The organism is Oscillibacter sp. PC13 (assembly GCF_900115635.1).
Lineage (GTDB): Bacteria > Bacillota > Clostridia > Oscillospirales > Oscillospiraceae > Oscillibacter.
Window position 1 is genome coordinate 1 of sequence record NZ_FOXE01000010.1, and the last position, 106,085, is coordinate 106,085.

Sequence of the window (106,085 nt, forward strand, 5' to 3'; positions counted from 1 at the left end):
CAACTACGCATGGACCGGCTATCCGTCTGCATTCTTCTCGGAGCACATTCCGACGGTAGTGGTTGGAGCGGAGCAGGCGAAGCTGTTTGACACGGAGCCGATGAACATCAAGTACATGGATCACGCGGTCATCGCGAAGACGACGGAAGGGGCCATGGAGTTCGCGTATAAGATGACGGGGACGGACAAGGTCATTATCTTCGACGGCGCGATGGGCGGATTGAACTGCTCGGAGAGCATGGCAGAGCTGCTGATTGACAGAGCGCCGGCAGTGGGCGAGCGCGTGGAGAAGGAGCTGCTGCCGAAGTGGTTCCGTCAGCGCGGCGTGGATGTTTCCGTGCTGGAGAAGCTGAAGGGCTGATTTCCGGTGACTGTGCGGGGAGCGCCCCCTCCCCGCTTTCTCATATTATCCATTTTTGATAAAGAAAAAGGAGAACTGTGTATGAAACTGTTCGAAAAAGGCCCCGGTTTTAAATCCGGTCTGGCCGACTTGCCGAAGCATCTAAACGGCAGTACGATTGGATCCGGCTTGGTTTCCACCATTTTCGGCTGTACGGGTCCCTGCCTGGTTACCATCGCCGCTGCTAACGCCGCTGGCTTTACACTGGCGGATACCGTTACCTGGGTATTTGGCATCTATGTCTTTGGTGGTCTGCTGGGCGCGATCCTGGCGCTGTATTATAAGGTACCTATTTCCGGCGCCTATTCCATTCCAGGTGCAACCCTGATGGGTGCGGCATTGGCCGGATACACCTTCAATGAAGCTGCCGGAGCCTTTATTATTGCCGGCGTGATCGTTTTAATTATTGGCTTTACCGGGCTTATCGGAAAGATTATGGACTTCCTGCCGCTTGAAATTGTGATGGCCATGGTGGCGGGCGCTATGATGAAGTTCGGCAGCGGCATCATCACAAACACTGTGGCGGACTATGTGGTCTGCGGCGCAGCTGTAGTAGCATTCCTGGTACTGCCCCGCCTTACGAAAAAAATTCCCGGCGTTTTGGGCGCTTTGGTGGTCGGCGTTGTGGTCGCTGTTGTGATGGGCCGTTTCTCCGGCGACATGGGCGACATTACTTGGATTGGGCCCCGCATCGTGGCACCTAAATTCAATGGTTCTCTGATTCTCTCCTGCTCTATTCCTCTGGCTGCCTTGGTTATGGGCGCTGAGAATGCGCAGGCAATGGGTGTTTTGAAGGCTGAGGGATATGATGTCCCTGCCAACACGATGACCGTTGCCTCCGGTATTGGCGGCATCGTCTCTGGCCTGTTCGGCGCACATAACGCCAATGTTGCCGGCCCCATGACCGCTATCTGCGCCTCTTCCGATGCCGGTCCCAAGGAAGGCCGTTATGTGGCTTCCGTTGTCAACGGTATTACCTTTGCCCTGTTTGGCGTATTTGCGGTATATGCCATCAGCTTTGTCAGCTTTGTACCCAGCAGCCTGGTCAGCGTTCTGGCAGGCCTTGCCATGATCAATGTACTGATTGGTGCTTTGAAGGATGCATTTAAGAGCGGCAAGTTCCGCATCGGCGCATTCTTTGCATTCTGCACGGGCCTGTCCGGCGTCAGCATTCTGAGCATCGGCTGCGCATTCTGGGCCCTGGTAATTGGCGTTGTGGTTTCCCTGATTTGCGAGCCTCAGGATTTCAAGGCCAGCAAGCAGACAGCTGCCGCCAAGAACTAAATCGGGTTTCATACTGATTTTTCAATCGAATAAATATGCGGGGCATCGGCATCCCGGCTGGGCTGCCAATGCCCCGTATATCTGAGCTGAAAGGAGCTTTTCCATGAAAGAACTGATTCCTGCACGGATTGCGGCTCTGCAATCAAAGCTGAAGGAGTTGAACCTGGATGCCGCTATGATTTATGACCGGGAAAATCTGATTTATTTTGCTGGTATTGACGATTTGGAGGGCGGCGCCCTGGCTGTTCCCGCAGAGGGAGAGCCGGAACTGTTCTGCCTCTGGATGGAGGCTAAACATGTCCGGGAAGTCAGCGGCATCGAAAAGGTGACGCCTTATATGTTCCCGTCCAACAACCAGAGCACCATGATGGGTGCTTGGCTGAAAGAGAAGGGATGGAAGGCCCCAAAGCTGGGCTTCACCCGTTATTTTATCAGCTTGAAAGATTTTCAGTGCCTGCAGAGTGCGGCACCGGACATGCAGGTTTGCGACATTGCCATTCCCTGCTATGAAATTCGCAGCATCAAAGCTCCCGCCGAAATTGAGCGGATGCGGGTTGCGGGCCGTGCACTGGCGGCTGGCATGGAGGCGGCCATTGCGTGTGTGAAGCCGGGGATTATGGAAACAGAGGTCCTGGCCGAGGCGGAATACGCCATGGCCAAGGCGGGCTCCATGGGCTCTCCCTTCCGGATGCAGGTTCTGACCCACAAACGCCAGCTGGATATTCATCCCTATGCCAGCCGTACCCCACTGGAAGATAATGCTCCTGTTGTTATCCACCTGGGCGCGTCCTGTGACGGATACGTGGCCAAGATGTGCCGCACTGTGTTCCTGGGCAAGCCCAAGGAGGAAAGTGTAAGGATTTATGAGGTGCTGAAGGAAGCACAGAAGGTGGCTGTCGAAGCGCTGCACCCCGGGGTTACCTGCGGTGAGATCTATGACAAGACCACGGCCTATGTGGAGGCACAGGGCTTTGGAAAGAACTGGGTGATGGAGCACATCGGCTATGGTGTAGGTATTCGCCAGTCGGAGTTCTACCCCATCATTGCCAAGGGCAGCGCCACGGTGCTGCAGGCAAACATGGTGGTGGATTTGCTGCTGCCCACCATCTATATTCCGGGCGTTGGAGGCCCCCGCATTACGGATACGATCCTGATGAAGGAAGACGGCGTGGAGTTCCTCACGGATTTCCCCGCAGGCCCTGTCTGCAAATAAGAAAGAGGGAGCTGCCAAAGAATTTCTCATGGGAACATGAATAGATTCCTCCTGGCGGATTCGGCTTGCAAAAGCCGATGATGGAAAGGTCAGCGCCGGCTGCATGGCAATTGCCATGCAGCCGGCGCTTCTTCTTTTTTAAAAGTGAAAAATAGATCCCTTAGAAAATAAACGGATATGGATGCTGGGCAAAGAAATCCCGTGTTGCCTGTGCGTCCGACTGAATCTGCGTTTTCAGCGCATCCAGTGAATCAAAGCGCACCTCATCCCGCAGATGCCGGAAAAACTCCACCCGGACAGTCTGACCATATAGATCACCGTCAAAATCCAGCAGCCACGCTTCCACCGTGATATCCGTACCGTTATTAACCGTGGGACGGGTACCGACATTGGTGACAGCCGCGTAAGAGGTACCGTCCGACAGGGTGACCATGGTGGCATAGACACCGTGGCTGGGGACCAGTACGTGGGGGGGAGCCACCAGGTTTACCGTGGGAATTCCGATGGTGTGACCAATCCGGCGGCCATGACGCACCACCTGAGACAAGGTATGTGGATGCCCCAAAAACCGGTTGGCCCGCTCAATCTGCCCAAGCTCTACCAACTGGCGGATATAGGTGGAACTGACGGTAATGCCAGCCACTTCTACCTTGGGAATGATGTCACAGCCAAGTCCAAGCTCAGCGCACTTTTTCACCAACAATTCCGGAGAACCCTGGTTTTTATGGCCAAAGTGGTGATCATGGCCAGCTACCAGATGCACCGCATGATAGCGGCCAACCAGAATCTTTGTGACAAAATCCTCCCATGATGTGGTCATCATCTCCTGATCGAAGGGAACCATAATGACATCCTGAATGCCATACAGACGCCGCACCAGCTCCCGTCGGTCTTCCGGCGAGTTGATCAGAGGGCAGGGAACACCGGTGACCACTTCCTTTGGGGGGCGGTCAAAGGTGAAAACGGCGGGAGTGCACCCCCGTCTTTTTGCCTCTTCCACAGTCTTCTGAAGCAGGGCAGCATGGCCCAAATGGACTCCGTCAAAGAAGCCCAGCGCAATGACTTTCTGTTTCATGATCTATGCTCCAAAGAAATTTTTCAGGGCGGTCAAGGTACCACCCAATGCCTGAGAAAGGCAGAGGAAATCGCCATTTTGCCCATAGACCCGATAAATTCCATCCGGAAGACGGGAATCTGTGATGGGATTGCCGTTGCGGATCCGCGTTTCGCGTCCCATTGTAGAAACCGTATAGGCGGGATAGGCAGAGAAAAAGAGGTCTGTGGGCAGCAACAGTTCTTCGCCATTGGACTGAACCTCTTCCAAAGTCACCGCCTGCTTTAAAGTAAAACCGGCGGCCATGGTGCGGCGGAGACTGTACAGCGTGCCGCCGCAGCCAAGAGACTGTCCAATGTCGTGACAAAGTGTTCGAATGTAGGTGCCCTTTGAGCAGACGCAGCGGAGAAGAAAGTCCGTTTCACTGACTTGCTCCAGCAGCTCCAATTCATAAATCGTGATGGAACGGGGCTTTCGGGCAACTTCCTGCCCTTTTCGGGCTAAGTTATAGAGCTTTTGCCCGTTTATCTTAATGGCGGAGTACATGGGAGGAATTTGCTGAAGGTCGCCCAGAAAGCTGTGAAGAGTGTCTTCTACTTCCAGCCGGGTGGCTTTCACAAAATGGGCTTCCAGTGTTTCTCCGGTGATATCCTGTGTATTGGTCACAAGCCCCAGCCGCAGACCGGCCACATATTCCTTTTTCCCATTTTCTGCAAACTCCGCCGCGCGTGTTGCCTGCCCCACAAAAACAGGCAGGACGCCGGTTGCCATGGGATCCAGCGTGCCGCCGTGTCCCACCCGCTTTTCATGCAGAATGCCGCGGATTTTTGCGCAGACATCCATGCTGGTCCAGCCTGCGGGTTTATCAATGATCACAATGCCATTCGGCATTTCGGAACCCTCCTTTGCACCCAAGGCGGCGCATATACGCCATAAGCGATTCGGGGCAGATAGGGACAAGCATCAGGAAACAGCGGCCTGCATCAGCAGGACGCTGTTTCGTCAGACAACTCCCTGACAGTCCTTGCCACCGCATCCAGAATTTTCTGCTTGGCCTGGGGCCAAGGCGCCTCTACAGTACAGCCGGCAGCCGCAGCATGGCCTCCGCCCCCCAGAAGCTGACAGACCTTTGTGGCATTTACGCGGCTGCCTGTGCGGACGGACATCTTCCACACATCCGGCCGCAGCTCCCGCATAGTGATGGCGCAGTCCACCCCCTCAATTTGACCGCCAAGGGCGGAGAGATCCTCCGCATCGCTTTCCGTGGCATTTACCCGCTCCATCAGGGAAATGGGAACGGACAAAACGGCCACCCGGCCACAGTCGTGGAATTCCATGCTGTCCAGCATGGCCCCCTCCAGCTGCATCCGTTTGCGGCTTTTCGTGCGGAAAAATACTTTATTGACCGCGTGGTAATCAATGCCGGTGCGCATCAGGGCCGCTGCCACCGCGTGGGTATCCGCAGTGGTGTTGGCATAGGCAAAGCAGCCGGTATCTGTAGACACTGCTACATAGAGGGGGAGGGCAATTTCCGCCGTAATAGGTCCCAGGGCCGCCAGAATGTCGTAGAGCAGCTCACCGCAGGCAGCCGCTTCCGGACGGACAATATTGGCTGCGCCAAAGTGCTCAAAGGATGGATGGTGGTCAATGGCCAGGTCGATATGCCCTACGTAGCATTTTGCATTCTCCGGCAGGAGCGCCACTGTGGCAATATCGGTAGAGACAATCTTTTTCGGCAGAAAGTCCGCCGGCGCCTCATAGGGCTGAAAATAGGGGGCGCTGGTTTTAGTCAGCTCCGGATTTGGAAGAAGGTAGGCTGTCTTTCCAAGCGCGCGCAAACCGGCACACAGGGCAGCAGCACAGCCGACCGTGTCTCCATCGGGGCGGACATGGGTTAGAATTAGCACCTGGTCAAAAGCGCGCAGTGCCTTGGCTGCTTCAGAAACCGTCAGCATATTCACTCCTCCGCTTTCGGCGGAGCTTCGTCCTGCCGTTCCACCTGGCGCAGTACTTCCAGAATGTGCGCGCCATACTGGATAGAATCATCTCCGATAAACTGAAGCTCTGGGGTATAGCGCAGCTGCAGGGCCTGTCCCAACTCCCGGCGCAAAAAGCCGGAGGCAGACTTCAGCCCCTTTAAAACTTCCTTCTCCCGGGACTTATCCAGGACGGAAATATAGACCCGGGCATACCGCAGATCACCCGTAGTATCGACACGGGTGATGGAAACCATGCCCACCTGCGAGACCCGGGGATCCTTCAGGTGACGGATCTGCTCTGCCAGAACCCGTTGAATTTCTTCGTTGATTCGGCCAATTCGATTGCTGGGCATAAAAAGACCTCCTTTGGACGGAACGGCGGAGTGCCGATCCTGAGGAATCATAAAGAAGGGCGGCGACAAAGCGCCGCCCTTCCCAGGTAGTTTGTGTCATTCAAGGCGTTTTGGAACAGGAAATCTTTTGGTGTGAGCATGCGCGGTATTTACTGGGAAATTTCCTGCATGGTGAAGCCCTCGATAATGTCGCCTTCCTTAATATCATTGAACTTTTCAATGGTCATACCGCACTCATAATTTTCAGCTACTTCCTTGGCATCGTCCTTGAAGCGCTTCAGGGAGGCCAGCTGGCCCTCGTGAATCACAATGCCGTCACGGACCACCCGCACAGAGCAGGCCCGAACAATTTTGCCGTCCTGCACGTAACAGCCGGCTACCGTACCGATGGAAGAAACCTTGTAGGTCTGGCGGACTTCCGCATGACCCAGTACCACTTCCTTGAATTTGGGGGCCAGCATGCCCTTCATGGCAGACTCGATTTCATCAATGCAGTCATAGATGACGCGGTACATCCGCATATCTACATTCTGCCGCACTGCACCATCCCGGGCCGCGGCATCCGGACGGACATTGAAGCCCACAATGATAGCACCTGAAGAGGCGGCCAGCATGACATCGGATTCATTGATAGCACCTACGCCGCCATGAATCACCTTTACGTTGACCTCTTCATTGGAGAGCTTCTCCAGCGAAGCTTTCACGGCTTCCACACTGCCCTGAACATCGGCCTTGACAATCAGAGCCAGTTCCTTGCGCTCACCGGCTTGGATCTGATCGAAGAGGTTCTCCAAGGACACCTTCTGAACCGGTGCGGCAGCCTTGGCCCTTTCCTCGGTCTTCCGCTGCTCCACCAGCTCCCGCGCCATACGCTCATCTGCCACAGCAAAGAAGGGGCTGCCGGCAGATGGGGCTTCAGACAGGCCCGCCACTTCCACAGGGACAGAGGGGCCGGCCTCGGTGAGGCGGTTGCCCTTGTAGTCGGTCATCACCCGGATGCGGCCTACCGCAGTACCGGCGATGATGATGTCACCCTGCTTCAACGTGCCGTTCTGTACGAGAAGGGTGGCCACGGGGCCGCGGCCCTTATCCAGCCGGGCCTCAATCACAGTGCCCTGACCCGCCCGGTTGGGATTGGCCTTCAGTTCGGCCATCTCAGCGGTAAGCGTGACCATCTCCAAGAGATTTTCGATACCGATATTTTTCTTGGCAGAGACTTTGCAGCAGATGGTTTCGCCGCCCCAATCCTCAGGTACCAGACCGTATTCCGTCAACTGCTGAAGAACCTTGTCGGGATTGGCGTTTTCCTTATCAATTTTGTTGATTGCCACAATGATTGGAATATTGGCCGCCTTGGCGTGGTTGATGGATTCCACGGTCTGGGGCATAATGCCGTCATCTGCAGCCACCATCAAAATGGCGATATCAGTGATCATGGCACCACGGGCACGCATAGAGGTAAAAGCCTCATGGCCCGGCGTGTCGAGGAAGGTAATGGGCTTGCCGTTCACCTGTACCTGATAGGCGCCGATGTGCTGGGTAATGCCGCCGGCTTCACCAGCGGCCACATTGGTTTTCCGTACTGCATCCAGCAGGGAAGTCTTGCCGTGGTCTACGTGGCCCATCACAACGACGACGGGAGCGCGGGGTACCAGATCCTCGGCCTTATCCTCGTGGTCGTCGATCAAACGATCCTCAATGGTGACGGTAACCTCATGCTCCACTTTGCAGCCCATTTCTTCGGCAATGATGGCGGCGGTATCATAGTCGATAATCTGAGGCAAGGAGGCCATAATACCATTTTTCATCAGGCACTTGACTACTTCAGCTCCGGTCTTTTTCATCCGGCTAGCCAGCTCGCCGACACTGATTTCGTCGGGAATCATCACCTTCACAGGGGCCTTTTTGGCAATTTCCAGCTGAAGTTTGCGCATGCGCTCCTGCTCATCCTGACGGCGCTTGTTGGAAAAGGTCATATTGCCCCTGCGCTGGTTGTTTGTGCGGATCTTTTCCTTACCGCCGCGCTGCTGCATACGGGTAGCCCGCTCGGGGGCCAAATCCTCCAGACGCTGGTCATATTTGGCCAGGTTCACATCTCCGCCTTTGCGGGTATCTACAATCTTCTTCTGGGGAACCCGGGTCGTGGGCTGTGTTGTCGCTGGCTTTTGCTGCTGCACAGACGCAGACGGCTGCACAGACGGCTTGCCATGCTGTCCCTGCTGGCTGGGCTGCGGGATCGTCCTTGCTGGCTGCTGCGCTTTAGCGGCAGGAGCGGCAGGCTCCGCTTTTTTGGGAGACTCCTGATAGGCATCCGCAAAAATCGCCTGAATACCGGAAACTTGGTTGTGCTGCGTTAAATAGTCAAAAATCAAAGATAACTCCCGATCTGTCAAGGCCTGCATATGGTTTTTCGGCGCCTCGGCATATTTTGTGAGAATCTCTGTAATCGTTTTGGTGGACAGACCAAAATCCTTTGCCACCTCATGCACTCTGTATTTTTCAATACCCAATCAAAACACCTCGTTATGCTCCAACCCGAGGGCTGGGAATTTTTAATTCCCGTGCTTCACACAGAAATAAAAACCATGCGCCATTTCGCGGCGCGGCTATGGTCTCAGGTACAGCCCCAGCGGGGCCAGAACCGCAAACGTAGAGCGGAACGCCATTTTTTGCTTGGCAAATACCGCTCATCAATCAAGCGGCACGGCCCGTCAACCGTCCTTCTTGCGGAAGGAGCCCTTCCCCTTTTTCACAGGGCGGCTGTGGGCATATGGATTTGACTTTGGCTGGAGACGATTGTCTCTGGAAGGGTAGGGCCTGGAGGATGCTGAACTGCCGGGCCGGGTCTTCCGTCTGGGTGCCGCTGTGCGCCGCTCAGAAGAGGAGCCTGCAGGCCGATCGGAAGGGGAGTGCGCAGGCTGCTCCGGCGGTTTAGGCGGTTCCTTGGGGAAAGAAGCCGTTCGAGTTCTTTTCCGGCCGGCGCGAAGATTTTTTTCGTGAGCCAACTGCTCGGTTTTCCGCTCGGCAGCCCGCTGGGCTTTGAGATCCAGTTTGGCAGCAACCTCGTCGTATTGCACGGGATCCAATTCGGCCAAACGGTGAACTACCGCCGCGGCAAGGCCGATATCCGTCAGGGCTGCTACGGCGACGGAAGAACGCCCCAGGGAACGGCCAAACACATCTTTTGTATAGGGAATACGGATCCACAGGCACTGTCCGGCCTGGGCAAAGTGTTCCACCCTTCGGCGGGTGTTCTCCGCCGCATCGGACGCCAGCAGCAGTACACGTGCATCCCGGGACCGGGCTGCCGCCTCTACCGGCTCTTCGCCGACTGCCAGCCGCCCACCGCGCATCGCGAGGCCCAATAGGGAGAGAACATGGTTACTGTCCATCCGCACCTCGCAGTTCTGCCTCCATGGCATCATAGACCTCTGGTGGAATGGCGGTTTCAAAGGCGCGTTCCAGCGCACGGGACTTTCGGGCCTTCTGGAGGCACGCCACATCATGGCATACATAGGCTCCCCGGCCAGGCTTCTTCCCGCCGAAATCCAGGCTCACCTGGCCTTCCGGTGACTTCACAACGCGAAGCAGGGACTTTTTATCTTTCATTTCCCGGCAGCCAACGCATTGCCGCTGGGGGACCTTTTTTACTTTCGGCATCCGTCAGGCCGCCTTTCTGCTAATATTATTCCTCAGGAGGAAGTTCCTCGTCATCCAGAATCTCGATGACATCTTCATCCATGTCATCGGAAGGTTCTTGATAGCTCTCCGGCTTAATGTCAATTTTATAGCCAGTGAGACGGGCGGCCAAACGGGCATTCTGCCCCTCCTTGCCGATGGCCAGGGACAACTGATCGTCCGGCACGAGAACGCGGCAGGCCTTACCCTCGTCTGCCATCCATACATCCACTACATCAGCAGGAGCCAGAGCGGCAGCAATGAACACGGCAGGATCCTCGCTGTATTTGATAATGTCAATTTTTTCGCCCCGCAACTCCTCCACAATATTACCGACCCGTTGGCCCTTAGGGCCGACGCAGGCACCGATGGGATCCACGTTTTCGTCGTTGGACCACACGGCCATTTTTGTGCGGCTGCCGGCCTCCCGGGCGATGGATTTCACTTCCACAGTGCCGTCATAGATCTCGGGAACTTCCAATTCAAAAAGGCGCTTCACCAGACCTGGGTGGGTTCTGGAAATCAAAATCTGGGGACCACGGGTGGAACGGCGGACCTCCACGACATAAACCTTGACATGCGTTCCCTCGGTAAGGATTTCACCGGGAACTTGCTCACCGCTCATCAACAGGGCTTCCGTAGACTCCGTGCCGGTACCAATCCGAAGGGATACGTTTCCGTTCCGGGGATCGATGCGGGTTACCACGCCGGTAAGAATTTCGTGCTGCTTGGAATTGAATTCGTCATACACCATGCCGCGTTCCGCTTCCCGCAGACCCTGGATAATCACCTGTTTGCCATTGCCTGCGGCGATACGGCCGAACTCCATTTTGTCCACGGGAATGTTGACAACATCACCAATCTCATACTTTGCAGAGATCTTTTTAGCTTCCTCCACCGGAAGCTCGTTGGCGGGATCCACATAGTCCTCTTCATCAACGACGTTTTTCTGTACGTACATCTTCAGATCCTGATGTGCTTCATCCACATCCACAATCACGTTCTCCACGCCCTCGTGATCCCGCTTATAAGCGGTGGTCAGTGCCTGGATGATTTTATCCATCATAAACGTCTGGGGAATGTTGCGCTCTTTCTCCAGCATGGCCAGGGCGGCAAAAATTTCAGCGGGGTTCATGCCGACGGGTTCTTTTTGCTTCTTGCCTTTCATCAATGATTCTCCTTATTGTTCAAATACATCTTTCAAACGGAAACGGTCAGAATTCCACCCGCAGGCGGACCAGAGCTACGTCCTTTTTGAGAAAGGTCCTCTCATCATTGCCAATGGCAACCGTAACATCGCCGTTCTCTGCGTCGTATGCCTTCAGTGTGCCGGCATACTCCTTTCGCCCATCCAGATTCCGGTACAGCTTCACCAGCACTGGGCTGCCAAGATAGCGCTGAAAGTCAGAGGCACGCTTCAGTGCCCGTTCTGCGCCGGCGGATCCAACCTCCAATGTATAACTGCCCTCAATGGGATCCGCCTCGTCCAGCAAATCAGAGAGCTTTCTGGAAATGGCTTCGCAATCCAGAATGTCCACGCCGCCGTCCTTGTCCAGCAGGACCCGGAGATACCAGGTGCCGGCCTCCTTGACGTACTCCACATCCCAGAGTGTGCAGCCTTGCTCGGCAATGGCGGGAGCCGCCAGCTCTGCCGTCAGGTCGGTAATTTTTTTCATGGAATCAGCTCCCTTCCACTGACAATTTTTACAAAATTTGACCAACTGAAAAAGGTCAAGAAAAAGAGCGGACCTGAGGCCCACTCCGCATACCTTACTCTTCTAACATAAGCACTATACCACAGCAGGCGAAAAAGTGCAAGCCTTTTCTTTCTATTATATTAAAGATATATCAGAAAGTGTGGGCAAAAAAAGGCCGGATATGCAGAGCGTTGCATATCCGGCAGAATGTCAGGTTTTCTTCAGCAATGTGGTTTTCAAAACGCGGCGGGGATCCTGGAGCAACAGAGCGACCAGCCAGGCAATGAGGCCAAGGGCCACGACAGACAATCCGAGATAGAAGTCATTCAGCATGTCCCCGGCAGCTGGGGTAAAGTATTCCGCCTGAAGTTCCGCATATTCAAAAATCGCGTCTCCCAGCCACATGAGTGAGGCACCCCAGTAAATCAGACTAAGTGTGCCCAGACGCATAGAGTTGTCCGGGGCTCTTTTGTACCAGAGAACGGTACTGATGATGGCGGCAAAAACCGTGGTCAATAAGGTCATGAATCCGCCTCCTCACTTCACAGCGGCGGAGGGTTCGGCCGCCCGCTTTTCCATGGCATTGGAAACCAATACCATACCTGCCCAGGCCAGCGTCACAAGAAGCGCCATGGATACGCCGATGGTGGACATTTCGTGGAGCATGGCCACCGTGTCCTCGGGATTTGCGGCAGCGGTCAGGAAGGGAAACCAAGGGGTCACCTCGCCATGCCAGACATGCTCAAAAGCCAATAGAAGGGAACCGCCCCAGAGCATATTGGTCAGCCAGCCCAATTTTTGAGAAAAAGAAATTCGCTGACTGCTCTGCAGTACGCCGGGGGAAATGTCCATTTTGGACACAGATGCGCTCTCCCTCTTTTTGCAACTATGTTTGACGGCTGTCACAACGATAGCCTCCGCGGTAGGTACTAAAAAACATGCCATAGTAAAACCTCCTTAAAATATGGCCGGACAGCAAAAAAGCCACGAAAACAAGCGACACTCCTGCGGAGTATCCGCTTGCCTTCGTGGCAAGTATTTCAAAACCCGGCCAAATAACAAAAAGCCCTTCAGAGCATTGGTTTCTTCCTGAAACCGATATCATAAATATAGCACAGAAGAAAATGATTGTCAACAAAAATCACCGGCGGCACAGCCATCCCAACACACAGGAAAGAAGAAAGAGAATGAGGTTGGCCACCACAACGGAGGCACCTACCGGCATGGAGAGTGTGAAGGAGACCGTCAGTCCCACACAAAAGCAGACTACGGAGGTAATGCCCGCGCAGACGACTACTCCCCGGAAACTGTGGAATAGCCGCATGGCTGTCAGAGCGGGGAAAATCACAAGGGAAGAGATCAGCATGGCGCCCATCATCCGCATGCCCAAAACAATGGTCAGGGCTGTCAAAACAGCCAGCAGGGTATTGTACCAGTCCACCTTCAGGCCGGTGGCCCGGGAAAAGCTCTCATCAAAGGTGACGGCGAAGAGCTTGTGATAAAACAGAATAAACAAAGTCAGCACCGCAGCGCAGAGAAGAACGGACAGCACCACATCCGCCTTTGTCATGGCCAGAACGCTGCCGAACATATAGTTGTCCACGTCAGTGGTCATCCCGGTGGTACAGGAGATGACAATGATGCCCACGGCCAAAGAGGAGGCACTCATGGCAGCGATGGCGGCATCACTGTTCCAGTGTGGGTGATTTGCCATCCGCAACAGAAAAAAAGCCGCTAAAATTACCACGGGGATAGAAAAATACAGCGGGGTGAAGCCCAGCGCGACCGCAATGGCCAGCGCGCCGAAAGATACATGGGAGAGGCCGTCGCCAATCATGGAGTAGCGTTTCAAGACAAGGGAGACGCCCAGCAGGGCGCAGCAGAGGCTTACCAATATGCCGGCCACCAAGGCCCGCTGCATAAAAGGCCAAGAGAACATTTGCAGAATATTCATATGGATTCCTCCTGAAAACGGCGGCCTTGCGGAGATACCAAAAACTCTGCGGCAGTACCGAGAAAATAGTTGTCCCGTCCGATATGAAGCACAGTCCGGGTGCTTTGCAGGGCGGCTTTCAAATCGTGGGTCACCATGACCACAGCCATGCCTTCCTTCTGGTTGAGATAGGCCAGGGTTTTATAGAGATCCTGGGCTGCGGCGGGATCCAAACCGGTAATGGGCTCGTCCAGAATCAGCAGACGTTTGGCGGCACACAGTGCGCGGGCCAGCAGCACCCGCTGCTGCTGGCCACCGGAGAGATCCCGGTAGCTTTCATCCTTGAGCTCCAAAATCCCCAGCTTCCCCATATTCATGAGCGCAGCGGATTTCTGCGCAGCGGAATAAAAAAAGCGCACACCCTTCTGATTTAAGCAGCCAGAGAGCACTACCTCATATACTGTGGCTGGAAAGTCCCTCTGCGCCCGGGTCTGCTGGGGCAGGTATCCAATGGCGCCCTGCCGGAGTTCGGGCGCCCGTAAAATTTCACCGGAGAGCGGCGAAAGAAGGCCCAGAAGGCCCCGTAGGAGCGTGGACTTTCCAGAACCATTGTCACCCACAATACAGAGATAGTCTCCGGCGCGGATGGAAAAATTCAGGTGGGAAAGGACGCTCTGCCCCTCATAGCCAAGGGACACATCTCGGCAGGCCAGCAGTTCAGCGTTCTCCATGATCGCCGGCCTCCTTTCCAGCACAGATATCGCACAGGCCGGAAAACAACGTCCGGCGGGGGTTGATACGGAAGTGATGCTCCATCTCCAGATGCTCGTAGAGCCCCTGGAGATGGGAACAATCCAGGTGGCGGATCCGGCCGCATCGCTCGCACTGGAGCAGGAAACAGCCGCGGTGGTCGCTCTCCTCGTGGCCGCAGTACTGATAAAAGGCACCATCCTCCGTGTTAATTTTATGAACCCGGCCGGTGGAGGCCAATTTATCCAGCTGGCGGTAAATGGTGGCCAGCCCCACGGGAATTCCCTCCTGGCGTAGATCCTCAGCGAGTTCTCCTGCAGTCAAGGCCTCTTCCTGCCGTTTTTCCAGGCAGGCAAGTACAGCCTGCTGCTGTTTGGTGCTGTAGGGCACAGAATATCACCCCTAAATATGAAAATGATTATCGTTTTCATATTATAGACGGATATGAAAAAAAGTCAAGAGCAGTTGCAAAAATACAATGGATAGGATATAGTAAATCTGTTATATGCATACGTAAATATTGCGCGATTGAGACGCATCAAAATAACAGGAGCGAAGCAACATGAAAGTGTCACTGGTCATCATGGCGGCAGGCTTGGGCTCCCGCTACGGCGGCAGCAAGCAGGTGGACGGCATTGGGCCCAATCATGAAATTCTGATGGAGTATTCCATTTATGACGCCCTGCGGGCAGGATTCAATAAAATTGTGTTTATCATTAAGCCGGAGATGGAAGAGTTGATGCACCGCATCTGTGGGGATTATCTGGCGAAGAAAACTGCCAAGGACGGAAGCCCGGTGGAGGTAGCATACGTTTTTCAGGATTTTTCCTCTGTTCCGGATTTTTACCACATCCCGCCGGAACGGACAAAGCCATTTGGTACTGTCCACGCCCTGCTGTGTGCGGCAAATGCGGTTTCTGAACCCTGCTGCGTGATCAATGCAGACGATTACTATGGGATTGACGCCTATCAAACCATTTATAACGAACTGGTAAAGCTGCCTGCAGATGGCAAGGCAACCATGGTGGGATATCTTTTAAAAAATACCGCCAGCCTGCACGGTACAGTATCCCGCGGTGTTTGTACCGTAAAAGATGGAAAGCTGAATACCATTCGGGAGGCATTGAAGGTCCAGCTATACGCAGACGGTACGCTGCGGGATCTGGCGGAAGACCAGCCTTTGGCGCCGGACACTGTGGTGTCGATGAACTTTTGGGGCTTTGCGCCCAGCATTTTTCCCGCACTGAGGCTGTATTTCGAAAACTTCCTGCGCACTGAGGCTGGAGACAATCTCAAGGCGGAGTGCCTGCTGCCCGTGATGGTTGGGGAGCAGATGCGGGAGGGAAAGCTGGAAGTTTCCGTCCTCCGCTCCAATGACAAGTGGTTCGGCATGACCTACCACCAGGACCGGGAAGTCGTGGCCGCAGAGCTGCAGAGGCTTCACAGGGATGGGGCCTATCCGGAGGATTTGCGGAAATAAGAAAAGCAGGCACACGGCATGGGGCCGTGTGCCTGCTTTTGTATAAAGAGAAAAGAGCCTGTGGGGCATGCATGGCAGGCGTCGCCGTTACATAAAAAAGCATAGGCCCTGCGGCCGAAATCAACGGAAAATTTTTTGATAGAATTTGACACCATTTTTTCAACAATTTGTTTCGACTTTTTTGACGAAATCACGTCTTCTAGATATAGAAAAAGATTTCAAAGGGGCGAGTCACATGGCAGGGAAGAAGCAGAAAACGAAGATTTGGAAGAGAATCCTGGGGCTCCCGGCAATTTTGCTGACATTGTCGGTACTGATGGCGCCAGCAGCACCAGCGGGAGCTGTCCCGGCGGAGACAAAGCAGGCAACTCAGACAGAACCTGTTTTGGTAAAGGTGCTGGAGCCGGCAGAGCAGACAGCCGGGCAAACCACTGAACCGGAGACACAGGCGAAGGAGTGGGAACCTGTTCCAAAGGCAGCGGTGCCGGTGGAAGATACTTATTTTTCTGATGCAGTATTTTTGGGGGACTCCCGCACAGAGGGATTTTCCCTTTACAGTGGCTTGAAGGAGGGAGCCTATCTGTTCTCTGTAGGTGCTACCGTAGAGTCCGTATTCACAAAGCCTACCGAGAAGACAGCCCAAGGCACGATTCCTATGCTGGATGCACTGGCGGAGATGGACTGCAGTAAAGTCTATGTGATGCTGGGGGTAAATGAACTGGGATGGCCGCGGGCGGAAAAATTCAAGGAGCAATACGGCAAAATCATTGACCGTATTCGGGAGGACCACCCGAATGCCCAGGTGGCAATCCAATCCCTCCTGCCGGTGAGTGCTCGCCAGGAGGCCAAAAAGAGCTATGTCAATAATGAACGCATTGCTGTGTATAACCAGCTGCTGAAGGAGTTGGCACAGGAGAAGGACTGTCCCTATCTGAATGTGGCGGAGGCTGTCTCTGATGAAACTGGATGCCTGCAGGCGGACTGGACTTTTGACGGTATCCATCTGAATGTGGCCGGCTGCCAGGCATGGCTGGATTACCTGAAGACCCACCCGGCATGGCCGGAGACAACGTAACAGAGCAAAAGGACCGGGGTGGAAAAAACGCCCTGGTTTTTTTATGGCAAAATGATGCGGATGTACCCTGCTTTTTTTGAAAAGTTTGACATTGAGCATATGGAAATGCAGAATGGCATGCGCTGTAATAGAACAAAAGCACACGGCGGGATCTTTTGAATGTTTCAATAGGAAGGGAGAAGAGCACAATGAACGCAAATTATTTTACCGCCTCTCTCACATTATTTCATGAGGACGGGAGCCTGGACTTTGAAAGCCAGGAGAAGCTGTTTGATAACCTCATTGAAAACGGGCTGGACGGTATCCTGGTAGAGGGCAGCAGCGAATTTTTTGCCATGCCCATGGTGCAGCGCCGGGAGATGGCAAAGTTTGCCATTAAAAAAGTAGATCACCGCGTGAAACTGATCATTGGAACCAGCCACATGGTGGCCGATGAGATTATCAGCTTTTCCAACTACTGTCTGGACGCCGGTGCGGATGCGGTGATGATTCTGCCTCCGTACTACTTTAAATTTGGGGCCGAGGCGCTTCTGCAGTATTATGACCGCTTAGCCAGCGCGATTCATGGTCCCATTTATATTTATAACTTCCCAGACAACACCGGATATACCATTCCGCCTGCCACAGTGCTTCAGTTGGCCACAATGCATCCCAACATCGTGGGAATGAAGGATACTGTCCTGGCAATGGACCATACTCGGGAACTCATCAAAGTGGTTAAGTCGCAGATTCCCACATTTGAAATTTACTCTGGATTCGATGATAATTTCGCTCACAACCTTCTCTCCGGCGGCAACGGCTGCATTGGCGCGCTGCCCAATGTAGTGCCGGAGGTCTGTGCAGCTTGGACAAAGGCATTCCGGGAAAACGACTTGGTCGGAATTGCGAAAGGCCAGCAGTGTGTGGATCACCTGATGGACTTGTATGCCATGCGGAGTCCCTTTCTGCCAGTGATTAAAGAGGCTGCTAAGCTGCGTGGGATTGCAGCAACCAGCGCCAGCACCTTCCCCATGCCAAACGCCACCGTGGAGGATGACGCCAAAATTTTGAAGCTGCTCCACCGGCAGGGTATTTGCTGAGCAGTTGAAAAACTGCGGGGAAACACTCGCCACTTTGGGAAGGATGACGCAGAAGACACCCGGGGCCTGTTTTGCAGGCTCCGGGTGTCTTTTTATGATGCCCCTGTGCCATCGCTCCGCCCTTGCAAGCTGCAGGTGCGGCGCTAAGTGGAAAACCAGAGGTGTTGTCAAGGGCTTATCTGGCCTGAAAGACATGCGTTTTTTTCGGCTCGCAGTCCACCGCACTTGCGCCCGGGGGCGGTTTGGGGTAAGATAGAGACAATATGAAAGGGGGCGCTGCCATGCAGTACCAAGCGGAACGGGAGGCCGTCTGCCAAGTGGGAAAACTCTTATATGACCGGGGCTATGTGGCCGCAAACGACGGCAACATTTCCGTGCTGGCGGAGGAAAATCGTCTGCTGATTACGCCCTCCGGCATCAGCAAGGGGCGAATGACGCCGGAAATGTTGCTGGTGACGGATTTGGAGGGCCATGTTCTGGAGGGAAACCGCCACCCCACGTCTGAGGGAAAAATGCATCTGACGGTTTACCGGCATCGTCCGGAAGTTCGGGCAGTGGTGCACGCCCATCCGCCGGTTTCCACGGCGTTCTCTGTCTGCCGGCGCGGACTGGAGACACCGTATCTGGCGGAGCTGGTGGCGGGACTTGGGAAAGTGCCCTGTACATCTGCCTTTGCCATGCTCTCTACCGACGAGGTGCCGGAGAGCATTCAGCCGTATCTGGCGGAGTATAACGCAGTACTGCTGGCCAATCACGGATCCCTGGCCTGGGGTGAAACGCTTTGGGAGGCATTTGACCGCGTGGAAGCAGTAGAGCATACGGCCAAAATTTTGAGAAATGTGCAGCTTCTGGGCGGCGGTGTGCGGCTGACAGAAGAAGAGACAACCCGGCTCCGGAGCCTGCAGGGCATGTACCGGACACTGCGGGAGATGACGAAATGAGGGAACTGCTATGAAGGATATCCAGAAAGTCACCCATGTCCAGAATATCCGCTATGACAAGGAGGCGGAGGCCCTTTATATCATTGACCAGACGCGTCTGCCCAATGAGGAAAAGGAGATCCGGTTGGAGACGGCGGAGGAGATGTATACCGCTATCCAGACTTTGCAGGTGCGGGGCGCTCCGGCCATCGGCATCTGCGCAGCCTACTGCCTGTACGCGCTGGCACGAACCATTCCGGAGGAGGAACCGGAGGCGTTTTTGGAGAAGCTTCGGGCGTATGGCGCGTATCTGAACAGCTCACGCCCCACGGCGGTGAATCTCAGCTGGGCCATCCGGGCCATGCTTGCCACGGCAGAGGAGCACTGGAACGAGGAACGCGCCGCGCTGCTGGAGGCGCTGTATCAGAAAGCGGCGGCCATTCATGAAGATGATATTGCCAAGTGCGCGGCCATCTCTGAGTATGGCCTGACACTGGTGAAAGACGGGGACGGCATCCTGACCCACTGTAATGCGGGCCCCCTTGCCACCTCCCGGTACGGCACAGCCCTGGGGCCCATCCTGCTGGGAACGGAGCGGGGAATGAGATTCCGCGTATTTTCCGACGAAACCCGGCCCCTTCTTCAGGGCGCGCGGCTGACCAGTTATGAGCTGCACCGGGCGGGAGTGGACGTGACGCTGGTCTGCGATAACATGGCCTCCATCGTCATGAAAAACGGCTGGGTTCAGGCCTGCTTTGTGGGCTGCGACCGGGTGGCGGCCAACGGCGACGCCGCCAATAAAATCGGCACCTCCGGTGTGGCAATTCTGGCGAAGCACTACGGGATTCCCTTTTATGTACTGGGCCCCACCAGCACCATTGATTTGAACTGCCCGGACGGAGACCATATTCCCATTGAGGAGCGGAATCCGGAGGAGATTAAGACGCTGTGGTATGAAAAACCCATGGCGCTTTCGGACATCAAGTGCTATAATCCCGCATTTGACGTGACGGACCACAGCCTGATTTCCGGCATTGTGACGGAGAAGGGCATCTGCCGTGCCCCCTATACCGAAAGTCTGGCGGCATTATTCGACAACAAAACATAAAAATGGACAGAAAAATTACAGGGAGGAATTATTATGGCCATCAAAGAATCCCCATCCGCCTGCATTGCGGCGGATGAACAGCAAATTGCCAAGGCTGTTCTCATGCCCGGCGATCCCCTGCGGGCACAGTATGTGGCGGAGCACTATCTGGAAAACCCCGTCTGCTTTAACACAGTCCGGAACATGCTGGGCTACACCGGAACCTACAGGGGTAAAAAAATCTCCGTGATGGGCCATGGCATGGGCGTGCCCTCCGTGGGCATTTACAGCTATGAGCTCTATCAGTTCTTCGGCGTGGAATCCATCATCCGCATCGGCTCTGCCGGCGGCATCGGCGATGATGTGAAGGTGCGGGACGTGGTGATTGCCATGGGCGCCTCTACGAATTCTCACTTTGCCGACCAGTACCAATTCCCCGGGCAGCTATGCGCCACAGCCAATTACTGCCTGCTGAAAGACGCGGTGGAAGCGGCCGAAAAGCTGAGCGTCCGGGCGGATGTGGGCCAGGTGTTCACTGCTGACCAGTTCTACAACGACAATCCAAATGCCGGAGAGATGTACCGGAAGTTCGGTATCCTGGCCCTGGAGATGGAGACGGCGGGCCTGTATTGGACAGCTCAGCGCCTGGGGAAGAAGGCCCTCAGCATTCTCACCATCTCCGACCATATTTTTACTGGCGAGGCGCTGAATGCCCAGGAACGGCAGGACTCCTTCCACGAGATGATGGAGATTGCCCTGGAGACTGCCTGGAAATCGCTGGAGGGCTGAGAATGGCCCTTTTCGGAAGACGGGAGAAAGTCTTTGAGGTGAAGGGGGACAAGGCCGCCTGGAAGCAGGCAAAACAGCGCCTGCAGGAGGCTGGAATCAAAGTGATGGAGTCAGGCGGCTATGACGCGGAGGTGCCGGTGTGCGGTTGCGACGCCAGGCTGGATATCCGGGATTTTGGCCCCAGTGGGAAAATTGACCGCAGCAGCTATTACATCTCTGTCCGTCCCGAGGATGCAGACCGGGCACGGAAGCTGCTGAAGAATGAATGACGAAAACCGTCAGGCCCGCCGCAGAATCCTGCGGCGGGCCTGACGGTTTCACAAAACCTTATACCTGGGGAACGGGGTATACCACCCCGCCTACGGAGACGCTTTCCAGATCCGCAAGGGGAAGGATTTCATCCAGAACCCGCCCTTTTGTGCAGACCGTGACGCCGCCCTTCGGCTTGATACTGCCGCCGGACGTGGAGAGGTCGATCACCGTGCCGTCGGTCTTGGTGAGCAGAATTTCCACATTCTCGAAGTACCGCTCCATTTCACGGCGGTCCCCGTCACTCTGGCGGCCGCTGGGAGCGTCGCTCCACTGTACCGGACTGTCCACGGTATAGGCGACCTGCACAGCCACCGGTGACACGGTCACCTTGTCAACCGTGAAGGTCATGCCGCCCTGCTCAAAAGCTTCCCCGCCGCCCAGGGTGATGGAGGCGTCCTCGTAATCCACATCGAAGCGGAATTTCCAGTGGCCCTCTACAACGGGAATGGAACTGCCGGTCTCTTCGTCGAAATAGCACAAATCTTGGAACTCCGCTGTGGCGGTACAGGAGGTGATGGGCACGTCGGCGCTGAGGGACTGCACCATTTGGATTGCGGAATCGTCCGGATTCTCATCTATGAACCAGGAGCTGCCGTGGCAGCCGCCCCGGATGGAGAGATCTGCGCCGCCAAAGCCGCCCATCAGCAGGGACTTTGGACTTGTGCCCTCGGGCAGCAGGGGCTGGCCGTCATCCCGGCTGATGGTATAGACGATGCAGGCGTTGTATTGATCGCCGAGAATGGCATCCGCGGTAATGGTAACGCCGTTATCGGTGGCGCTGGCGCCGATGGGACGGCCAATCTGGTCAATGATTTCCGTCTGGGCCACATTGCCGCCAAAGACGCCCGCAAAGGACTCTGCCGCAGATTTCAGTATGCCGGTGGCGCCGGCGGTGCCCACGGCCAGCACCAATACCGCGGCCGCTGCGATTAGGAGCGTCCGGCGGACGGGCCGGTGACGGCGGGGGGAAGCCTGCCGGGCGGCGGTCAAGGCCTGCCCGGCGATACGGCTTTTTTGTTCCGGCGTGAAGTGCAGGGTATCCAACTCCTGCTGGTAGTCAAACGGTCTGTTCATAGATTGCGCCTCCCAAAAGTTCTTTCAGCTTGGCCCGGCCACGGGCCAGGCGGGTATGGACGGTAGCGGTGGGGATGCCCAGAATTCCGCCGATTTCAGCCGCGGGATACCCCTCGTAATAAAAGAGGTAAATCACCGCCCGGTAGTGGGGCGGAAGGGTATTTACCGCCGCCAGCACGGATCCGTCCGGGGTCTCCGGTGCCGGGACTTCCAACACAGTGTCCAGCCCGCAGGTGCGCTTCCGCCAGGGACTTTTTAAAAGGTCCTTGCAGGCATTGGCGGCCATTCGCAGGATATATGCCCGCTCATGTGACGGGCTGTCAAATTCCCGCAGCTCTGTCAGCAGCTTTACGAAAACGGTCTGGCAGACGTCCTGTGCATCATGGGTATTTTTCAGATAGGTGTAGCTCAAGCGGAGAATGGCGTCGGCATAAGTCTTTGCCAGATACTCTGCCCGTTCGGTTTGATTCATGGCTTCAACTCCTTTGGAGCGCTCTCAAAAAGAATACGATTGAAGAGGAGGAAAACTTTCATCGGTGTACAAAAAAGAGGAGAGCGGCAGCGCCGCTCTCCTTCCGTTTGTTTGGGTGCTTGCCGGAATCGCAGAATACATTATTCCAGCACGATCAAAGCTACCAGTTCCACAGGCTCGCCGGTGCGGTTTTCCACACTGTGACCAGTTCCACCGCCGGTAGAGCAGACGTCGCCGGGGTGGATGACGCGCTCTTCCCCGTTGTCGTTGAACACAGCCTCGCCCTTGACCACATAGAAAAACTCTGTCTCGTGCTCATGGCAGTGATAACCAATGGAGCAGCCGGGATCGATGGTCAGTGTGGCAAACAGACGGGCATGACCATACATCTCTTCCTTCGTGGCCAGATCCTTCATGTGAATGATGCCATTTCCGTTTTGAACGCGGGTCTCTCTGCAGGGGCAGCTGTCAGACATGATAACCATATTGTATTCCTCCTCAAACGATACCGGGGGCCGGATCCTCTTGTGCCTGCGGCGAACCGGTGATAAAATAAATACTGTCAGATAATTACTGCGGAATGTCTACCATTGTAGCAGAGGACTGGAAAAAAGTCCAGAACAGACGAGAAGGAGCGCATCATGAAAACATCTTTCCGATTGCTGGCAGCCGGTTTACTGCTGGCAGTATTGACCGGATGCGGCGGACAGACGGCGGAAAAAGAGCCGGAACCAAAAGTGACAACAAAAATAGAGAACCTGACGGTGGAATTTGCGCCGGGCGGAAATCTGGCCGACAAAACAACGCTGCTGGCGCCTCTGTCGGAAAAGCTGCAGACAGCCCTGAAAGCTGCCGGCGTGGAAGTGGAGGAAGTGAGCATTGTCCTCAGCACGGCCCCCGCTGCCACAGGGCAGGCGCTGGAAGAGGGCGGCGTGGACGCGGCATTTCTGCCAGCGGAGGCGCTGGCGGAATTCGGCGGGAGTGCGGTTCCTCTGCTGAGTGCCGCGTGGCAGGAACCCTCCTGCGACAGCGGCAATCCGGCGGACTGGAACGGCGAAGAGACTAGTTGGACGGAGAATTGGACCGCGGGACAGCGGGTGCTGCTGTTGGCGGGACCGTCGGAGTACGGCCGGAATCTGGCTGCCCGGGCAAAGAGCGGCACGGAACTGACCTGGGAAGAACTTTCTAAGGCCGGGTGGGGCCTTTCGGGAGGGAGAGCAGACGACATGGCGTCGCTTTGGCTGGCGGAGCGGTATGAGGGAAAGCTGCTGTCTGCACTGCCGGACACCGTGCTGTTTGAGAGCCAGGATGAACTGCTGGCGGCCTTGGCGGAAGAGAAAGTGGATGTGATTCCCATGATTGCCGACGACCGGATCGATGCGGTGGAACAGTGGATGCGCTCGGTATCAATCGGCGGGTGGGGCCGGAGTGGTTTGATTTGGGACGAAACAACGGTGATTGGCGTGACGGAGCGATATTACGGTACTACAGCGGCCGTCAGCACCGAAAGCGCGTGGAGCGGGGAAACATTGTCAGATGCCTTGTCGGCGGCCCTGAAGTCGCTGGCTGATGATACGGAGTTTTCAGCCCTGGCTGGGGCGGGGCCTTTTTCGGACATTGACGGGGAGGATTTGGATCCACAGCGCCGGTTGCTTGTGTTCTCCGGGAAGAACAGGTAACAAAACGGAAAACCGCGCCGGGTCAACGGAACCCGGCGCGGCAATTTTTTACAAGGGGGTATCAGCCGCCGCTCCCGGCTGCAAGACATGCAGAGAGGTTCCAGGTACGCCAGTCGGCGCAGCAGTCCCGGGCTGATTCCCGGCGCTGATCCACCAAGTGCCCCATAGAGAAACGCAGGCTGTCCCACTGTGTCACCACCATGCTCCGATCCAACCGGTCCAGCTGGGTCAGCGTGTCATAGGACAGGCTATAAAGCAGGTAATCCGTATCAATGGCCGCGCTCTCCCCTGTGAGATACCGGTCCACCTGATCCCTTGCTACCAGATAATCTATAGGCACACAATTGATGAGAAGCCATCCGGCCAGAGCGGCTGCAAAGGCTACGCGGCAGAAGGAAAAGTCCGCATTCCAGACCTTTCGGAGGGCGGCCAGGAAAAAAAGCGCCATCATGGCCATGCCCCAGTACGTCATGCACCGCTTGAAGCTCAGACCGTAAGCGGAGACATACAGGCTCATCCGCCACAGAGCGGAGGCCAGCAGCACCAGACTTTCCACCGCGAGAAGGGTGGAGAGGATGCGAAGAATGATCCAAGTACGGCCCGATCTGCGGGAGAGGGCCGATGCGGCCAGCATGACGGTGAGATTCAGCACCGTGACCCCCACCATTTGGAAAAAGCCGCTGCGGGCCCATTCGGCATAAGAGATCCCCTGCTGGGCGAGGAAGACTTCGCCGCCGAAAAGTCCGGCGGACTGCACCAGTAAAAACAGCAGATACAACCCATCCAGCGCTGCCAGAATGATGAGGAACACCAGCGCATCGGCGGAGAGAACCTTGGCTGCAGGCTTCTCCCGGGCGGGCGCGGGGCGGCGGAGACGGTACAGCAGGCCAAAGACAAAGGGCGTGACCAGCAGGGCACCCATCAGGTTCCACACGGAACGGGTGAAGTGGATGCGGATGAAATCCCGCAGGTTCCGCGTGGCAGCGGCAAACAGCGCGTCGGCAGAGGCCAGAACAGGGACCAAAAACAACAGCAGAAGCAGCGCGGCGGCGCCTCCCAGCACCGCTGCCGTGACGCGTTTGGAATCCCGGGTCTTCCCGGTGGGAGTCAGGGTGGAAAAGGCGGCGCCCAAGCTGCCAAACAGGCCGCTGAAAAACAGCTGCGTCCGCTCCCAAAGCATGGCGGGCCGCCACCAGGGGAACACAGCCGCACCGGAGAGACCGCAGGCGTGAATTGGAATCAGCACCAGCAGAGCCAGCAGATTCCAAAATCGAAAATAAAAATTGGAGCCCAGGGCAAATGCAGCCGCCAACAGCAGATTGCAGAGAAATAGGACCCGGCTTTCCCGGCTGCGGAAGAGCGCCTGCCCCAAGGCGGCCGCCAGCACCGCGTACCAGGCGAATACGATAGCCGTGAGGCCCATCCCCCAAGGCCAGGACCAGAAAATGATGTCCACACACAGGAAACACCAAAGCAGCACACCGGCCAGCACCAGCCGGTCCCGGCGGTCCGTTTCATAAATTTTAATAGAATTTTGGGCAGGCTTCGCCGGCCCTCCCGACGGCAGGGCGTTTTCAGGAACAGTCATATAAAATTCTCCTTTTTAAATTGTCCGCTTCATGCGGACAAAACAATGACAGAAAACAGAGTCAGGCCCTTTTGGAACGCAGAGCCATGGCCGCCAGGTTCAGCAAAAAAGTGACGGAGACCAGAAATACCGCTGCCTGCGCCACAGCATCCACAGTATCCAACAGAGCGGACCAATCGCCCAGCGCTACCCGGCAGCAGACTTCAAAGAGCTGAAGGCAGAGGGACGCGGCACAGGCGGAAAAGCTCCAAAGGGACAGGGGTTCCCCCCGGGATGTACCTTTCCCGAAAACCCGCAGCGCCGCTAGTATCCAGGCGGCAAGTCCCAGCAGAAGGCTTCCCGTGTTCAGCCAGGAAATCATGTGCTCACGGCTCCTTTCCGCCGGAGTCCTCCGGAACAAATTCCAGAATATCCCCAGGCTGGCAGTCCAAAGCGGCACAGATGGCCTCCAGTGTGGAGAAGCGTACCGCCTTGGCCTTGTTGTTTTTTAAAATCGACAGGTTCGCCAGGGTGATGTCCACCTTTTCCGACAGCTGGTTGAGACTCATTTTCCGCTTCGCCATCATCACATCCAGATTGACTACGATTGCCATACGCCGCCCCCTAAATGGTCAGGTCGTTTTCCGCCTTCAGCTCCGCTGCCTGGCGGAAAAGAGCGGACATGACCAGACACAGCAGGCCAAACATGGCAAAGATGGGGACAAACAGGGCATTGTACGAAAAGAGAGGGACGGGAGAGCGGTAAAAACAGAGACTGAAGACCACACGCACCAGTGCTGCGGCGGAAATGACAAAGGACGCCCAGGCCGCCCGGCGAAGGGAGACGGCGTTCTCCATGGAGAAAGGCTCCTCCCGAAGAATGGTGTCCAGCACCCGGCGCCCCTGCCAGAGAATAATGGCGGTGCAGCAGCCGCAAAAAATTAAAAAGGCGATTAAGACCAGTTCCGGCCAGGCAGATAACCAGGCGTGCTCCGGGTCATCTGGCCCCAAATAGGCGGTGAGATAGCGTGCCCGCACCAAACCGGGCACCATGGGCAGGGCGATCAAATTGCAGACAAAGGTGGCGGTCATCAGTGCCTTTAAAATTCCGGCAATTTTCTGTATGGGGGTCGTTTCCATGGGCATTCCTCCTTTGTGTCGTATCCTACCATGGAAATTATTGAATGTCAATGATTATTTATTGTTTTTCGATAAAATTGGAAGAGGGAAATCAAATAACTGCACAAATAAAAAGCAGGAACACGGGCGGCCCTTTCGGACCGCCCGTGTTCCTGTATGATATAGAGAAAGGAGAGGGAAAATATCGTATCTTTCACAAGCATCTTTGCTTGATGTGTTCATCTTAATGGCCGGACTGGAAAAAGTCAATGGGTGGGGCAAAACCTTCATAATTTGTTTACAACCCCTGTAATAACAGAGTTTTTGTTCATAAATCGTTCAAAAAATATCAGCAAAATCTTCATTGACTTCATGCTTGCATCATGTTATTATTTAGCATGCTAATTTTTAGTCAACTAAATAAAAAGAGAGGAGATAGGACATGATGGAGCACGAGAAGGCACTGGGACCTATGCTGGGGCGGGCATCTCATCTGGCCCGGGAACGGCTGGAGGCCAGGCTTTCCCAATATGATGTGACGCCGTCCCAGACGCACACTTTGATGTATCTTCACCGCCGCGGCGGTCAGGCGGCGCAATGTGAACTGACGGCGTTTTTAAAGGTAAAGCCCTCCACCGCCAACGGAATTTTGGACCGGATGGTGGAAAAAAACCTGGTGGTGCGCAGCGTCAGCGGTGCCGACGCCAGGCGGAGACTGATTACCCTCACAGAAAAGGGACAGGGGAAGCAGGCGCAGTTTCAACAGAGCTTCCGGGAATCAGAGGACATCATGATCCGTGGCTTTACGCCCGAGGAGACGGAGACCTTTCGTGAACTTCTGGGCCGCGTGATTCAAAATCTTGAGGAGGATCGAACGATATGCTGAAAAAACTATGGCCTCACGCGAGGCCATACCGGGGATGGATTGCCGCAGGCGTGGGATGCAGCGCGGCGGAGGCCATCTTTGAGCTGCTGATTCCTCTGGTCATGGCGGATATTGTAAACATCGGAATTGAAAACGCTGACCAGTCATTTATTTTGCAAAAGGGTGCACTGATGGCGGGCATGGCTGTTATCTCCCTGTGCTTTGGCCTGGGGGCGGCGGCCTGCTCGTCAGTGGCCGGACAGGGCTTTGGCGCGGGCCTTCGCCGGGCGGAGTACGAGCACATTCAGGATTTTGCCTTTTCCAATATTGAGAAGTTTTCCACGGCCTCCCTGGTGACCCGTTTGACCAACGACGTAAACAACATGCAGATGACGCTGATGATGGGGATGCGGCTGCTGGTGCGGGCTCCGGTGATGCTGGTGGCAGCCCTGATGCTGTCCATTCGCCTCAGCCGCCAACTGAGCAACGTGTTCTTGGTGGCAATTCCATTGCTGGTGGTGGTAATTTCCCTAATCCTCACAAAGGCCAGTCCATTGTTCCGCTCCCTGCAGGAAAAGACGGACGCGCTGAATCTGGTGGTGCAGGAAAATTTGACTGGCATCCGGGTAGTGAAGTCCTTTGTACGGGAGGATTACGAGCAGGAAAAGTTTGCAAAGCGCAACCATGACCTGCGGGATACCTCTGAGAAGGCCTTCGGCGTGGTAGTGATCAACATGCCAATCATGATGCTGATTGTCTACAGCACGATCATTGCTGTCATGTGGTTTGGCGGCAAAATGGTTTACGCAGGTACACTGCCGGTGGGAGATCTGACGGCATTCTTTACCTATATCACTCAGATTTTAATCTCGCTGATGATGGTGTCCATGATCTTTATGATGATGACCCGCTCCATTGCCTGTGCAAAGCGGATTGTGGAAGTACTGGACGAGGCGCCGGCCATTACGGACGACAAGGCGGAAGGCGGCGCCTCTGTGGAGGACGGCAGCATCCGTTTTGACCATGTGTCGTTTAAATACGATTCCAATAGCCCGGAATGGATTTTAAAGGATGTGGATCTCCGCATTCCATCCGGTGCGACAGTGGGGATTCTGGGTGGAACCGGCAGCGGCAAGACGACACTGGTGTCCTTAATTCCCAGATTGTATGAGACAACGGAGGGCACCGTCTCCGTCGGCGGCCGTCCGGTGGAGGCCTATACCATGGAGCATTTACGGGATGCCGTGTCTATGGTGCTGCAGAAAAATACGCTGTTCTCCGGAACGATTCGGGAGAATCTCCTCTGGGGCAATCCGCAGGCTACAGACGAGCAGATTTGGGCCGCCTGCCGGGCGGCCTGTGCCGATGAATTCCTGGAGCGGATGCCCGACGGCCTGGATACCGACTTGGGGCAGGGCGGTGTGAATGTCTCCGGTGGTCAAAAGCAGCGCCTCTGCATTGCACGGGCTATTTTAAAGCAGCCGAAGGTACTGATTCTGGACGATTCCACCAGCGCTGTGGACACAGCCACCGACGCAAAAATTCGCCAAGCATTCGCGGACGAATTAAAGGACACCACAAAAATCATCATCGCTCAGCGGGTCACATCCATCCGCGAGGCGGATTTGATCTTGGTCATGGACGCAGGCCGCATCGTGGCCAAGGGCACCCATGACGAATTGATGCAGACCTGCGATATTTACCGCGAGGTCTATCAGTCTCAACAGGAAGGAGTGAGCATTGGTGGCTGAGAACAGACAAAAACACGGACCGGGAGGCGGTCCCGGCCGGCACGGTTATCAAAAACCGAAGAACCTTCGGGGAACGCTTGGAAAGCTGATGCACTACCTGGGGCGATACAAGGCGGCCTTGATTCTGGTGGCAGCGCTGCTGGTGATCAGTTCTGCCTGTACGGTGGGCGGCTCTTATCTGATTAAGCCGCTGATCAATGACTATATTCTGCCGGGCGATTTTCCCGGACTTGCCAAAATGTTGCTTATCATGGGCGCGGTGTATGTGACCGGTGCCGTGTGCTCGTTCGGCTATGCCCGGATTATGGTCCATGTGGCGCAGAATACCGTGGCAAAAATTCGGGGCGATTTGTTTGACAACATGCAGAATCTGCCGCTGAAGTACTTTGATACCCACACTCACGGCGAGCTGATGAGCCGCTATACCAACGATATTGAGACGATTTCCGAAGCACTGAACAACAGCTTTGGCAGCCTGATTTCCTGCTCGCTGAATTTTATAGGTACCATTGCCATGATGCTGGTGCTCAGTCCGCCGCTGACACTGATCACCTTTGCGATGCTGGCGGTGATGCTGGGAGTGGTGAAGGTGATCGGCGGCCGCAGCCGCCGGTATTTTGCCCAGCAGCAGAAGGCAATTGGAACGGTAAACGGCTATATTGAAGAGATGATCGAAGGACAGAAGGTCATCAAGGTGTTCAACCATGAGCAGGCCGCTAAGGATGGCTTCTATGGCCTGAATGAAACCTACCGGCAGGCCGCCACCCGGGCACAGGCCTATTCCGGTGCGATGATGCCCGCCATGGGAAACCTCTCCCATATCAACTATGCCATTACCTGCTGCATAGGTGCGATTTTTGCCATCAGCGGCGGGGGATTCTGGCTGGGTGATCTGGCGGCATTCCTGAATTACACCAAGCAGGTCAGCCAGCCCATTACGCAGATTTCCCAGCAGGTCAACACCATTCTGGCGGCAGTGGCCGGCGCCGAGCGGGTCTTTGAGGTGGTGGAGACGGAGCCGGAGCCCGACGCTGGAAAAGTTAAGCTGGTGCGGGTCGCGGAGAATCGGGACGGAACCATGACCGAGGCTGACTTCGACACTGGCGAGTGGGCTTGGAAGAAGCCGGACGGTGCCCTGATCCCACTGCGGGGAGACGTGCGGTTTGACCATGTGGTCTTCGGTTATGATGAGAGAAAAATTATTCTGCACGACATCTCTCTGTTTGCAAAGCCGGGACAAAAGATTGCGTTTGTAGGCTCTACCGGAGCGGGCAAAACGACCATTACCAGCCTTATCAACCGGTTTTATGAAATCCAAAGCGGCACCATTACCTATGACGGGCTGGATGTGCGGGAGATTGAAAAGGATTCCCTTCGCCAGTCCCTGGGTGTGGTGCTTCAGGATACCCACTTGTTCACCGGCACGGTGGCGGACAACATTCGGTATGGCCGCCTGGAGGCTACGGACGAAGAGGTGGAGGCCGCCGCACAGCTGGCCGGGGCGGACACGTTTATCCGCCATCTTCCCAACGGATATCAAACGGAGCTTGGCGGAGACGGCGGCAATTTGAGCCAGGGCGAGCGGCAACTTTTGAACATCGCCCGTGCGGCCTGTGCCAATCCGCCGGTGCTGATTTTGGATGAGGCCACCAGCTCCATCGACACCCGGACAGAGAAGCTGATTGAGCGGGGGATGGACCGGCTGATGGCGGGCCGCACAGTGTTTGTCATCGCCCACCGACTTTCCACGGTTCGCAATGCGAAGGCCATTATGGTTCTGGAGCAGGGCGAGATCATTGAGCGGGGCGATCACGATGACCTGATCGAACAGCACGGGAGATATTATCAGCTGTACACGGGGCAGGCGGAGCTTGCGTGAGAAGCAGGGCCTGCCGGTTCCAATGAAAAAATGAAAAGGAAGGCGGAGGCACCTGGCGCCTCCGCTTTCTCTTCAGTACTCACTCGTATTCCCAATTGGCGGGATTGGTGTCCCAGAAGCCGCCGTCCGCATAGGTCAGTTCAAGCTCCTCCATGTCCGGGCAGTACCCCACATCCGGCTGGATGATGGTCCGGCCGTAGACGTCCTCCACCACGGCGGCCAGCTGAACGGTGTCCGCGGCGGTGAGAGAAAGCTCCAGCGCGGGAAGGCGATAAAAGCTGCAGCCCTCAAATCCGTGAAAGCTGTCGGGCTTTTCGCAGGGCTCCGCCCAAGCTGCCAGATGCTTGTTTTTGAACAGCCCCACCCGGATTCGTCTGGTTTCAGCGGGGCCGCTCAGAGCCTCGCCATTCGAATCGATGGACACGGCGGCAGCGGTGGAGGCACTGTTCTGGATCCAGACGTAGCGCTCGTGGGTGTTTTCCCCGAAAACCAGAGTACCTGACTTTTCCAGCTTCATCCACATTAGGGTGCCGCCGCCGATTTCCGCTGTCGGCATGGAGTCTGTGTACAGACCGTCGTAATTGTCCAGCAGCTGGGTCTGGCGGGTACCGTCCGGATAGGTAAAGACCACACTGAGGCTGATGCTGTCCGTCAATTCTGCCGTGATCTCGCCGGTGAAGGCCTGCCCTGGCGCAGCCGCTCCGGGAGACTCCACCGGCCCGCTTCCGCAGTCCGCCAGGAATACAGCGGTCATCCCGTCTACATGGGTTTTCGGGACGGCCCGCAAAGAGAAAGTGACGGTATTCCGGGCGAGATCCCGATGGGTGAGTTCCACGCCGTAATCAGCGGTCAGATTATTTTGGGACTTTAGAATTTTCTCCACCCGTTCGGAAATGCCGCTGATTTGGCTGTCCACACTGCGCTCCACCCGGGAGATGTTGTTCTGCAGGCTCTCGTTCTGCATCCGCAGCATCTCGAACTGGTCAAAAAGCTTGGCCAGGGCAAAGAGCAGTATAACTGCCGCCAGTAAAAAGGGCCACTTTTTTCGCCTTTTTGGCGCAGGTTGGGCGGCGATGTACCGCCCAGCAATTTCCTCTACCATTTTGAGCTGCGTCTCCGTCAGATCGCTGCTGTCACCTTCTCTGCGATCATCTTCAAAAGCGCTTTCCTCTACGCCCAGCAGCCATCCGACGGATACGTCGAATCGTTTTGACAGGGTGATGAGTTTGTCAATCTCCGGCAGGGCGCTGTCGGATTCCCATTTGTAGATGGCCTGGCGGGAGACGCCAAGGGCCTCTCCCAGAGCCTCCTGAGAGAGGCTCTTTTCTTTCCGTTTTTGCGCGATGCGCTGTCCAATGGTCATGAGCGGGACTTCCTTTCCATTTGCTGATGACAGTATAGCAGAAATTTCCCGGCAATTTCCACCAACCGGCGGCTCTCTTTTTGTCAACCGGCGGTTAGCATGGAGAAAAAATGCCTTGCGGACAGAAAACGGAACTGCTATAGGAACAGTCATTGCCTGCTCAGCCATTCCAAAAAAGGGAGCAGATTTTTTGCCGAAGCAGGGACGGTATGACTTGGCGAGAGGAACTGTGGGAAAACAGAGTTTGCGGTTCGGCATCCCGCTGACTCCCTCGAATCCTCTCCGGGCCATTTTTAGTATGATGGCCCGTGGGCCTCTGGCAGGCGCCACTACCATGTTGGTGACGAAGTCCACCGACTTTTTAATCGGTATGTTCAACGGCATGAAGGCAATGCACGCCTAAGAGGCTGAGGCCAATTGGAGTGGTACAGACCACACGATCAGAGCGCTTTCTCGTAGCAGTTCAGGTTCTCCCGGACGAAGCCCTGGAAAAAGAATTCCGTCACGCCGGCATAACGGTACCCCAGGGAGGGATACAGCCGGTTGGCGGGAACATTATGCTCCCAGGTATCCAGCCGGATAACGGTCTTCCCCTGACGGCGGAACTCCGCCTCGCAGAAGGCAACCATCTCCCGTGCGTGGCCGCGGCCCGCCTGGGCGGGATGGATGCAAAGGGTGTGAATCACACCCACTTGGCACTCTGCTGCGGGAATGGACCATGGAATGACGGAATATTCCGGCAATTGCTCTCCATTCAGGTTCACCACGCCCCATACGGCATTCCTGTCCTCTCCTACATATAGGGTTATGGCCTCCAGGGCCTGTCGGGCAGTTTCCTCTGTGGGGTATTTTCCGCGCTGCCAGTTGGTATAGACGGGGCCGGATTCCTCCTGATCCAAAATGGCGTCGTAAATGCTGGTAATGAAAGGCAAATCGGCGCTGGTAGCGAGGCGAATCATAAAAGGCTCCTTTCTGATTTGGTATGCCTGCATGTCAAAAAGAAGGGCGCACCGGATATCCGGTGCGCCCTCTCTGCTTTACTGGAGACTCTCATCGTCATCAGCAGACTGCGGCGCCTCTGCCGGAGTGGACTCCGGCTGCTGCAGGGGTGTTTCTGAGGCCTCCTGCTTCTCCGCTTCCTCCGGCGCCTCGATCTTCTGAGAGATCATATGCACCTTTTTCGCCGCCGGCTCAATTTCGGGGGAACGGCGGTCAGTGGAGGCATAGGCGTCCTCTACCGTGGAGGGATCCCGGCCCTCAATAATGGCCACCATCTCACCACCGGTAATGGTTTCTTTTTCCAGGAGATAAGCCACGACCTTGTCCATATCCTCCCGGCAGGAGTCCAGAATTTCCACGGCGGTTTGATAGCACTGGTCCAGAATCTCCTTTACGGCCTTGTCCATGGCCGCCGCAGTGTCCTGGGCACAGTCCATGCCGTAACCGCCGTCCAGATACTGATTTCTCCGGGAGGCCAGAGCCATCATGCCGAACTCATCACTCATACCGAACATGGCCACCATGTTCCGGGCGATGTTTGTGGCCTCCTGGATGTCCTGGGATGCGCCGTTGGTCATGGTGTGCATCACCACTTCTTCGGCGGCCCGGCCACCCATGGAGACAGCGATTTTCGCCATCAGCTCATCGCGGGTGCGCAACTCCGTCTTGTCCTCTTCAGGCATCAGCAAGGTATAACCCAAGGCACCCTGGGTATGGGGGACAATGGTGATTTTCTGCACCGGTTCCGTGTTCTTCTGCTTATAGGCAACCATGGCATGGCCCACTTCATGGTATGCCACCAGCTTTTTCTCAAATTCCGTCAGGACGCTGCCCTTCTTCTCTGTACCGGCGATAACCAGCTCAAAGGCGGCCAGCAGATCCTCCTGCGTCACGAGCTTGCGTCCCTTACGGACGGCGCGCAAGGCCGCTTCATTCACCAGGTTTGCAAGGTCGGCACCCACGCATCCGGCGGTGGCCAAAGCAACCTTTTTCAGATTGACATCCTCCGCCAGACGGATATTCCGGGTGTGAACCTGAAGCGTTGCAATCCGGCCCGCCAGATTGGGACGGTCAATGGTAATGCGCCGGTCAAACCGGCCGGGGCGCAGCAATGCCTGGTCCAGCACTTCAGGCCGGTTGGTGGCGGCCAGCAGAATAACGCCCTTGGTGGGGTCAAAGCCGTCCATTTCCGCAAGCAGCTGGTTCAGGGTCTGCTCTCGTTCGTCGTTGCCGCCCATACGGTTGTCGCGGGACTTGCCGATGGTGTCAATCTCGTCGATGAAAACGATACAGGGAGCCACCTTGGCGGCCTCCTTGAAGAGATCGCGGACACGGGAGGCACCCACACCCACAAACATCTCTACAAAGTCGGATCCGGAGATGGAGAAGAAGGGGACGTTCGCCTCGCCCGCCACAGCCTTGGCCAGCAGGGTTTTGCCGGTGCCCGGAGGGCCGACCAGAAGCGCACCCTTGGGAAGCTTTGCGCCGATCTCCGTGTATTTCTGGGGATTGTGAAGGAAGTCGATGATCTCCGTCAGAGATTCTTTGGCCTCGTCCTGTCCAGCCACGTCCCGGAAGGTGACGCCGGTGGACTTCTCCATATACACTTTGGCGTTGGCCTTGCCGACGCCGCCAATACCGCCCATGCCGCCCATGCCGCCTTTTTTGGCCATCCAGCGCATCAGCAGGGAGAAGGTCAGCATGATGATGACAAAGGGCACCACATAGCTGATCAGTGCGCCCAGCAGAGGACTGACGGGCGGCTGGTAGTCCTCATTGTACTTTGCATCGCCGTTTTCTTCCAGAAAGGCGATGACTGTGTCGTTGGTTTCCAGCTGAACAGTAAACAGCCGCAGGCTGATGGTGTTCTCCTGCCCGGACTGGTCGGTATAGCTGTATACCGCGTTGCCATCCTTGTCGGTGCCCTTGGTATAGCGCACACCGTCCGCACCGGTGTAGACATAGCCGTCCTTGGGCGTGATGATCAAGATGTCCTCAGCATTGTCGAAATCCACCATGGCCACCTGGTCCTGCTTGGCCATGTTCTTGAATTCGCTGTACTCCAGGGCTACGGAAGAGGACTGGTGGCCGGCGCTGTTCCAATAGGTGCCAGCATAGCTGAGAATAATGGTCAGCAGCAGTGCCCAGCATACCAGCGAGACAATCCCCCGCCAGTTTCCGTTGTTTTTGCCGCCGTTTGCATTTTTTTTCGGATCGTTTTGACTCATGTATGGAACTCCTTTCGGTAGAAAGGCCTGAAAAATAAAAAGGCAACTCTCAAAATTACTTGGAAGTATACCACAGAAGCCGCAAACTCACAAGGAGAAGGGAGGCTTTTTTCATGAAATTTCTGTGAATTCCACTTTATTGTATCCATTTCCTATGGTATACTAACAAAGAATATGCAACAAAATCTTCTGACAAGGGAGAACGTATGGACGAACAGAGAAAACAGAACCTGACTGCGGAGGCGGACGGCATTATTGAAGGACGCAATGCTGTGATTGAAGCGCTGCGGGCAGGGGAGCAGATTGATAAAATTTACCTCCAGAAGGGGGAGACCGATAAGACCTTGGGCCACATTGCGTCCAAGGCACGCGCGGCTGGAATTGTCGTGGTGGAGGCAGACCGGCGGAAGCTGGATGGTATGAGCCGCACCCATGCGCACCAGGGAGTCATTGCGCTGGCTGCCGTGCGGGAGTATGTCAGTGTGGAGAGCATTCTCCAGTCAGCGGCAGACAAGGGGGAGAAGCCCCTGCTGGTGGTGTGTGACGAGATCTCCGATCCGCACAACCTGGGCGCTATTATCCGTACAGCCGAATGCGCCGGCGCACACGGCATTGTGATTCCAAAGCGCCGAAGCGCGGGCCTTACTGCCGTGGTGGCTAAGACCTCTGCGGGTGCGGTGGCCCATATACCGGTGGCCCGGGTGCCCAATATCCCGACACTGCTGAAGGAACTGAAAAAGCAAGGGGTCTGGGTGTTTGGAACAGCAGCAGACGGAAATACCAACCTGTATCGTGCGGATTTGAAGGGCCCAGCCGCCATCGTGATTGGCAGTGAGGGCGACGGTATGACCCGCCTGGCTGCGGAGAGTTGCGACTTTTTGGTGAGCATTCCCATGCAGGGGAAGATTAATTCCCTGAACGCTTCCGCGGCAGCGGCCATCTTGCTGTATGAGGCCGTGCGGCAGCGACTTGGATCAGTTGACTGAATTATAAATGGGTGAGGGAAATACATGGCGCCGAAAGACGGGAAAAGTGCATATGACTCTATAACCGGAACAGACGTGCCGGCGTCAGAGGTGGACTACTCGCTGGAGGAGATTCTGGCGGAATATGGCGGAGGGCGGGAAAAGCTGCTGCGGGAGGTAGAAGAAGCGGCAGATCCGGATGATATTGAGGCACCGCTGTTCCGCCGCCGGAGTGAAAAAACGCCGAATGAAGCATGCACGGCAGCTCCAGAAACGGGCGAAGAGAGCACTGGAGAGCCGGTGGAAATTCCAAAATCGGCAGAACCAGCGCCGGATAAAGACACCGGTGAGGACGCGGATCTGGAGGCAATCCTCCGTGAAGAGCTTCCAAAATCACCCCAGCCAATCTCTCTGGAGGAGGTGGTCGGCAGCACGGTAGACGCTGTGATGGAGGAAGAAGCTGAGGAGCCGCTGCTGAAAAGACCCAGGAGGGGATTGTTCTCCAGAAAAAGACTGGTGGAGACGGAGGAACTTTATCAGCGGCACGAGCCGGAGGAACCGGAAGAGGCAGCTCCGGAGCTGGAAGTGATTGGCCCGGAGCCGGAACTTGCAGACACGGCGGAGGACTTCAGGGAAGAATACCGCCGCAGAAAGCGGCCGCTGTCCGCAGCATTTTTCATCGCTTTGGTTCCGTGTGTCCTTATGGGAACGGAGGCCTATGGAGTCGCTCTTCCATTTTGGACAGGAAATCCTGCGGCCCAGACGTTGCTCCTGCTGGGGTGCCTGCTGCTGACAGCAGCCCTGACCTGGCAGGTGTTTGCCAAGGGCATCCGGATGCTGGCGAAAAAGCGCTGCACCGGAGAGTTGCTGATCGCGGTTTCCGCTGTCGTATCAGCAGCAGACTGCGCTGCAAGACTGCTGCTGCCTGGCCGCAGCGAGGCGATGCCTTACGCAGCCGTCAGCTGTATGGCCCTGGTATTTGCCCAGTGGGGCTGCACCCGGGAGAGCCGCGGAATGTATGATGCATTTCGAGCGGCAGCCATGGATCATGATCCGCCGTACTTGGTAACAGAGACGGAGAAGGGCGCCTGCAAACAATTGGGAGCGGTACCGGGATTTTACACGGCCGCCATGCGGGATGATGCGGTCACAACGTGGCAGACGGCGCTGCTGCCGGTAATTTTGATGGGTTCTCTGGTGTTTGCTGGACTAAGCTCTCTGGGCCAGGGCAGGGGAGCGGATTTCCTGTTGAATTGGTCTGCCATTTTATGCGGAGGGGCCGCATTTGCCCTGCCGCTGTGCTGGGGGCTGCCGTGGTCTCATCTGGCGGCACACCTGCAAAAGGCTGGCTGCGCTGTGGCGGGCTGGTTTGGTGCTGAGAAAATCAGCGGACGGAAGAGCATGATTCTGACAGACGCGGATCTGTTCCCCCCCGGGACTATTCAGCTCAATGGCGTAAAGGTCTTTGGAGAGGAACTGCCAAAGGCGGCCTCGTATGCAGCTACCTTGACCCGGTGCGCCGGGTGCGGCCTGCACCGCTTGTTTGACGGCTTGCTGCGCAGTGAGTGCGGCAGCTATGAAACCGCGGATGATTTCAGCTTTTATGAGGAGGGCGGCTACTCCGCCAATATTCATGGAGAGACGGTGCTGCTGGGCACGGCTTCCTTTATGCGGAAGATGGAGGTGCGCCTTCCCGCGGGTATCAATTTGCGCACGGGTATTTTCCTGGCTGTAGACCGTCAGATCACAGCTGTATTTGCAGTGAAATACAACGCCTCGGAAAATGTGGACTTTGCCCTGCGGATGATGCGCCGCAGCCATATCACGCCTATCCTGGCGGCACGGGATCCGAATATTACTCCGGTACTGCTCAAACGAAAATTTCACAAGGGCGTAAAGGTGGAATACCCGGATCTCACCATTCGGGTAGCACTCAGTGAGGCGGAGCTGGACCGGGGACTGCCGCGGGCTCTGCTGTTCCGGGAGGGGTTGCTGCCCTATGCGGAGACGGTGGTTGGCAGCAGGCGGTTATGCAAAGCCGTCCGCCGTGCCGCAGCACTGTCTACCATCGGCAGTGTGGCGGGAACCCTGCTGGCGTTTTATTTGGTGTTTTTGGGATCTTACAGCCTGCTGACGCCGCTGGCCCTGCTGATATTTTCCTTGCTGTGGACGCTGCCGGTATTACTGATGGCGGACTGGACAGGCAGGTATTGAATCGTTCGAAGAAAAAGCGCGCGGAGTATGGGCTGATCCGTGCGCTTTTTTCTTTCTATGCGCGCAGATGACAAAATTTGATGTTGATTTTCGCCGCTCTTGCCCAAAATGGATAAGTTGCCAAAAAATTTGTTGTATTGCCAGGGCGGATGTTGTATAATTTCTACATTAGGCAGCGCCGGTTTGAACCGGAGTGTGCCGACAGCACCAAACATAAGGAGTGGAACGAACATGAGCTATTCAGTACAAAACATCCGCAACGTCTGTCTGCTGGGCCACAGCGGCAGCGGTAAGACCGCCCTGGCGGAGAGCCTGCTTTATATGACTGGCGCCACTGAGCGCATGGGACGCGGTCCTGACGGAAATACCGTCTGTGATTATGATCCGGAGGAGATCAAGCGCCAGATTTCCATTTCCACCGCTGTGGCACCATTGGAGTATAAGGGGTGCCGCATCAACGTGCTGGATACCCCGGGTGCATTTGATTTTGCCGGAGAGGTGATGGAGGCATTGCGGGCTGCCGACGCTGCCATTATCGTCTGCTCCGCTAAAGACGGAATTTCTGTTGGCCTGGAGAAGGCGTGGAAGTTCTGCGAGGAGCGGAATATGCCCCGTTTTATTTATATTTCCAAAACGGACGAGGAGAACAGCGATTACAACGAGACATTCAATGCCCTGCGGGAGCGCTTTGGCAATAAAATTGCCCCTGTGGTGGTTCCTATCTGGGATGAGAGCAAGCATGTCACCGGCATTATCGATGTGCTGAATAAGCGCGCCTATGAGATGCAGAACCTCAAACGCACAGAGATTGAGGTTCCTGAGGACAAGCTGGATGTCATTACAGAATTCAACGATGCCCTGAAGGAGTCTGTGGCGGAGACCAGCGAGGAGTTTATGGAAAAATTCTTCGGCGGTGAGGACTTTACCTATGCCGAGATGATCCAGGGCCTGCGCCAGGGCGTTCGGGAGAACAGCCTGTTCCCGGTGCTGTGCGGCTCTGCTGTGAATTGCATGGGTTCTTTGATGCTGATGGATAATATTGTGGATCTGCTGCCCAACCCCATGGAGGGGAACTACCACAAGGCCACAAAGTCCGACGGTGAAACAGAGGAGTTTGTGGTTTCTCCAGGCGGTGTGCCTACGGCATTCGTTTTCAAGACCATTTCCGACCAGTATGGCAAGTATTCATTTGTCAAAATTCTCTCCGGCAGCATTACGCCGGATATGCCAATGGTGAATGCCCGCACCGGCGCCCAGGAGAAATTGGGACGGCTGTACGTGATGCGGGGAAAGAAGGCCACCGAAGTTAAGGAATTGAGCTGTGGCGAGATTGGTGCCATTGGCAAGATGGATAAGGTCAAGACCGGAGATACCCTGTGCGACGCCCGGAAGGTGGTCGCCCTGAAGAATATCCCCTTTGCAGAACCCTGCTACTCGGTGGCCATTGTGCCAAAGACCCGGGGCCAGGAGGACAAGATTGCGCAGGGTTTGAACAAGCTGAATGAGGAAGATCTCACCTTCACTGTTACCAACAATGCTGAGACGCACCAGATGGTGCTCTCCGGATCCGGCGATATGCAAATCGACGTACTGGTGAGTAAGCTGAAAAGCCGCTTTAATGTAGAGGCAGAGCTGAAGCCCACCCGCGTGCCCTATCGGGAGAAGATTCGCAAGACGGTTCAAAAGCAGGGGCGCCATAAGAAGCAGACCGGCGGCAGCGGCCAGTTCGGCGATGTGTGGATCCGTTTTGAGCCCAATCCTGAGAGTGAGGAAATGGTCTTTGCTGAAGAGGTGTTCGGAGGCTCCGTGCCCCGCAACTTCTTCCCGGCAGTCGAAAAGGGTTTGCGGGAGGCCTGCATTCATGGCCCGCTGGCAGGCTATCCCATGGTGAATTTGAAGGCCGTGCTGTACGATGGATCTTATCATCCGGTGGATTCTTCTGAAATCGCGTTCAAAACCGCGGCGCAGTTGGCCTATAAGGCCGCCCTACCAGAGGCGAATCCCGTTTTGCTGGAGCCGGTGGGTGAGTTGAAGGTCACGGTACCTGACAACTATATGGGTGACGTGATCGGCGATCTGAACAAGCGCCGTGGTCGTGTGATGGGCATGGATCCCACCGATGACGGTGAGCAGATCATCACGGCCGAAGTGCCGATGGCCGAGATGGGCAGCTACGCGATTGACCTGCGGTCTATGACGCAGAGCCGCGGTGCATTTACCTTCCATTTTGTCCGTTACGAGGATTGCCCGCCCGCAGCCCAGGAAAAGGCCATTGCGGAGGCAAAGGCCCTGGCAGAGAAGGAATAAACCAAGCAGTCAGGCTGTCCGGAGAACATGTTCTCCGGTCAGTTTTACCGTTTGCGGTATTTGGTATTTTTAGTAGTTCTTGTAAAAATTTTTACTTTGTTGCATAAGCAACTACACAACATTAGCGAATCCTGTTATACTGAACCCATCCAAAGAGGACATAACATTTACAATAAAAACTGATGAAACGTTTGACAACATTGAAGGAGGATCATAAATTATGAAAAAGTGGATTTGCTCTGTTTGCGGTTATGTGTATGAGGGAGAGAATCCCCCTGAGAAGTGCCCTCAGTGCGGTGTTCCCGCTTCCAAGTTCACTGAGCAGAAGTCTGGCGAGATGACTTGGGCCGCCGAGCATGTTTTGGGTGTGGCACAGGGTTGCCCGGAGGAGATTCTGCAGGGCCTGCGCGATCATTTCAACGGCGAGTGCACCGAGGTTGGTATGTATCTGGCAATGGCCCGTGTTGCTCATCGCGAGGGTTATCCCGAGATCGGCCTGTATTGGGAAAAGGCTGCTTACGAGGAGGCCGAACATGCAGCCAAGTTCGCCGAATTGCTGGGCGAGGTTGTGACCGATTCCACCAAGAAGAACCTGGAGATGCGGGTGGAAGCTGAGAACGGCGCTACCGCCGGCAAGTTTGAAATTGCCAAGATGGCAAAAGCTGCCGGTCTGGATGCCATCCACGATACCGTGCATGAAATGGCAAGGGACGAGGCCCGCCACGGCAAGGCGTTCAAGGGCTTGCTGGAGCGTTATTTCGGCTGAGAAAACGTACATCAAAGGGACGAGGCATCGCCTCGTCCCTTTTTTTGAGGATTCTGCCCACCTGCCTTTTCATTGTCAGCTTCTTAAGAAAGACACTGCGGTTTTGCGGCTGATAAACCATCAGAAAAGGTGAAACACCTCTTGCGGAGGGGGCGGAGACATGATAAAATTCCTCCGTATAGCAAAGGAGAGACGCTATGTATCACTATATCTTTTTTGATCTGGACGGCACCCTGACTGATTCCAAGGAGGGGATTTTAAATTGCCTGCGCTACGCTCTGGAAAAACTGGAAGAGCCGGTGCCCGAGGAAGCAGTGCTTATCAAATTTATTGGGCCGCCGCTGCAGGACTCCTTCATGCGCTATTGCGGTTTTGACGAAGACAAAGCCACTCGGGCTGTTGAATTATTCCGGGAGAGATATGCACCCATTGGCAAGTTTGAAAATGCGGCGGCACCTGGAATGCCGGAGCTGTGCAGGCGTCTGAAGGAGCAGGGGTATATTTTGGCGCTGTCCTCCTCCAAGCCAGAGGAAATGTGTGTTCCCATCTGCGAAAAGTTCGGGTTTGCACCCGCGATGGAAACCATTACCGGCAGCCCGCCTCTGGGGGATTGGCAGAAGGAGAATGTGATTCGGGAGACGATGCGCCGCCTCGGTCTGACAGATACGGACACCCCCAAAATTTTGATGGTGGGGGATCGGAAGTTTGACGTTTTGGGTGCGCGTGCCTGCGGCATCGATTGCGTGGGCGTGGAGTTTTTCGGATATGCAGGTCCTGGAGAGCTGGCGGAAGCGGGCGCCATAGCGGTTGTGAAAAGCGCAGAAGAGCTGGAACGCTTTTTAAAAAGTCATTAAAAAATGGACGTCCAACCGGACGTCCATTTTTCTGTTTATTCAAGAAGCGTGCCGCGCGGTATTATGTCGCTGTACCTGAGGCCAAATCCGCCAATGTCCAACCCGCTGCCGTCAGGTCGGCCTCCATGACAGGGTTGACGGGAACAGCCAAGTACATGCTGTTGCCATATGTATATGCGCCGGAAGTAACGGCTACCACCTGGCCAAAGGTATTCAGAAGGGCGCCGCCGCTGCTGCCGCGGGAAATATCGGCGGTGCTCATCACGCAGGGCAGTTCATACCGTTCCACTGTTCTGGCGGGATCGCTGACAATGCCGGAACTGACCGCCAGACCGAGCCCAAGCGGATTGCCAAGGGCGTACACAGTGTCACCGGCCCGGAGATCATTGGTACCAACCAGTTCCAAATAAGCAAAGGCGGAAGTGGGGATGCGGTCAGTAGAAGTTTTGGAGATTCGCAGCACTGCGATATCAATTTCCTCGTCATAGAAAAGAACCCGTTCCACTGGATAGGTTTCCCCAGTCGACAGCGTGGCGGTGGCATAGACGGAATCCTCAATGGAGTGGTAGTTCGTGACAGCCAAGCCGTCGGCAGAGATAAAGAAGCCGCTGGCATCGGAGGTGTGCGTCTTTTTGTCCACATCCTCCTGTGTTTCATAGGCCTGGAGACAAAAGACTGCGGACAGGTGCCGTTCTGCGGCCTGGCGGGCGGAGAGCTCTGTGTTTAAAAGACCCAATGCATTTGCAGCCGCTCTGGATACAGCTCCGGTTTCCACCAAATGCCCGATGACTGTACTGCTGCCGTCCCTGTAGGAAAAGGAAAGGGCGCCTGCGGCAGTTTCGAACAGATCCCCCCGGGTGAGGGTGCCGCTGTATAAATCCGATACCAAACCAATCCGCTGGGCAAAGGCTGGGGCGCCATCTACGGTAAAGTCGCCGTCTTTATCACTGTAGCCCAGCATCCGCAGCAAAAAGGTACACCAGGCATTGGCGGTGATGACCTGGTCCGGTTTAAAGTCCATCTGGGTCACGCCATTGACCCAATTTTTCTGAGAGGCATAGCCCACCGCGGAGGCGGCCCAAGCGGGCACATCCCGAAAGCCGGGGATCCCGTGGCTGGATGTGGCCTCCCCGCCCGCCAGCCGAACCAGAAGCACTACGGCTTGGGCACGGGTGGCTGGTTCCTCCAGAGCGTAGCTTCCCGGGGCGGTTCCGTTTACCAGCCCAAGCGTGTGCAGGGTATCTGCTGCGCGAAGCGCTTCTCCCTCCAGCGCAGAGGAAAAAGGGGCGGTACTGGCCAGCAGAGTCAGAACGCATAGAAACGCAAAGAGTCTTTTTTTCATGTGGGGTGCCTCCGAAGATGTTTAGAATAATCCTGCCGCGCATTGCGGAACAGGGACGGGCTGCATGATGTGGGAACCAATGCCACCTATTGTAACACTGCCGGGAAACCTTGGCAAGAGACTGCCGGCTGCTGGACAGCATCGGAAAAACCTGATACAATACAGCCATGTTTTGAGAGAAAGGAAACGGGAATGGCAAACCGCATTGCAAAAAATCTCTGGCAATTGGAGATTCCCCTGGTTGGAAACCCGCTGAAAAATTTGAACAGCTACCTCATCACCGGGGAGAGAAATTTGCTGATTGATACCGGCTTTCGCCAAGCGCCGTGCAGGGCGGCCATGCTGCAGCAGCTGCAGGAACTGGGAGTCGATCTGGATCGAACGGATATTTTTCTGACACACCTCCACAGCGATCACACAGGCCTGTCCACAGAGCTGATCCGGCCGGGCTGCCAAATTTATATCGGCGCCGTGGACGGCCCCAGGATGACGGGCTATCAGGATGGAGACCACTGGCGGGCACTGTATAGTGCGTATGTACAGGACGGCTTTTCTCAGGAGGAGATGGATGCCCTCTGGGACAGCAACCCTGCCCAGAATGCGGGACCGCGCCCATACAGCGGCTATGTGTACCTCCGGGATGGAGACACCTTGTCCTACGGCGGGCAGACACTGCGGTGCATTCTGACGCCGGGGCATACGCCGGGGCACCTGTGCCTGTATGCAGAGGAGGGGCGCTGGCTGTTCTCGGGGGATCATATCCTGTTTCACATCACACCCAATATCTGCCGCTGGGAGGGCGTACCGGATTCCCTGGGGGATTACCTCGACAGCCTTCAAAAAATACGGAATTTGCCGGTGGAGCTGCTTTTGCCGGCTCACCGGGCGGAAACCGGCAATCTGCAGGAGCGGGTGGACGCGCTGACGGCCCACCATATGCGCCGGATTTGGGATGCACTGCAGGCGGTGCGGCGGGAGCCGGAGCTGACCGCATACCAGGTGGCAGGCCGGATGGCCTGGAGTATCCGCAGCCGCAACTGGGCGGAATTTCCCCTGACACAAAAATTCTTCGCCGTGGGAGAGGCGCTTTCCCATCTGGATTACCTGGAGCGTCGTGGAAGGGTGACCCGGGTGGAAAAGAATGGAAAGTTTGTATATGTTGCCGCCCGCAATGGTGACAACAATTAAAAGTAGAGGAGAACACTGAAATGGAACTGAAAGACATTCTGAACAAGTGTGACCATACCCTTTTGGCCCAGACGGCTACCTGGGAAGAGATCAAGGGCATCTGTGATGATGGAATGAAGTACGGCTGCGCCAGCGTGTGCATTCCGGCCTCCTATGTGAAGCAGGCAGCAGAATATGTGGAGGGAAAGCTTCCCATTTGCACCGTTATCGGGTTCCCGAACGGTTATGACACCACTGCGGCCAAGTGCTTTATGGCGTCTGATGCTGTGGAGAACGGCGCGGAGGAAGTGGACATGGTGATCAACATGGGCTGGGTGAAGGATCAAAAGTGGGAGGATCTGCTGGCGGAAATCAAGGCCGTGAAGGCGGCGTGCAAGGGAAAGCTCCTGAAGGTCATCATTGAGTGCTGCTTCCTTACGGATGCGGAGAAAATCAAGATGTGCGAACTTGTAACGGCTTCTGGCGCAGATTATATCAAGACATCCACCGGCTTTGGAACCGGCGGCGCTACCCGGGGGGATGTAGCTCTGTTTGCCAAGCATGTTGGTCCCCAGGTGAAAATCAAAGCAGCGGGCGGTATCGCCGATTTGAAGGACGCAGAGGACTTTATTCGGCTGGGAGCTTCCCGTCTGGGCACCAGCCGGGTAGTCAAGGCCGTGAAAGGGATGGAGAGCACTGGATATTGAGTGAACAAAACCGCTTTTGAGAAAGGATGCGATCAAATGTCCACACCGCATAATGAGGCGCTTCAGGGCGCATTCGCAAAAACGGTCCTGATGCCAGGGGATCCTCTGCGGGCCAGGTTTATTGCGGAGACCTTTTTGCAGGATGCCGAACTTGTAAACAACGTCCGGGGCATTCAGGGCTATACCGGAAGGTATCAGGGTGTTTCCGTGTCCGTCATGGCTTCCGGCATGGGCATTCCTTCCATCGGCATATACTCCCACGAACTGTTCCACGTTTACGACGTGGACAATATCATCCGCGTGGGAAGTGCCGGTGCCATTTCCCCAAAGCTGAAGCTTCGGGATGTGGTGATGGCGCAGGGCGCCTGCACAGACTCCAATTACGCCCACCAGTATGGACTACCGGGGACCTTTGCGCCAATTGCGGATTTTATGCTGCTGGAGACGGCGGTGGCAGTGGCCCGCCGGATGGGCATAGAGCCGCCGGTTGGGAATCTGCTCAGCTCCGATGTCTTTTACAACAAGGCGGGCAATACGCTGGACTGGGGGGCAATGGGCGTGCTGGCCATCGAGATGGAGACGGCGGCCCTTTACTGCAACGCCGCTGAGGCGGGCAGGCGGGCGCTGACCATCTGCACCGTGTCCGACAGCCTGGTAACAGGGGAGGAGCTGCCTCCCGCAGAGCGGCAGACCAGCTTTACCCAAATGATGGAGATTGCCCTGGGCGTTGCAGTGGAACTTGCAAAAAAGTGAAAAAAACGATGGAAATTAGGATTTTTATCCAATAAAAGGACTCATTTCTGTTTCAACAAAAATATGACAAAACAGAAAACAATTGTGAAATCCGGTTGAAATCATGGTAAAGAATTGCTATAATGAGCCTGACCTTGAAAGGTCAGGCTCTCCGCTTTTGCGGAGACGAAAAAATGGAAGGAAGGTAATTCCAATGAAGAAGTTTCTTGCACTGGCTCTGGCATTGGTCATGTCCCTGTCCCTGGTTGCCTGCGGCGGCAACAGTGGTACGACCGAGCCCGAGGACGGCGGCGATGAGGCTGCCGTTTACCGCGTGGCAATGATCACGGACTACGGCGATATCACCGACCAGTCCTTCAACCAGACCACATATGAGGCCTGCAAGGAGTACTGCGACGCCAACGGCCTGGATTTTGAGTATTTCAAGCCCGCCGGCGACTCCACGGCCGAGCGCGTGGCCATGGTGGAGAAGGCTGTGGACCAGGACTACAACGTGATTGTGATGCCCGGCTATGCCTTTGCCGGAACGATTGTGGAGACCCAGGATGTCTATCCCGATGTGACGTTCATCGGCCTGGACGTCTCTGAGTACGACATCGAGGACTGCTTCTACAACCACGATGCAGACGGCAATCGTACCGAACTGCTGGATGCTGCAAACGAACCCCACGTTGCCAGCAATGTTTACTGCGCGGTCTATCAGGAAGAGCTGTGCGGCTATATGGCCGGTTACGCAGCAGTGAAGCTGGGCTATACCCACCTGGGCTTCCTGGGCGGCATGGCGGTTCCCGCCGTGCAGCGCTATGGCTACGGTTTCGTGCAGGGTGCTGATGCCGCTGCGGCTGAGACCGGCGCGGACGTGAAGGTGGAATATGTGTATGGCAACCAGTTCTTTGGCGACGCTGACATCACCGCTTACATGGATACCTGGTATCAGACTGTGGGCGTGGAAGTTGTCTTTGCCTGCGGCGGCGGCATCTATGCTTCTGCGGCTGAGGCTGCGGCCAAGGTTGAGGGCGCCAAGGTCATCGGCGTGGACGTGGACCAGGCTGCCATTATCGACGGCGATTACGGCGAGGGCATGACGGTCACTTCCGCCATGAAGGGCCTTGCTCCCACCGTCAAGCACATGCTGGAAGAGGTTCAGAAGGGCAACTTTGCCAACTACGGCGGTAAGGTGGAGTCCCTGGGCCTGGTGTCCGGCGATGATCCCGCGTCCAACTATGTCCAGATCCCCATGGAGACCACACAGTGGGGCGACGGTTTCAGCCAAGATGATTACAAGGCCCTGGTGAAGGCTATGTTCGACGGTTCCGTCACTGTGTCCAGCGACATCAGCGCGGAGCCCGCTGTGACGACTGCCGCAGTGACCTATTACGGCAACATCAAGTAATTCCACACAGGCGTCAAAGAGGACGGGGTTCCCCGTCCTCTTTTTTTGGACGATCTGGGAGATTTGTTTAAAATACATCAAGATTGCTTTGAAATGTACGCGGAAATATAGTACAATAGGAATCATCATAAGGATCACCGCTGCAACGGCAGACATTTCCTCCGACACAGTCTGCCGCCCGCCGTGGCTGGAAAAATGATGGATCGTGTTCCTGCTGCCTGCGAGGCCAGGGACGCATCTTCAAATGAAAGGGGAGGTCGTTAAGCTTGGAGCAGTCTTATGCCATTGAAATGCTTAACATCACCAAACGGTTCCCGGGCATCATTGCCAACGACAACATCACACTGCAGCTGCGTAAGGGGGAGATCCATGCCCTGCTGGGTGAGAACGGCGCGGGAAAATCCACCTTGATGAGCGTCCTGTTCGGCCTGTATCGGCCGGAGGAGGGCACCATTAAGAAAAACGGGGAAATTGTGGAAATCAAGGATCCCAATGATGCAAATGCGCTTGGAATCGGCATGGTTCACCAGCACTTCAAGCTGGTGGAGTGCTTTACTGTTCTGGACAATATTATTATGGGTGTGGAACCTTGCCGGCACGGCTTTCTCCAGAAGGCGGAGGCACGGGAAAAGGTAGTGGCTCTCAGTGAGAAGTACGGGCTCCATGTGGATCCGGACGCGCTGGTGGAGGACATCACAGTGGGCATGCAGCAGCGCACCGAGATTTTGAAGATGCTGTACCGGGAAAATGAGATCCTGATTTTTGACGAGCCGACCGCTGTTCTGACGCCCCAGGAAATTGAAGAGCTGATGCAGATTATGCGCAACTTGGTGGCGGAGGGAAAGAGTATCCTTTTCATCTCCCACAAGCTCAACGAGATTATGTCCGTGGCTGACCGGTGCACTGTGCTGCGGAAAGGCAAATACATCGGTACGGTAGACATTGCAAACAGCTCCAGAGAGGAGCTCAGCCGGATGATGGTTGGCCGGGACGTGGACTTTGTAGTGCACAAGGGACCCTCCAAGCCTGGAGAGGTAATTCTGGATGTAGCACACATGACCGTGGCCTCTAAATCCCATGGGAACAATGCTGTCAAGGATGTTTCCTTTTGTGTTCGGGCTGGTGAGATTGTCTGCGTTGCCGGTATTGACGGCAATGGACAGACTGAACTGGTGTACGGTCTGACCGGTTTGGAGCCACTGAAGGAGGGGGCGCTTACCCTCTCCGGCCGGGATATCACCCATGCACAGATCCGCCAACGTTCCAGGATGGGAATGAGCCATATTCCAGAGGACCGGCATAAGCATGGCTTGGTGCTGGACTATACCTTGGAGGACAACATGGTACTCCAGCGCTACTTTGAACCGCAGTTTGTGAGTAAGGCTGGATTTTTGAAGCGTAAAGCCATCCGGGAGTATGCGCTCCGGCTGATCGAACAGTATGACGTCCGATCGGGCCAGGGACCTGTCACCGTGGCCCGCAGCATGTCCGGCGGCAACCAGCAGAAAGCGATTGTGGCCAGAGAAATTGACAAGGACCCGGAGCTGCTGATTGCTGTCCAGCCCACCCGGGGGTTGGATGTGGGCGCCATCGAGTATATCCACAAGCAGATTGTGGCGCAGCGGGATGCGGGAAAAGCTGTGCTGCTGGTGTCTTTGGAGCTGGATGAGGTGATGGCCCTTTCCGACCGGATCCTAGTCATGTATGAGGGAGAGATTGTGGGAGAGTTGGCTCCCAAGACCACCACTGTGGAAGAGATGGGTCTGTATATGGCGGGTGCCAAGCGAAAGGGGGCGTAACCGATGAAAAAACAGAAAACGCCTTTGCTGCGGAGCAACGCCGTGCAGTCTCTGCTGGCCTCGCTGCTTTGCATTCTCATGGGCCTGCTGATTGGCTATCTGGTGCTGTTGGTTATTAACCCCGCCGGTGCTGGTGAGGCCATTCAAACCATTGTGCAGAATTTCTTTACGTACTCCAAGCCTCAGACCCAGCTGAAATATCTGGGCAGTACGCTCGTGAAGACCGCACCGCTGCTGATGTGCAGTTTGTCGGTGCTGTTTGCCTATAAAGTGGGGCTCTTTAACATCGGTGCTGCCGGGCAGTATGTGGTGGGCGCTGGTGCCAGTTTGTACTGCGCCTTGGCACTGGGAATGCCTTGGTACGGATGCCTGCTGGTTGCCATTGCGGCGGGAGCGTTGCTGGGGGCTGTTTCCGGGCTGCTGAAGGCCTACTGCAATGTGAACGAGGTTATTTCCTGCATTATGCTGAACTGGATTAGCCTGTACACAGTGAATATGCTGCTCAGCCGGGTGAAGGAGACCGCAAGTCCCTATACCATGCCGCTGGCCACCACGAATACGAAAGCGCTACTGCCCTCCATGGGACTGGAGGCATTGTTCAGCAACAACACATATGTCACCATTGCCATCCCTTTGGCCATTCTGGCAGCGGTGGTGATTTGGGTGCTGCTGGAAAAAACGAAACTGGGTTATGAGCTGAAGGCCACAGGATATAACAAATTTGCAGCCAAGTACTGTGGCATGCGGGAAAAGGAAAATCTGATTTTGACTATGGTCATTGCCGGTGGACTTGCCGGCATGGGAGCCGCTCTGCTGTATCTCACTGGATTTGAGCAGTGGCAATGCACGCAGTCCTCGGTTCCGGGCATGGGCTTCAACGGGATTGCAGCCGCCTTCCTGGGGGGACTGAATCCCATCGGCACCATTTTTTCCTCCTTCTTTATTCAGCACATTACCAGTGGCGGTGCCTATGTTGATAAAACCATGTACTCCGCCCAGATCTCCGACCTAATCTCCTCCTTGATTATTTACCTGTGTGGTTTTGTGCTGTTCTTTAAGACATACATGAACGGACGGCTGGACCGGCGCGCGGAGCGGGAGGCTGCAAAAGCCAGAAATGCAAAGGCTGGCGTTGCGGAAGGAGGGGAGGAGAAATGATTCTGCTGCTGCAATACACCCTGATTTTTGCCTCTGTATTGGTACTGGTGGCCTTGGGCGGCTGCTTTTCTGAGCACTCCGGCGTGATCAACATCGGTCTGGAGGGTATTATGGTGATGGGCGCTCTGGGCGGAGCACTGATGATGAAAGTCCTCCCGGCGGACACCTCTGCATTTATGATGATTCTTCTGGTGGTGCTGGCCGCCATTGCCCTGGGGGCGGTATACTCTCTGCTTTTGGCGGTGGCTGCCGTCAACTTCCGGGCGGATCAAACACTGGTGGGCACGGCCATGAATCTTCTGGGTACCGCTGCGGCCACCGTATTTGTCAAGGCTATGAATACGGCGGAGAGTGTGGACAACGTGTCCTCCACCATCCAGTATATCGGTGCCAAGAAGGCGTTTTTGGTGAACATCGGAGGATTTGAATTCAACTGGTTTATGCTGCTGGCGTTGATTGCCCTGGCGGCGGCCTACATTGTGCTGTATAAAACCCGATTTGGCCTTCGGCTGTGTGCCTGCGGCGAACATCCACAGGCGGCGGACAGCGTGGGCATCAACGTCTATAAAATGCGCTATGCCGGTGTTTTGATCTCTGGTGTGCTGGGTGGCCTTGGCGGTATTGTGTATATCACAGCAGGTGTCAGCGAATGGAAATTTGAAAACGGCGTGGCCGGCTTCGGATTTTTGGCATTGGCCGTTATGATTTTTGGCCAGTGGAAGCCAACCCGCATTGCTTTGGCCGCACTGCTGTTCGGCTTGTTCCGGGCACTTTCCAATGTTTACACCGGGTTTGCATTTCTGAGCGCGATGAATATTCCAAGCGCTGTGTACAACATGCTGCCCTATATCATCTCCCTGATTGTGCTGGCATTTACTTCCCAGAAGTCCCGAGCACCAAAGGCAGAGGGAATTCCCTATGATAAAGGCCAGCGGTAATGAAGCTGTTGAGAGGAGTTTTTCATGGATCTGCAATTCTCGAAACTCCCTATTTGCGTGGGAGATGTGACGCTGAAAGTGGCCAGGGGGCACTTTGCCACCAGCCACAGCCACATCAACTATTTGATTGATGTCACGTCACAGAAGGCCAGTTTGAATGAGGCCTCAGCCGTGGCCCAACAGCTGGCGGATCGTCACCTGTCCAGTACGATGATCGATGCGATTCTGTGCCTAGACGGAACCCGGGTGATTGGCACCTGCCTGGCCCGTCGGCTGACACAGGCGGGCTATCGATCCATCAATGAAGGACGGGATTTGTATGTGCTGCGTGTGGAGTTGGACGGTGGAGGGAAAATTCTTTTTCGCGATAATGCCCGCTCCATGGTGGAAGGGAAAAGTGTCCTGATTTTAATGGCTTCTGTTACTACGGGAGAGACTGCCCGGCGCAGCATGGAGAGCATCCGCTACTACAGCGGCAAGGTGGCTGGGATTGCAGCCATTTACAGCTGTCTGCCGGAGGTGGACGGGATGCCAGTGGCCGCCTTATATGACTGCTCTGATTTGCCGGATTATGCAAGCTATCCCCCCAGCGAGTGCCCAATGTGCAGAAGAGGGGTGCCGCTGGACGCTGTGGTGAACAGTTTCGGCTATTCCAAACTGTAAAATAGCATGCGAAAAATACCCTCTGTTGTCGCTTTTGGCGGCAGCAGAGGGTACTTTGTCATCCCAAGATGTAAGTTGCAAGCAAGGCCGCCAAAGCGGCAGACAACAGGCCCTGGATGGCCTTCCCCCAAAAGCAGATGCGGGGAGAGAGGCCGCTGCCATCCAGCACGGCGGCTGTCTGGCACAAAACGGAAAGACCGCCCCATCCGGTTATACCCGCCGCTGCGATGAAGCCGAAGCGGGTCGATTCCAGCAGTGGGGTCAGGGAGAAGAGTTCTGTCAGGCCAACGAGAAGGGGACCGGCATAACGGCCCAAATGTGCCATCGGGTGTGCCAAAGTATAAAAGAAGATCACAAAGGCGCAGACGGACAGAATGCCGGAAAGAGAGGATTTGACAGCAGACACAAAAGCAGAGGAAAGCTTGACGGTATGAAACGCAGGGGGAGTGGGCAGGTGCTGCCGTGTGGAGGGCCGTCCGCCTCTGCCGCGGAAAAGCAGCCCTGTTAAAAGGGCAGATCCTAAATGAATGAGCCACAGCCAGATCCCGGTTCGGACGCTTCCGAATATCCCGACGCCCAAGACGCTGATCAAGAACACAGGATTGGAGTTGTTGCAGAAAGCCAGCAGCCGCTCTGCTTCCTCACGGGTTACGAGATGCTCCTGATAGAGTTCTGTTGCCGTTTTGGCACCGATGGGATAACCGCCGATGAGTCCCAGCAAAAAGGCGGAGCTGCCGGCGCCATTTATTCGAAACAGCGGATCGAACCAGCCCGCGAACCAGGGAGAGAGCCATTCTCCAAAACCTAGTGACAGCAGCAGAGAGGATACCACCATAAAGGGGAACAGGGACGGGATGACAGAGCGGGCGCAGAGGGACAGGGCCTCCTCCATGGAGACCCGCACGCCCGCGGCATCTGCCAAAAACCAGAATAGAAGCCCACACAGCAGCAGGCAGACGGGAATTCTCCAGCGTGTTTTCATGCACATCACCGTGATACCCTATGTCCCAGAGTGCCGGTTTATGTCTGCTTTCACAGGGAAGGGAAAATCCACACGCAAGTTTAAAAGCGTTCCTGCATAGAGTTTTCCAGGGGTGAGCGTAATGGAGCGAAACCGGAGAGAAAAAGACGGGGGTGTACTAAACAGTGTAGCGGAGCTGTTTGATTTGCCGGCAGATGTGATGGCCGGACTGCCGCACCTGGAGATGATGGGCAGCCGTCAGCTGTATGTGGAGAACCACACCGGAATTCTTGCCTACAGTGAGGAGCAAATTGATGTCAACACCTCCGCAGGCGTGCTGCGGGTCAGCGGCAGGGGGTTATCCTTACTGGCCATGACGGCGGAGGAGCTGCGAATTGGCGGGCACATCGCAGCGGTGGAGTGGGTGAGGTAACATGCTGAATCAGATTGTGAACCGGCTGCAGGGGCAGGTGCGGATCCGGATAGAATCTGCCTTTCCTGAGCGGATGCTGAACCTGTGCGGTGCCAGAAACCTGGCCTTTTGGGATCTGGAGTGGGAGAATCCTACCACATTTACCTGCCGGGTGTCCCGGCAGGATTACTACGCACTGCGCAGGGCCGTTAAAAACATGGATTGTACTTTAACAGTTGTGAAAAAAGAGGGGGTTCCCTTCTTCCTGGGGCGGTTCCGCCGGCGGCAGGTGCTGCTGGCAGGGCTGGCCCTGTGTGGTATGCTGCTGTTTTTTGGCTCCTTTTTCATCTGGGATTTTACGGTAGAAGGCAATGAAACCGTGACAAGGGAGGAGATTCTCAGGGCCCTGCAGAAAAATGGTGTCCATTTGGGAACATTTGCCTTTTCCCTGGACACAGAGGATCTGCGGAACCACGTACTGCTGGATATCCCGGAACTTGCGTGGATTACTGTAAATGTGTCCGGCTGCAGGGCCTACGTGCAGGTGCGGGAGCGGATTCCTGCGCCGGATCTGGTCAATAAGCGGCTTCCTACAAACGTGGTGGCCCGGCGGGACGGCTTGGTGCGAAAGGTTCAGGCACTGGATGGCATCACCTGTGTACTGCCTGGAGCCTCTGTAGAGGAGGGACAGCTGCTGATTTCCGGCGTGGAGGATACGGAGACCTTTGGCGCCCGGATTTTGGCCGGCATGGGAACGGTAGAGGCCAGAACCTGGTATACACTCTCCACTGTCATGCCGCTGGAGATCGTTCAAAAACAGTATACCGGGGAGGAGGATGTCCGTTTTGCGCTGGTAATTGGTACGCAGCGTGTAAAATTCTTTCCAAACAGTAGCATCGAAGGGTCAAATTATGATAAAATAACCAAAAGGCAGCCCTGCTCCCTGTTTGGCTTGGCTCTGCCAGTGACATGGGTGACGGAAACTTACCGGTATTACGAAACTGTGCCGCAGGAAGTGGGCCCCACACAGGCAGAGGCCGCTGCCGAAGAGATCCTGACAGAATACCTCCATACGCTGGTGGATCCCTATGGCACCGTCAGTTCCACTCTGTGCGCTGCGAAACAGCAGGGAGAAGCCCTGGTGGTGACGCTGACGGCAGAGTGCGTGGAGCAAATCGGAGAGAGCGTCCCCATCTATACAGAGGACCGGGCGGAGAAAGGCCCGTGAACAAATAGGAGTGATCAGAGCATTGGAACAGAGAATCAGCATCGAGCGGCTGGAACAGGCCGTAAATATCTTTGGTTCATTTGACGAGAATATCCGTCTTCTGGAGCAGGAGTTCCACGTCACCGTGGTGAACCGGGACGGGGAACTGCGGGTAGAGGGTGACGCAGAGGACACCATGCTGGCGGCAAAGGCCATTCAGGCACTTCTGACACTCTCATCCCGGGGAGAGGCCATCGGAGAGCAGAACGTCCGCTACGTGATCGGACTGGTCCGCAGTGGAAAGGAGAGCCAGATCACCGAGCTCACCGGCGATGTGCTGTGCATCTCCGCCAAGGGCCGGCCCATCAAGCCCAAGACCATCGGTCAGAAGGAGTATATCAAGTCTGTCCTGAAAAACACCGTGACCATCGGTGTGGGACCGGCGGGCACCGGCAAGACCTATTTGGCGGTGGCCGCCGCCGTCCAGGCCTTTCGGGACAAGCAGGTAAACCGCATCATTCTCACCCGCCCGGCGGTAGAGGCTGGGGAGCGGCTGGGCTTTTTGCCGGGCGACCTGCAGAGCAAGGTGGACCCATATCTCCGGCCCCTGTATGACGCCCTGTTCGACATGCTGGGGGCCGAGACCTATCAAAAGTATCTGGAACGGGGCAATATTGAGGTGGCGCCCTTGGCCTATATGCGCGGACGAACGCTGGATGACAGCTTCATCATTCTGGACGAGGCACAGAACACCTCCCGGGAGCAGATGAAGATGTTTCTGACCCGTTTGGGCTTCGGCTCCAAAATCGTCATCACCGGCGACGTGACCCAAATCGATCTGCCGGACGGCAAAGCCTCAGGCTTGAAGGAGGCCATGCGGGTTCTGCGGAGTGTGGAGGGGATTGGCCTTTGTGAGCTGACCAATGCGGATGTGGTACGACACGTGATGGTTCAGCGGATTGTCCAGGCCTACGAGGAATATGAAAATGCAAAAAATAGCGGGAAAGGGCGAAAATAATGGCCAAAAAGCACTATATACCGGTCACTGCCGATGTGCCTGGCGCGGCCAACGAGCGAAACTGCGCGTTGATCCGCAAGGTCATCCGCACAGCCCTGGCGGCGGAGGGTGTGGAATTTCCCTGTGAGGTGGATGTGCTGCTGACCAACGACCAAAGCATCCACCAGATCAATTTGGACATGCGGCAGGTGGACAGGCCCACCGACGTGCTGAGCTTTCCGGAGTTTGATCTGCATCCGGGTCAGCTGCCCGCGGCGGAGGATGCAGATCCCGGCACGGGGCTGGTACCGTTGGGCGATATGGTGATCTCCATGGAGCATGTGGCGGCCCAGGCCAAGGAGTACGGCCATTCAAACCGCCGGGAGCTTGCCTACCTGGTGGTGCACTCTGTGCTGCATCTGCTGGGGTACGATCACCTGGATGAGGGAGAGATGAAGGCCCGGATGCGGGCTCGGGAGGAAGCGATTCTGGCAGAGTTGGGTCTTGAGCGGTAGGAAGGAAAACAGCTATGGCATGGGAAATGAAGGGTCGGGAGGCCGCTGAGAAGAGAGCGGTACAGGAGAAGCTGGAAGAAGCCGGCACCTTGGAGAAAAAAGAGACGCCTGAAAACAAGCAGGCAATCATCTGCCCTTACTGCAGACAGGCAATGGAGCTTGGGAAGATTCATTTTCACAATACCCCGCGCCCTTACTGGCAGCCAGCAGACTCGGCTGCGGTTCCTTTTTCCTTCATGAAACCTACAGGGGGCGTTTTGCTGTCCCGCACCGGCGGATTGGCTGCCGATGTACCTGCCTGGTATTGCCAAGGCTGTAAAAAGATTGTTTTAGACACGGAATAACCGGGGACGGGCTTGCCGCATAGACTATTCCGAGGTGATTGGAATGGGATTGCTGCAAGACGGCGTCATTGCGTTTTTCTCGGCGGTGGGCCTGACCACTGTGGTCTGGTTTTTGGCCGGGGCCTTTTTGCATGCCGGGCGGCCTGTGATACCGGGCCTCCTGCTGGTACTGCCCCTGCGGGGAGAGGCGCTGGCCATGGAGGCCGACGTCCGGGAACTGCGGCGGGCGAGGCACTCCCTGCCGGGGAGCAAAATTGTGCTGGCGGACTGCGGGCTGACGGAGGATGCCCGGGCACTGGCCCGGTACCTGGCGGATCGGGAGGAGAGCATCGTTTTGGTAGACGGAGAGCCGTTTCAAATGTGATCAAAGGAAGAGGAACGAGATGGAAGAGCTGATCACCCACGAGGGTACCGTACATAGCATCATTTTTCAAAACGCCGAAAACGGCTATACGGTCCTGCGCCTCCTGACAGAGGAGGGAGAGGTGGTCACCGTGGTGGGGTGCATCCCCTGCGCGGCACCAGGAGAGCACCTGACGGTGTCCGGCGTGTGGGAGACCCATCCCCAGCACGGAGAGCAGCTGCGGGCGGTGGAGCTGGAACGGACGCTGCCAGAGGATGAGGAGGAGATTTTTTCCTACCTCTCATCCGGCGTCTGCAAGGGTGTGGGCCCTGCCACCGCCCGGCGGATTGTGGACCGTTTCGGCATCGAGACGCTGGATATTCTGGAACGGGAGCCGGAAAAGCTGACGCTTTTAAAGGGCGTTACCGCGAAAAAGGCCCAGGAGATTGCGGCGGGCTTCCGCCAGCACATGGGCCTGCGCCGCCTGATGGATTTTCTGGCCCGGTACGAACTGCCGCCTGTTCTGGCTATGCAGCTGCGCCAGCAGTACGGCGACGGCGCCTTGGAAATGGTGCGGGAGAATCCGTATCTTTTGTCCAACGACGTCTGCGGCGTGGAGTTTTCCGTCACGGATCAGATGGCGCTGAGCATGGGGCTGGATCCGGAGGGGGACGCCAGGCTGCAGGCGGCGGTGACCTTTGAACTCAGCCACAATGAGAACAACGGCCATGTCTTTCTGCCCCGGCCGAAGCTGGTGGCGGCCACGGCCCAGCTGGTCCAGTGCGGGGAGGAGCTTGCGGAACGGGCACTGGACAGCCTTCTGGAGCGGGGGGCAGTGGTGCAGGAGCATGTGGCCAATGTGGAGGCCTGTTACCTCCGGCGTCTGTGGGACGCGGAGGCGTCTGCTGCGGCCAGGGTGAACAGCCTTCTGGCAGCGGAGGCGGACCGGAGCGCCATGGCAGACAGGGCCATTGACGAAATTCAGCAGGAGCAGGGGATTTCCTACGCACCCCAGCAGCGGCAGGCCGTGGAGCTGGCGGCCCGGACGGGTGTGCTGATTTTGACCGGCGGCCCCGGCACCGGAAAGACCACCACGGTGCGGGGCATTGTATCGCTGTTCCGGAAGATGGGGTTGGACATGGTTTTGGCGGCCCCCACGGGCCGCGCCGCCAAACGCATGAGCGAACTGACCGGCGTGGAGGCGCAGACAGTCCACCGCCTTCTGGGGATGAGCTGGAACGACATCACCCACCAGGTGACGTTTCAGAAAACGGAGAAGGAGCCGCTGGAGACGGACGCAGTGATTGTGGACGAGATGAGCATGGTGGATCTGCCCCTCTTTTCTGCGCTGCTGCGGGCGCTGCGGCCGGGTACCCGGCTGGTGCTGGTGGGAGACGCGGACCAGCTGCCCTCCGTGGGGGCCGGAAATGTATTCTCCGATTTAATCCGCAGCGGCCGGGTGGAGACGGTGTTTCTGCGGGAGGTGTTCCGACAGGCGGAGCAGTCCGCTATTATCCGGAATGCTCACGCTGTCAATCTGGGGCAGCCGCCGAAGCTGACCAACGACCAGGGGGACTTTTTCTTCCTCTGCCGCCGGGATGCGGAGCGGACGGTTTCCACCGTCGTGGAGCTTTGCAGGCAGCGGCTGCCGGAGAAGATGGGGATTCCTGCCGACCAGATTCAGGTGCTGACGCCCACCCGGCGGGGACTCAGCGGCACCATCCATCTGAACCGCTGTCTGCAGGAGGCGCTGAATCCCCGCAGGGCGGACAAGCGGGAGATTCTCTGGGGCGAGCGGCTGTTCCGGGAGGGAGACCGCATCATGCAGACCAAGAACAACTACGACGTGGTGTGGGAAAAAGAGGACGGCACCATGGGCACCGGCATGTTCAACGGCGACGTGGGAAAGATCACGCAGATCGATCCCTCCGGCGAATGGCTGGCCGTGGACTTTGACGGCCGCGCCGCCATGTACACCGCGGACATGTTGAACGAGGTGGATTTGGCTTACGCCCAGACGGTTCACAAGGCGCAGGGCAGTGAGTACCGGGCTGTGGTGATGGCGGCCATGCCGGCAGCCCAGTCGCTGATGGTGCGGGGGGTGCTGTACACGGCCCTGACCCGGGCACGAGAATTGCTGATTGTGGTGGGCGATGATGCGGCCATCCGGGCCATGGCAGCCAATGACCGCCAGCAGCGGCGGTATTCCGGCCTTCGGTGGCGTCTGGCCCACAGCAGTGAGGGAAAATAGAACCGTTTTTTAGAGAAGCAGCGGGACATGCACGAAGACATGCCCCGCTGCTTTGGTGTATTTCTTTTGCGTTTTATCTGAAAAACAGATAAATAAAGAATATCTGATATCAAGATACATATACTCGTCCCAGGTGATAAGTATGAGAACAGAAATCCTGAAATACGGGCGAATTCGAGATCTGCGCAATGACAGAGGACTGACGCAGGAGGATGTGGCAAAGGTTCTGAACGTTAAGCAGAATACCTATTCACAATATGAAATTGGCGTTGTGAACTTTCCTCTGGATGCTGTGGTGCAGCTGGCAGAATATTACGGTGTCAGCGTGGACTATTTGGTGGGTTTGACAGATGAACCAAAGCCCTATCCACGGAAAAGAAAATGAATGCTGGAATTCTGGATAGTTTGCTGAACCTCCTCTTTCCGCCCAAGTGCCCCTTTTGCGGAACGGTTTTGGATCAGATAGGCATCTGTAACGGATGTCGGAGCAAGCTGCCCTGGGCGGAAGGCAGCGAGGCGCTCCGGAACAGCCCCGGCGGCCTTCGTGTCTGCGCCCCGCTCCGCTATGAGGGGCTGGCCCGGGAGGGTGTGCTGGATCTGAAGTTCCACGGCCGCATGGGTGCGGCGGAACCACTGGGGGAACTGGTGGCTGCCTGTGCCGCCGAGTGGTATTCCGGCGAATTTGACATGGTAACCTGGGTGCCGGTGAGCAAACAGCGCCTGCGAAAGCGGGGCTATGATCAAGCGGAGCTGCTGGCCCGCAGTGCCTGTCGGGCTTGGGATGTAAGGCCTGTGCGCCTGCTTGTGAAAACCGTCGACAACCCCGCCCAGTCCGGCCTCCACGAGGCTGCCGCCAGGCGGGCAAACGTACTGGGGGTCTATGAAGCGGCGGAGCCGACAAAAACGGCAGGCCGTCGTATTTTACTGGTGGATGATGTCTGCACCACCGGTTCCACCCTGGCAGAGTGCGCCCAGGTTTTGCGGGAGGCGGGGGCTGCTGAAGTGCTCTGCGCCGCCGTGGCACTGACGTCCCGCCCGGACGGGAAGTGACACAGAAGGCTCTCTGTGTGTTTTTCACAGAAAACCGGAAGGTTTCCGCTTGAAATGGGCAAAGAATGTTCTTGCAAACAAAGAAAACTGTCGGTATAATAGAAACTGTATGATTGTACACGGTGAAAACCGCTCATAATAACAGACAGAAAGATCGAATGAGGTGGAATTTTATGTCCATGGCGAAGGATATCGGTATCGATCTCGGTACCGCATCGGTTTTGGTATATGTAAAGGGCAAGGGCATTGTACTGAATGAGCCATCTGTAGTGGCAATGGATAAAAACACCGGCAAGCTTTTGAAGGTGGGGGCCGAAGCGCAGGCGATGCTGGGCCGTACGCCCGGCAACATTGTAGCCATCCGCCCCTTGCGGGAGGGCGTTATCTCCGACTATGATATGACCGAGCGGATGCTGCGGGAGTTTTTGCGGAAGGTGGCTGGAGTTTCCTTTTTCAAGCCCCGGCTCATCATCTGTGTGCCCTCCGGCATTACAGAGGTGGAAGAGCGCGCCGTGATTGACGCGGGTATTCAAGCCGGTGCCCGGAAGGTATACTTGATTGAAGAGCCTGTGGCCGCTGCTATCGGCGCTGGTATTGATATCACTCAGCCGGACGGCCATATGGTGGTGGATATCGGCGGCGGCACTGCAGACATTGCGGTGATTTCCCTCTCCGGCGTGGTGGAAAGCGCCTCTATCAAGATTGCTGGCGATCAGCTGAATGAGGCTGTGGTGAAATACATGCGCCGCAAGCACAACCTGCTGGTGGGCGAGCGCACGGCTGAGGAGATGAAAAAGCAGATTGGCTGTGTCTTTCCCAAGGATGAGGAGGAGACCATGGACGTCAAGGGCCGGTGCCTGCTGACGGGTCTCCCCAAGGTGGTCACCGTTTCTTCCACAGAGATGATGGATGCATTTGAGGAGCCGGTGGAACGCATTATGGAGGCGATTCACTCCGTGTTGGAACGGACGCCGCCCGAGTTGGTGGCGGATATTTCCACCAACGGCATTGTGATGACCGGCGGCGGCAGCTTGGTGTCTGGATTTGACAAACTCGTAACGGCCCGTACCGGCATTCATACCGTGATTGCCGAGGATGCCATCAGCTGCGTGGCCTTGGGTACAGGAAAGAGTCTGGATTCGCTGAACAGCATGCAGGACGGTACGATGAACCTGAGCCGCCGCAAGCAGATGAACTGAATGAGGCCGGGCCGCGGAGCGCTCCGCGGCCCGCTTTCCGTCCTGCACCAGGAGGAAAGACCTTGCTTTTTTGCCCGGTTTTGGTATAGTTGCTATAGGCATGTATTGCCGCGGCCTGTTTGGACAAGTATCTGCAAAAGGAGAGAAACGATATGGCCATTCAGATTATTACGGATTCCACCAGCGATTTGACGGAGGAAGAGCTGCAGAAGCTGAACGTCCATATGATTCACATGCGGGTCATCTTCGAAGATGGCATCTATACGGACGGTGTGGATATTACCAAGGAAGGATTTTATGAAAAGCAGGCGGCGGCAAAGACGCTTCCGAAAACGACCCAGGTGAATCCGCAGGAGTACTGTGATATCTTTGAATCCCTGCTTCAAAATGGAGATGAAGTGGTGGCGATTCTGCTTTCCTCTAAACTCTCCGGAACCTTTCAGTCTGCCATGATTGCAAAGGGAATGGCGGAGGGCGGCGAACGGCTGCACCTGGTGGATTCCCTGAACGTCACCATTGGCGAGGGGCTGCTGGTGCGGGAGGCCGTGCGCCTGCGGGACGCGGGAAAGACTGCAGCAGAGATTGCTGCGGCCATGGAGGAACTGAAATACCGGGTGCGGTTTGTGGCTTTTATCGGCACGCTGAAGTATCTGAAAATGGGCGGGCGCATCTCCGCTTCCACGGCGGTGCTGGGCACGATGCTGAACATTTCCCCGGTAGTGGCTATTGTGGACGGCGAGGTGAAATCTGTAGGCCGGGTAAAGGGAAAGCAGAAAATTTTGGAATATACCCTGGACTTTGCCAATCACTATCCCATTGACGGCCGGCACTGCGTGATGTTCGGCCATTCCCGTTGCCTGGAGACCATGGAAATTTACCGGGAGAAATGCGTGAAGGCATTGGCTATCAAGGATTACCACTGGGATGAGCTGGGTGCCGTCATTGGTACGCATGCCGGACCTGGCTGCTATGGCCTGGCCTATATCGGGCTGAAATAGTGGAAGACAGGGCCTGCATCACCATTGTTGCACAAGCAACTGCACCCGGCAGGCATTTGCCGTATACTTCCGGGGAAGACTAAAGAAAAATGCCGGGCAGCTTTGGCGGCCCTGATAGACAAGGAATGAAAATATGCAACAGTTGAAACCTGTGACAAAGCAGGACGGAGCAAGGCTGCGGAAATATTACCAGAACTGTGGGTATGGCCTCTGCGAATACTCGGTGGGTGTTAAGATGATGTGGCGTACGACGCTGCACCCCGCCTGGACAGAGTCTGCCGGATGTCTGATTGTCAAAAACACAATCGACGGACAGGAGGTATTTGACTATCCGGTTCCAGGTCCCGATGGAGATGAGAATGCCGCACTGGAGGACATTGAGCGCTACTGTCTGGAAAAGGGGATTCCGCTGGTAATCTCGGTGGTTCCCGAGTGCAAGGTGGCGCGTCTCTTGGGACGTTATCCCTATATGCGGGTCAGTGACGTCCGCACTTGGCGGGACTATGTGTACTACCGGGAGGATCTGCAGTTCTTTGCGGGAAGACGGTACTCTGGCCAGCGAAACCATATCAATAAATTCCGTACAAAGTGGCCGGATGCGTCCTTCCGCCAGCTTACAGAGGCCGATGATGCTGCCATTGAACAATTTTGGACGGATTACGAGGCGGAATTTCCAAAGGGCGACAACCGCAAGGCGAAGGACGAGCTGGCTTTGGCAAAGAAAATGCTGAAGATGGTGAGCAAGTGCTGGTTTGTGGCCGGCGGCATGTTTGACGGAGAAAAGCTGATTGCCCTGTCTCTGGCAGAAAAGTGCGGAGATACGCTGATTATTCATATCGAGAAAGCGCTGTATTCTTATACCGGTGTATATCCCACGCTGGTTCAGGCTTTTGCAGACGCCTTTGGTGACGGCTGCCAGTGGATCAACCGGGAGGATGATGCGGCGGATCGCGGACTTCGCACCTCCAAACTTCAGTATGGTCCTGCCAAGCTGGCTCCCAAATACCGGTTTGAGCCACAGAATGAGCTGATTCGCCATGTGTCGGAAATTCCAGCCCTGAAAACGGAGCGGCTGACGCTCTCCGCCCTGACCGAGGCGGATATCTCCGCTTATAACGCCTTGGTGCTGGACGCGGATCGGAACCGCTGGTGGGGATATGACGACGTGGGCGGCTTGGGCGGCCCTATGGAGGAGCGCAGCTTTTTTGAGGTGGCCCAACGGGACTTTGAAAACCGCCAAGCCGTCAACTTTGCCGTCCGGCTGGATGGAAAGCTGATTGGCGAGGCAGTGCTGTACCGCTTTGACTGCCGGGGCGGCGCAGAGCTTGGCTGCCGCATTGACAAAGACTACGCTGGACATGGATACGGTACAGAGGCCTTTTCTGCTGTGGCAGACTGGGGCCTTTATAAAGTGCATCTCTCTCGGATTGTGGCTAAATGCTACAGGGAGAACCAGGCATCCTACCGGATGCTCTCTTCCTGCATGCGGAAAAGCGGCGGGGACGATACGTTTTTCTATTTTGAGAAATTGGTTTGAGAAAACGGCGGCACCTTTTGGTGCCGCCGTTTTTTAAGAGTGGAGACTAACAGAGTGCTGTCTGCAGCAAAGAGGGTATTTGTCTGCTGCAACCAGTGCTTTACCTCAACTGCGGCAGAGAGCTGGAGGGCATTCGGGGGTGAAACCTATCTGGCAGCTGTGGAGCAAGGAGAATTTGAACTTCTCTCTACCAGTGGGGTTACCCTTAAAAATCAAACAGCGGACGGATATGACGCTGATGACGGAGGCAGACGATGCGCGATATCTTGAAATGGCGGCAAAAAAGAGGGCATCGCCCTCTTTTTTGATCAAGCATGTAAGTCCTCACGCCGACAAGTGCATCCCTCGGTAAGCCCCAGACCCGTCACACAGGGCTCCGGCAGTTCCAGAGAGAATTTCTCTCCCCGAGTATTCTGGAGCAGCAGCCACAATTTGGGCGGATCGGGAATTTCCTCACAACCGTAATCTCCGCTTTCGATCCGGAGAATACACACATCGTTCTCAGGATTTGCGGCCAGACGGGCCGCAACCTCTGCGTCTGTTAGCCTCATAGGCCTAAAAACTCCGGGCCGAAGCTATGAGGAAGAAGTTCCGGCAGCGTATAGACCACCTCTGCACCGTCGCTGTTCAAACAGATAATCTCAATGTTCGGGGCAAATTCCCGCAGCACCTGGCGGCAAACGGCACAGGGAACGCAGGGATCCTTACTGCGGCCAGCCACCACAATCCGGACAAAGTCCCGGTGCCCCTCGCTGACGGCCTTGACCACCGCCGTGCGTTCGGCGCAGATGGTGGGGGAATAGGCGGCGTTTTCAATGTTGCAGCCAGTGAATACCGTGCCGTCGCTGCACTCCAAGGCAGCGCCCACCGGAAAGTGGGAATAGGGACAATAAGCCCGGTCCAGCATAGAAATAGCGATGGCTTTCAGTTCGTTTCGAGTCATGGATGACACTCCTTTTCCAGGCACAGCAGCATGCAAATTCTTCCGGGGTGGGTGCCCTGGACGACGGGACAGACGATGTCAGTCCCATTTGATCTCCCGCTGGGGCCTCACCGCTACATCCATAATATCCTTGGCATCGTAAAATTGCAAGTACCGCTGCCGGGAGTAGCGGAGTGTGGTCCCGTCCGGATGGAGGCGGTCACAGATCACGGCGGAGATGTCCTTTTTCAGATAGCTGAAGCTCTCGATTCCCACAGAGCAGAACACGCGGAAGCCTTGGCTCTGCAGATATTGAAAGATGGGACCGGTTTTCTTCCAGTCATCGCCGTCTGGACGCTCCCCGTGTGGATAGAACAGAATTGTGGTAGGTCCTACCAGACTTCCCACCTCGCTTAGCCAACGCTGGGTATCGACCTGCACGGTCTCCAGACTTTTGCTGCCTCCAAGGCGGATGTGACCCCAAGTATGGCTGCCGAAGGTCCAGCCGGTACGCTTTAATTCCGCAACAATCGGACGTACAGCCTCGATTTCACGCTGGCGGTTGGCCTCCTGGGCCTCTGTCCAGCCTGTAGTGGTGGTCTGGGTGCGGTAACCCAGAATGCCCTCGTACCCTGTCAGGGACAGGCAGCCCTTGGCGCCAAAGGGGGAGAAGTCCGGGTGCTCCTCCACGAACTTATCCAAAATGGGAATGGCATCCAGATCCCGGGAAATGACCTCATTGCCCTGCGGATCTTTGCCCCAGGAAGCGATCTTTCCATCCTCGCCGAGAATCAGCTTGTAGGTAAAACCATTTTCCAACATATAGGGATAGTAATTGGTGTCATCATAAGAGAGAATCAGCGGCTTCTTCCCCTCCGGCAGGTACAGGGTGTTCCGCACCATTTTGGGCTGCCCGTTCTCGCCGGTGGTCTCGCTCCAGACGTCTCCAATGTCCACCAGAACATAGCCCTTCTCATAGACGCTCTGAAGAATTTTGCCGTATTCGCCTACGGTTACCATGTAGTCGTCAATGCCGTTGGCCTCGCTGTCTCCGTTAAAGGCCAGCTCCGGATAGGACACAATGGGGTGGAAAAACAGATGCTCCACCACGCCGTCCCAAGCGGAATATGTCAAGCCGTCCCGGCTGCCGCCCTCCGGCATCACGGTGGGATCCAAAATGTCATAGGGCTCCGGTTCCGGCGGCACCTCCTCCGGCACCTCCGTTTCCGGAGAAGCGGTTTCTGCCTGGCCAGGCGAATCTCCCTCCTGCGGTGTTTCCTGTTTTCCACAGGAAACGAGGGAAAGCAGCAGGCATAAAAGCAGGAGCAGGCTGGTCATACGGCGCATGGTAAAATGGTCCTTTCTGTCGAATTTTCTGATAGAACCAGTATAGCAGGATTTGAGGAAAGAATGCACAACAAAATAATGACAAAAGAGCGACAAAAAGGGACGGCTTCAGCCGTCCCTCTCATGTGCCGCCGAAAATTACCGCTTGTCACCGGCTTTGAAAATTGCCGCCATGATGACACCGAACACCACAGCTGCTGCGATGCCGCCGGCAGTGGCGGTCAGCCCGCCGGTAAAGATGCCAAGCCAGCCCTGCTCTGCCACCGCCTTTTTTACACCCTTGGCCAGAGCGTGGCCAAAGCCGGTCAGCGGTACGGTAGCTCCGGCACCGCCCCAGTCCGCGATGGGCTGGTATAGACCCAAAGCGCTCAAAAGTACCCCCGCCAGCACATAGCCGGTCAGAATCCGTGCGGGAGTCAGTTGGGTTTTGTCGATCAGAATCTGTCCAATTGCACAGAGAATGCCGCCGCAGAGAAATGCGTTGAGATATTCCATAAACAGTCCTCCCAGGAAGAATTTCGCTGAAGTCAGGATTTCCCAACCTGGCTGGTTTTATGCAAACGCAGAGGGAACCGCCTTATGGCGGTTCCCTCTGCAGGCATGTATGAAAGAGCTTGAAAACACATTTATTCGGCGTCCTGAAGGGCATCGTACCCCTGCTCGCCGGTGCGGACCTTGATGACATTCTCTACATGATAGATGAAGATCTTGCCGTCGCCGATATTTCCAGTGTAGAGGACCTTTCTGGCAGTGTTTACCACCAGGGAGACGGGAACCTTGCTGATGACGATGGAGACCTGAATGCTGGGCAGCATGGTGGCTTCCACCTTGGCTCCGCGGAAATACCCCTCCGTTTTGCCCCGCTGCTCGCCGCAGCCCATGGCATTGACGGCGGTCATACCAGTGATGCCAATATCAAACATGGCACGCTTGAGGGCGTCAAACCGTTCCATCTTGCAGATAATATCCACCTTGGTCAGCTTGATGCCGCCGAGAGGCTCTGGGTCCACCACGGAGGGAGCCACTTCCACAGGCACGGCAGCCTGGACGGGAACATCGCCCTGGGCGGGCAACTCCAGACCATCCGGTGTATCGTCATAGTTGAAGGCGAAGCCGCCGTATGCGGAGGGCAGGCCGTGCTCAGTGATGTCGAGGCCCTTGACCTCTTCCTCGGCAGAGACCCGCAGGCCGATGGTGTGCTTGAGAATCAGAAAGACGATGGTGATTGCGACGGCGGCCCAAGCAGCGGTGGCCAGCACGCCGATGCACTGAACCAGGAAGTAATGGAAACCGCCACCGTAGAATACGCCGCCATCCACGGCAAACAAACCTGTCAGCAGAGTGCCGGCGGCACCGCACACACCGTGGACGGAGATGGCCCCCACAGGGTCGTCGATTTTCAAGACGGCGTCAAAGAAGTTGACGGAGATGGGCAGCAGCAGGCCGGCTACGATTCCAATGATAGCGGCGCCTGCAACGGAGACTGCGTCGCATCCGGCAGTGATGGCCACAAGACCTGCCAGAGCAGCATTCAATGTCATGCCGACATCAGGCTTTTTATAGCGCAGCCAAGTGTAAATCATGGTGACGCAGGAGGCCACCGCAGCAGCCATATTGGTGTTGACAAAGATGAGCCCGGCAGAAACCATGGTATCGTCGCCAGTCATGCTGACCGTGGAGGCACCGTTGAAGCCGAACCAGCAGAACCATAGAATAAATACGCCAAGAGCACCTAAGGACAAGTTATGTCCAATGATGGCCCGTGGCTTGCCGTCCTTGTCATACTTGCCGATACGGGGGCCCAGAATGGCTGCGCCGATACAGGCACAGACACCGCCTACCATGTGGACAGCTGTGGAACCGGCAAAGTCATGGAAGCCCATCTGAGCCAGCCAGCCGCCGCCCCAGATCCAGTGACCGGAGATGGGATAGATAAATGCAGAGATGCAGAACGAGTAAATGCAGTAGGAGATGAACTTGGTGCGCTCTGCCATGGAACCAGAGACGATAGTGGCGGAGGTGGCGCAGAACACAGTCTGGAAAATTAAGTAGGCATACAGGGGGACACCATCCGGCAAGATACCGGAATAGTCGCCGAGGACAAAAGGATCAAACCCGCCGATGAGAGCACCACCCCCGGCAAACATAAGACCAAATCCCAAAATCCAGTAGGTGGGGGTGCCAATGCAGAAGTCCATCAGGTTCTTCATCAAAATGTTGCCGGTGTTTTTTGCCCTGGTGAAGCCTGCCTCGCACATGGCGAAGCCGGCCTGCATCAGAAATACCAGGGCAGCTCCCAACAGGACCCATATGGTGTTAACAGATGAATACATAGTCTCTCCTCCTTAAAAAACGAAAAGGCAAGGGCGCCTGAGAGCATCGCTCTCTCAGGCGCCCTTGCCTTTTGGATGTGAAAACTTTAGCATGGCACGGTGTATTCGTCAACTGTCGTTTTTGACAAGACTTTTGCGAAAGTGCACAAATATTTCTCTGTGGGTTATATGTTTCACACAAGGTTTGTGTAGCCGATCAGGTAGGCATCTACCTCTGCGGCAGCAGCCCGTCCCTCTGCGATGGCCCACACCACCAGAGACTGACCTCGGCGCATGTCGCCAGCGGAGAAGACCTTCTCTACAGAGGTGGCATAACTGCCGGCTTTTGTGACAACCGTTTTGTCCTTTGCCACACCAAAGGCTTTGCAGACGGCATCCTCGCATCCGGCAAAGCCGGTAGCACCAATGAGCAGATCGCAGGGAAGCGTGTCTCCCCCGGCCGTAACCACACCAGTCAAAACTCCGGTTTCGCTGCATACCAGCTCCTTCACCTGGACGCCAAAGCGGCGTGGATCCGTTCCGGTAACAGTCAGAGCCTCCTCGTGGGCATAGTCGGCGGGCAGCTTGCCGTCCCCGTCAAGATAGTCAGAGATGCCGCGCCGCACCAGTTGGATTACGGATTTGCAGCCCTGCCGCAGGGCAGTAGCCACGCAGTCGCTGGCGGTGTCGCCGGTGCCAATAATGACAACGTTTTTATCGGCGGCTGTGGGGACTGCCGTCTCTTTTGCGCCAAAGACTTGCTGTTCCACGGCCGCTTTGAGATACGCGGTTCCATAGCACACGCCGCTGATACCCTTCGTATCAAAGCCCAAGGGGCGGGGAGTTCCGGCACCACAGCAGAGAATCACGGCATCGTATTCCGCCATCAGGCGCTTGGCAGTTTTGGGATCTGCTGCATCCACACCTGTGACAAAGCTGACACCCTCATCGGTCATCAGGTCAATGCGGCGCTTTACCACATCCTTTGGCAGCTTCATATTGGGGATGCCGTAGGTCAAAAGGCCGCCGGGATGCGCTTCCTTTTCAACGACGGTGACAGAGTGGCCCCGGTGGTTCAGCTGATCCGCTGCCGCCAGTCCCGCAGGGCCGGATCCCACCACGCAGACGGCTTTTCCAGAGTACTGCGGCGGCCGGCGGCGCTTCATCCTGCCGGATGCGAATGCGGACTCAATGATACAGAGCTCATTGTCCCGAATGGTGATGGAGCTGCCGTAGATACCGCAGATACAGGCCTTTTCACAGAGGGCCGGACAGACCCGGCCGGTGAACTCCGGAAAGTTGTTGGTTTTCAGCAGACGGCTCAGTGCGTGGGAGCGGTTGCCGCTCATAATCATGTCATTCCACTCGGGAATCAAATTGTGCAAAGGGCAGCCGAAGGCTTTGCCTTCATAAACCATACCGGCCTGACAGTAGGGAACGCCGCAGTTCATGCAGCGGGCACCTTGCTGTTCTCTGGCTGTATCAGGGAGGGCTAGGTGAAATTCATTCCAGTCACGAACCCGCTCGGCGGGAGCACGCCGGGGGTCTTCCTTGCGGACATATTCTAAAAATCCAGTGGGTTTACCCATCGTAGTCGCTCTCCTTTCTCAAGATTTGGTGTTGGCGTAAAACGCTTCAATTTCTGCCTGCTCGCGGCTCATGCCCTTTTCCTCGTTTTGGGCAATGGAGCGCAGCATTTGATCATAATCCCTGGGCATTACTTTTTTGAAACAGGGAATATAGCTCTTAAAAGCAGCCAGAATCTTTTTGCCGCGGGGAGAGTCGGTGGCAGCCACATGCTCTTCAATCAGGGCACGGAGTTCCTCGATGTCGTGATTTTCCGTCAGCGTGTCGGTAAGAACCTGCTCCTTATTGAGCCGCATATACAAATCATGCTTTTCATCCAGAACATAGGCAATGCCACCGGACATGCCAGCTGCAAAGTTCTTTCCTGTCGGGCCCAGAATTACGCAGCGGCCGCCGGTCATATACTCGCAGCCGTGATCCCCCACACCCTCTACCACGGCCACTGCACCGGAGTTCCGAACGCAGAAGCGCTCACCAGCCATGCCGTTGATAAAGGCCCGGCCGGAAGTAGCGCCGTACAGGGCCACATTGCCCACAATGATATTCTCACCGGGCTTAAAGGTGCTGCCCTGGGGGGGATAGAGCACCAGCTTGCCGCCGGAGAGCCCTTTGCCGAAGCCGTCGTTGCAGTCGCCCTCCAGCTTCAGAGTCAGGCCCTTCGGGATAAATGCACCGAAAGACTGTCCGCCGCCGCCGTGACAGGTGATCACATAGCTGTCATCCGGCAGAGAATTGCCGTTGGTCCGTGTGATCTCAGATCCGAACAGTGTGCCGAAGGAACGATCTGTGGAGGAAACCTTCAGATCCAGTCGGCCGGTCTTCTTGGTTTTCAGGCTCCTGCCCAGTTTTTCCAGCAAGACACTGACATCTACGGTTCGCTCTAACTGAAAGTCGTAGACGGTTTTTGGATCGAAGTGCGGCACATGGGTCCCATAGGGATTCTGCAGAAGGCCGCTCAAATCCAGCGTTTCCGCCCGGCGGGTCACCAGTTTTTCACGAACGCGCAGTAAATCACTGCGGCCCACCAGCTCTTCCACGGTACGGATGCCGAGTTTGGCCATGAGCTCCCGCAGCTCCTGCGCCACAAAATTCATAAAATTCATCACGTACTCCGGCTTCCCGGAAAAACGCTTACGGAGCTGAGGGTTCTGGGTGGCGATGCCTGCCGGACAGGTGTCCAGGTTGCATACCCGCATCATACAGCAGCCCATGGCGACCAGGGGGGCTGTGGCAAAACCGAATTCTTCAGCACCCAGCATGCAGGCGATGGCCACATCCCGGCCGGTCATCAGCTTTCCGTCCGCCTCAATGACCACCTGCGATCTCAGACCGTTTTGGATCAGCGTCTGATGCGCCTCTGCAACGCCCAACTCCCAGGGAAGACCAGCTCCCTGAATGGAGTTTTTGGGCGCGGCGCCGGTGCCGCCGTCGTGTCCGGAAATCAAAACCACTTGGGCCCCAGCCTTTGCAACGCCGGCCGCAATGGTGCCAACGCCCGCCTCGCTCACCAGTTTTACGCTGATGCGGGCATGACGGTTGGCATTTTTCAGATCGTAAATCAACTGGGCCAAATCTTCAATGGAGTAGATATCGTGATGGGGGGGAGGAGAGATCAGTGCCACGCCGGGAGTGGAGCAGCGGGTTTTCGCAATCCAAGGGTAGACTTTTTTGCCCGGCAGGTGCCCGCCCTCACCGGGCTTGGCTCCCTGGGCCATCTTGATTTGGATCTCCTGGGCGCTGTTCAGATATTCGCTGGTGACGCCGAAGCGGCCGGAGGCTACCTGCTTGATGGCGGAGCACCGCTCGTCGTGGAGACGCTCCGGGTTCTCCCCGCCCTCGCCGGAGTTGGATTTGCCGCCCAGGCGGTTCATGGCAATGGCCATGCACTCATGGGCTTCCTGTGAAATGGAACCGTAACTCATGGCACCGGTCTTAAAGCGTTTGACAATGGACTCTACGCTCTCCACCTGCTCAATGGGGATGCCGCCATCCTCCGCGAACTGGAAGCCCAGCAGTCCCCGCAGGGTGTGGGGCTTGTCAGCAAAGTCTACCAGGGAGCTGTATTCTTTGAAAGCACCGTAATCACCCTTCTGCGCGGCTTTTTGCAGCAACAGGATGGTCCGGGGATTGTACATGTGATCTTCCTTGTCCGGGCCGGAACGCAGCTTATACATGCCGGTGGAGTCCAGCGTGGTATCATAGCCCAATCCAAGAGGATCAAAGGCCTGGTTGTGATTCCACTCCACGCCCTCTCCGATTTCCTCCAGGCCGATGCCCTCCACCCGGCTGACTGTGTTGGTGAAGTATTTATCAACGATTTTCTTGTTAATACCCACGCACTCAAAAATCTGAGCGGACTGATAGGACTGGATGGTGGAGATGCCCATTTTAGAGGCAATCTTTACAATGCCGTGGAGAATGGCATTGTTGTAGTCATTGACGGCGGCGGTGGGGTCCTTGTCCAGAAGGCCGATGGACACCAGCTCCTCTACGCACTCCTGGGCGAGATAGGGGTTGATGGCCTGGGCACCGTAGCCCAGCAGGGTTGCAAAGTGATGGACATCCCGCGGCTCCGCACTCTCCAGAATCATGGAGACGGCGGTGCGTTTTTTCGTGCGGACCAGATACTGCTCCAGTGCGCTGACTGCCAACAGGGAGGGAATGGCCACATGGTTTTCGTCCACACCCCGATCGGAGAGAATCAGGATGTTGGCGCCGTTTTTATAGGCCCGGTCTACATTGACAAACAGCCGATCCAAAGCGTGTTCCAGAGGGGTGGACTTGTAATACAGCAGGGAGATGGTTTCTACCTGGAAGCCCGGCTGCTTCATATAGCGGATTTTCATCAAATCCACGGAGGTGAGAATGGGATTGTGAATTTGCAGAACCGTGCAGTTTTCCGCCTTTTCCTGCAGCAGATTGCCGCCGGATCCCACATAGACGGTGGTGTCAGTGACAATTTCCTCCCGGATGGCGTCAATGGGGGGATTCGTCACCTGGGCAAAGAGCTGCTTGAAATAGTTGAACAGAGGCTGGTGATGCTCGCTGAGGACTGCCAGGGGGGTGTCCACTCCCATAGCACTGGTTGGCTCTGCCCCATCCCTGGCCATGGGCAGAATGGAATCCTTGACCTCTTCATAGGTGTAGCCAAAGGCCTTATACAGCCGGTCCCGCAGCTCCTGGGAATGGTTTTCCACCCGTCTGTTGGGAATCGGCAGATCCTTCAGATATACCAAATGGGCATCCAGCCACTCTCCGTAGGGCTGCTGGGTGGCATAGTGGTTTTTGATGTCCTCGTCATTTATCAGCTTTCCTTGCTTCAAATCCGCCAGCAGCATCTTGCCCGGCTGCAGACGGGACTTCTTGACAATTTTCTCCGGCGGGATCTCCAGCACACCGACTTCAGAGGAGAGGATCAGAATATCGTCGGAGGTGAGATACCACCGGCATGGCCGCAGACCGTTTCGATCCAGCACGGCGCCCATGGTATCGCCGTCGGAAAAGACAATGGCGGCAGGGCCGTCCCAAGGCTCCATCATGGTAGCGTAGTAGTGGTAGAAATCCCGCTTTTCCCGGCTGATCTTCTTGTCGTTGGCCCAAGGCTCCGGAATGCACAGCATCACTGCCTGCGGCAGCTCAATGCCGTTCATCATTAAAAACTCCAGCGTGTTGTCCAGCATGGAAGAATCGGAACCGCTTTGATCCACCACCGGAAGAATTTTGTCCATATCTTCTTCCAGGACAGAGGACTGCATGGTTTCCTCACGGGCCATCATGCGGTCTACATTGCCGCGGATCGTGTTGATCTCGCCGTTGTGGAGAATATAGCGGTTGGGATGTGCCCGTTCCCAACTGGGGTTCGTGTTGGTGGAGAACCGGGAGTGAACCAGAGCGATGGCGCTCTCGCATTCCGGATCCTCAAGGTCGGCATAGAACTTCCGCAGCTGCCCTACCAGGAACATGCCCTTGTAGACAATGGTCCGGCTGGAGAAGGATGGAATGTAGGTGTTGACATTAGATTGCTCAAATTCCCGGCGGACGACATACAGTTTCCGGTCAAAGGGAAGTCCGGCCGCGCAGTCTGCGGGGCGCTTCACAAAGCATTGGCAAATGCAAGGCATGCAGCTTTTGGCCCGTTCCCCCAGCACCTCCGGATGCGTTGGGACATCCCGCCAGCCCAGAAATTCCATTCCCTCCTTGGCGACAATAATCTCCAGCATCTTTTTTGCCTGAGCCCGCTTCAGGGAATCGGCGGGAAAGAAAAACATGCCAACGCCGTAGTCCCGTGCGGCCCCCAGGGAAATTCCTTCTGCGGCTGCGGCCTTCACCATCAGCCGGTGGGGGATCTGGATCATCAGACCGACGCCGTCGCCTGTTTCCCCGGAGGCATCCTTGCCAGCTCGGTGCTCCAGTTTTTCTACAATCTTCAGCGCGTTATCCACGGTCTGATGGGTCTGCACGCCGTGCAGATCCACTACAGCCCCAATGCCGCAGGCATCATGCTCAAAGCGGGGATCATATAAGTTGTTTTTCCTTTGATCAGGTTCCACCATGGGAGGACCTCCAATCTATGTAATATAAGGTTTGTTTGACATATGAGAACTGAAAAGCCGAACTTCAGAGCGGTTATACCTCACCTTCCGGGGCAGCGCAGCATCTGAAAATTAAAAGGTATAGGAGTCGATGATGACCTGGGCAGTTTCCGCCAGCTTTGCACCAGTATCCATACTGCGCTTTTGCAGAAAGCGGTGGGCTTCTGCCTCTGTCATGCGATTCACATCCATCAGCAGCTCCTTGGCTTTTAAAATCAACTGCTGCTCTTCTTCCTTCCGGTGTGAGGGTGGATGGCGCAAGTTTTTGGCTTCAAACTGCTGCAGAAGATCCAGCGAGGCAAAAAATTCAGAGCGGAGAACGGGAGTTGGCAACTTAAAAAGGTTTTCTCCCTCACAAAAATCCAGGTTGACGGCAGAGGAAATCACCAAAACAGCAGCCGTTTCCCGGAGACTGTCCGCCAAATCGCTGGCGGTCATATCCCGCAGCTTGAACCCGCAGATGATAACAGCGCTGCCCAATTTGCGGGCAGTCCGGATTACGTCGGAACCGGAAAAATAACAGCCGGCAGGACTGAGACCTGCCGAGTCCAGCAGACGTGCAATGCGCCGCTGAGCCTCTTCATGGGAAAATGCCACCAGAATCCGATTCATGCTGCCGCTTCCCTCCTTTACCGGTACTTGGTTCTGTGGAGCTGTGCTTTATCCATGCAGGCAAGCCTGCTGCAGACGCCTTTCCGCGTCACATCATAATCGGCTGTGCCAAGCGGGCTGCCTGCGATGCCGTACGCTGCAGCAGGCGTCTCAATAGATGACCAGATACTTCTCCAGCTCCCACTGGGAAACCTGTGTCCGATATTCCTCCCATTCCCGCAGCTTGCCGGTAACGTACTGCCCCGTCACATGCGCACCCAGGGCGGCTGTAACGACCTGGTCGTTTTCCATGGCGCTGATAGCGGCCTCCAGTGTCCCGGGCAGGCTGGCAATATGGTGGGCTGCCAGTGCGGCCTCATCCATGGCGTAGATATTCTCTGTAATTTCAGGCGGCGGGGTTAACTGCTTTTCAATGCCGTCCAGGCCGGCAGCCAGACACACCGCAAATGTCAGATAGGGGTTGCAGGAGGGATCTGGACTCCGCAGTTCCAAACGGGTACTCTGTCCCCGCGGAGCCGGGATACGGATCAAAGCGGAGCGGTTGGAGGAGGACCAGGCCAGATAACAGGGAGCCTCATAGCCCGGAACAAGCCGTTTATAGGAGTTTACCAACGGATTGGTGATGGCACAGAAGCCCTGGGCGTGGCGCAGAAGACCGGCAATAAACTGATAAGCCAAGGAAGAGAGCTTTCTGGGATCCGACTCATCATAGAAGACGTTTTTTCCGTCCTTGAACAAGGACATATTCACATGCATGCCGCTGCCGGCAGTGCCATAGACCGGTTTTGGCATAAAGGTCGCATGGAGACCGTTTTTCTGAGCCAGTGTTTTTACGGCCAGCTTAAAAGTCATGATGTTGTCGGCGGCAGTCAATGCCTCGGCATATTTGAAGTCGATTTCATGCTGGCCTGCGGCCACCTCGTGATGGCTGGCTTCGATTTCGAAGCCCATCTGCTCCAGACTCAGGCAGACTTCCCGACGGGTGCTCTCTCCGTGATCCAAAGGGCCAAGGTCAAAATAGCTGGCTTCGTCGCCGGTTCGTGTGGTGGGGCGGCCGTCCTCATCCGTCTGAAACAGGAAAAACTCCAACTCAGGGCCGGCGTTGAAGGAGAAGCCCATGTCTTTTGCCCGCTGGAGTGTGCGCTTTAAAACGTTTCGCGGATCTCCCACGAAGGGGGTGCCGTCGGGATTATGTACGTCGCAAATCAGCCGGGCCACTTTACCGTACTGGGGCCGCCACGGAAGAATGGTGAAGGTGTCCAAATCCGGATAGAGATACTGGTCTGACTCTTCAATCCGGACAAAGCCTTCAATGGAACTGCCATCCATCATAATCTGGTTGTTCAAAGCTTTCTCAATCTGAGAAGCGGTAATGGCCACATTTTTCAATTGTCCGAAGATATCCGTGAACTGCATGCGGATGAATTGGATGTCCTCCTCCTGTACCATCCGGATAATATCCTCCCGAGTATACTTGCTCATAAATGCACAAACTCCTTTCAAATGGGAAATTTTGCAGTTTTATACTTTAAAGTAATAGAAAAACTCTTTACGAAAAAAGAGCGCAGGGCGACAAGGAGAGGGCGCCCTTGCTCTCTCTATTTTGAAATTATACGTGCGAAAAGCCCGCTATGTCAACGGCTTGGCATCAACAAAGCGGGCTTTTTTAAAAATTTTATAAGTTATTCTAAAATAAGTGGTTTCTAAAAAAATGCCTTTGTGCAATTTCTGTGTGGCACACACTTGTTCTCTTGACAGAAACACAATGGTGCCGCTTACGTCTCTGCGGACAGGCAGACCGCATGGCAGATGCCAGGGATGGATTCCCCCTGAAAGGAGCTGGTTGGAGAGAGCAGCGCACCAGTGGGAGCGAAGAGAATCTTCTTCCAGCGGCCTTTTTTCAGCTCTGTCAGCAGATATCCGTTCAGTACGGAGGCTGAGCAGCCGCAGCCGCTGGCTCCGGCGTGCATGTCCTGATCCTCCCGGTTGTATAAAAGCAGGCCGCAATCCTGAAAGTTTGGTAATTCTACGCCGTCTTTGGAAAAAAAATCCCGGACAATCGCATGCCCCAACTCTCCTAAGTCACCGGTGATCACCAAGTCGTAATCTGCTGGCTTTGTCCCGGTGTCCTGAAAAAAGGCAGACAGGGTATCGTAAGCAGCCGGGGCCATGGCGGCCCCCATGTTGTTGGCATCGGTAATCCCCTTATCCACGATTTTACCGCAGGTAACATGCGTAACATATGGACCGGAACCATCCGCTTCCAAAATAGTGCATCCGGCTGCGGTGGCGGTCCACTGGGCGGTTGGCGTTCGCTGATTACCATAGGGGACGGGCATTCGATACTGCCGTTCAGCGGTACAGAAATGGGAAGAGGTCATGGCTGCGACTTTATCGGCAAATCCGCCGTCAATCAGCAGGGCTGCCAGGGACAGTGACTCCCCCATGGTAGAGCAGGCGCCATACAGGCCATAAAAGGGAACTTTGAAATCCCGCAGGCCGAAAGAGGATCCGATACACTGGTTCAAAAGATCTCCCGCCAGAATATAATCCAGATCGGCAGCAGTCAGACCGGCTTTTTCGAGGGCACAGTTCAGCACGCTTTTCTGCATGGCGGATTCCGCTTTTTCCCAGGTTTTTTCTCCAAAGAAGGAGTCGTTGTTCAGCGTGTCGAAATAGGAGGCTAAGGGTCCCCGCGACTCAAATTTCCCCCCAATATTGGCAAATGAGAGAATGGAAGGAGGATGGGCAAATGCGACGGTTTGACGGCCCAGATGTTTTTGCTTCATAAAGCGGCCACCTCTTTTAATGAATGTTTCCATAGGATGTCCAAAATTGAAAAAAATATAAGCAGAAGGGAGCGCTTGGCGGAAAAAGCGCGGTTAGATGCCGCTAATGTTCTAAAAATGCTGTACAGAAGAATTTTCACATGCTATAATCTGTACCTAAATGGAAAATTTAAATATACATGGGGTGTAAGAAATGAATGAGGAAATGCGGACGTTTGGATATCTCTGTCCTGCCTGCGGCAAGCCGGTGATGGGCGCCCGCTCGGTATTTGCACTGGAGGCCTCCGACGCGGAGATCGCGTGCAGCTGTGGAAAATCAGTTCTCCGGACGGACTTTGATGGGGAGAAATATAAAATTTATGTTCCGTGCGGTATCTGCGGAGAAACGCATGTAGCCTCCTGCACTGTGGAACGGGTCACCCGGGGGGCGACTGCTTTGGGATGCGCAAAAACAAAGCAGTTTTGCTGCTTTATCGGACCAGAGGGAACCGTAGAAAAAAATCTGCGGGAGTTGGAGATTCTGGCAGAGAAAGAAAAACGCCAGGAGGGGGCTCCCGCCCCGGAAACATTTCTGGACAATGTGATTATGTATGAGGTGCTCTCGGAACTAAAGGAGATTGCCGCCAGAAAGGACGGAATTACCTGCGCCTGTGGCAGTTGCCAATATGGCATGGAAATCCGCCGCAGTGCAGTGGACTTGGTGTGCCGCACCTGCGGGGCCAAGCTGCGGATCCCTGCCGCTACCGATCGGGATTTGGATGATCTCTGCTGCCATCTGAAGCTGGTAATTCCGGGAGAAAAAACGTGAGGTTCCGGAGGATGGCCTTCCCGGTGAGAGCTGTGCAGCCGTGGTATACAGCGGAAGACTGCCAGATGGATGAGGAGCATTCAGGTCGGCCAGTCTAAGGGGAGAACACCCACAAAAACAGCGAAAGGATTGGAACATGATATGATTTCACTTCTGGCACGGCTGCTGCTGAAGTCAGAGGGGCGCAGCGAAGCAGAGCTTCGCAAAGCCTATGGCATCCTCTGCGGGGCTGTGGGAATTTTTTTCAATATTCTGCTGTTTGCAGGCAAGTTTGTGGCCGGAAAGTTATCCGGCTCCATTGCTGTTACGGCGGATGCCTTTAACAACCTATCGGACGCAGGATCCTCGGTAGTGACATTGCTGGGTTTTCAGCTGGCAGGACAGAAGGCTGATTCGGATCATCCCTTTGGCCACGGACGGGTGGAATACTTGTCCGGACTGGGAGTATCCATGCTGATTCTTTTAATGGGATTTGAATTGGCAAAGTCCTCTGTGGAAAAGATTTTACATCCGGAGACGGTGGATTCCAACCCCTTGGTATTGCTCATCCTGTGCATTTCCATTGCGGTGAAGCTGTATATGTTTTTGTATAACCGGAGGATCGGGAGAAAGTTGAATTCCACCGCAATGGAGGCAACCGCCATGGATAGCCTCAGTGACAGTGTGGCCACGGCAGCGGTGCTGCTGGCGACTGTGGTTGGGCAGATCACCGGATGGAAAATCGACGGTTGGTGTGGCATTTTGGTAGCTTGCTTCATCCTCTGGTCTGGCTTCAACGCGGCAAAGGAAACACTGGATCCCCTGCTGGGCACACCGCCTACCCATGAATTTGTGGACCAAATCCGCCGGCTGGTGCTGGCGCATCCCACCATTATCGGCATCCATGATCTCATTGTCCATGACTACGGACCCGGCCGGGTAATGATTTCTCTTCATGCGGAGGTCTCTGCCTCAGAAAACGTACTGGAACTCCACGATGAAATTGACAATGTGGAGAGAGAACTGAAGGAGAGGCTGGGGTGTGAGGCTGTCATTCATATGGATCCCATTGTGACAGATGACGGGATTACCGAAGAAACACGCCAGAGGGTGCAGGCGCTGGTGCATTGCATTGATGATGCCGTCAATATCCACGATTTCCGAATGGTTGCCGGCCCAACCCACACGAATGTGATTTTTGACGCAGTGGTGCCCTTTCACTTCCGGCTAACAGACGAGGAAGTGGAGAAGAAAATCAAGGCCGCTGTGCGGGCGCTGGACGGAAACTATTATGCGGTGGTTCACGTAGAACGTTCCTATACTTAACATAATACAGTTGCATCATGGCCAAATGCCGCCCAGCTTGGGCGGCATTTTTTATCAAGTCAGCATGGAAAAAAACAAGTGGCATTAGCCGCCCTGTGCTTGATATAAAAAAGAGCGCCGCCCATACAGGACGGCACTCTTGAGAAGCTGAAAACAAATCAGCGCTTGGAGAACTGGGGAGCACGACGGGCGGCCTTGAGGCCGTACTTCTTACGCTCCTTCATGCGAGGATCGCGGGTCAGGAAACCGGCCTTCTTCAGGATGGGACGGTTGTCCTCGCTTGCCAGCAGCAGGGCGCGGGCAATGCCATGACGCAAAGCGCCGGCCTGACCGGACACGCCGCCGCCGGCAACTGTCGCAACAATATCCATCTTGCCGGTATTGCCAGTGGCATCCAGAGGCTGGCGAACGACCATCTTCAGGGTATCCAGGCCGAAATACTCATCGATGTCACGGCCGTTGATGGTGATGGAGCCGGTGCCGTTGGGGAACAGATGGACGCGGGCCACGGAAGACTTCCGGCGGCCGGTACCATACAGATAGGGCTTCTTAGACTGATACATGCTCTTGCTCCTCCTTATTCAACGTCCAGAGCCACGGGCTTCTGGGCCTGCTGCTCATAGTTTGCGTCGGCATAGATGTGCAGGCGCTTCAGAGCGTCTCTGGAGATGGTGTTTTTCGGCATCATGCCGCGGATTGCCACCCGCATAGCTACATCGGGCTTCTCCTGCATCAGGATGCGGTAGGGAGTCTCCTTCAGACCGCCTACCCAGCCGGAGTGGGTGCGATAAATCTTCTGGGTTCCCTTGTTGCCGGTCAGGACAGCCTTACCGACATTGATGATGATGACATTGTCACCGCAGTCAGCATTGGGAGTGTAAGTGGGCTTGGTCTTGCCGCGCAGCAGATCCGCAGCCCGGACAGCGGTCTTGCCCAGGGGCTTGCCCGCAGCGTCCAGGATGTACCACTTACGCTCAATGTTGGCCTTGTTTGCCATAAAAGTGGACATGGTGTTTCCTCCGTATATTGAAATTCTTTGGATTGCTTTACAAATCAAAGGCTCCGGGGTAAAATCGGAGCAAGACTATTTATAGCATACAGAACGCGGACTGTCAACGGGAAAAGTATTTATCCTGATAAATGCTTTAAATATCTTTTAATTTCTTTGAATATCTCTTGAATTCTAACTTTTTAATTTTAATTTTGCGCAAAAAAAACACGGAAGAGCGCAGCGCTCCTCCGTGTGCTCCTATGTAGCCTATAAAATCCATTGTACCAACAAGAGCAGTGCAAAGCCCGGCAGCCCCAGCACTCCAATGACCAAGGCATTCCACAGATTCAGCCCCAGAACAATACCAGTGACGCCGGCCGTCAAATTCACTGCCCATAGTGCCAGAAAGCCCAGCAGCGTATTGGCCAGCAGCTTCAGCGCCAATCGAAATGGCGTGCTGAAGATTCGCAGCAGGGCGATGAGAAAAAAGCTCGCCAGGATGACGGCAATGACTTTTTGATTCAGGTCCATGTGGTATTCCCCTCCACTTGTACGGCGGCAGCGGTATCCGGGCTGCGTTCCTTAATGGCGCGGATCAAGTAATTGCATCGGGCTTTCACAGCGCTGATCTGGTAGACACAGGACTCTACCAGTTCCGGATCCAAAGCCTGATCAAACTGATGGTACGCCTGAGCCAGATCTCCCTGGGCACTCAGCAGCTCTTCCTTCAGTGCCAGCAGCTCTGGATCGGGCTGGGTATTTTTTTTTGAAAAGAGAACGGTTTTCATGGCAGGTCCCTCCTAACATTATTTCTACGGGGAGTTTGGACAAATATGCCAGATTTCATGCAGCTGGGAGGGAAAAAGATGGAAACAAAACAGGAACAGTATATGGCGCAGGCCCTTGCACTGGCACAGGAAGCCGCAGATGCCGGAGAGGTACCGGTGGGCTGCGTCATTGTCCGAAATGGGGAAATCGTGGGCCGGGGCCGCAACCGTCGGGAGGAAAAGCAAGCTACCTGCTCCCATGCAGAAATGGAGGCCATTGCCGGGGCAAATAAGCTGCTCGGCACGTGGCGTTTAGAAGATTGTGAGCTCTATGTCACGTTAGAGCCGTGTCCTATGTGTGCAGGGGCAATTCTTAATGCACGAATCTCCAGAGTGTGGTACGGTGCCAGAGACGGGGCGATGGGGGCTTGCGGAGGAGTAACGAACCTTTTCATGGAGTCATTTCCGAACCCTCCCGCCCTGGTGGGCGGCATACTGGAGGAACCATGCCGGAAAGTGCTGTCGGACTTTTTCAGCGGGATCCGGGAAGCTGAAAGGAGTTGACATAAAATTTTTGCGAAAGATTGTTATATTTAAAACTTTTGTAACAATTGGCGCTGGTTTGCTTAACAACTCTCCTGTATCTTAATACTTGCAAGAGACAAAACTTCTTTTCATCCAATCTTCCAAAACAGAAACAGGGCCAGCTGAAAAGCTGGCCCTGTTTCTGTTTCTAAGAAGAGCCCTGTCTAAGAAGGTGGCTTCGACAGGGCTCTTGTGTTAAACTGGGTTATAGATCGTTATGGTTCCATACCGCGGACATGGCATCCAGCCGCAGAAGCAGAAAGCCCAGCAGCGTAACAGCACCACCGGCGTACAGGAGGGCGGAGGAGATATCATGGCCGCCCGCCAATGCAGAACCGCATAACACAACGGCGGGCATAACATACAAGGCAAAACGCCGGGTTCGTCCTGCCTGGAAAGCAAACGAAGAGAGCCGGTAAAAACCAAGCGTCAGAAAGACCAGGGCCAAAATTTCCACATAATAAGAGGAAAGTGACGGATTGATGGAAGCGGTCCGATAGGTCAAGACCAACCGTACTACCAGACAACATACCGGAACCAGCAGCATATTGGAGCTGTTAAGGTGCGGCGCTTCGGCAGATGAATGCCTGCGGCATACCGTTACTGCCGGAAAGAGGGCGGCGGCGGAGATTGCAGTCAGGACACCTGCGATGATCTCTGCTCGGGATGCATTTACCAAAAAGCCGCTGTACAAATCGAAGAGGCCTGAGGCCGCCAAAAGAAAAAGGCCGGCTACCGGCACTGTCAAAAGGGCGGGACTGGAAGTGGAAAATGCAGTGGAAAAAGAGGGCGCAAACTCCCTTTCATCGGGCAGCTGCTTGCAGATAATCAAAAAGAGAACCGCAAGCACTGCCAGAAGCCCCAGAAACAGATAACCGTACAGGTTCCCGGAAATAGGGAGTCCGGTGTCTGGCTCAAAGCCGGTGCGGCAGAACAAAAACCACAGCAGAAAGGCGGCGGCAGTCCCCGCCAGGGTCAGCATGGGAATATACAAATACTTTTTCATATTGTTCAAAAATCCCTTCGGACAGTAATGGAGATGCTGAATTTGCCTGGCAGTTCCTTCAAGCAGGAGGAAGAACGGACGTAAGCCGCCTGGCGGTTGGCCATCCTGCCATCCAGAAAGGGCGATAAGCACGATCATAGGTATTTTGCGGCTATTATATCACGGGGAAATTCGTTTGTCCATGCCGGCCTCATCTTTCGGGGAACAGGCGCATACAGTGGAAGGACAACCACTAGGAAACGAAAGAGGAGGAAAACCATGAAACGCAACTCCAATGTCCGGCAGAGTGTCGCCGTATCTGTTATATTACTGGTGCTGTTGTTTGCACTGCCGTTGGCGGTGATTGTACCCTTCCGGTCAGAGCTGTTTTCCACAGAGAGCCCGGTTCAGGAGTCGGAGGGAGAGCCTTTCACGCCGGGAGAACTGGACGGGAAAACTGTTTTAAAGGTGCTGAATGGAGACGCGGTGGAGGAGATGACGCTTGGAGAATATTTGGTGGGCGTCGTCCGGGCCGAGATGCCGGCCTCTTTTGAGCCGGAGGCACTGAAGGCGCAGGCGGTAGCGGCCCGGACCTATACGCTGTATAAAATCCAAAGCGGAGGAAATCACGGAGAGACAGCGGATATCTGCACAGACTCCACCTGCTGCCAGGCATACATTGCAGAGGACGCGGCCCGCAATAACTGGGGGAAGGATGCCGACGCATACGAGGAGAAAATTGAGTCCGCCGTCCGGGACACAGATGGCATGACCATTCTCTACGGCGGTATTCCCATCCTGGCAGTCTTTCATTCCTCTTCCGCCGGGCAGACACGGGCATCCGGATCTGTGTGGCTGAATGATCTGCCCTATCTCCAGAGTGTGACTTCTCCTGAGGCTGGAGACGCAATTCCCAATTATTACAGCCGGGCGGAGTTTACCGCTGCGGAATTCCGTGAAAAATTTCTGGCGGCGCATCCGGAGGCGAACCTGTCCGGAGAGATCGGCGGCTGGCTGAAGAATGCCGTCATGGACAGTGCCGGCAGTGTGGAGACGCTGTCTGTAGGAGGGATAACTGTAAAGGGAACGGAATTACGGACCATTCTCGGGCTTCGGTCTGCATGCTTTGAGTGGGAAGTGCAGAATGGAAATCTGGTATTTTTCGTTACCGGCTACGGTCATGGTGTGGGGATGAGCCAATACGGAGCCAACCAGATGGCAAAAGATGGGGCGGATTATCAGGAAATCCTGACGCATTATTATAGCGGTGTTACGGTGGAGGCCTATTCTCAGCCTGGATGATCCTTTACAATAAGCATAAAAATGTGATAAAATATACTATTCTAAGAAACGGTGGGGGAGGCGGAGGAAATGAAGCATAGGATCCTGGCACTTGTATGCGCACTGCTGCTGATGGTTCAGATGGGCTTTGTACCTGCGCTGGCTGCCCGACCCGTCTATTTTACTGCAATCAACGCCAATGTCCTGCCACTGACAGATGAGAGCATGCCCTTTTGGTCCGGAGGTTACCTGTATGTAGACAGCAGCATCTTTACAATGGCGGACAATACTCCAGGAAAACTTTTGGGAATTTACCGCTCACTGAATACTGCCAAACAAGTGCTGGTGCTGTCGGCGGACGGGCGGTCGCTTATATTCGACTTGGTGATGGAAACCGTCCAGGATGACCAGGGGATCAGCTATTATCCGGCCAGCATCCAACGCAATGGAAGGGTGTTTATTCCGGTTTCCCTGGTGGCTTATTTCTTCAGCCTCACGTACAGCAGCACCCGGGTGGATCGGGAAGGCAGCTATCACGGCTATTTGGTGCGGATCCGCAACGATAAGACGGCAATCCCTGATGACAAGGACTTTGCTGACGCGGCGACTTATTTAATGGAGACCCGGTACGCGGATTATTTAAAGGGGAAGGAACCGGAAGAGACGCCTATGGAAACGCCGTCTGACGACCCCGCAGAAGAGATTACGACTCAGCAGGGAAAGACGGTGTACTTGTGCTTGAAGGCGTCGGATGCTGTTGCAGTGGAAGGGCTTTTGGATGTGCTGGATCGCAATGGGGGCCAGGTAGTGTTTTACTGCACCTTGGATTTTTTGGAAGAGCAAGGGGATTTGCTGCGGCGCATGGAAGCCGCGGGTCAAGGCATTGGCTTGCTGGCAGACGCCGAGAATCAGGAGCTGTCTGTGCTGGAACAGCTGGAGCAGGGAAACCGCGCTCTGGAGCGGGCCACTTGCAGGAAAACACGCCTTGCCTTTTTGGAAGATGTTACGGAACAGGCTAAGGCAGAGGCGGAGAACGCCGGCTACTGCTGCCTGAAAGCTGCGTTGGATCGGTCGGCTTATCCGCTGAAAAGTGCATCTGCCGCTGATACACTTCTGCAGCGGGTAACGGGACAGAAGGGGACGGCTTCCGTATGGTTGGGTGACAGCGCAGATGAGGCGGGTCTGCGGGCCTTTCTAGTGGCTGCTGCCAAGGCAGATAACCGCTGCCTGGCCCTGACGGAGACCGTATGAGAGGCAGCGTCAAATTTACAGAAAATTCAACACCATCCGGTGAAACCAGGTATAATGAAACCACGGAATTGCAAAAATGGGAGGGAGCACGATGGGACGTAACATTTTGGTCGTAGAAGATGACCATAATATCTCCGATCTGATTCACATGTATTTGGTGAAGGAGGGATTCGACGTCCGTATTGCCGGAGACGGCGGAAAGGCCATTGAAGAATTCCAGAAGCAGGTTCCCGATCTGATTTTGCTGGATATCATGCTGCCGGTAATGGACGGGTGGTCAGTCTGCGCCAAGATCCGGGAAACCAGTAAAGTGCCGATTATCATGCTCACGGCGAAAAGTGAGGTCTTTGACCGGATTCAGGGGCTGGAGATGGGGGCTGATGACTATATTGTCAAGCCCTTTGAGATGAAAGAATTGATTGCCCGCATCAATGCGGTCCTGCGGAGAACAGAAATTCCAAATGACACCACCAAACGCCTGACCTTTGACAAGCTGGTGATAGACCTGGACTCCTATGAACTGATTGTAGACGGTAAAAAAATTGACACCCCGCCCAAAGAGCTGGAGCTGCTCTACCACCTTGCCTCCACACCGAATCGGGTCTATACACGCAACCAGCTGCTGGATGAGGTTTGGGGCTTTGACTATTTCGGAGACAGCCGCACGGTGGATGTTCACATCAAGCGCCTTCGGGAAAAGGTGGAAAACGTCAGCGATCAATGGGCGCTGAAAACAGTCTGGGGCGTAGGCTATAAGTTTGAGCTGGGTGCGCAGCAGACGGAAAAGAGCAACTGATTATGCAGGCAGGGCGGCGGGAAGCGGCGCCGGTGCAATTTGACGCAGTGATACATTTGAGAACAGGAAAGGATAGCCGCAAGACCGGTAATTGTGCGGGGTGTAAGGGCGCATGGTGATGAATAAACTCGGCAAAAGGTTTCAAGGACTGTACTGGCGGCAGCTATTTGTTACTGCCGGCATGGTTATGCTGACGCTATTTTTGCTGGGGGCATCTTTTTTCTCGCTGAGCTATAATTATGCCAGGGGGCAAAAAAGCGAGGAGCTGCAGGCCAAGGCGCAGATGGTGGCCCAACTGTCTGTCAGCTATCTGGAAAACGGCGGCTTTCAGGATGAGGCGGATTTGCAGCAGCTGGCCTCCTTTGCTGCGACTGTGTCAGATGTGGATTTTATGATCTGCGATATACAGGGTCATGTGATGCTCTCCACAGATCAGGATTTAGAGGGCATGGTGGTGACTATACCTGGAGATATGACGGCAGAGGTGCTGGAAAAGGGCGCCTGTTCCCGGCGGAGCAATTTGAACGGCCTGTATGAGAGCAAGCGGTTTGTAGTCGGTGTCCCGGCGCGGATGACCGGATCGCAGGAGGCTGCGGGACTGGTTTATGCAGTATCCACCAGCGCTTCCTTGGATGCCATGTGGCAGGGGTTTGTCGGCCTCTTTTTTATGACAGCTTTTGTAGTGCTGATGATCTCCTTCATGGCATCCTCCATTACCGCAATGCGACAGGTGCAGCCCATCCGGGAGATGGCCCAGGCCACCAGGCGGTATGCGGAGGGTGACTTTGATATCCGTATGAATAATTACGGCCGGAATGATGAGGTCGGCGAGCTGGCGGCCTCCTTTAACAACATGGCCGAGACACTGCAGCAGACGGAGCGGCAGAGAAGAGAGTTTATTGCCAACATCTCCCATGAACTGAAAACACCTATGACAACCATTGCCGGCTATACAGACGGAATTCTGGATGGAACCATTCCACCGGAAAACGAGCGGCAGTATCTGCAGATCATCTCCAATGAGAGCCGCCGCCTTTCCCGCCTGGTGCGGCGGATGCTGGATGTCAGTCAGCTGCAGGCCATCGATCCCCTGCGCGGCGGCAGTCACTTTGATATTTGTGAGAGTATGCGCCGGGTCTTAATTTCCATGGAAAGAAAAATCAATGACCGGAATCTGGACGTGGATGCCGATATACCCGAGGAACCGATTTTGGTGCTTGGCGATAATGACATGATTACCCAGGTAATTTACAACCTGCTGGAAAATGCCACGAAGTTTGCGACGCCCGGCTCTACGCTGTACCTGGGAGTTGCGACCATTGACGGCAAGGCCCGGGTAACGGTTCAGAATCTGGGTGATACGATTCCTGCAGAGGAGCTGCCCCTGCTGTTTGAGCGGTTTCACAAGAGCGACAAGTCCCGCAGCGAGGATAAGGACGGCGTAGGTCTGGGGCTTTACATTGTGAAGACCATTTTGGAGCAGCATAAGGAGAAAATTAATGTGACCAGCGAGAACGGTGTGACGACGTTCACCTTTTCGCTGACCGCAGAATGAGGAGTCCATGGACGAAGAAAAGGAAATGACACAGGCTGCCGCGCCGAAACGGGAAGATGGGGCCGTGATTGCTGGCAACGGGCTGCTTTCAGGCGAAGAAGTGGTGGAGGTATACTGCCGCCCTATGCCCGGAGAAATTGTAGAAACATACGTTCGCCCTCTGCCCGGCCGAAACACCGTACCTGCCGCTGCATGGAAAAAACGGAAAAAGACGGGCCTCTGGGTGTTTCTGCTGTGCTTTGGTTTGACGGCTGCCATGGCGGCGGGCGCATACTTCTGGAACCAGTCACGCATATGGAACCGCTGGGAATATGGTGTGCAGACGAGCGAGCCGGTGTCCAAGGAAATCACCATCTCAACATATCCTATTGGCCAGGGGGCGGCGCTGACGGTGGAAACTGGCCATGGCCCGGAGATGACTACCCAGGAGATCTATGTCCGGGTGAACCCGTCTGTGGTAACGGTGATGGCGCAATTAGAGACCAGCATGTCAGTGGGTACCGGCGTGATTTTTACAGAAAACGGTTATATCCTCACCAATTATCATGTACTGGAGGGCGGCCGGGACTGTGAGGTGGCACTCGACAGCGGCCGAAAATATGAGGCAAAGTATGTAGCGGGCGATGCAAAAAACGACCTGGCTGTGCTGAAAGTGGATCTTGAAGGCTTGCCGGCGGCGGAGTTCGGAGACTCCGACCTGCTGACAGTGGGCGATCCGGTGTGTGCCATCGGAAACCCGCTGGGGACGGAGCTGCGTGGAACGCTGACCGATGGCATTGTTTCCGCCATTAACCGGGACGTTCAGGTGGATGGCCGGACGATGACCCTGATTCAAACCAACGCGGCGCTGAATTCCGGGAACTCCGGCGGGCCGCTGATCAACCGATATGGTCAGGTGGTAGGCATCAATACGATTAAAATGAGTTCTTCCTATTCCAGCATCGAAGGGCTTGGTTTTGCGATTCCCTCCGCGTCCATCCGATATCTGGTCAATGACCTGCTCACTTACGGCGAAGTACAGCCGGAGCCAGTGCTGGGCATTTCTGTTATGCAGATGGGGGTACAGCTGGAGAATGGATTATGGGGAATCCAGGTTCTGGAGGTAACACCCGGCTCCTCCGCTGATTTGGCGGGTGTGAAAGAGGGGGACTTTGTCCTTTCCGCCGGCGGCATCGCTACCGAGAGCAGCAGGGACTTGCTGCGGGCCAGACGCCAGTATCGTGTGGGAGAGCAAATGCCGGTTGTCCTTTGGCGGGATGGCGAACCGGTGGAAATTACCTTGGACTTAAACCAGAGCGCAGAAGAGGCTGACGGAGCTGCTGAAGATTTCCATCTTCCGTAATGAACACATAAAAAAGTGGGCCGGCATTTTGCCGGCTCACTGCTTTTTCTCCTTTTGAGGCCAGACCAGACTGACACCGGAGAGAAGAAGATATACGCCAAAGGGCTTGCGCAGAATTTCAACATCCACTGCCGTAGCGATCCACGCACCGATGAGAGCGGCTGCCACTGCGGTGGGAACGGCACTCTTTAAAGTGGGTTTGTCAAGAAATCCGTTTTTTGCATGGCAAACTAGGGCACTGACCGCAGTGGGCAGGAAAAACAGAAGATTGATACCTTGGGCAGTGCGTTGATCCACCCCCAGAAACAGGGTCATCACCAACAGCAGCAGGGTTCCGCCGCCTACGCCCCAAGCAGAGATGATGCTGGCCCCCAGGCCGCACAAAAAGGGAAGCAGCAGGTCCTTCATATCAGATATTTCACCCCCGCATAAAAGAGGAATGCGGCAAACATCCATTTCAGCCATTTTGTGGAGACTTTTCCGTAGAGCTTGCCACCCAAAAAGCCGCCGATGAGGCCGCCAAGCAGATAAGGGAGAGCAGTTCTAAGGGAAAGATCTCCCCGAAAAAAGTAAACGGCAGCGGACACCAGGCACACCGGGAAAATGACTCCCACACAGGTGGCGTACAATTTTCTCTGCGAGAGAAAGTTTGCCCGGGAGAGGATGGGGAGAAACACCATCCCGCCTCCGCCTCCAAACAAGCCGTTGGCAAGGCCCGCTGCACCACCGGCAATTCGTGTTGCCCAAAGCTTTTGCATATGAGTTCTTCATCTCCTGACATTCATGTAAGAAAAGGGGCTTCGGGGGCATATACGGACCCCGAAGCCCTGTGCGTGCGGTTTGCTTATTTCAGCTTGAAACTCTGACAGTCAGTGCATTCGATCTGAGTGGGATTTGCCTCGTGAGTTCCCACCTGAATAGTGTCCAAACCACAGTACTGATTATCCTGACAGTGGTGGGCACAGTTGTTCACAGTGCACTTGATGCTCTGGTTGGGGGTGCAGGCACAGCCGCCGTTGGTGCAATCCTTCGTCATAATATGATCCTCCTGCATGAAAAATCTTTGGCTTTCCGCCGCAGATAGTGTGTGCGACAGAGCAAAAACTATGTACCGGGCTTGCCGGGAAAACAATAAAATGTTGAACTGCCTTGTTTTGCACAACAATATTTTTGCGAAAACTTTGTGTAAAATTACGTAAAAGTTTGAATTGAAAAAGCTATAGGTCTCCAGTATACTAGTATTAATACATAAAGTATACATTTGATGGCTGGGTGAGGATTCCATGGTTTTGCGGGAAAAGGTGTATCAGGTAATCAAGGAGAGAATTGTAAACGGACAATATCGGCCTGGACAGCCATTGAACGAGAAAGAGATTATTGAAGAATTGCAGGTAAGCAGGACGCCGTTTCGAGAGGCTATTAATGCGCTCAATGAAGAGAATTTGGTTCAGATTTTTGCAAATCGGGGAATTTTTGTCCGCGAGATTACAGCAAAAGATCTGGCGAACAGCTTTGAAATCCGCTTTTTATTGGAGCCGTATGTGACCCGGGTGGCTTGCCTGCATATGCCGGACGCTGTGATTCGCAATCTGGTGGAGCGTTGCCAGAACTGCCTTGCTGCTGGCTACCGGGATATGCTGTGAGAGGATGAATATTATCACCAGACGCTTCTTCAGTATATTGATAACCGTCAATTGACTAAAATTATGAGGAATCTCTATGAACAAAACCGGATGCAGGTTGCAATGTTTGATGCGGCGGAAAAGGGCCTGATTTCTGAGCGACGTCAGAAGGCAGCCATTGCCTCCGTTCAGGAGCACCTGGGGATTCTGACCCACATTGCAAAGCGGGATGCCGATGGGGCGGCACAAGCGACCGAGGCACACCTGATTGAAGCGCAGAAGCGGGCGGTCACATATCAGTAAGCAATGACGGTGACATCAAAATTACAAAAAAGAAAGCATGCGATTAATTTACAATTAAATGTATACATTAAGAATACAAATAGACGTTTCCAATAAACAATTACCAGCCTGCACCCGAGTGATTTGGAATAATGACATCGAAAGGTGTTGTTATATAAATGGAAAGGAAGAGATCAAAATGAAAAAAGTTTTTGCATGCATGATGACCATTGCGATGATTGCGGCCATGCTCACCGGCTGCGGATCCACCCAGTCTAACTCTGGAGACATTACGCCGCCAGCGGATACCCCGCCTGCTGAGGGATCTGGATTTGACCAGGAATATACCTGGGATCTTTCCACTACTTATGCAACCGGAACCCCGATTGTAGACGGACTCTATCATTTTGCCGAGCTGTTGAACGAATATTCAGATGGAACCATTACCTTGAATGTGTTTCCGGATGGTACACTGTATAATGAGGCGGATGCTATCATGGCAGTGAAATCCGGTGAACTGGACTTCACCGATAGCGGTACCATCGCCATCACGACCCACCTGCCGCAATACGGATTTATCTCCGCTCCGTTTATGGTGACAACCTATGACCAGATTATGACCCTGTGGGACAGTGACCTGATTCAGGAAGCAAAGACTGAGCTGGAAGAAAACTACAACACTAGAAATGTGGGCGGGCTGGCCTATCGCGGATTCCGCAACATGTCCTCCAATGTAGCTATCAGCAATGTGGATGATATTCAGGGCGTTTTGCTGCGTATGAATACCAACGTGGTTATGAACTCCGTATTCAATGCCATCGGGGCTGTGTGTGTACCCCTGTCTCTCAACGAACTGTATACCTCTTTGCAGACCGGTGCGGTACAGTCCTCCGAAGGTCCATGGGAGCAGATGGTGAGCTATAACCTGTATGAGGTTCAGGACTATATTATGGAAACCAAGCACATTGTTGAAGCATCTTGCATTTGGATGTCCAACAGCCTGTATGAATCTCTGCCTGAGAACTATCAGGAGGTTGTGGATCGCGCTGCCAAGGAAATCAATGATGAGATTGAAAAGAACTGTATGGCCGCTGAGGAAGCATATAAGCAGACTATGATTGACAATGGCTGTGAAGTGGTGGAGTGCGACATCTCTGGCTTCATTACCAAGTCTGAGTCTGCCTGGGATCAGCTGTTCCAGGATACCTGGACTGGATTTACGCTGGATCAGGTTCGGGAGGCCGCCGGCATCCAATAAAAATCCAAAAATTGGATGATGCCATCGCCGCCGGCAAATGCCGGCGGCGATGGCAATCGGTTCTTGTGTTGAGAAAAGCAGTCCAGCCGTCTGCGGGACGACATTCTAGGAGGTTTTATGAGGCAACATTTGAAGTCTGGGTTCCGGAAATTGGAGAGAGCGGTGACAATTGTAAACGGAGCCCTTTTAGTGGGGATTACGCTACTGATTATCATCCAGGTCGTGGCTCGGAAAGCGGGAATTTCCCTGGCAGGAACAGAAGAACTTGCACGTTTTTCCTATGTGATTTACACATTCCTGGCTTGGCCGATTGCTTGCTTATATGGCAGCAATATCTCGATTACTATGCTGCTGGATAAGTGGAAGAAAAAAGTCCGGCTGATGCTCCTGGTGCTTTTTCAGCTCATTATGGCCGGATTTTCAATGGTTGCCGCATACAGCGCCTTTTTGCAGATGAAAAATCAAATGGGTGTTTTGGCGCCCTCCAACGATTGGTTTCACATGAATTGGCTCTATGCGGTGGTGTTTATCTGTTTGCTGCTATGCGCACTATTCAGTTTGGTGCGTGCAATTTTCTTGGTCACCGGCGATATGGTATATGTTACACAGGATGAACAAAACGAGAAAATCCTGGAAGAGGGAAAGAAGCAGTTTGAAGAATTAGAGGAAAAGGAGGGAGACAAATGAGTCCGATGTGGGGCTTGCTTTTGCTGCTGGTTCTGTTTTTGATAGGGCTCCCAGTGGCTTTCTCCCTTGGCGTTTCGGCCGTATTTATCATGTTTTGCAGCGGAGGAATTAAATGGGCGACGATTTCCGGCCAGATGGTGGCGGGAATCAACAGCTTTACCATTCTGGCGGTGCCGCTGTTCCTGTTGACGGGCAACCTGATGAATAAGTGCGGCGTGACAGACCGGCTTTTCAAATTCGCTAAAAGTTTGGTCGGGTGGATGCCCGGAGGACTTGGACACGTGAATGTTCTGGCAAGCTTTATCTTCGCGGGCATGTCCGGCACAGCCATTGCTGATGCAAGCGGTTTGGGCCGCATTGAAATCAAAGCGATGGAGGATGCGGGCTACGATAAGGATTTCTCCTGTGCGGTGACTGCTGCTTCCAGTACATTAGGGCCGATTATTCCACCCAGTATGCCCTTGGTGGTGTATGGTACCATTTCCGGCGCCTCGGTGGGGGCGTTGTTTATCGCCGGCGTGATACCCGGCGTCATCATGGCTTTGCTGATGATGCTGTTGGTGTTTGCTGTTGCAAAACGCAGAAATTATCCGCGGGAAAAGTTCCTTTCCGGGCGGGAGTTTCTCCACGCCTGCAAAGAGGGATTTTTACCGTGCCTGACACCGGTGATTATTCTTCTTGGAATTTACACCGGACTCTTTACCCCTACGGAATCCGCAGCCATTGCCGTGGTATATGCTGCGTTCCTGGGACTGTTTGTTTATAAGGAAATTACCGTTAGGGAGCTGGGGGAGGTCATTAAGCAGACCATTTCAGATTCCGTGGGACTGTGCGCCTTGGTGGCTACCTCCAATCTCTTTGGAACGTCTTTGGTAAAGGCCAGAATTCCTCAGATTATCATGTCCTCCGTGATGGGGGATATTGACAATGAAATTGTATTTATGCTGATTGTGGTAGGAATTCTGCTGTTGGTGGGAATGTTCATGGAAACCGTTTCTGCCATCGCCATCCTGACCCCCATCATTGTTCCCATCGCCACCTCGCTTGGTGTCAGTTTGGTACACCTTGGCGTTGTAGTGGTGCTGACACTGATGATCGGCGTACTGTCCCCTCCGTTTGGCGTCGTATTGTTTGCCGTCAACCGGGTGGGAGAAATTCCAATGGGCCGGTTGATCCGTGCGCTGATTCCGTGGTTTGTCATTTTGCTGGTGGGCCTGCTGATTGTTGCGCTGGTTCCGCAAACCTGTACGTGGTTGCCTGCACTGGCCAATTTGGGCGTTTAACGGGACAGGAGATCACCTTGCAAAATGGAAAGTAGGGAAATTTGAGATGGAGAAAAAAATAAAAGTATTTATCGGTGGAATTTTGATGGAGGTCAATTCCTTTAATCCGGTTCTTGCCACAAAGGAAACCTTCCGTACTTGGCTGGAGGGCTCAGAACTTGAGAGCATGCGGGGAACTTCACTGGAACTGGGCGGTGTTTATGCCAGACTGGATCAGGAGGCAGATGTTGAGATAGTACCAGGCTTCTTTGCCCAAGCCTGTACATCCGGACCGCTGGACGATCGGGACTTTCAGGAAATGGCGGCGCAGCTTTTTGAGAGCCTGCGTGCCGCCGGTGCAGTGGATGGTGTGCTGCTGGTGATGCACGGCGCACTGCAGAGCACGGCGGTGGATGACTGTGAGGGCTTCCTGCTGGAGGGGGTGCGCGAGATTGTCGGGGAGGACTTGCCTGTTTGCACCTCTCTTGACTTTCACGCCATGTTCACAGAGAAAATGGTCCGGCTTCTAACCAGTGCTTCAGGCTATCAGACATATCCCCACGTGGACCACTATGAAACGGGATATCGAACTGCGGAACAGCTGATGCACATCCTGCGCACGGGGGTTCGGCCTTATAAAATTTATCATGAAATTCCCATGATTATGTCCTGCGAAAATTCCAATACGATTGACAGCCCCATGGCGCCCATCATGCACCGCACCCAGGTGCTGCTGGCGCAGCCCGGTGTGGTGGGCGGATCGGTTTTTCTGACACAGCCCTGGCTGGATGTGCCGGAACTCAACTGCAGCATCTGCATTTTTGCAGAAGATGAAGAGCAGAGGGATTCCTTTGATCAAGAGGCTGCCGGCATCTTAAATGAAATATGGGAGAAGCGAGAGCAGTTTTATCCGCCGATGCCCCAGATTCAGGAGGCGCTGGAGCGCTGCCGGACCATGCCGAAGCCCATCTGCCTGGTGGACTACGGCGATGTTCCCAATGCCGGCGGCAGCGGTGATGGCACCGCAGTGCTTCAGGCACTTCTGGAAGCCAATCTGGATATCTCATCGGCTGTGGTGATTGCCGACCGGGAGAGCACGGAGCAGGCAGTCCACATTGGCGCAGGAGGCCATGGTACATTTTCCATTGGAGGCTTTGGCAAGTGCGGTGAATTCAACCAGCGCATTTCCGTGGATGCAGAGGTGCTGAGGCTGAATCCGGAGCCCTTTGTCCATCTGGGACCCGCTATGAAGGGATTCATCAGCCGCCCGGGGATGCGGGCGCTGCTGCGCGTGGGAAACATCTATATCATCCTTTGTGAAAACGTGTGCATTTCCCACGACCAAGCAATGCTGCGCACCATGGGCCTGGATCCGGCGGAACTTGGGATTATCTCCATGCGTGCCACGCACTCGTTCATGTCCTGCTATGCAGATGTAATGGGATCCTGGCTCTACGTGGATACTCCAGGCTATTCAACCCGGAATTTAAAGACGCTGCCTTTCCGGAAGTGCCGCAGACCGATTTATCCCTTGGATGAATCATGTGGGGATCAATAACATTGATGGAGGAATGGAATATGTCAAGAAATCAGCAGCTGTTTGAAGAAGCCCAAAATTATTATGTGGGCGGTGTGGACGCAGCCAACCGCTACCACGGTATTATGAAGAGCACGCTTTTTGTTGACCACGCTGATGGCAGCCATCTGTATGACGTGGACGGAAAGGCATATTTGGATTTTCACACCTCCGCCGGCGCGGCGCTGTTTGGATATAACCATCCCCGGCTGATGGAGGCCGCCCGTAAAGCTCTGGAGCGCGGCGGAGTCATGAATTTTGAAACCAAGGATCATGTGGAATTGGCAAAACTGATGAGCAAGATGTTCCCCTGCGCGGAACGGATTCGCCTGGGCAATACCGGCACGGAGGTGACACAGGCTGCGGTGCGTCTGGCCAGAGGTTATACCGGCCGTGACATCTGCATCCGGATGGAAGGGCACTTCCATGGTATGAATGAACTGGTTTGGTACAACCATAACAATGAAGGCACCCAGGATGCCATGGGAGAGGTGGAGACAATTCCGGATACCGCCGGCGTCCCCGAATGCTTCCGATCCGTTGTAAAGAATGTGGAGTTCAACAATATTGAACAGCTGGAGCGGGTATGTGAGCGTTACCAAGGGCAGATAGCCTGCATTATCCTGGAGCCGGTCAGCTTCAACTGCGGCTGTTACCCGGGACGCAAGGAGTATCTGGAAAAGGTCCGGACACTGTGCGACCGGGAGGGGATTGTCCTGATTTTTGACGAGGTGATCTGCGGACTCCGGATGCGGCCGGGTTCTGCGCAGGCCTACTATGGCGTTACGCCGGATCTGGCCACCTTTGCCAAGGCCATCGGCGGCAGTTTCCCGATTGCGGCATTGTGCGGCAAGCAAAAGGTGATGGAGAGTCTGGCACCACTGGGCAAGGTCGGTATGAGCGGTACGTACACCGGCGCACTCATGCCGGTTATGGCGTCTAAGGAATGCTTCCGCATGGCCATGGAACCGGATTTCTACGATGAGATTGACCATAAGGCGGAACTGCTGTACGGCGGCATTAACGACCTGTTCCACAAGCATGGCATTCCGGGACATTGCCGCGGTTTGGGTGCCCGGTTCGGCCTATATTTCGGCGTGGAGGATCCGGAGACGGACTTTAATTGGCGATCCGCGAAAAAGGCATATAATCTTCAGCAGGCACGTGCCTTTGTCCGGGAAGCGCTGGATGCGGGCATGTACTTTGTGGATCCGGGCAAGGGGCCCCAGCCGCCACACTGCGGATTTGGTATCCAGCACTCGGATGCGGATCTGAACAGCGCATTGGAACGTATCGATACGATTTTTGCCAAAATTAAATAAGGGAGGAGCATGGGCATGAAACCTCTGGAGCAGGTGACATACGCTTTGGTGTGCCCAACCAGCATGGGTGTGCGTATCACCCCGATGGAACGCCAATGCGTCCATACCAGCGACCTTTTTCGAATGCAGGCCACCTCGGCGGAATCGAATGTGCTCAGTGTTTCCGCAGCGCTGGGACTTCGGACAAAAATCCTGACCAAATTTGTGGAGGGAAGCCCGATTGCACAGTTTATCCAAGCCAATCTGCGCAGCCGCGGCATCGAATATGAAGGAGCCACAGTACCACAGGGTGGAGCTTGGGGCTATCGTCACCAATTCAATATTGCCGACAGCGGCTATGGCCTTCGGGGACCCCGGGTCTGGAATGACCGGGCCGGAGAGGTGGGCTGCACCCTCTCCATAGAGGAGTTCGATCTGGAGCGTCTGTTTGGGCGGGAAGGTGTGGCAATTTTGCACCTGTCCGGCTTGGTAGCGGCCCTGAGCCATGAGACGGGTACCTTCTGTCTGGAATTAGCCCGGACGGCTAAGAAGTACGGCACGGCAATTTCCTTTGATTTGAATTACCGCGCGTCCTTCTGGAAGGGCCGGGAAGAAGAACTTCGAGCAATCTTTTCTGAAATTGCGTCCCTTGCGGATTTTCTGATTGGCAATGAGGAGGATTTCCAGCTGGCTCTCGGGATTCGTGGACCTGAGGCCGGAGGAAAAGAACTGGCTTCTAAAATTGAGAGCTTTCAAGAAATGATTGAGCGTGTCCGGGCAGCCTATCCCAATGCCCATACATTTGCAACCACGCTTCGCCAGGTAAAGAGTGCCAACGAACATCTCTGGGGGGCTGTGATGCTCTCCAATGGAACGTGGTACACGGAAGAACCCCGGGAGATTCCGGTGCTGGACCGCATCGGCGGCGGAGATGGCTTTGTGGGCGGTATGCTGTACGCGGCTCTCCGGGGATGGGATCCTGAGAAGTGGATCCAATTTGGATGGGCGAGCGGTGCCTTGACTACCACGCTGCTGACGGACTATGCCACACCGGCGGATGAGGAGCAGATCTGGAGCATTTATGCAGGCAACGCCCGGGTGAAGCGCTGAGGGGGAGCAGAGCAATGAAAAAAGCCGATATTGGATTAATTGGCCTTGCAGTAATGGGGGAAAACCTGGTCTTAAATATGGAGTCCAAGGGGTTTACTGTGGCGGTTTTCAACCGGACAGCGGCACGGGTAGATGCCTTTGCCGCTGGCCGGGGGATGGGAAAAAACATTCTGCCATGCCACACATTGCAGGAACTGACCGAGAGCCTGGAATGTCCCAGAAAAATTATGATGATGGTAAAAGCTGGACAGGCAGTAGATGACCTGATAGAACAGCTGCTGCCGCTTCTGGATAAGGGGGATATCCTCATCGATGGAGGAAACAGCCATTTTCCGGACACCATTCGCCGGACACAGTACGTGGAATCCAAAGGCCTTTTGTACATCGGCACCGGTGTATCCGGCGGCGAAGAGGGGGCGCTGAGAGGGCCCAGCATGATGCCGGGCGGTTCACCCGCTGCGTGGCCGCATGTTAAACCCATCTTCCAGGCCATCTGCGCCAAAGTGGAGGATGGAACACCTTGCTGTGACTGGGTGGGAGAAAATGGCGCAGGTCATTTTGTCAAAATGGTTCACAACGGTATCGAGTATGGGGATATGCAGCTCATCTGCGAGGCATATCATCTGATGCACACTCTGCTGGGTTTATCTGCCGATGAGATGCACCAGGTTTTCGCGGAGTGGAATCTCGGGGAGCTGAACAGCTACCTCATTGAGATTACCGGAAACATTTTGGCGCACAAGGATGAGGACGGCACGCCGCTGGTGAATCACATTTTGGATACCGCCGGACAGAAGGGAACCGGAAAATGGACGGCGGTGGCCGCATTGGATGAGGGAGAACCCCTGACCCTTATCAGCGAAGCGGTATTTGCCAGGTGCCTCTCTGCCATGAAAGAAGAACGCGTGATTGCTGCACAGGCGTTCCAAAAGCGGTCCGTCTCTTTCGACGGGGACCGCGCCGCCTTTACAGAAAATATCCGCAAGGCGCTGTTAGCCTCAAAAATTATTTCCTATACCCAGGGATATGCACTGATGCGCGCAGCGGCAAAGACCTATGGCTGGACGCTGAATTACGGCGGAATCGCGTTGATGTGGCGGGGCGGCTGCATTATCCGATCGGCCTTCCTGGGAAAAATCAAGGAGGCCTATGATGCCGATCCGAATTTGTCAAATCTGATTTTAGATCCCTATTTTAAAAAGGTCATGACAGAGCTGGTTCCGGCATGGCGCGATGTGGTGGCCACGGCTGCCCTGCAGGGGGTTCCGGCCCCGGCAATGAATGCCGCTTTAAACTATTTTGACGGCTATACGTCGGAGCGTTTGCCGGCCAACCTGCTGCAGGCCCAGAGGGACTATTTCGGCGCGCATACGTATGAGAGAGTGGATGCGCCCCGCGGCCAATTCTTCCACACCAACTGGACCGGCACTGGCGGCAGCACAACGGCGAACACCTATAATGCATAAGGAGGAAGCAGCGATGATTGCTGAAGCACATCCAAGCCTGCGCGGGAAAACAGCTGTCATTACAGGCGGTGCCGGCGTATTGTGCAGAGAGTTTGCCAAAGCACTGGCGGTGTGCGGCGTCCGTGTTGTAATCTTGAACCGCACGTTTTCTATGGCGGAAACCTTGCGGGACGAAATCCTTGCCGTCGGCGGAACTGCCATTGCGGTACAGGCGGATGTGACGGACAAAGCCAGTCTGGAGGAGGCTCACCGCAATGTGCTGGACGCCTTCGGCCCTTGTCAAATTCTGATTAACGGAGCGGGCGGGAACCGCCCGTCCGCAACCACGGACGACGAATTCTTCTCGCTGGAAACGCTGGAAGTACCGGGGAAAAAGAGTTTTTTTGACTTGGAAGAGGCCGCCTTTGATCAGGTTTTTTCCCTGAATTTGAAAGGCACTCTGCTCCCTACCCAATGTTTTGCCCGGGATATGGCGAATGGGAACGGAGGCACCATTGTAAATATCAGTTCCATGAATGCATTTACCCCTCTGACAAAAATTCCCGCCTATTCTGCTGCCAAGGCGGCAGTGTCCAATTTCACCCAATGGCTGGCGGTTCATTTTGCCAAGAGCGGCATCCGCGTCAATGCCATTGCGCCGGGATTTTTCTCTACAGAGCAGAATGCGGCGCTCCTGTGGAATCCGGACGGTACGCCGACTGCGAGAACAGGCAAGATTTTGCGCGCTACGCCCATGGGCCGTTTTGGCACCCCGGGGGAGTTGCTGGGAACCCTTTTATGGCTGGTGGATGAAGATGCCTCTGGCTTTGTCACAGGCGTTGTGGTGCCGGTGGACGGAGGATTCTCTGCATACAGCGGCGTGTAAAGGAGAGGCAATGGAACTCTTTTTCAAAACGGAGCGGGAGGACGGCCTGACGGCAGAAGAACTCCGGACTGCAGTGAAACATTCCCTGGAGGGGAGGACATTGCACCGGGTGCTGCTGATTCCGCCGGATTTCACCCGGTTTTATTCCAATGCGGGATTTCTCACCAATACTTACTATCACCTTCTGCGGGAACGGGGCTGCCAGGTAGATGTTCTTCCGGCGTTGGGAACCCATGTGCCGGTATCCCGTGAGGAGGCCGCTGCGATGTTTGGCGACATTCCGTATGAGTCGTTCCAGATACACAATTGGAGAACGGATGTTGTCTCATTGGGGGAAGTGCCGGGGACATTTCTTGAACAGGCTACCGGTGGGCTGTGGCGTGATCCTATCCGGGTGGAAATCGATCGCCGCGTCCTGGATCCTGCCTATGATTTGATCCTTTCAATTGGACAGGTCGTGCCTCACGAAGTCATCGGCATGGCCAACCACTCCAAAAACCTGTTTGTGGGCGTGGGCGGCAGCGATATGATCAACAAAAGCCATATGGTGGGCGCGGTTTACGGAATGGAACGCATGATGGGCAGAGACCACTCCCCGGTACGGCAGATGTTTGACTATGCGATGGAAAAGTATTTGCAGGACCGCCCCATTGTGTTTGTTTTGACCGTCTGCACGGCACCTGAAGGACAAACCCGTACCCACGGCCTGTTTATCGGAGACACCCGGCGGGTTCTGGAGGAGGCAATCCACCTCTCACAGAAAAAAAATATGTTTTTCCTGGAGGAGCCTATCCAGACCTGCGTGGTGTATCTGGATCCAAAGGAGTTTAAAAGCACATGGCTTGGAAATAAAGCGGTCTACCGGACCAGAATGGCTATGGCCGACGGCGGGAATCTGGTGATTCTTGCTCCTGGCGTGGAACGCTTTGGAGAAGACCTCCAGGTGGATCGGTTGATTCGAAAATATGGCTACCGGGGACGGCTGTCTGTGCTGGAACAATTTCGGCGCCCGGAAAACCAGGATTTGCGGGATAATATGGGGGCGGCTGCTCATTTGATCCACGGGTCCTCCGACGGTCGGTTTACGATTACCTATGCTGTCAAGCAAATCAAACGCTCAGAAGTGGAGTCTGTCGGCTTCAACTCTGCCGATTATGATACACTTGCAGCAAAGTACGATCCCCAAAAGCTTCAATATGGCTGGAATCAGATAGATGGAAAGCGGATCTTTTTTATCCCGAATCCGGCCCTTGGCCTGTGGAGCAGCCGCGACAGGTTTTAAAATTGTATAAGTAATAAAAAGACAGGTTCGGCAAGCTGCCGAACCTGTCTTTTTATTGGAAAGCAATCCTTACAGACCAAGGATAGCGGAGGCGAACTGAAAGTAGATCAGCAAAGAGATTGCGTCTACAATTGTGGTAATAAAGGGCGAGGCCATCACTGCCGGGTCAAAACCAATTCGCTTTGCCAAAAGCGGAAGCGTGCAGCCCACCAGCTTGGCGCACAGCACCGTGCACACCATGGTGCAGCAGATGACAGCCGCAACAGGAATGGTCACTAGTGGATTGTGGAACAGCATACGGTCCACGAGCATCAACTTCACAAAATTTGCTGCGGCCAGTGTGGCACCGCAGACGACTGCCACACGAATTTCCTTCCAGATAACACGGAAAATGTCGGAAAATTCAATTTCATTCAAGGATAAACCACGAATAACCGTAACACTAGCCTGGGAGCCGCAGTTGCCGCCGGTGTCCATCAGCATGGGAATATAGGCGGTGAGAATGGTGGCCGCTGCCAATGCATTTTCAAAGCTGGCAATGATCTGTCCGGTAAAGGTGGCAGAAATCATCAGCAGCAAGAGCCAGGGAATCCGGGCTTTAAAAGTTTCCAAGGTGCTGGTTTTGAGATACGGCTTGTCAGAGGGCAGCATAGCCGCCATCTTTTCAATATCCTCTGTCACCTCATCCTGCAGAACGTCCATGGCATCGTCTACGGTGACAATACCGACCAGCCGGTTTTCTGTATCCACCACTGGAAGAGCCAGAAATCCATATTTACTGAGCGTTCTGGCGGTGGATTCCTGATCGTCCAGCGTTTGAACGGAGATGATATGGCGCTCCATCACGTCGCCGATGACATCGTCATCCTCAGCCAAAAGCAGCGTGCGAATGGATACCAGCCCAATAAGGTGACGGCCGTCATCAATGACGTAGGAAACGTTGATGGTTTCCTTGTCGGGGCCGGTGCGGCGTATGCGCTTCAGTGCGTCTTCCACCGTCATGGTTTCCTTCAGGTCCACAAACTCCGTGGTCATGATGCTGCCGGCGGAATCCTCCGGATATTTTAAAATTTCGTTGATACTCTTGCGCATCTCCGGGTCGGAGTGCCGCAGAATCCGCTTGACCACGATAGCGGGCATCTCTTCCACAATGTCAACGGTATCATCCAGGTACAGTTCATCCAGAACCTCTTTCAGCTCGGTGTTGGAAAAGCCCTGAATCAGGAGCTCCTGCTGGTTGCTGTCAAGCTCTACAAAGACCTCGGCCGCCAGCTCCTTGGGCAGAAGGCGAAAAACCAGGGGCAGCTTTTCTTCCTCCAGATCCTCACACAATTGGGCGATATCCGGCGCCTCCATGGGAACCAGGAGGTCGCGCAGCTCGGCATAGCGTTTTCGGATAATATAATCCTCAATTTTTTCCAACAACTCCGTCCGCTCGTTTTCCAGTTCAAACATGTGTGCGTCCTCCTTTCCTGTATCAGTCTGTCCAGTAAGCCGCCAGAAAAATAAAATATTCTCCAATCGCCCGTCCGGTACGATTGGAGAATAATTCACCCAATGTCGGGAAAACACGCACCGTGCATTCCCGCTACCGTTCAAGCTTTAGCCTCACAAGGCGGTGAAATTGCATTAGATGATACCTTCGTGTTCGATATCGCCTGTTCAAACCCTCTCATGATGTCTCCATCATTTTGCGGCAGCAATCCATATCCCTGTGGTAGCCTTACCTACCGGACACTATGCAGTTTTGCCAAACTTCTTGTCTATATTATGACAAAAACGTTTTCCTGTCAACCCACACAGTGAAATCTAACTGTGATTTTACATTCTTCCCACAAAATCAACATCATCAGAAGGGAAAGGCGGCTATTAGAAATTTGATGTGAGGTGAGCAAAAATAAAATGGGAGCCGGCAGCTCATAGAAAAAGTGGGATGTGGCAGAATTTTCGGCATTTTTACCATTTTCTTGTATTCCTTCTCCCCGTAAGATATAATGTTACTGGAACAATAAATCGGAATTTGGAGGGCTTACAATGCTAGCAGTAATCATTCAGTATCTCTTGTCGCCAATTGTATTTCTATTAACATTTATTCTGCCCGTTGTATTTTACTTTATCAATCGCAGATATGTTTGGTTTAGCATCCTATTGACCGTAATTGTTGAACTGATTATAAATTGGGGCAACTTCTGCTATTATGAATCGCGTGGCCTTATGATTCTTGTCACCTTTGTGCAAATTGCTGTGATGGCAATTCTCATATTGATATTAAAGGTGGTCCACGCTAAGATAAAAAAGTAAATCTTGCTAATGTAAAAGTCAAGGGTAAAATAAAAAAGTTTAGGCTCCAACAGCCTAAAAAGGGTGCAAAAACCAAACCCACAGTGGTTGTGGATTTGAAAATAACCTGTATAATGAGATCTAGATTTACTGTTGCTTTAGTGTTTCCATTGCTCTGGCATAGTAGATCCGGAGAAACTTATTAACGCCGGCCATCTTGGCTACGTTATAAGGTTTTCCTTCCTGCTCCTTCTTTAGGACGAATTGAAGGACAGGGTCGTCTTGAGGTCGTGTAAGTTTGAGCGCCTGCATGACCTCAAAACAATACTTTCTGAGAGCCGCATTCCC

102 protein-coding genes, 3 pseudogenes and 1 riboswitch are annotated in these 106,085 nt (G+C 54.9%); of the genes and pseudogenes, 59 read left to right on the plus strand and 46 right to left on the minus strand.

All coding sequences use genetic code 11. From position 1 onward, the window contains the following. The 3 genes and pseudogenes from BMZ81_RS07340 to BMZ81_RS07350 all read left to right on the plus strand — a co-directional run. Nucleotides 1–361 (plus strand): annotated as a pseudogene (locus BMZ81_RS07340) (hypothetical protein); the annotation flags it as partial. Between the two features lie 81 nt (nt 362–442). Beyond that, the gene (locus tag BMZ81_RS07345; RefSeq protein WP_091130392.1) at nt 443–1,684 is read left to right on the plus strand and encodes a benzoate/H(+) symporter BenE family transporter; all 1,242 of its coding nucleotides are present in this window, start codon (nt 443–445) and stop codon (nt 1,682–1,684) included. A 103-nt stretch (nt 1,685–1,787) separates the two neighbouring features. Beyond that, nucleotides 1,788–2,897, plus strand: coding sequence for a M24 family metallopeptidase (locus BMZ81_RS07350; protein WP_091130394.1), 1,110 nt, complete (start codon nt 1,788–1,790; stop codon nt 2,895–2,897). 160 nt (nt 2,898–3,057) lie between these two features. On the opposite strand, the gene BMZ81_RS07355 is transcribed toward BMZ81_RS07350, so the two are convergent. The 14 genes from BMZ81_RS07355 to BMZ81_RS07420 form a co-directional block, all read right to left on the minus strand. Further along, on the minus strand, nt 3,058–3,972 hold the full coding sequence (locus BMZ81_RS07355) for a bifunctional riboflavin kinase/FAD synthetase (RefSeq protein ID WP_091130397.1): 915 nt from the start codon (nt 3,970–3,972) through the stop codon (nt 3,058–3,060). 3 nt (nt 3,973–3,975) lie between these two features. Beyond that, on the minus strand, nt 3,976–4,842 hold the full coding sequence (truB, locus tag BMZ81_RS07360; protein WP_091130400.1) for a tRNA pseudouridine(55) synthase TruB: 867 nt from the start codon (nt 4,840–4,842) through the stop codon (nt 3,976–3,978). Between the two features lie 92 nt (nt 4,843–4,934). Beyond that, the gene (locus tag BMZ81_RS07365; protein WP_177187240.1) at nt 4,935–5,906 is read right to left on the minus strand and encodes a DHH family phosphoesterase; all 972 of its coding nucleotides are present in this window, start codon (nt 5,904–5,906) and stop codon (nt 4,935–4,937) included. A gap of 2 nt (nt 5,907–5,908) precedes the next feature. Then, a complete protein-coding gene (gene rbfA / locus BMZ81_RS07370; RefSeq protein ID WP_091130403.1) occupies nt 5,909–6,283 on the minus strand; it encodes a 30S ribosome-binding factor RbfA in 375 nt (124 codons plus the stop codon). Nucleotides 6,284–6,432: 149 nt separating this feature from the next. Next, entirely contained in the window at nt 6,433–8,793 is a 2,361-nt protein-coding gene (gene infB, locus BMZ81_RS07375) for a translation initiation factor IF-2 (RefSeq protein WP_091130405.1), read from the minus strand. A gap of 201 nt (nt 8,794–8,994) precedes the next feature. Beyond that, a complete protein-coding gene (locus BMZ81_RS07380) occupies nt 8,995–9,675 on the minus strand; it encodes a L7Ae/L30e/S12e/Gadd45 family ribosomal protein (protein ID WP_091130407.1) in 681 nt (226 codons plus the stop codon). Then, the gene (locus BMZ81_RS07385) at nt 9,665–9,943 is read right to left on the minus strand and encodes an RNase P modulator RnpM (RefSeq protein ID WP_091130410.1); all 279 of its coding nucleotides are present in this window, start codon (nt 9,941–9,943) and stop codon (nt 9,665–9,667) included. Before BMZ81_RS07385 ends, BMZ81_RS07380 begins: the two co-directional genes overlap by 11 nt. Before the next feature lie 25 nt (nt 9,944–9,968). After that, nucleotides 9,969–11,129 (minus strand): transcription termination factor NusA, encoded by a 1,161-nt coding sequence (nusA, locus tag BMZ81_RS07390; protein WP_091130412.1) that lies wholly within the window; start codon nt 11,127–11,129, stop codon nt 9,969–9,971. Between the two features lie 46 nt (nt 11,130–11,175). Then, nucleotides 11,176–11,637, minus strand: a complete 462-nt coding sequence (gene rimP, locus BMZ81_RS07395) for a ribosome maturation factor RimP (RefSeq protein WP_091130413.1) — start codon at nt 11,635–11,637, stop codon at nt 11,176–11,178. A gap of 231 nt (nt 11,638–11,868) precedes the next feature. Next, nucleotides 11,869–12,183: a hypothetical protein gene (locus tag BMZ81_RS07400; protein WP_091130416.1), complete on the minus strand. Its 315-nt coding sequence runs from the start codon at nt 12,181–12,183 to the stop codon at nt 11,869–11,871. Nucleotides 12,184–12,195: 12 nt separating this feature from the next. After that, nucleotides 12,196–12,603 carry a hypothetical protein gene (locus BMZ81_RS07405; protein WP_091130418.1) on the minus strand — a complete coding sequence of 136 codons (408 nt, stop codon included), beginning with the start codon at nt 12,601–12,603 and terminating at the stop codon, nt 12,196–12,198. A 196-nt stretch (nt 12,604–12,799) separates the two neighbouring features. Next, on the minus strand, nt 12,800–13,612 hold the full coding sequence (locus tag BMZ81_RS07410; protein WP_091130420.1) for a metal ABC transporter permease: 813 nt from the start codon (nt 13,610–13,612) through the stop codon (nt 12,800–12,802). Beyond that, a complete protein-coding gene (locus tag BMZ81_RS07415; protein ID WP_091130423.1) occupies nt 13,609–14,322 on the minus strand; it encodes a metal ABC transporter ATP-binding protein in 714 nt (237 codons plus the stop codon). Before BMZ81_RS07415 ends, BMZ81_RS07410 begins: the two co-directional genes overlap by 4 nt. Continuing rightward, complete coding sequence (locus BMZ81_RS07420) at nt 14,309–14,731, minus strand: Fur family transcriptional regulator (protein WP_091130425.1); 423 nt, start codon at nt 14,729–14,731, stop codon at nt 14,309–14,311. The genes BMZ81_RS07415 and BMZ81_RS07420 overlap by 14 nt, the downstream gene beginning before the upstream one ends. A gap of 172 nt (nt 14,732–14,903) precedes the next feature. On the opposite strand from BMZ81_RS07420, the gene BMZ81_RS07425 reads away from it, so the two are divergent. From BMZ81_RS07425 to BMZ81_RS07455, 7 genes are all read left to right on the plus strand, one after another. Beyond that, the gene (locus tag BMZ81_RS07425) at nt 14,904–15,821 is read left to right on the plus strand and encodes a sugar phosphate nucleotidyltransferase (RefSeq protein WP_091130427.1); all 918 of its coding nucleotides are present in this window, start codon (nt 14,904–14,906) and stop codon (nt 15,819–15,821) included. Between the two features lie 235 nt (nt 15,822–16,056). After that, the gene (locus BMZ81_RS07430) at nt 16,057–16,896 is read left to right on the plus strand and encodes a GDSL-type esterase/lipase family protein (RefSeq protein WP_091130430.1); all 840 of its coding nucleotides are present in this window, start codon (nt 16,057–16,059) and stop codon (nt 16,894–16,896) included. 188 nt (nt 16,897–17,084) lie between these two features. Beyond that, a complete protein-coding gene (locus BMZ81_RS07435) occupies nt 17,085–17,975 on the plus strand; it encodes a dihydrodipicolinate synthase family protein (RefSeq protein WP_091130432.1) in 891 nt (296 codons plus the stop codon). Nucleotides 17,976–18,256: 281 nt separating this feature from the next. Continuing rightward, nucleotides 18,257–18,916 (plus strand): class II aldolase/adducin family protein, encoded by a 660-nt coding sequence (locus tag BMZ81_RS07440; protein ID WP_091130434.1) that lies wholly within the window; start codon nt 18,257–18,259, stop codon nt 18,914–18,916. Nucleotides 18,917–18,926: 10 nt separating this feature from the next. Continuing rightward, entirely contained in the window at nt 18,927–20,003 is a 1,077-nt protein-coding gene (mtnA, locus tag BMZ81_RS07445) for an S-methyl-5-thioribose-1-phosphate isomerase (protein WP_091130436.1), read from the plus strand. A 33-nt stretch (nt 20,004–20,036) separates the two neighbouring features. Continuing rightward, nucleotides 20,037–20,771, plus strand: coding sequence for a purine-nucleoside phosphorylase (deoD, locus tag BMZ81_RS07450; RefSeq protein WP_091130438.1), 735 nt, complete (start codon nt 20,037–20,039; stop codon nt 20,769–20,771). Nucleotides 20,772–20,773: 2 nt separating this feature from the next. Continuing rightward, on the plus strand, nt 20,774–21,040 hold the full coding sequence (locus BMZ81_RS07455; RefSeq protein WP_091130440.1) for a hypothetical protein: 267 nt from the start codon (nt 20,774–20,776) through the stop codon (nt 21,038–21,040). Between the two features lie 58 nt (nt 21,041–21,098). Here BMZ81_RS07455 and BMZ81_RS07460 read toward each other — a convergent pair whose 3' ends face one another. The 3 genes from BMZ81_RS07460 to BMZ81_RS07470 form a co-directional block, all read right to left on the minus strand. Further along, nucleotides 21,099–22,157 (minus strand): DUF4179 domain-containing protein, encoded by a 1,059-nt coding sequence (locus BMZ81_RS07460; protein WP_091130442.1) that lies wholly within the window; start codon nt 22,155–22,157, stop codon nt 21,099–21,101. Beyond that, nucleotides 22,141–22,629, minus strand: a complete 489-nt coding sequence (locus BMZ81_RS07465; RefSeq protein WP_091130444.1) for an RNA polymerase sigma factor — start codon at nt 22,627–22,629, stop codon at nt 22,141–22,143. The genes BMZ81_RS07460 and BMZ81_RS07465 overlap by 17 nt, the downstream gene beginning before the upstream one ends. 140 nt (nt 22,630–22,769) lie before the next feature. Continuing rightward, nucleotides 22,770–23,114: a cupin domain-containing protein gene (locus tag BMZ81_RS07470; protein WP_091130447.1), complete on the minus strand. Its 345-nt coding sequence runs from the start codon at nt 23,112–23,114 to the stop codon at nt 22,770–22,772. Between the two features lie 156 nt (nt 23,115–23,270). On the opposite strand from BMZ81_RS07470, the gene BMZ81_RS07475 reads away from it, so the two are divergent. Continuing rightward, nucleotides 23,271–24,308, plus strand: coding sequence for a PhnD/SsuA/transferrin family substrate-binding protein (locus BMZ81_RS07475; protein ID WP_091130449.1), 1,038 nt, complete (start codon nt 23,271–23,273; stop codon nt 24,306–24,308). Nucleotides 24,309–24,369: 61 nt separating this feature from the next. Here BMZ81_RS07475 and BMZ81_RS07480 read toward each other — a convergent pair whose 3' ends face one another. From BMZ81_RS07480 to BMZ81_RS07495, 4 genes are all read right to left on the minus strand, one after another. Continuing rightward, the gene (locus BMZ81_RS07480; protein WP_091130452.1) at nt 24,370–25,896 is read right to left on the minus strand and encodes a DUF4153 domain-containing protein; all 1,527 of its coding nucleotides are present in this window, start codon (nt 25,894–25,896) and stop codon (nt 24,370–24,372) included. 61 nt (nt 25,897–25,957) lie between these two features. Then, nucleotides 25,958–26,257, minus strand: coding sequence for a hypothetical protein (locus tag BMZ81_RS07485; protein ID WP_091130454.1), 300 nt, complete (start codon nt 26,255–26,257; stop codon nt 25,958–25,960). A gap of 4 nt (nt 26,258–26,261) precedes the next feature. Next, a complete protein-coding gene (locus BMZ81_RS07490) occupies nt 26,262–26,489 on the minus strand; it encodes a helix-turn-helix domain-containing protein (protein WP_091130456.1) in 228 nt (75 codons plus the stop codon). Nucleotides 26,490–26,499: 10 nt separating this feature from the next. After that, nucleotides 26,500–27,015 (minus strand): DUF2975 domain-containing protein, encoded by a 516-nt coding sequence (locus BMZ81_RS07495; protein ID WP_091130458.1) that lies wholly within the window; start codon nt 27,013–27,015, stop codon nt 26,500–26,502. Nucleotides 27,016–27,436: 421 nt separating this feature from the next. Here BMZ81_RS07495 and BMZ81_RS07500 point away from each other — a divergent pair, with 421 nt between their 5' ends. The 3 genes from BMZ81_RS07500 to BMZ81_RS07510 all read left to right on the plus strand — a co-directional run bounded on the left by BMZ81_RS07500 (nt 27,437) and on the right by BMZ81_RS07510 (nt 31,489). Next, entirely contained in the window at nt 27,437–27,880 is a 444-nt protein-coding gene (locus BMZ81_RS07500) for a MarR family winged helix-turn-helix transcriptional regulator (protein ID WP_091130461.1), read from the plus strand. After that, nucleotides 27,874–29,610, plus strand: a complete 1,737-nt coding sequence (locus BMZ81_RS07505) for an ABC transporter ATP-binding protein (protein ID WP_091130464.1) — start codon at nt 27,874–27,876, stop codon at nt 29,608–29,610. Before BMZ81_RS07500 ends, BMZ81_RS07505 begins: the two co-directional genes overlap by 7 nt. Before the next feature lie 88 nt (nt 29,611–29,698). After that, nucleotides 29,699–31,489 (plus strand): ABC transporter ATP-binding protein, encoded by a 1,791-nt coding sequence (locus BMZ81_RS07510; RefSeq protein ID WP_091130610.1) that lies wholly within the window; start codon nt 29,699–29,701, stop codon nt 31,487–31,489. A 79-nt stretch (nt 31,490–31,568) separates the two neighbouring features. Here the strand turns inward: BMZ81_RS07510 and BMZ81_RS07515 are convergent, their stop codons facing one another. Continuing rightward, on the minus strand, nt 31,569–32,852 hold the full coding sequence (locus BMZ81_RS07515; protein ID WP_091130466.1) for a helix-turn-helix domain-containing protein: 1,284 nt from the start codon (nt 32,850–32,852) through the stop codon (nt 31,569–31,571). Between the two features lie 190 nt (nt 32,853–33,042). On the opposite strand from BMZ81_RS07515, the gene BMZ81_RS13895 reads away from it, so the two are divergent. Beyond that, complete coding sequence (locus BMZ81_RS13895) at nt 33,043–33,255, plus strand: hypothetical protein (protein WP_143072751.1); 213 nt, start codon at nt 33,043–33,045, stop codon at nt 33,253–33,255. 37 nt (nt 33,256–33,292) lie between these two features. On the opposite strand, the gene BMZ81_RS07525 is transcribed toward BMZ81_RS13895, so the two are convergent. Both BMZ81_RS07525 and ftsH read right to left on the minus strand, forming a co-directional pair. Further along, nucleotides 33,293–33,811, minus strand: coding sequence for a GNAT family N-acetyltransferase (locus tag BMZ81_RS07525; RefSeq protein WP_177187241.1), 519 nt, complete (start codon nt 33,809–33,811; stop codon nt 33,293–33,295). A 78-nt stretch (nt 33,812–33,889) separates the two neighbouring features. Continuing rightward, entirely contained in the window at nt 33,890–36,079 is a 2,190-nt protein-coding gene (gene ftsH / locus BMZ81_RS07530; protein ID WP_091130473.1) for an ATP-dependent zinc metalloprotease FtsH, read from the minus strand. A gap of 206 nt (nt 36,080–36,285) precedes the next feature. On the opposite strand from ftsH, the gene rlmB reads away from it, so the two are divergent. From rlmB to BMZ81_RS07555, 5 genes are all read left to right on the plus strand, one after another. Further along, nucleotides 36,286–37,065, plus strand: coding sequence for a 23S rRNA (guanosine(2251)-2'-O)-methyltransferase RlmB (gene rlmB, locus BMZ81_RS07535; RefSeq protein WP_091130474.1), 780 nt, complete (start codon nt 36,286–36,288; stop codon nt 37,063–37,065). Nucleotides 37,066–37,089: 24 nt separating this feature from the next. Continuing rightward, the gene (locus tag BMZ81_RS07540; RefSeq protein ID WP_091130477.1) at nt 37,090–39,258 is read left to right on the plus strand and encodes a hypothetical protein; all 2,169 of its coding nucleotides are present in this window, start codon (nt 37,090–37,092) and stop codon (nt 39,256–39,258) included. Nucleotides 39,259–39,489: 231 nt separating this feature from the next. Continuing rightward, nucleotides 39,490–41,565 carry an elongation factor G gene (locus BMZ81_RS07545; RefSeq protein WP_091130478.1) on the plus strand — a complete coding sequence of 692 codons (2,076 nt, stop codon included), beginning with the start codon at nt 39,490–39,492 and terminating at the stop codon, nt 41,563–41,565. A gap of 220 nt (nt 41,566–41,785) precedes the next feature. Continuing rightward, the gene (locus BMZ81_RS07550) at nt 41,786–42,331 is read left to right on the plus strand and encodes an NADH peroxidase (protein ID WP_091130481.1); all 546 of its coding nucleotides are present in this window, start codon (nt 41,786–41,788) and stop codon (nt 42,329–42,331) included. Nucleotides 42,332–42,528: 197 nt separating this feature from the next. After that, nucleotides 42,529–43,185, plus strand: a complete 657-nt coding sequence (locus BMZ81_RS07555; RefSeq protein ID WP_091130482.1) for an HAD hydrolase-like protein — start codon at nt 42,529–42,531, stop codon at nt 43,183–43,185. Nucleotides 43,186–43,246: 61 nt separating this feature from the next. Here the strand turns inward: BMZ81_RS07555 and BMZ81_RS07560 are convergent, their stop codons facing one another. Beyond that, nucleotides 43,247–44,527, minus strand: a complete 1,281-nt coding sequence (locus tag BMZ81_RS07560; RefSeq protein WP_091130485.1) for a S1C family serine protease — start codon at nt 44,525–44,527, stop codon at nt 43,247–43,249. 192 nt (nt 44,528–44,719) lie between these two features. Here BMZ81_RS07560 and BMZ81_RS07565 point away from each other — a divergent pair, with 192 nt between their 5' ends. The 8 genes from BMZ81_RS07565 to BMZ81_RS07600 all read left to right on the plus strand — a co-directional run bounded on the left by BMZ81_RS07565 (nt 44,720) and on the right by BMZ81_RS07600 (nt 53,105). Then, nucleotides 44,720–45,715: an MBL fold metallo-hydrolase gene (locus BMZ81_RS07565; RefSeq protein ID WP_091130489.1), complete on the plus strand. Its 996-nt coding sequence runs from the start codon at nt 44,720–44,722 to the stop codon at nt 45,713–45,715. A 20-nt stretch (nt 45,716–45,735) separates the two neighbouring features. Next, a complete protein-coding gene (deoC, locus tag BMZ81_RS07570) occupies nt 45,736–46,401 on the plus strand; it encodes a deoxyribose-phosphate aldolase (protein WP_091130491.1) in 666 nt (221 codons plus the stop codon). Nucleotides 46,402–46,437: 36 nt separating this feature from the next. Continuing rightward, nucleotides 46,438–47,154, plus strand: a complete 717-nt coding sequence (gene deoD, locus BMZ81_RS07575; protein ID WP_091130493.1) for a purine-nucleoside phosphorylase — start codon at nt 46,438–46,440, stop codon at nt 47,152–47,154. Nucleotides 47,155–47,347: 193 nt separating this feature from the next. Beyond that, nucleotides 47,348–48,547 carry a BMP family lipoprotein gene (locus BMZ81_RS07580; protein ID WP_091130495.1) on the plus strand — a complete coding sequence of 400 codons (1,200 nt, stop codon included), beginning with the start codon at nt 47,348–47,350 and terminating at the stop codon, nt 48,545–48,547. A gap of 290 nt (nt 48,548–48,837) precedes the next feature. Further along, entirely contained in the window at nt 48,838–50,346 is a 1,509-nt protein-coding gene (locus BMZ81_RS07585; protein ID WP_091130611.1) for an ABC transporter ATP-binding protein, read from the plus strand. A 3-nt stretch (nt 50,347–50,349) separates the two neighbouring features. After that, nucleotides 50,350–51,504 carry an ABC transporter permease gene (locus BMZ81_RS07590; protein ID WP_091130497.1) on the plus strand — a complete coding sequence of 385 codons (1,155 nt, stop codon included), beginning with the start codon at nt 50,350–50,352 and terminating at the stop codon, nt 51,502–51,504. After that, the gene (locus BMZ81_RS07595) at nt 51,501–52,442 is read left to right on the plus strand and encodes an ABC transporter permease (protein ID WP_091130499.1); all 942 of its coding nucleotides are present in this window, start codon (nt 51,501–51,503) and stop codon (nt 52,440–52,442) included. Before BMZ81_RS07590 ends, BMZ81_RS07595 begins: the two co-directional genes overlap by 4 nt. A 24-nt stretch (nt 52,443–52,466) precedes the next feature. Further along, complete coding sequence (locus tag BMZ81_RS07600) at nt 52,467–53,105, plus strand: type I phosphoribosyltransferase (protein WP_091130502.1); 639 nt, start codon at nt 52,467–52,469, stop codon at nt 53,103–53,105. Between the two features lie 58 nt (nt 53,106–53,163). Here the strand turns inward: BMZ81_RS07600 and BMZ81_RS07605 are convergent, their stop codons facing one another. Next, nucleotides 53,164–54,087 (minus strand): nucleoside recognition domain-containing protein, encoded by a 924-nt coding sequence (locus tag BMZ81_RS07605; RefSeq protein WP_091130617.1) that lies wholly within the window; start codon nt 54,085–54,087, stop codon nt 53,164–53,166. A gap of 121 nt (nt 54,088–54,208) precedes the next feature. On the opposite strand from BMZ81_RS07605, the gene BMZ81_RS07610 reads away from it, so the two are divergent. The 12 genes from BMZ81_RS07610 (at nt 54,209) to BMZ81_RS07665 (ending at nt 64,919) form a co-directional block, all read left to right on the plus strand. After that, entirely contained in the window at nt 54,209–54,499 is a 291-nt protein-coding gene (locus BMZ81_RS07610; protein ID WP_091130503.1) for a YabP/YqfC family sporulation protein, read from the plus strand. A 1-nt stretch (nt 54,500) separates the two neighbouring features. Then, nucleotides 54,501–55,706, plus strand: a complete 1,206-nt coding sequence (gene yqfD / locus BMZ81_RS07615; RefSeq protein ID WP_091130506.1) for a sporulation protein YqfD — start codon at nt 54,501–54,503, stop codon at nt 55,704–55,706. Between the two features lie 22 nt (nt 55,707–55,728). Beyond that, entirely contained in the window at nt 55,729–56,703 is a 975-nt protein-coding gene (locus tag BMZ81_RS07620) for a PhoH family protein (protein WP_091130507.1), read from the plus strand. After that, nucleotides 56,703–57,197, plus strand: a complete 495-nt coding sequence (ybeY, locus tag BMZ81_RS07625; RefSeq protein WP_091130509.1) for an rRNA maturation RNase YbeY — start codon at nt 56,703–56,705, stop codon at nt 57,195–57,197. The genes BMZ81_RS07620 and ybeY overlap by 1 nt, the downstream gene beginning before the upstream one ends. 14 nt (nt 57,198–57,211) lie before the next feature. After that, on the plus strand, nt 57,212–57,541 hold the full coding sequence (locus BMZ81_RS07630) for a PF20097 family protein (RefSeq protein WP_091130510.1): 330 nt from the start codon (nt 57,212–57,214) through the stop codon (nt 57,539–57,541). Between the two features lie 43 nt (nt 57,542–57,584). Further along, nucleotides 57,585–57,905 (plus strand): hypothetical protein, encoded by a 321-nt coding sequence (locus BMZ81_RS07635; protein WP_091130512.1) that lies wholly within the window; start codon nt 57,585–57,587, stop codon nt 57,903–57,905. A gap of 19 nt (nt 57,906–57,924) precedes the next feature. After that, nucleotides 57,925–60,135, plus strand: coding sequence for an SF1B family DNA helicase RecD2 (locus BMZ81_RS07640; protein ID WP_091130513.1), 2,211 nt, complete (start codon nt 57,925–57,927; stop codon nt 60,133–60,135). Nucleotides 60,136–60,277: 142 nt separating this feature from the next. Then, a complete protein-coding gene (locus tag BMZ81_RS07645; protein ID WP_091130515.1) occupies nt 60,278–60,520 on the plus strand; it encodes a helix-turn-helix domain-containing protein in 243 nt (80 codons plus the stop codon). Continuing rightward, nucleotides 60,517–61,185, plus strand: coding sequence for a ComF family protein (locus BMZ81_RS07650; protein ID WP_091130518.1), 669 nt, complete (start codon nt 60,517–60,519; stop codon nt 61,183–61,185). The genes BMZ81_RS07645 and BMZ81_RS07650 overlap by 4 nt, the downstream gene beginning before the upstream one ends. Nucleotides 61,186–61,358: 173 nt before the next feature. Further along, on the plus strand, nt 61,359–62,384 hold the full coding sequence (gene mreB / locus BMZ81_RS07655) for a rod shape-determining protein (protein WP_091130528.1): 1,026 nt from the start codon (nt 61,359–61,361) through the stop codon (nt 62,382–62,384). Between the two features lie 152 nt (nt 62,385–62,536). Further along, nucleotides 62,537–63,382 (plus strand): DegV family protein, encoded by an 846-nt coding sequence (locus tag BMZ81_RS07660; protein WP_091130530.1) that lies wholly within the window; start codon nt 62,537–62,539, stop codon nt 63,380–63,382. Nucleotides 63,383–63,515: 133 nt separating this feature from the next. Next, nucleotides 63,516–64,919 (plus strand): GNAT family N-acetyltransferase, encoded by a 1,404-nt coding sequence (locus tag BMZ81_RS07665; RefSeq protein WP_091130533.1) that lies wholly within the window; start codon nt 63,516–63,518, stop codon nt 64,917–64,919. A 308-nt stretch (nt 64,920–65,227) separates the two neighbouring features. Here the strand turns inward: BMZ81_RS07665 and BMZ81_RS07670 are convergent, their stop codons facing one another. From BMZ81_RS07670 to spoVAD, 10 genes are all read right to left on the minus strand, one after another. Beyond that, complete coding sequence (locus BMZ81_RS07670; protein ID WP_091130534.1) at nt 65,228–65,470, minus strand: hypothetical protein; 243 nt, start codon at nt 65,468–65,470, stop codon at nt 65,228–65,230. After that, nucleotides 65,467–65,862 carry a cytidine deaminase gene (cdd, locus tag BMZ81_RS07675; RefSeq protein WP_091130536.1) on the minus strand — a complete coding sequence of 132 codons (396 nt, stop codon included), beginning with the start codon at nt 65,860–65,862 and terminating at the stop codon, nt 65,467–65,469. Before cdd ends, BMZ81_RS07670 begins: the two co-directional genes overlap by 4 nt. A 78-nt stretch (nt 65,863–65,940) precedes the next feature. Then, nucleotides 65,941–67,188 (minus strand): polysaccharide deacetylase family protein, encoded by a 1,248-nt coding sequence (locus BMZ81_RS07680; protein ID WP_091130537.1) that lies wholly within the window; start codon nt 67,186–67,188, stop codon nt 65,941–65,943. 138 nt (nt 67,189–67,326) lie between these two features. Then, nucleotides 67,327–67,683 (minus strand): stage V sporulation protein AE, encoded by a 357-nt coding sequence (gene spoVAE / locus BMZ81_RS07685; protein WP_091130538.1) that lies wholly within the window; start codon nt 67,681–67,683, stop codon nt 67,327–67,329. A 131-nt stretch (nt 67,684–67,814) separates the two neighbouring features. Then, on the minus strand, nt 67,815–69,521 hold the full coding sequence (locus BMZ81_RS07690; protein ID WP_091130540.1) for an ammonium transporter: 1,707 nt from the start codon (nt 69,519–69,521) through the stop codon (nt 67,815–67,817). Between the two features lie 173 nt (nt 69,522–69,694). After that, nucleotides 69,695–71,089, minus strand: a complete 1,395-nt coding sequence (locus BMZ81_RS07695; protein ID WP_091130541.1) for a glutamate synthase subunit beta — start codon at nt 71,087–71,089, stop codon at nt 69,695–69,697. Between the two features lie 18 nt (nt 71,090–71,107). Next, nucleotides 71,108–75,640, minus strand: a complete 4,533-nt coding sequence (gene gltB, locus BMZ81_RS07700) for a glutamate synthase large subunit (RefSeq protein WP_091130543.1) — start codon at nt 75,638–75,640, stop codon at nt 71,108–71,110. Nucleotides 75,641–75,751: 111 nt separating this feature from the next. Further along, nucleotides 75,752–76,291: an ANTAR domain-containing response regulator gene (locus BMZ81_RS07705; RefSeq protein WP_091130544.1), complete on the minus strand. Its 540-nt coding sequence runs from the start codon at nt 76,289–76,291 to the stop codon at nt 75,752–75,754. 150 nt (nt 76,292–76,441) lie between these two features. Next, nucleotides 76,442–77,773, minus strand: coding sequence for a type I glutamate--ammonia ligase (gene glnA / locus BMZ81_RS07710; protein WP_091130546.1), 1,332 nt, complete (start codon nt 77,771–77,773; stop codon nt 76,442–76,444). Between the two features lie 293 nt (nt 77,774–78,066). After that, nucleotides 78,067–79,080: a stage V sporulation protein AD gene (gene spoVAD / locus BMZ81_RS07715; RefSeq protein ID WP_091130553.1), complete on the minus strand. Its 1,014-nt coding sequence runs from the start codon at nt 79,078–79,080 to the stop codon at nt 78,067–78,069. Between the two features lie 193 nt (nt 79,081–79,273). Here spoVAD and BMZ81_RS07725 point away from each other — a divergent pair, with 193 nt between their 5' ends. Further along, nucleotides 79,274–79,888, plus strand: coding sequence for a hypothetical protein (locus BMZ81_RS07725; RefSeq protein ID WP_091130557.1), 615 nt, complete (start codon nt 79,274–79,276; stop codon nt 79,886–79,888). Between the two features lie 141 nt (nt 79,889–80,029). Continuing rightward, entirely contained in the window at nt 80,030–81,193 is a 1,164-nt protein-coding gene (locus BMZ81_RS07730; RefSeq protein WP_091130558.1) for a cation diffusion facilitator family transporter, read from the plus strand. Nucleotides 81,194–81,351: 158 nt separating this feature from the next. Here BMZ81_RS07730 and rpsI read toward each other — a convergent pair whose 3' ends face one another. The 4 genes from rpsI to BMZ81_RS07750 form a co-directional block, all read right to left on the minus strand. Beyond that, nucleotides 81,352–81,756, minus strand: a complete 405-nt coding sequence (rpsI, locus tag BMZ81_RS07735) for a 30S ribosomal protein S9 (RefSeq protein ID WP_091130560.1) — start codon at nt 81,754–81,756, stop codon at nt 81,352–81,354. A gap of 14 nt (nt 81,757–81,770) precedes the next feature. Then, nucleotides 81,771–82,202: a 50S ribosomal protein L13 gene (gene rplM / locus BMZ81_RS07740; protein WP_091130562.1), complete on the minus strand. Its 432-nt coding sequence runs from the start codon at nt 82,200–82,202 to the stop codon at nt 81,771–81,773. A 249-nt stretch (nt 82,203–82,451) separates the two neighbouring features. Continuing rightward, complete coding sequence (locus BMZ81_RS07745) at nt 82,452–82,715, minus strand: pro-sigmaK processing inhibitor BofA family protein (protein ID WP_091130563.1); 264 nt, start codon at nt 82,713–82,715, stop codon at nt 82,452–82,454. After that, the gene (locus BMZ81_RS07750; RefSeq protein ID WP_091130565.1) at nt 82,706–82,972 is read right to left on the minus strand and encodes a DUF2508 family protein; all 267 of its coding nucleotides are present in this window, start codon (nt 82,970–82,972) and stop codon (nt 82,706–82,708) included. Before BMZ81_RS07750 ends, BMZ81_RS07745 begins: the two co-directional genes overlap by 10 nt. Before the next feature lie 78 nt (nt 82,973–83,050). Between BMZ81_RS07750 and BMZ81_RS07755 the strand changes: the two genes are divergently transcribed. Continuing rightward, entirely contained in the window at nt 83,051–83,515 is a 465-nt protein-coding gene (locus BMZ81_RS07755; protein ID WP_091130619.1) for a nucleoside deaminase, read from the plus strand. A 226-nt stretch (nt 83,516–83,741) separates the two neighbouring features. Here BMZ81_RS07755 and BMZ81_RS07760 read toward each other — a convergent pair whose 3' ends face one another. Further along, nucleotides 83,742–84,542, minus strand: coding sequence for a hypothetical protein (locus BMZ81_RS07760; RefSeq protein WP_143072752.1), 801 nt, complete (start codon nt 84,540–84,542; stop codon nt 83,742–83,744). A gap of 258 nt (nt 84,543–84,800) precedes the next feature. Between BMZ81_RS07760 and spoIID the strand changes: the two genes are divergently transcribed. The 5 genes from spoIID to BMZ81_RS07785 all read left to right on the plus strand — a co-directional run bounded on the left by spoIID (nt 84,801) and on the right by BMZ81_RS07785 (nt 90,746). Beyond that, nucleotides 84,801–85,823: a stage II sporulation protein D gene (spoIID, locus tag BMZ81_RS07765; RefSeq protein ID WP_091130567.1), complete on the plus strand. Its 1,023-nt coding sequence runs from the start codon at nt 84,801–84,803 to the stop codon at nt 85,821–85,823. A gap of 69 nt (nt 85,824–85,892) precedes the next feature. Next, on the plus strand, nt 85,893–87,053 hold the full coding sequence (locus BMZ81_RS07770; RefSeq protein WP_091130571.1) for a polysaccharide deacetylase family protein: 1,161 nt from the start codon (nt 85,893–85,895) through the stop codon (nt 87,051–87,053). Nucleotides 87,054–87,144: 91 nt separating this feature from the next. Continuing rightward, the gene (locus BMZ81_RS07775) at nt 87,145–87,849 is read left to right on the plus strand and encodes a response regulator transcription factor (protein WP_091130573.1); all 705 of its coding nucleotides are present in this window, start codon (nt 87,145–87,147) and stop codon (nt 87,847–87,849) included. A 118-nt stretch (nt 87,850–87,967) separates the two neighbouring features. Beyond that, nucleotides 87,968–89,404: a sensor histidine kinase gene (locus BMZ81_RS07780; RefSeq protein WP_091130621.1), complete on the plus strand. Its 1,437-nt coding sequence runs from the start codon at nt 87,968–87,970 to the stop codon at nt 89,402–89,404. Between the two features lie 7 nt (nt 89,405–89,411). After that, a complete protein-coding gene (locus BMZ81_RS07785) occupies nt 89,412–90,746 on the plus strand; it encodes a S1C family serine protease (protein WP_091130575.1) in 1,335 nt (444 codons plus the stop codon). A gap of 36 nt (nt 90,747–90,782) precedes the next feature. On the opposite strand, the gene BMZ81_RS07790 is transcribed toward BMZ81_RS07785, so the two are convergent. The 3 genes from BMZ81_RS07790 to BMZ81_RS07800 all read right to left on the minus strand — a co-directional run bounded on the left by BMZ81_RS07790 (nt 90,783) and on the right by BMZ81_RS07800 (nt 91,782). Beyond that, the gene (locus BMZ81_RS07790; RefSeq protein WP_091130577.1) at nt 90,783–91,154 is read right to left on the minus strand and encodes a sulfite exporter TauE/SafE family protein; all 372 of its coding nucleotides are present in this window, start codon (nt 91,152–91,154) and stop codon (nt 90,783–90,785) included. Next, nucleotides 91,151–91,504 (minus strand): TSUP family transporter, encoded by a 354-nt coding sequence (locus BMZ81_RS07795; protein WP_091130579.1) that lies wholly within the window; start codon nt 91,502–91,504, stop codon nt 91,151–91,153. Before BMZ81_RS07795 ends, BMZ81_RS07790 begins: the two co-directional genes overlap by 4 nt. An 86-nt stretch (nt 91,505–91,590) precedes the next feature. Next, nucleotides 91,591–91,782 carry a DUF1540 domain-containing protein gene (locus BMZ81_RS07800; RefSeq protein ID WP_091130582.1) on the minus strand — a complete coding sequence of 64 codons (192 nt, stop codon included), beginning with the start codon at nt 91,780–91,782 and terminating at the stop codon, nt 91,591–91,593. A gap of 247 nt (nt 91,783–92,029) precedes the next feature. Here BMZ81_RS07800 and BMZ81_RS07805 point away from each other — a divergent pair, with 247 nt between their 5' ends. The 11 genes and pseudogenes from BMZ81_RS07805 (at nt 92,030) to BMZ81_RS07855 (ending at nt 103,457) form a co-directional block, all read left to right on the plus strand. Further along, nucleotides 92,030–92,389 carry a GntR family transcriptional regulator gene (locus BMZ81_RS07805; protein ID WP_091130585.1) on the plus strand — a complete coding sequence of 120 codons (360 nt, stop codon included), beginning with the start codon at nt 92,030–92,032 and terminating at the stop codon, nt 92,387–92,389. 15 nt (nt 92,390–92,404) lie between these two features. Then, nucleotides 92,405–92,671: pseudogene (locus BMZ81_RS07810) on the plus strand (FCD domain-containing protein); the annotation flags it as partial. Nucleotides 92,672–92,849: 178 nt separating this feature from the next. Further along, nucleotides 92,850–93,908 carry a TRAP transporter substrate-binding protein gene (locus BMZ81_RS07815; protein WP_177187242.1) on the plus strand — a complete coding sequence of 353 codons (1,059 nt, stop codon included), beginning with the start codon at nt 92,850–92,852 and terminating at the stop codon, nt 93,906–93,908. Between the two features lie 117 nt (nt 93,909–94,025). Then, nucleotides 94,026–94,595 (plus strand): TRAP transporter small permease, encoded by a 570-nt coding sequence (locus BMZ81_RS07820; RefSeq protein WP_091130590.1) that lies wholly within the window; start codon nt 94,026–94,028, stop codon nt 94,593–94,595. Then, nucleotides 94,592–95,878, plus strand: a complete 1,287-nt coding sequence (locus BMZ81_RS07825; protein WP_091130592.1) for a TRAP transporter large permease — start codon at nt 94,592–94,594, stop codon at nt 95,876–95,878. Before BMZ81_RS07820 ends, BMZ81_RS07825 begins: the two co-directional genes overlap by 4 nt. A 46-nt stretch (nt 95,879–95,924) precedes the next feature. Continuing rightward, nucleotides 95,925–97,415 (plus strand): M81 family metallopeptidase, encoded by a 1,491-nt coding sequence (locus tag BMZ81_RS07830; protein WP_091130594.1) that lies wholly within the window; start codon nt 95,925–95,927, stop codon nt 97,413–97,415. A 20-nt stretch (nt 97,416–97,435) separates the two neighbouring features. Then, nucleotides 97,436–98,755: an aspartate aminotransferase family protein gene (locus tag BMZ81_RS07835; RefSeq protein ID WP_177187243.1), complete on the plus strand. Its 1,320-nt coding sequence runs from the start codon at nt 97,436–97,438 to the stop codon at nt 98,753–98,755. A gap of 15 nt (nt 98,756–98,770) precedes the next feature. Then, nucleotides 98,771–99,844: a PfkB family carbohydrate kinase gene (locus BMZ81_RS07840; RefSeq protein WP_091130601.1), complete on the plus strand. Its 1,074-nt coding sequence runs from the start codon at nt 98,771–98,773 to the stop codon at nt 99,842–99,844. A 14-nt stretch (nt 99,845–99,858) separates the two neighbouring features. Beyond that, nucleotides 99,859–101,310, plus strand: coding sequence for a decarboxylating NADP(+)-dependent phosphogluconate dehydrogenase (gene gnd / locus BMZ81_RS07845; protein ID WP_091130604.1), 1,452 nt, complete (start codon nt 99,859–99,861; stop codon nt 101,308–101,310). A 13-nt stretch (nt 101,311–101,323) separates the two neighbouring features. Then, nucleotides 101,324–102,175, plus strand: coding sequence for an SDR family oxidoreductase (locus BMZ81_RS07850; RefSeq protein WP_091130605.1), 852 nt, complete (start codon nt 101,324–101,326; stop codon nt 102,173–102,175). Between the two features lie 10 nt (nt 102,176–102,185). Next, on the plus strand, nt 102,186–103,457 hold the full coding sequence (locus BMZ81_RS07855) for a nickel-dependent putative hexonate epimerase (RefSeq protein WP_091130606.1): 1,272 nt from the start codon (nt 102,186–102,188) through the stop codon (nt 103,455–103,457). A 69-nt stretch (nt 103,458–103,526) separates the two neighbouring features. Here BMZ81_RS07855 and mgtE read toward each other — a convergent pair whose 3' ends face one another. Beyond that, on the minus strand, nt 103,527–104,912 hold the full coding sequence (mgtE, locus tag BMZ81_RS07860) for a magnesium transporter (protein ID WP_091130607.1): 1,386 nt from the start codon (nt 104,910–104,912) through the stop codon (nt 103,527–103,529). Between the two features lie 122 nt (nt 104,913–105,034). Next, nucleotides 105,035–105,199: riboswitch (M-box (ykoK) riboswitch) on the minus strand. A gap of 685 nt (nt 105,200–105,884) precedes the next feature. Next, nucleotides 105,885–106,085 (minus strand): annotated as a pseudogene (locus tag BMZ81_RS14175) (IS110 family transposase); the annotation flags it as partial.

Excerpts from the sequence above, each read along its gene's own strand:
- BMZ81_RS07345 (WP_091130392.1), top strand. The coding sequence starts at position 443 with ATGAAACTGTTCGAAAAAGGCCCCGGTTTTAAATCCGGTCTGGCCGAC.
- BMZ81_RS07350 (WP_091130394.1), top strand. The coding sequence starts at position 1,788 with ATGAAAGAACTGATTCCTGCACGGATTGCGGCTCTGCAATCAAAGCTG.
- BMZ81_RS07355 (WP_091130397.1), bottom strand. The coding sequence starts at position 3,972 with ATGAAACAGAAAGTCATTGCGCTGGGCTTCTTTGACGGAGTCCATTTG.
- truB (WP_091130400.1), bottom strand. The coding sequence starts at position 4,842 with ATGCCGAATGGCATTGTGATCATTGATAAACCCGCAGGCTGGACCAGC.
- BMZ81_RS07365 (WP_177187240.1), bottom strand. The coding sequence starts at position 5,906 with ATGCTGACGGTTTCTGAAGCAGCCAAGGCACTGCGCGCTTTTGACCAG.
- rbfA (WP_091130403.1), bottom strand. The coding sequence starts at position 6,283 with ATGCCCAGCAATCGAATTGGCCGAATCAACGAAGAAATTCAACGGGTT.
- BMZ81_RS07380 (WP_091130407.1), bottom strand. The coding sequence starts at position 9,675 with ATGGACAGTAACCATGTTCTCTCCCTATTGGGCCTCGCGATGCGCGGT.
- BMZ81_RS07385 (WP_091130410.1), bottom strand. The coding sequence starts at position 9,943 with ATGCCGAAAGTAAAAAAGGTCCCCCAGCGGCAATGCGTTGGCTGCCGG.
- nusA (WP_091130412.1), bottom strand. The coding sequence starts at position 11,129 with ATGAAAGGCAAGAAGCAAAAAGAACCCGTCGGCATGAACCCCGCTGAA.
- rimP (WP_091130413.1), bottom strand. The coding sequence starts at position 11,637 with ATGAAAAAAATTACCGACCTGACGGCAGAGCTGGCGGCTCCCGCCATT.
- BMZ81_RS07400 (WP_091130416.1), bottom strand. The coding sequence starts at position 12,183 with ATGACCTTATTGACCACGGTTTTTGCCGCCATCATCAGTACCGTTCTC.
- BMZ81_RS07405 (WP_091130418.1), bottom strand. The coding sequence starts at position 12,603 with ATGGCATGTTTTTTAGTACCTACCGCGGAGGCTATCGTTGTGACAGCC.
- BMZ81_RS07410 (WP_091130420.1), bottom strand. The coding sequence starts at position 13,612 with ATGAATATTCTGCAAATGTTCTCTTGGCCTTTTATGCAGCGGGCCTTG.
- BMZ81_RS07415 (WP_091130423.1), bottom strand. The coding sequence starts at position 14,322 with ATGGAGAACGCTGAACTGCTGGCCTGCCGAGATGTGTCCCTTGGCTAT.
- BMZ81_RS07425 (WP_091130427.1), top strand. The coding sequence starts at position 14,904 with ATGAAAGTGTCACTGGTCATCATGGCGGCAGGCTTGGGCTCCCGCTAC.
- BMZ81_RS07430 (WP_091130430.1), top strand. The coding sequence starts at position 16,057 with ATGGCAGGGAAGAAGCAGAAAACGAAGATTTGGAAGAGAATCCTGGGG.
- BMZ81_RS07435 (WP_091130432.1), top strand. The coding sequence starts at position 17,085 with ATGAACGCAAATTATTTTACCGCCTCTCTCACATTATTTCATGAGGAC.
- BMZ81_RS07440 (WP_091130434.1), top strand. The coding sequence starts at position 18,257 with ATGCAGTACCAAGCGGAACGGGAGGCCGTCTGCCAAGTGGGAAAACTC.
- mtnA (WP_091130436.1), top strand. The coding sequence starts at position 18,927 with ATGAAGGATATCCAGAAAGTCACCCATGTCCAGAATATCCGCTATGAC.
- deoD (WP_091130438.1), top strand. The coding sequence starts at position 20,037 with ATGGCCATCAAAGAATCCCCATCCGCCTGCATTGCGGCGGATGAACAG.
- BMZ81_RS07455 (WP_091130440.1), top strand. The coding sequence starts at position 20,774 with ATGGCCCTTTTCGGAAGACGGGAGAAAGTCTTTGAGGTGAAGGGGGAC.
- BMZ81_RS07460 (WP_091130442.1), bottom strand. The coding sequence starts at position 22,157 with ATGAACAGACCGTTTGACTACCAGCAGGAGTTGGATACCCTGCACTTC.
- BMZ81_RS07465 (WP_091130444.1), bottom strand. The coding sequence starts at position 22,629 with ATGAATCAAACCGAACGGGCAGAGTATCTGGCAAAGACTTATGCCGAC.
- BMZ81_RS07470 (WP_091130447.1), bottom strand. The coding sequence starts at position 23,114 with ATGGTTATCATGTCTGACAGCTGCCCCTGCAGAGAGACCCGCGTTCAA.
- BMZ81_RS07475 (WP_091130449.1), top strand. The coding sequence starts at position 23,271 with ATGAAAACATCTTTCCGATTGCTGGCAGCCGGTTTACTGCTGGCAGTA.
- BMZ81_RS07480 (WP_091130452.1), bottom strand. The coding sequence starts at position 25,896 with ATGACTGTTCCTGAAAACGCCCTGCCGTCGGGAGGGCCGGCGAAGCCT.
- BMZ81_RS07485 (WP_091130454.1), bottom strand. The coding sequence starts at position 26,257 with ATGATTTCCTGGCTGAACACGGGAAGCCTTCTGCTGGGACTTGCCGCC.
- BMZ81_RS07490 (WP_091130456.1), bottom strand. The coding sequence starts at position 26,489 with ATGGCAATCGTAGTCAATCTGGATGTGATGATGGCGAAGCGGAAAATG.
- BMZ81_RS07495 (WP_091130458.1), bottom strand. The coding sequence starts at position 27,015 with ATGGAAACGACCCCCATACAGAAAATTGCCGGAATTTTAAAGGCACTG.
- BMZ81_RS07500 (WP_091130461.1), top strand. The coding sequence starts at position 27,437 with ATGATGGAGCACGAGAAGGCACTGGGACCTATGCTGGGGCGGGCATCT.
- BMZ81_RS07505 (WP_091130464.1), top strand. The coding sequence starts at position 27,874 with ATGCTGAAAAAACTATGGCCTCACGCGAGGCCATACCGGGGATGGATT.
- BMZ81_RS07510 (WP_091130610.1), top strand. The coding sequence starts at position 29,699 with ATGCACTACCTGGGGCGATACAAGGCGGCCTTGATTCTGGTGGCAGCG.
- BMZ81_RS07515 (WP_091130466.1), bottom strand. The coding sequence starts at position 32,852 with ATGACCATTGGACAGCGCATCGCGCAAAAACGGAAAGAAAAGAGCCTC.
- BMZ81_RS07525 (WP_177187241.1), bottom strand. The coding sequence starts at position 33,811 with ATGATTCGCCTCGCTACCAGCGCCGATTTGCCTTTCATTACCAGCATT.
- ftsH (WP_091130473.1), bottom strand. The coding sequence starts at position 36,079 with ATGAGTCAAAACGATCCGAAAAAAAATGCAAACGGCGGCAAAAACAAC.
- rlmB (WP_091130474.1), top strand. The coding sequence starts at position 36,286 with ATGGACGAACAGAGAAAACAGAACCTGACTGCGGAGGCGGACGGCATT.
- BMZ81_RS07540 (WP_091130477.1), top strand. The coding sequence starts at position 37,090 with ATGGCGCCGAAAGACGGGAAAAGTGCATATGACTCTATAACCGGAACA.
- BMZ81_RS07545 (WP_091130478.1), top strand. The coding sequence starts at position 39,490 with ATGAGCTATTCAGTACAAAACATCCGCAACGTCTGTCTGCTGGGCCAC.
- BMZ81_RS07550 (WP_091130481.1), top strand. The coding sequence starts at position 41,786 with ATGAAAAAGTGGATTTGCTCTGTTTGCGGTTATGTGTATGAGGGAGAG.
- BMZ81_RS07555 (WP_091130482.1), top strand. The coding sequence starts at position 42,529 with ATGTATCACTATATCTTTTTTGATCTGGACGGCACCCTGACTGATTCC.
- BMZ81_RS07560 (WP_091130485.1), bottom strand. The coding sequence starts at position 44,527 with ATGAAAAAAAGACTCTTTGCGTTTCTATGCGTTCTGACTCTGCTGGCC.
- BMZ81_RS07565 (WP_091130489.1), top strand. The coding sequence starts at position 44,720 with ATGGCAAACCGCATTGCAAAAAATCTCTGGCAATTGGAGATTCCCCTG.
- deoC (WP_091130491.1), top strand. The coding sequence starts at position 45,736 with ATGGAACTGAAAGACATTCTGAACAAGTGTGACCATACCCTTTTGGCC.
- deoD (WP_091130493.1), top strand. The coding sequence starts at position 46,438 with ATGTCCACACCGCATAATGAGGCGCTTCAGGGCGCATTCGCAAAAACG.
- BMZ81_RS07580 (WP_091130495.1), top strand. The coding sequence starts at position 47,348 with ATGAAGAAGTTTCTTGCACTGGCTCTGGCATTGGTCATGTCCCTGTCC.
- BMZ81_RS07585 (WP_091130611.1), top strand. The coding sequence starts at position 48,838 with ATGCTTAACATCACCAAACGGTTCCCGGGCATCATTGCCAACGACAAC.
- BMZ81_RS07590 (WP_091130497.1), top strand. The coding sequence starts at position 50,350 with ATGAAAAAACAGAAAACGCCTTTGCTGCGGAGCAACGCCGTGCAGTCT.
- BMZ81_RS07595 (WP_091130499.1), top strand. The coding sequence starts at position 51,501 with ATGATTCTGCTGCTGCAATACACCCTGATTTTTGCCTCTGTATTGGTA.
- BMZ81_RS07600 (WP_091130502.1), top strand. The coding sequence starts at position 52,467 with ATGGATCTGCAATTCTCGAAACTCCCTATTTGCGTGGGAGATGTGACG.
- BMZ81_RS07605 (WP_091130617.1), bottom strand. The coding sequence starts at position 54,087 with ATGAAAACACGCTGGAGAATTCCCGTCTGCCTGCTGCTGTGTGGGCTT.
- BMZ81_RS07610 (WP_091130503.1), top strand. The coding sequence starts at position 54,209 with ATGGAGCGAAACCGGAGAGAAAAAGACGGGGGTGTACTAAACAGTGTA.
- yqfD (WP_091130506.1), top strand. The coding sequence starts at position 54,501 with ATGCTGAATCAGATTGTGAACCGGCTGCAGGGGCAGGTGCGGATCCGG.
- ybeY (WP_091130509.1), top strand. The coding sequence starts at position 56,703 with ATGGCCAAAAAGCACTATATACCGGTCACTGCCGATGTGCCTGGCGCG.
- BMZ81_RS07630 (WP_091130510.1), top strand. The coding sequence starts at position 57,212 with ATGGCATGGGAAATGAAGGGTCGGGAGGCCGCTGAGAAGAGAGCGGTA.
- BMZ81_RS07635 (WP_091130512.1), top strand. The coding sequence starts at position 57,585 with ATGGGATTGCTGCAAGACGGCGTCATTGCGTTTTTCTCGGCGGTGGGC.
- BMZ81_RS07640 (WP_091130513.1), top strand. The coding sequence starts at position 57,925 with ATGGAAGAGCTGATCACCCACGAGGGTACCGTACATAGCATCATTTTT.
- BMZ81_RS07645 (WP_091130515.1), top strand. The coding sequence starts at position 60,278 with ATGAGAACAGAAATCCTGAAATACGGGCGAATTCGAGATCTGCGCAAT.
- BMZ81_RS07650 (WP_091130518.1), top strand. The coding sequence starts at position 60,517 with ATGAATGCTGGAATTCTGGATAGTTTGCTGAACCTCCTCTTTCCGCCC.
- mreB (WP_091130528.1), top strand. The coding sequence starts at position 61,359 with ATGTCCATGGCGAAGGATATCGGTATCGATCTCGGTACCGCATCGGTT.
- BMZ81_RS07660 (WP_091130530.1), top strand. The coding sequence starts at position 62,537 with ATGGCCATTCAGATTATTACGGATTCCACCAGCGATTTGACGGAGGAA.
- BMZ81_RS07665 (WP_091130533.1), top strand. The coding sequence starts at position 63,516 with ATGCAACAGTTGAAACCTGTGACAAAGCAGGACGGAGCAAGGCTGCGG.
- BMZ81_RS07670 (WP_091130534.1), bottom strand. The coding sequence starts at position 65,470 with ATGAGGCTAACAGACGCAGAGGTTGCGGCCCGTCTGGCCGCAAATCCT.
- cdd (WP_091130536.1), bottom strand. The coding sequence starts at position 65,862 with ATGACTCGAAACGAACTGAAAGCCATCGCTATTTCTATGCTGGACCGG.
- BMZ81_RS07680 (WP_091130537.1), bottom strand. The coding sequence starts at position 67,188 with ATGCGCCGTATGACCAGCCTGCTCCTGCTTTTATGCCTGCTGCTTTCC.
- spoVAE (WP_091130538.1), bottom strand. The coding sequence starts at position 67,683 with ATGGAATATCTCAACGCATTTCTCTGCGGCGGCATTCTCTGTGCAATT.
- BMZ81_RS07690 (WP_091130540.1), bottom strand. The coding sequence starts at position 69,521 with ATGTATTCATCTGTTAACACCATATGGGTCCTGTTGGGAGCTGCCCTG.
- BMZ81_RS07695 (WP_091130541.1), bottom strand. The coding sequence starts at position 71,089 with ATGGGTAAACCCACTGGATTTTTAGAATATGTCCGCAAGGAAGACCCC.
- gltB (WP_091130543.1), bottom strand. The coding sequence starts at position 75,640 with ATGGTGGAACCTGATCAAAGGAAAAACAACTTATATGATCCCCGCTTT.
- BMZ81_RS07705 (WP_091130544.1), bottom strand. The coding sequence starts at position 76,291 with ATGAATCGGATTCTGGTGGCATTTTCCCATGAAGAGGCTCAGCGGCGC.
- glnA (WP_091130546.1), bottom strand. The coding sequence starts at position 77,773 with ATGAGCAAGTATACTCGGGAGGATATTATCCGGATGGTACAGGAGGAG.
- spoVAD (WP_091130553.1), bottom strand. The coding sequence starts at position 79,080 with ATGAAGCAAAAACATCTGGGCCGTCAAACCGTCGCATTTGCCCATCCT.
- BMZ81_RS07725 (WP_091130557.1), top strand. The coding sequence starts at position 79,274 with ATGAATGAGGAAATGCGGACGTTTGGATATCTCTGTCCTGCCTGCGGC.
- BMZ81_RS07730 (WP_091130558.1), top strand. The coding sequence starts at position 80,030 with ATGATTTCACTTCTGGCACGGCTGCTGCTGAAGTCAGAGGGGCGCAGC.
- rpsI (WP_091130560.1), bottom strand. The coding sequence starts at position 81,756 with ATGTATCAGTCTAAGAAGCCCTATCTGTATGGTACCGGCCGCCGGAAG.
- rplM (WP_091130562.1), bottom strand. The coding sequence starts at position 82,202 with ATGTCCACTTTTATGGCAAACAAGGCCAACATTGAGCGTAAGTGGTAC.
- BMZ81_RS07745 (WP_091130563.1), bottom strand. The coding sequence starts at position 82,715 with ATGGACCTGAATCAAAAAGTCATTGCCGTCATCCTGGCGAGCTTTTTT.
- BMZ81_RS07750 (WP_091130565.1), bottom strand. The coding sequence starts at position 82,972 with ATGAAAACCGTTCTCTTTTCAAAAAAAAATACCCAGCCCGATCCAGAG.
- BMZ81_RS07755 (WP_091130619.1), top strand. The coding sequence starts at position 83,051 with ATGGAAACAAAACAGGAACAGTATATGGCGCAGGCCCTTGCACTGGCA.
- BMZ81_RS07760 (WP_143072752.1), bottom strand. The coding sequence starts at position 84,542 with ATGAAAAAGTATTTGTATATTCCCATGCTGACCCTGGCGGGGACTGCC.
- spoIID (WP_091130567.1), top strand. The coding sequence starts at position 84,801 with ATGAAACGCAACTCCAATGTCCGGCAGAGTGTCGCCGTATCTGTTATA.
- BMZ81_RS07770 (WP_091130571.1), top strand. The coding sequence starts at position 85,893 with ATGAAGCATAGGATCCTGGCACTTGTATGCGCACTGCTGCTGATGGTT.
- BMZ81_RS07775 (WP_091130573.1), top strand. The coding sequence starts at position 87,145 with ATGGGACGTAACATTTTGGTCGTAGAAGATGACCATAATATCTCCGAT.
- BMZ81_RS07780 (WP_091130621.1), top strand. The coding sequence starts at position 87,968 with ATGAATAAACTCGGCAAAAGGTTTCAAGGACTGTACTGGCGGCAGCTA.
- BMZ81_RS07785 (WP_091130575.1), top strand. The coding sequence starts at position 89,412 with ATGGACGAAGAAAAGGAAATGACACAGGCTGCCGCGCCGAAACGGGAA.
- BMZ81_RS07790 (WP_091130577.1), bottom strand. The coding sequence starts at position 91,154 with ATGAAGGACCTGCTGCTTCCCTTTTTGTGCGGCCTGGGGGCCAGCATC.
- BMZ81_RS07795 (WP_091130579.1), bottom strand. The coding sequence starts at position 91,504 with ATGCAAAAGCTTTGGGCAACACGAATTGCCGGTGGTGCAGCGGGCCTT.
- BMZ81_RS07800 (WP_091130582.1), bottom strand. The coding sequence starts at position 91,782 with ATGACGAAGGATTGCACCAACGGCGGCTGTGCCTGCACCCCCAACCAG.
- BMZ81_RS07805 (WP_091130585.1), top strand. The coding sequence starts at position 92,030 with ATGGTTTTGCGGGAAAAGGTGTATCAGGTAATCAAGGAGAGAATTGTA.
- BMZ81_RS07815 (WP_177187242.1), top strand. The coding sequence starts at position 92,850 with ATGAAAAAAGTTTTTGCATGCATGATGACCATTGCGATGATTGCGGCC.
- BMZ81_RS07820 (WP_091130590.1), top strand. The coding sequence starts at position 94,026 with ATGAGGCAACATTTGAAGTCTGGGTTCCGGAAATTGGAGAGAGCGGTG.
- BMZ81_RS07825 (WP_091130592.1), top strand. The coding sequence starts at position 94,592 with ATGAGTCCGATGTGGGGCTTGCTTTTGCTGCTGGTTCTGTTTTTGATA.
- BMZ81_RS07830 (WP_091130594.1), top strand. The coding sequence starts at position 95,925 with ATGGAGAAAAAAATAAAAGTATTTATCGGTGGAATTTTGATGGAGGTC.
- BMZ81_RS07835 (WP_177187243.1), top strand. The coding sequence starts at position 97,436 with ATGTCAAGAAATCAGCAGCTGTTTGAAGAAGCCCAAAATTATTATGTG.
- BMZ81_RS07840 (WP_091130601.1), top strand. The coding sequence starts at position 98,771 with ATGAAACCTCTGGAGCAGGTGACATACGCTTTGGTGTGCCCAACCAGC.
- gnd (WP_091130604.1), top strand. The coding sequence starts at position 99,859 with ATGAAAAAAGCCGATATTGGATTAATTGGCCTTGCAGTAATGGGGGAA.
- BMZ81_RS07850 (WP_091130605.1), top strand. The coding sequence starts at position 101,324 with ATGATTGCTGAAGCACATCCAAGCCTGCGCGGGAAAACAGCTGTCATT.
- BMZ81_RS07855 (WP_091130606.1), top strand. The coding sequence starts at position 102,186 with ATGGAACTCTTTTTCAAAACGGAGCGGGAGGACGGCCTGACGGCAGAA.
- mgtE (WP_091130607.1), bottom strand. The coding sequence starts at position 104,912 with ATGTTTGAACTGGAAAACGAGCGGACGGAGTTGTTGGAAAAAATTGAG.